Annotated in this window: 110 protein-coding genes and 1 pseudogene (1 of these 111 running past the window's edge); 36 read left to right on the forward strand and 75 right to left on the reverse strand. The window is 34.6% G+C overall.

Annotation, left to right across the window (positions count from 1 at the left end; translation table 11 throughout):
* Nucleotides 1-315 precede the first annotated feature (315 nt).
* Both F0460_RS10965 and F0460_RS10970 read left to right on the forward strand, forming a co-directional pair.
* Nucleotides 316-1,272 (forward strand): Fic family protein, encoded by a 957-nt coding sequence (locus F0460_RS10965; protein ID WP_150013160.1) that lies wholly within the window; start codon nt 316-318, stop codon nt 1,270-1,272.
* Nucleotides 1,273-1,613: 341 nt separating this feature from the next.
* Nucleotides 1,614-2,153 carry a hypothetical protein gene (locus F0460_RS10970; RefSeq protein WP_190304139.1) on the forward strand — a complete coding sequence of 180 codons (540 nt, stop codon included), beginning with the start codon at nt 1,614-1,616 and terminating at the stop codon, nt 2,151-2,153.
* Nucleotides 2,154-2,179: 26 nt separating this feature from the next.
* On the opposite strand, the gene F0460_RS10975 is transcribed toward F0460_RS10970, so the two are convergent.
* The 6 genes from F0460_RS10975 to F0460_RS11000 form a co-directional block, all read right to left on the reverse strand.
* Complete coding sequence (locus tag F0460_RS10975; RefSeq protein ID WP_150013164.1) at nt 2,180-7,015, reverse strand: DNA repair ATPase; 4,836 nt, start codon at nt 7,013-7,015, stop codon at nt 2,180-2,182.
* A 213-nt stretch (nt 7,016-7,228) separates the two neighbouring features.
* Nucleotides 7,229-9,349: a flotillin family protein gene (locus tag F0460_RS10980; RefSeq protein ID WP_150013166.1), complete on the reverse strand. Its 2,121-nt coding sequence runs from the start codon at nt 9,347-9,349 to the stop codon at nt 7,229-7,231.
* A 13-nt stretch (nt 9,350-9,362) separates the two neighbouring features.
* Nucleotides 9,363-10,019, reverse strand: a complete 657-nt coding sequence (locus tag F0460_RS10985) for an OB-fold-containig protein (RefSeq protein WP_150013168.1) — start codon at nt 10,017-10,019, stop codon at nt 9,363-9,365.
* A 48-nt stretch (nt 10,020-10,067) separates the two neighbouring features.
* Nucleotides 10,068-10,259: a DUF4177 domain-containing protein gene (locus F0460_RS10990; protein WP_150013170.1), complete on the reverse strand. Its 192-nt coding sequence runs from the start codon at nt 10,257-10,259 to the stop codon at nt 10,068-10,070.
* A 104-nt stretch (nt 10,260-10,363) separates the two neighbouring features.
* Nucleotides 10,364-11,056, reverse strand: a complete 693-nt coding sequence (locus F0460_RS10995; protein WP_150013172.1) for a PspA/IM30 family protein — start codon at nt 11,054-11,056, stop codon at nt 10,364-10,366.
* A gap of 12 nt (nt 11,057-11,068) precedes the next feature.
* The gene (locus F0460_RS11000; RefSeq protein WP_150013174.1) at nt 11,069-11,458 is read right to left on the reverse strand and encodes a type III secretion system chaperone family protein; all 390 of its coding nucleotides are present in this window, start codon (nt 11,456-11,458) and stop codon (nt 11,069-11,071) included.
* A gap of 91 nt (nt 11,459-11,549) precedes the next feature.
* On the opposite strand from F0460_RS11000, the gene F0460_RS11005 reads away from it, so the two are divergent.
* From F0460_RS11005 to F0460_RS11030, 6 genes are all read left to right on the forward strand, one after another.
* The gene (locus F0460_RS11005; RefSeq protein WP_150013176.1) at nt 11,550-12,212 is read left to right on the forward strand and encodes a helix-turn-helix domain-containing protein; all 663 of its coding nucleotides are present in this window, start codon (nt 11,550-11,552) and stop codon (nt 12,210-12,212) included.
* Between the two features lies 1 nt (nt 12,213).
* Nucleotides 12,214-12,672 (forward strand): hypothetical protein, encoded by a 459-nt coding sequence (locus F0460_RS11010; RefSeq protein WP_150013178.1) that lies wholly within the window; start codon nt 12,214-12,216, stop codon nt 12,670-12,672.
* 18 nt (nt 12,673-12,690) lie between these two features.
* Complete coding sequence (locus tag F0460_RS11015; protein WP_150013180.1) at nt 12,691-13,290, forward strand: hypothetical protein; 600 nt, start codon at nt 12,691-12,693, stop codon at nt 13,288-13,290.
* A gap of 64 nt (nt 13,291-13,354) precedes the next feature.
* Nucleotides 13,355-13,702, forward strand: a complete 348-nt coding sequence (locus tag F0460_RS11020; protein WP_150013182.1) for a hypothetical protein — start codon at nt 13,355-13,357, stop codon at nt 13,700-13,702.
* Nucleotides 13,703-14,161, forward strand: a complete 459-nt coding sequence (locus F0460_RS11025; RefSeq protein ID WP_150013184.1) for a hypothetical protein — start codon at nt 13,703-13,705, stop codon at nt 14,159-14,161.
* A 57-nt stretch (nt 14,162-14,218) separates the two neighbouring features.
* The gene (locus tag F0460_RS11030) at nt 14,219-15,745 is read left to right on the forward strand and encodes a bifunctional GNAT family N-acetyltransferase/carbon-nitrogen hydrolase family protein (RefSeq protein WP_150013186.1); all 1,527 of its coding nucleotides are present in this window, start codon (nt 14,219-14,221) and stop codon (nt 15,743-15,745) included.
* Nucleotides 15,746-15,924: 179 nt separating this feature from the next.
* On the opposite strand, the gene F0460_RS11035 is transcribed toward F0460_RS11030, so the two are convergent.
* The 14 genes from F0460_RS11035 to F0460_RS11100 all read right to left on the reverse strand — a co-directional run bounded on the left by F0460_RS11035 (nt 15,925) and on the right by F0460_RS11100 (nt 29,228).
* Nucleotides 15,925-16,308, reverse strand: coding sequence for a hypothetical protein (locus F0460_RS11035; RefSeq protein WP_150013187.1), 384 nt, complete (start codon nt 16,306-16,308; stop codon nt 15,925-15,927).
* A gap of 109 nt (nt 16,309-16,417) precedes the next feature.
* Nucleotides 16,418-16,825, reverse strand: coding sequence for a hypothetical protein (locus F0460_RS11040; protein ID WP_150013188.1), 408 nt, complete (start codon nt 16,823-16,825; stop codon nt 16,418-16,420).
* Between the two features lie 187 nt (nt 16,826-17,012).
* Nucleotides 17,013-17,435, reverse strand: a complete 423-nt coding sequence (locus F0460_RS11045; RefSeq protein WP_150013190.1) for a hypothetical protein — start codon at nt 17,433-17,435, stop codon at nt 17,013-17,015.
* A gap of 57 nt (nt 17,436-17,492) precedes the next feature.
* Nucleotides 17,493-17,951 carry a toxin-antitoxin system YwqK family antitoxin gene (locus F0460_RS16445; protein ID WP_190304145.1) on the reverse strand — a complete coding sequence of 153 codons (459 nt, stop codon included), beginning with the start codon at nt 17,949-17,951 and terminating at the stop codon, nt 17,493-17,495.
* Between the two features lie 117 nt (nt 17,952-18,068).
* Nucleotides 18,069-18,929 (reverse strand): tetratricopeptide repeat protein, encoded by an 861-nt coding sequence (locus F0460_RS11055; RefSeq protein ID WP_150013192.1) that lies wholly within the window; start codon nt 18,927-18,929, stop codon nt 18,069-18,071.
* Nucleotides 18,930-19,056: 127 nt separating this feature from the next.
* Nucleotides 19,057-19,536 (reverse strand): lipocalin-like domain-containing protein, encoded by a 480-nt coding sequence (locus F0460_RS11060; RefSeq protein WP_150013194.1) that lies wholly within the window; start codon nt 19,534-19,536, stop codon nt 19,057-19,059.
* A 158-nt stretch (nt 19,537-19,694) separates the two neighbouring features.
* Nucleotides 19,695-20,864 (reverse strand): class I SAM-dependent rRNA methyltransferase, encoded by a 1,170-nt coding sequence (locus tag F0460_RS11065; protein ID WP_150013196.1) that lies wholly within the window; start codon nt 20,862-20,864, stop codon nt 19,695-19,697.
* 78 nt (nt 20,865-20,942) lie between these two features.
* Nucleotides 20,943-22,199 carry an AI-2E family transporter gene (locus F0460_RS11070; protein ID WP_150013198.1) on the reverse strand — a complete coding sequence of 419 codons (1,257 nt, stop codon included), beginning with the start codon at nt 22,197-22,199 and terminating at the stop codon, nt 20,943-20,945.
* A gap of 15 nt (nt 22,200-22,214) precedes the next feature.
* Nucleotides 22,215-22,871: a CoA transferase subunit B gene (locus F0460_RS11075; RefSeq protein WP_150013201.1), complete on the reverse strand. Its 657-nt coding sequence runs from the start codon at nt 22,869-22,871 to the stop codon at nt 22,215-22,217.
* A 2-nt stretch (nt 22,872-22,873) separates the two neighbouring features.
* The gene (locus F0460_RS11080) at nt 22,874-23,575 is read right to left on the reverse strand and encodes a CoA transferase subunit A (protein ID WP_150013203.1); all 702 of its coding nucleotides are present in this window, start codon (nt 23,573-23,575) and stop codon (nt 22,874-22,876) included.
* Between the two features lie 72 nt (nt 23,576-23,647).
* Nucleotides 23,648-25,990, reverse strand: a complete 2,343-nt coding sequence (locus F0460_RS11085; protein WP_150013205.1) for a penicillin-binding protein 1A — start codon at nt 25,988-25,990, stop codon at nt 23,648-23,650.
* Between the two features lie 16 nt (nt 25,991-26,006).
* On the reverse strand, nt 26,007-26,498 hold the full coding sequence (locus tag F0460_RS11090; protein WP_150013207.1) for a gliding motility lipoprotein GldH: 492 nt from the start codon (nt 26,496-26,498) through the stop codon (nt 26,007-26,009).
* Nucleotides 26,482-27,945, reverse strand: coding sequence for a PSP1 domain-containing protein (locus F0460_RS11095; RefSeq protein ID WP_150013209.1), 1,464 nt, complete (start codon nt 27,943-27,945; stop codon nt 26,482-26,484). The genes F0460_RS11090 and F0460_RS11095 overlap by 17 nt, the downstream gene beginning before the upstream one ends.
* 212 nt (nt 27,946-28,157) lie before the next feature.
* Nucleotides 28,158-29,228: an endonuclease/exonuclease/phosphatase family protein gene (locus F0460_RS11100; RefSeq protein WP_150013211.1), complete on the reverse strand. Its 1,071-nt coding sequence runs from the start codon at nt 29,226-29,228 to the stop codon at nt 28,158-28,160.
* 138 nt (nt 29,229-29,366) lie between these two features.
* Between F0460_RS11100 and F0460_RS11105 the strand changes: the two genes are divergently transcribed.
* From F0460_RS11105 to F0460_RS11125, 5 genes are all read left to right on the forward strand, one after another.
* A complete protein-coding gene (locus F0460_RS11105) occupies nt 29,367-32,153 on the forward strand; it encodes a TonB-dependent receptor (protein ID WP_150013213.1) in 2,787 nt (928 codons plus the stop codon).
* Nucleotides 32,154-32,165: 12 nt separating this feature from the next.
* Entirely contained in the window at nt 32,166-32,771 is a 606-nt protein-coding gene (locus F0460_RS11110) for a hypothetical protein (RefSeq protein ID WP_150013216.1), read from the forward strand.
* A gap of 9 nt (nt 32,772-32,780) precedes the next feature.
* Nucleotides 32,781-34,136, forward strand: a complete 1,356-nt coding sequence (locus F0460_RS11115; protein WP_150013218.1) for a DUF5689 domain-containing protein — start codon at nt 32,781-32,783, stop codon at nt 34,134-34,136.
* A gap of 107 nt (nt 34,137-34,243) precedes the next feature.
* On the forward strand, nt 34,244-36,466 hold the full coding sequence (locus F0460_RS11120) for a cation:proton antiporter domain-containing protein (RefSeq protein WP_150013220.1): 2,223 nt from the start codon (nt 34,244-34,246) through the stop codon (nt 36,464-36,466).
* Between the two features lie 3 nt (nt 36,467-36,469).
* Nucleotides 36,470-36,961, forward strand: a complete 492-nt coding sequence (locus F0460_RS11125; protein WP_223810804.1) for a GNAT family N-acetyltransferase — start codon at nt 36,470-36,472, stop codon at nt 36,959-36,961.
* Here the strand turns inward: F0460_RS11125 and F0460_RS11130 are convergent, their stop codons facing one another.
* The 13 genes from F0460_RS11130 to porW all read right to left on the reverse strand — a co-directional run bounded on the left by F0460_RS11130 (nt 36,962) and on the right by porW (nt 47,282).
* Nucleotides 36,962-37,669, reverse strand: a complete 708-nt coding sequence (locus tag F0460_RS11130) for a hypothetical protein (protein ID WP_150013224.1) — start codon at nt 37,667-37,669, stop codon at nt 36,962-36,964. It abuts the gene before it with no gap.
* A 4-nt stretch (nt 37,670-37,673) separates the two neighbouring features.
* The gene (locus tag F0460_RS11135) at nt 37,674-38,150 is read right to left on the reverse strand and encodes a hypothetical protein (RefSeq protein WP_150013226.1); all 477 of its coding nucleotides are present in this window, start codon (nt 38,148-38,150) and stop codon (nt 37,674-37,676) included.
* A gap of 40 nt (nt 38,151-38,190) precedes the next feature.
* A complete protein-coding gene (locus F0460_RS11140; protein WP_150013228.1) occupies nt 38,191-38,487 on the reverse strand; it encodes a hypothetical protein in 297 nt (98 codons plus the stop codon).
* A gap of 64 nt (nt 38,488-38,551) precedes the next feature.
* On the reverse strand, nt 38,552-38,812 hold the full coding sequence (locus F0460_RS11145) for a hypothetical protein (protein WP_150013230.1): 261 nt from the start codon (nt 38,810-38,812) through the stop codon (nt 38,552-38,554).
* Between the two features lie 76 nt (nt 38,813-38,888).
* On the reverse strand, nt 38,889-39,749 hold the full coding sequence (gene atpG / locus F0460_RS11150; protein ID WP_150013232.1) for an ATP synthase F1 subunit gamma: 861 nt from the start codon (nt 39,747-39,749) through the stop codon (nt 38,889-38,891).
* A gap of 87 nt (nt 39,750-39,836) precedes the next feature.
* Nucleotides 39,837-41,411 (reverse strand): F0F1 ATP synthase subunit alpha, encoded by a 1,575-nt coding sequence (gene atpA, locus F0460_RS11155; protein ID WP_150013234.1) that lies wholly within the window; start codon nt 41,409-41,411, stop codon nt 39,837-39,839.
* 37 nt (nt 41,412-41,448) lie between these two features.
* Nucleotides 41,449-41,982 carry an ATP synthase F1 subunit delta gene (gene atpH, locus F0460_RS11160; protein ID WP_150013236.1) on the reverse strand — a complete coding sequence of 178 codons (534 nt, stop codon included), beginning with the start codon at nt 41,980-41,982 and terminating at the stop codon, nt 41,449-41,451.
* Between the two features lie 9 nt (nt 41,983-41,991).
* Nucleotides 41,992-42,492, reverse strand: a complete 501-nt coding sequence (locus F0460_RS11165) for a F0F1 ATP synthase subunit B (protein WP_091520809.1) — start codon at nt 42,490-42,492, stop codon at nt 41,992-41,994.
* 93 nt (nt 42,493-42,585) lie between these two features.
* On the reverse strand, nt 42,586-42,780 hold the full coding sequence (locus tag F0460_RS11170; protein WP_091520805.1) for an ATP synthase F0 subunit C: 195 nt from the start codon (nt 42,778-42,780) through the stop codon (nt 42,586-42,588).
* Between the two features lie 57 nt (nt 42,781-42,837).
* Entirely contained in the window at nt 42,838-44,004 is a 1,167-nt protein-coding gene (atpB, locus tag F0460_RS11175) for a F0F1 ATP synthase subunit A (RefSeq protein WP_150013238.1), read from the reverse strand.
* Nucleotides 44,005-44,103: 99 nt separating this feature from the next.
* Nucleotides 44,104-44,502 carry a hypothetical protein gene (locus F0460_RS11180; RefSeq protein ID WP_150013240.1) on the reverse strand — a complete coding sequence of 133 codons (399 nt, stop codon included), beginning with the start codon at nt 44,500-44,502 and terminating at the stop codon, nt 44,104-44,106.
* Nucleotides 44,495-44,734: an AtpZ/AtpI family protein gene (locus tag F0460_RS11185; RefSeq protein ID WP_150013242.1), complete on the reverse strand. Its 240-nt coding sequence runs from the start codon at nt 44,732-44,734 to the stop codon at nt 44,495-44,497. The genes F0460_RS11180 and F0460_RS11185 overlap by 8 nt, the downstream gene beginning before the upstream one ends.
* The gene (porW, locus tag F0460_RS11190; protein ID WP_150013244.1) at nt 44,721-47,282 is read right to left on the reverse strand and encodes a type IX secretion system periplasmic lipoprotein PorW/SprE; all 2,562 of its coding nucleotides are present in this window, start codon (nt 47,280-47,282) and stop codon (nt 44,721-44,723) included. Before porW ends, F0460_RS11185 begins: the two co-directional genes overlap by 14 nt.
* A 353-nt stretch (nt 47,283-47,635) precedes the next feature.
* Here porW and F0460_RS11195 point away from each other — a divergent pair, with 353 nt between their 5' ends.
* Nucleotides 47,636-48,043 (forward strand): hypothetical protein, encoded by a 408-nt coding sequence (locus F0460_RS11195; protein WP_150013246.1) that lies wholly within the window; start codon nt 47,636-47,638, stop codon nt 48,041-48,043.
* 31 nt (nt 48,044-48,074) lie between these two features.
* Here the strand turns inward: F0460_RS11195 and F0460_RS11200 are convergent, their stop codons facing one another.
* Nucleotides 48,075-48,767: a S24 family peptidase gene (locus F0460_RS11200; RefSeq protein WP_190304140.1), complete on the reverse strand. Its 693-nt coding sequence runs from the start codon at nt 48,765-48,767 to the stop codon at nt 48,075-48,077.
* A gap of 172 nt (nt 48,768-48,939) precedes the next feature.
* On the opposite strand from F0460_RS11200, the gene F0460_RS11205 reads away from it, so the two are divergent.
* The 6 genes from F0460_RS11205 (at nt 48,940) to F0460_RS11225 (ending at nt 55,584) form a co-directional block, all read left to right on the forward strand.
* Complete coding sequence (locus F0460_RS11205; protein ID WP_150013248.1) at nt 48,940-52,452, forward strand: hypothetical protein; 3,513 nt, start codon at nt 48,940-48,942, stop codon at nt 52,450-52,452.
* A 52-nt stretch (nt 52,453-52,504) separates the two neighbouring features.
* Complete coding sequence (locus F0460_RS11210; RefSeq protein WP_150013250.1) at nt 52,505-54,589, forward strand: hypothetical protein; 2,085 nt, start codon at nt 52,505-52,507, stop codon at nt 54,587-54,589.
* A 4-nt stretch (nt 54,590-54,593) separates the two neighbouring features.
* Complete coding sequence (locus tag F0460_RS11215; protein ID WP_150013252.1) at nt 54,594-54,863, forward strand: hypothetical protein; 270 nt, start codon at nt 54,594-54,596, stop codon at nt 54,861-54,863.
* A gap of 75 nt (nt 54,864-54,938) precedes the next feature.
* Entirely contained in the window at nt 54,939-55,106 is a 168-nt protein-coding gene (locus F0460_RS16195) for a hypothetical protein (protein ID WP_190304141.1), read from the forward strand.
* A gap of 2 nt (nt 55,107-55,108) precedes the next feature.
* A complete protein-coding gene (locus F0460_RS11220; RefSeq protein WP_150013254.1) occupies nt 55,109-55,297 on the forward strand; it encodes a hypothetical protein in 189 nt (62 codons plus the stop codon).
* Nucleotides 55,298-55,323: 26 nt separating this feature from the next.
* Nucleotides 55,324-55,584 carry a hypothetical protein gene (locus tag F0460_RS11225; protein ID WP_150013256.1) on the forward strand — a complete coding sequence of 87 codons (261 nt, stop codon included), beginning with the start codon at nt 55,324-55,326 and terminating at the stop codon, nt 55,582-55,584.
* A 212-nt stretch (nt 55,585-55,796) separates the two neighbouring features.
* Here F0460_RS11225 and F0460_RS11230 read toward each other — a convergent pair whose 3' ends face one another.
* The 4 genes from F0460_RS11230 to F0460_RS11245 all read right to left on the reverse strand — a co-directional run bounded on the left by F0460_RS11230 (nt 55,797) and on the right by F0460_RS11245 (nt 61,760).
* A complete protein-coding gene (locus F0460_RS11230; RefSeq protein WP_150013258.1) occupies nt 55,797-56,264 on the reverse strand; it encodes a hypothetical protein in 468 nt (155 codons plus the stop codon).
* 22 nt (nt 56,265-56,286) lie between these two features.
* Nucleotides 56,287-56,619, reverse strand: a complete 333-nt coding sequence (locus F0460_RS11235; protein WP_150013260.1) for a hypothetical protein — start codon at nt 56,617-56,619, stop codon at nt 56,287-56,289.
* A gap of 131 nt (nt 56,620-56,750) precedes the next feature.
* The gene (locus F0460_RS11240; protein ID WP_150013262.1) at nt 56,751-57,218 is read right to left on the reverse strand and encodes a lysozyme; all 468 of its coding nucleotides are present in this window, start codon (nt 57,216-57,218) and stop codon (nt 56,751-56,753) included.
* Between the two features lie 12 nt (nt 57,219-57,230).
* The gene (locus F0460_RS11245) at nt 57,231-61,760 is read right to left on the reverse strand and encodes a hypothetical protein (RefSeq protein ID WP_150013264.1); all 4,530 of its coding nucleotides are present in this window, start codon (nt 61,758-61,760) and stop codon (nt 57,231-57,233) included.
* Between the two features lie 98 nt (nt 61,761-61,858).
* On the opposite strand from F0460_RS11245, the gene F0460_RS11250 reads away from it, so the two are divergent.
* Nucleotides 61,859-62,557: a S24 family peptidase gene (locus F0460_RS11250; RefSeq protein WP_150013266.1), complete on the forward strand. Its 699-nt coding sequence runs from the start codon at nt 61,859-61,861 to the stop codon at nt 62,555-62,557.
* A gap of 48 nt (nt 62,558-62,605) precedes the next feature.
* On the opposite strand, the gene F0460_RS11255 is transcribed toward F0460_RS11250, so the two are convergent.
* The 12 genes from F0460_RS11255 to F0460_RS11310 all read right to left on the reverse strand — a co-directional run bounded on the left by F0460_RS11255 (nt 62,606) and on the right by F0460_RS11310 (nt 73,061).
* A complete protein-coding gene (locus tag F0460_RS11255) occupies nt 62,606-63,628 on the reverse strand; it encodes a TerC family protein (RefSeq protein ID WP_150013268.1) in 1,023 nt (340 codons plus the stop codon).
* Between the two features lie 6 nt (nt 63,629-63,634).
* Complete coding sequence (locus F0460_RS11260; RefSeq protein WP_150013270.1) at nt 63,635-64,630, reverse strand: NAD(P)H-dependent glycerol-3-phosphate dehydrogenase; 996 nt, start codon at nt 64,628-64,630, stop codon at nt 63,635-63,637.
* A gap of 231 nt (nt 64,631-64,861) precedes the next feature.
* On the reverse strand, nt 64,862-65,443 hold the full coding sequence (gene nadD, locus F0460_RS11265) for a nicotinate (nicotinamide) nucleotide adenylyltransferase (RefSeq protein WP_150013272.1): 582 nt from the start codon (nt 65,441-65,443) through the stop codon (nt 64,862-64,864).
* A 3-nt stretch (nt 65,444-65,446) separates the two neighbouring features.
* Nucleotides 65,447-66,025, reverse strand: coding sequence for a guanylate kinase (gene gmk, locus F0460_RS11270; protein WP_150013274.1), 579 nt, complete (start codon nt 66,023-66,025; stop codon nt 65,447-65,449).
* A gap of 136 nt (nt 66,026-66,161) precedes the next feature.
* Complete coding sequence (locus tag F0460_RS11275; RefSeq protein ID WP_223810805.1) at nt 66,162-67,022, reverse strand: YicC/YloC family endoribonuclease; 861 nt, start codon at nt 67,020-67,022, stop codon at nt 66,162-66,164.
* Nucleotides 67,023-67,137: 115 nt separating this feature from the next.
* Nucleotides 67,138-67,863 carry an aquaporin Z gene (aqpZ, locus tag F0460_RS11280; protein ID WP_262714209.1) on the reverse strand — a complete coding sequence of 242 codons (726 nt, stop codon included), beginning with the start codon at nt 67,861-67,863 and terminating at the stop codon, nt 67,138-67,140.
* Nucleotides 67,864-67,947: 84 nt separating this feature from the next.
* Nucleotides 67,948-68,301: an arsenate reductase family protein gene (locus tag F0460_RS11285; protein ID WP_150013278.1), complete on the reverse strand. Its 354-nt coding sequence runs from the start codon at nt 68,299-68,301 to the stop codon at nt 67,948-67,950.
* A 74-nt stretch (nt 68,302-68,375) separates the two neighbouring features.
* Nucleotides 68,376-69,743 (reverse strand): oxygen-dependent tRNA uridine(34) hydroxylase TrhO, encoded by a 1,368-nt coding sequence (gene trhO / locus F0460_RS11290; protein WP_150013279.1) that lies wholly within the window; start codon nt 69,741-69,743, stop codon nt 68,376-68,378.
* A gap of 125 nt (nt 69,744-69,868) precedes the next feature.
* Nucleotides 69,869-70,324 (reverse strand): hypothetical protein, encoded by a 456-nt coding sequence (locus F0460_RS11295; protein WP_150013280.1) that lies wholly within the window; start codon nt 70,322-70,324, stop codon nt 69,869-69,871.
* A gap of 127 nt (nt 70,325-70,451) precedes the next feature.
* Nucleotides 70,452-70,865, reverse strand: coding sequence for a c-type cytochrome (locus tag F0460_RS11300; protein ID WP_150013281.1), 414 nt, complete (start codon nt 70,863-70,865; stop codon nt 70,452-70,454).
* Nucleotides 70,866-70,939: 74 nt separating this feature from the next.
* Entirely contained in the window at nt 70,940-71,992 is a 1,053-nt protein-coding gene (locus tag F0460_RS11305) for a L,D-transpeptidase family protein (protein ID WP_150013282.1), read from the reverse strand.
* Between the two features lie 184 nt (nt 71,993-72,176).
* Complete coding sequence (locus tag F0460_RS11310; protein WP_150013284.1) at nt 72,177-73,061, reverse strand: L,D-transpeptidase; 885 nt, start codon at nt 73,059-73,061, stop codon at nt 72,177-72,179.
* 136 nt (nt 73,062-73,197) lie between these two features.
* Between F0460_RS11310 and recA the strand changes: the two genes are divergently transcribed.
* Entirely contained in the window at nt 73,198-74,205 is a 1,008-nt protein-coding gene (recA, locus tag F0460_RS11315; protein ID WP_150013286.1) for a recombinase RecA, read from the forward strand.
* A gap of 34 nt (nt 74,206-74,239) precedes the next feature.
* On the opposite strand, the gene F0460_RS11320 is transcribed toward recA, so the two are convergent.
* On the reverse strand, nt 74,240-74,794 hold the full coding sequence (locus F0460_RS11320; protein ID WP_150013288.1) for a zinc ribbon domain-containing protein: 555 nt from the start codon (nt 74,792-74,794) through the stop codon (nt 74,240-74,242).
* Between the two features lie 196 nt (nt 74,795-74,990).
* Here F0460_RS11320 and pnuC point away from each other — a divergent pair, with 196 nt between their 5' ends.
* From pnuC to F0460_RS11335, 3 genes are all read left to right on the forward strand, one after another.
* Nucleotides 74,991-75,581, forward strand: a complete 591-nt coding sequence (pnuC, locus tag F0460_RS11325) for a nicotinamide riboside transporter PnuC (RefSeq protein WP_150013290.1) — start codon at nt 74,991-74,993, stop codon at nt 75,579-75,581.
* A complete protein-coding gene (locus tag F0460_RS11330) occupies nt 75,574-76,581 on the forward strand; it encodes an acyl-CoA dehydrogenase family protein (RefSeq protein WP_150013292.1) in 1,008 nt (335 codons plus the stop codon). Before pnuC ends, F0460_RS11330 begins: the two co-directional genes overlap by 8 nt.
* 70 nt (nt 76,582-76,651) lie before the next feature.
* Nucleotides 76,652-77,389, forward strand: a complete 738-nt coding sequence (locus F0460_RS11335) for a hypothetical protein (protein ID WP_150013294.1) — start codon at nt 76,652-76,654, stop codon at nt 77,387-77,389.
* A gap of 186 nt (nt 77,390-77,575) precedes the next feature.
* Here the strand turns inward: F0460_RS11335 and F0460_RS11340 are convergent, their stop codons facing one another.
* Complete coding sequence (locus F0460_RS11340) at nt 77,576-78,193, reverse strand: murein L,D-transpeptidase catalytic domain-containing protein (protein ID WP_150013296.1); 618 nt, start codon at nt 78,191-78,193, stop codon at nt 77,576-77,578.
* Nucleotides 78,171-78,923: a lysophospholipid acyltransferase family protein gene (locus F0460_RS11345; protein ID WP_150013298.1), complete on the reverse strand. Its 753-nt coding sequence runs from the start codon at nt 78,921-78,923 to the stop codon at nt 78,171-78,173. The genes F0460_RS11340 and F0460_RS11345 overlap by 23 nt, the downstream gene beginning before the upstream one ends.
* A 93-nt stretch (nt 78,924-79,016) precedes the next feature.
* Here F0460_RS11345 and trpS point away from each other — a divergent pair, with 93 nt between their 5' ends.
* Nucleotides 79,017-79,985 carry a tryptophan--tRNA ligase gene (trpS, locus tag F0460_RS11350; RefSeq protein WP_150013300.1) on the forward strand — a complete coding sequence of 323 codons (969 nt, stop codon included), beginning with the start codon at nt 79,017-79,019 and terminating at the stop codon, nt 79,983-79,985.
* Between the two features lie 40 nt (nt 79,986-80,025).
* Here the strand turns inward: trpS and F0460_RS11355 are convergent, their stop codons facing one another.
* Entirely contained in the window at nt 80,026-80,691 is a 666-nt protein-coding gene (locus F0460_RS11355) for a hypothetical protein (protein ID WP_150013302.1), read from the reverse strand.
* Nucleotides 80,692-80,754: 63 nt separating this feature from the next.
* Nucleotides 80,755-81,867 (reverse strand): DNA-processing protein DprA, encoded by a 1,113-nt coding sequence (gene dprA, locus F0460_RS11360; RefSeq protein ID WP_150013304.1) that lies wholly within the window; start codon nt 81,865-81,867, stop codon nt 80,755-80,757.
* Nucleotides 81,868-82,030: 163 nt separating this feature from the next.
* Here dprA and F0460_RS11365 point away from each other — a divergent pair, with 163 nt between their 5' ends.
* A complete protein-coding gene (locus tag F0460_RS11365; protein WP_150013306.1) occupies nt 82,031-82,966 on the forward strand; it encodes an HU domain-containing protein in 936 nt (311 codons plus the stop codon).
* Between the two features lie 78 nt (nt 82,967-83,044).
* A complete protein-coding gene (locus F0460_RS11370) occupies nt 83,045-83,554 on the forward strand; it encodes an acyl-CoA thioesterase (protein ID WP_150013308.1) in 510 nt (169 codons plus the stop codon).
* Nucleotides 83,555-83,611: 57 nt separating this feature from the next.
* Here F0460_RS11370 and F0460_RS11375 read toward each other — a convergent pair whose 3' ends face one another.
* From F0460_RS11375 to F0460_RS11385, 3 genes are all read right to left on the reverse strand, one after another.
* On the reverse strand, nt 83,612-84,856 hold the full coding sequence (locus F0460_RS11375) for a hypothetical protein (protein ID WP_150013310.1): 1,245 nt from the start codon (nt 84,854-84,856) through the stop codon (nt 83,612-83,614).
* Between the two features lie 117 nt (nt 84,857-84,973).
* On the reverse strand, nt 84,974-86,884 hold the full coding sequence (locus F0460_RS11380; protein ID WP_150013312.1) for an OmpA family protein: 1,911 nt from the start codon (nt 86,882-86,884) through the stop codon (nt 84,974-84,976).
* A 22-nt stretch (nt 86,885-86,906) separates the two neighbouring features.
* Nucleotides 86,907-87,833 carry a PorP/SprF family type IX secretion system membrane protein gene (locus F0460_RS11385; RefSeq protein ID WP_150013314.1) on the reverse strand — a complete coding sequence of 309 codons (927 nt, stop codon included), beginning with the start codon at nt 87,831-87,833 and terminating at the stop codon, nt 86,907-86,909.
* Nucleotides 87,834-88,083: 250 nt separating this feature from the next.
* On the opposite strand from F0460_RS11385, the gene hflX reads away from it, so the two are divergent.
* Nucleotides 88,084-89,310, forward strand: a complete 1,227-nt coding sequence (hflX, locus tag F0460_RS11390) for a GTPase HflX (protein WP_150013316.1) — start codon at nt 88,084-88,086, stop codon at nt 89,308-89,310.
* Nucleotides 89,311-89,338: 28 nt separating this feature from the next.
* On the opposite strand, the gene F0460_RS11395 is transcribed toward hflX, so the two are convergent.
* The 7 genes from F0460_RS11395 to F0460_RS11425 form a co-directional block, all read right to left on the reverse strand.
* Nucleotides 89,339-89,767 (reverse strand): hypothetical protein, encoded by a 429-nt coding sequence (locus F0460_RS11395; protein WP_150013318.1) that lies wholly within the window; start codon nt 89,765-89,767, stop codon nt 89,339-89,341.
* Nucleotides 89,768-89,802: 35 nt separating this feature from the next.
* On the reverse strand, nt 89,803-91,635 hold the full coding sequence (locus tag F0460_RS11400) for a T9SS type B sorting domain-containing protein (RefSeq protein WP_150013320.1): 1,833 nt from the start codon (nt 91,633-91,635) through the stop codon (nt 89,803-89,805).
* 59 nt (nt 91,636-91,694) lie between these two features.
* Nucleotides 91,695-92,549: a DUF3078 domain-containing protein gene (locus F0460_RS11405; protein ID WP_150013322.1), complete on the reverse strand. Its 855-nt coding sequence runs from the start codon at nt 92,547-92,549 to the stop codon at nt 91,695-91,697.
* Nucleotides 92,550-92,568: 19 nt separating this feature from the next.
* Complete coding sequence (locus tag F0460_RS11410) at nt 92,569-93,078, reverse strand: DUF2480 family protein (protein WP_150013324.1); 510 nt, start codon at nt 93,076-93,078, stop codon at nt 92,569-92,571.
* 2 nt (nt 93,079-93,080) lie between these two features.
* Nucleotides 93,081-93,404, reverse strand: a complete 324-nt coding sequence (locus F0460_RS11415; RefSeq protein WP_150013326.1) for an SUF system Fe-S cluster assembly protein — start codon at nt 93,402-93,404, stop codon at nt 93,081-93,083.
* 4 nt (nt 93,405-93,408) lie between these two features.
* A complete protein-coding gene (locus F0460_RS11420; RefSeq protein WP_150013328.1) occupies nt 93,409-93,825 on the reverse strand; it encodes a SufE family protein in 417 nt (138 codons plus the stop codon).
* Between the two features lie 79 nt (nt 93,826-93,904).
* Nucleotides 93,905-95,122 carry an aminotransferase class V-fold PLP-dependent enzyme gene (locus F0460_RS11425; RefSeq protein ID WP_150013330.1) on the reverse strand — a complete coding sequence of 406 codons (1,218 nt, stop codon included), beginning with the start codon at nt 95,120-95,122 and terminating at the stop codon, nt 93,905-93,907.
* A 180-nt stretch (nt 95,123-95,302) separates the two neighbouring features.
* On the opposite strand from F0460_RS11425, the gene F0460_RS11430 reads away from it, so the two are divergent.
* Complete coding sequence (locus F0460_RS11430; RefSeq protein WP_150013332.1) at nt 95,303-95,632, forward strand: DMT family transporter; 330 nt, start codon at nt 95,303-95,305, stop codon at nt 95,630-95,632.
* A 36-nt stretch (nt 95,633-95,668) separates the two neighbouring features.
* Here F0460_RS11430 and sufD read toward each other — a convergent pair whose 3' ends face one another.
* The 9 genes and pseudogenes from sufD to F0460_RS11475 all read right to left on the reverse strand — a co-directional run bounded on the left by sufD (nt 95,669) and on the right by F0460_RS11475 (nt 107,702).
* A complete protein-coding gene (gene sufD, locus F0460_RS11435) occupies nt 95,669-96,979 on the reverse strand; it encodes a Fe-S cluster assembly protein SufD (RefSeq protein ID WP_150013334.1) in 1,311 nt (436 codons plus the stop codon).
* Nucleotides 96,980-97,060: 81 nt separating this feature from the next.
* The gene (gene sufC, locus F0460_RS11440) at nt 97,061-97,798 is read right to left on the reverse strand and encodes a Fe-S cluster assembly ATPase SufC (RefSeq protein ID WP_124900299.1); all 738 of its coding nucleotides are present in this window, start codon (nt 97,796-97,798) and stop codon (nt 97,061-97,063) included.
* A 67-nt stretch (nt 97,799-97,865) separates the two neighbouring features.
* Nucleotides 97,866-98,263, reverse strand: a pseudogene (locus F0460_RS11445) (four helix bundle protein).
* A gap of 84 nt (nt 98,264-98,347) precedes the next feature.
* Complete coding sequence (gene sufB, locus F0460_RS11450; RefSeq protein ID WP_150013338.1) at nt 98,348-99,796, reverse strand: Fe-S cluster assembly protein SufB; 1,449 nt, start codon at nt 99,794-99,796, stop codon at nt 98,348-98,350.
* A 92-nt stretch (nt 99,797-99,888) separates the two neighbouring features.
* Nucleotides 99,889-100,218: a HesB/IscA family protein gene (locus F0460_RS11455; protein WP_124900297.1), complete on the reverse strand. Its 330-nt coding sequence runs from the start codon at nt 100,216-100,218 to the stop codon at nt 99,889-99,891.
* A 168-nt stretch (nt 100,219-100,386) separates the two neighbouring features.
* A complete protein-coding gene (locus F0460_RS11460) occupies nt 100,387-102,993 on the reverse strand; it encodes a TonB-dependent receptor (RefSeq protein ID WP_150013340.1) in 2,607 nt (868 codons plus the stop codon).
* Nucleotides 102,994-103,178: 185 nt separating this feature from the next.
* On the reverse strand, nt 103,179-105,068 hold the full coding sequence (locus tag F0460_RS11465; protein WP_150013342.1) for a M1 family metallopeptidase: 1,890 nt from the start codon (nt 105,066-105,068) through the stop codon (nt 103,179-103,181).
* Nucleotides 105,069-105,139: 71 nt separating this feature from the next.
* Nucleotides 105,140-106,777 carry a S8 family peptidase gene (locus tag F0460_RS11470; protein WP_150013344.1) on the reverse strand — a complete coding sequence of 546 codons (1,638 nt, stop codon included), beginning with the start codon at nt 106,775-106,777 and terminating at the stop codon, nt 105,140-105,142.
* A 67-nt stretch (nt 106,778-106,844) separates the two neighbouring features.
* Nucleotides 106,845-107,702: an MBL fold metallo-hydrolase gene (locus F0460_RS11475; protein ID WP_150013346.1), complete on the reverse strand. Its 858-nt coding sequence runs from the start codon at nt 107,700-107,702 to the stop codon at nt 106,845-106,847.
* Between the two features lie 226 nt (nt 107,703-107,928).
* Here F0460_RS11475 and rnpA point away from each other — a divergent pair, with 226 nt between their 5' ends.
* From rnpA to F0460_RS11505, 6 genes are all read left to right on the forward strand, one after another.
* Nucleotides 107,929-108,294 carry a ribonuclease P protein component gene (gene rnpA / locus F0460_RS11480; protein ID WP_150013348.1) on the forward strand — a complete coding sequence of 122 codons (366 nt, stop codon included), beginning with the start codon at nt 107,929-107,931 and terminating at the stop codon, nt 108,292-108,294.
* Nucleotides 108,295-108,542: 248 nt separating this feature from the next.
* Complete coding sequence (locus F0460_RS11485) at nt 108,543-110,519, forward strand: KUP/HAK/KT family potassium transporter (RefSeq protein ID WP_150013350.1); 1,977 nt, start codon at nt 108,543-108,545, stop codon at nt 110,517-110,519.
* 135 nt (nt 110,520-110,654) lie between these two features.
* A complete protein-coding gene (locus F0460_RS11490) occupies nt 110,655-111,587 on the forward strand; it encodes an alpha/beta hydrolase (protein ID WP_150013352.1) in 933 nt (310 codons plus the stop codon).
* A 113-nt stretch (nt 111,588-111,700) separates the two neighbouring features.
* Nucleotides 111,701-112,339 (forward strand): hypothetical protein, encoded by a 639-nt coding sequence (locus F0460_RS11495; protein WP_150013354.1) that lies wholly within the window; start codon nt 111,701-111,703, stop codon nt 112,337-112,339.
* Nucleotides 112,318-113,109: a sensor histidine kinase gene (locus F0460_RS11500; protein ID WP_150013356.1), complete on the forward strand. Its 792-nt coding sequence runs from the start codon at nt 112,318-112,320 to the stop codon at nt 113,107-113,109. Before F0460_RS11495 ends, F0460_RS11500 begins: the two co-directional genes overlap by 22 nt.
* The gene (locus tag F0460_RS11505; protein WP_150013358.1) at nt 113,084-113,749 is read left to right on the forward strand and encodes a response regulator transcription factor; all 666 of its coding nucleotides are present in this window, start codon (nt 113,084-113,086) and stop codon (nt 113,747-113,749) included. Before F0460_RS11500 ends, F0460_RS11505 begins: the two co-directional genes overlap by 26 nt.
* Nucleotides 113,750-113,986: 237 nt before the next feature.
* Here the strand turns inward: F0460_RS11505 and F0460_RS11510 are convergent, their stop codons facing one another.
* Nucleotides 113,987-115,343 carry the 3' end of a response regulator gene (locus F0460_RS11510; protein ID WP_150013360.1) on the reverse strand. 2,558 nt of this gene lie beyond the right edge of the window, so only the last 1,357 of its 3,915 coding nucleotides appear in the window; the start codon falls outside the window, past its right edge; its stop codon occupies nt 113,987-113,989.

Consider the following 115,343-nt stretch of genomic DNA (forward strand, 5'->3'; position numbering starts at 1 on the left):
GTCCTTTACAAAATTCTCTGCTGATTTCTTTTTTGGTGTTGCCATAATTAAAGTTACATTTTTTTATGAAAACACTCCTTTAGTTTCTTTTATAAAATGTCTACTTTTTGCTGACGATTTACAATTCTTTAATTGCAATCACCAACTCCAAACATAAAAAACCAAAAGGAAGTCAAATGACTTCCTTTATTTTTCTTTAATAACCTTGATATTCTCTTAAATGTTGGATCTTACTTTTAATTCTATCACCAGCAAAACGAATTATTAATTTTTAATTTCTATATTTGTTATAGTATCAAATGATAGTATCAATAAATGAAACCTCCGTACGAAATATCTTCAGAAATATTAAAATATATATCTTCCATTTCAGAGAAAATTGGAGAAGTGAATGCAAAATATTTAATTAAAACCAATCCCACTTTAAGAAAGCAGAATCAAATTAAAACAATTCAATCTTCGCTTAGCATAGAGGGAAACACATTAACCGAAGAGCAAATTACTGCCATTTTAGAGAACAAGCGGGTTGTTGGTCCTGAAAAAGACATTCTTGAAGTGCTTAATGCTTTAGAGGTTTATAAAAATATTAAGCAACTAAAACCAGAAAGTGAAAAAGATTTTTTAAAAGCGCATAAACTATTATTACAGAAATTAATCAATGAACCTGGAAAATATAGAAAACAAGGTGTTGGTATTGTGAAAGGTTCTAAAGTGGAACATATTGCACCTTCATTTGAAAATGTTCCTTACTTAATGAAAGATTTGTTTGAGTATTTAAAAGATAAATCGGAATTAACACTAATAAAAAGTTGTGTTTTTCACTACGAAATGGAATTTATTCATCCTTTTTTAGATGGAAATGGAAGAATGGGAAGATTATGGCAAACTTTAATTTTAATACAGGAATACCCCATTTTTGAATTTCTGCCATTTGAAACTTTGATCTCAAAAAATCAAAATGAATATTACAAGGCTTTGTCTATTTCTGATAAAGAAGGAAAATCCACTAAATTCATTGAATATATGTTGATGATTATTGATTGTTCGCTATCTGATTTACTTGAAAATTCTGCTAAAAAATTGAGTGATGAAGATAGAATACAGCTGTTTTTAGAGAACAACGAAAAAGATTTTAGCCGTAAAGATTATTTGAATTATTTTAAGAACATTTCTTCTGCTACTGCAAGTCGTGACTTAAAAAATGCTGTAGAAAATGGAATAATCTTAAAAAAGGGAGATAAAAAAACTACTACTTATAAAAAGAAACAGTAGTATGCTTTTCCTTAGTATCACCAACTCAAAAAAAACAAAAGGAAGTCAAATGACTTCCTTTATTTTTCTTTAATAACCTTGATAATTCTTTCTAGGTTTTCGTTTAAATTCAGCATTTCTGCAAACACTTTATCGTCTTTAGGAAAAACTACTTTTTTTCTCCATTTAAATTAGCTTAAAATGTCATACTTTTTTAAAATATTATATTTACTTATAATATTTTCATAAAAAAATCGTTATTATTTAAAATTTTAAATATACCTTTCAAGACTATCCTTAAATTTAGAAAAAATATGAAACTTACATTTAATTACTTATTACTTTTCATTAGCTCATCAATAGTGATAAGCTGTAATGATGATGCAACAATTGCTAATAATACGCAGCAATGTGATTCAACCAATACTACTTTTAATCAACTTTATAACAATTTAGCTAACGCATCAAATAATCAAGACGTAATTACTATGGATTTAGAATCCCATACTTATACTTTTGAGGTTTTATCAAATAAAACTATCTGTAAAATTGGGTATCAGAGTTTACCAACATTTAACACAACACCTTATGTTATAGAAATTCATGACAATACATCTAACACACCTCTTTATAGTGGAAGCCATGTTTTTTCTTCAACTTCAACTTCATACATTGCAATAAATCCAATTCAAGTTGTTACAGGGCATTCTTATACCATTAAAAGGATTCAAACAAATTGGAATGGAAATATTGAAAACACAATAGGAAGACTTGTGAATGGAAATATAACTTTTCCTGTTATTCAGGGTGATTTAAAAGTTACAGGTTCTTCATTTTACGGAACAGGCGGACCTTCTGATGATTGGGGAATTCCTTATATAGATATTGTATTTGAAAATTAAACCAAAAGGAAGTCATTTGACTTCCTTTATTTTTCTTTAATAACCTTGATAATTCCTTCCAAGTTTTCGTTTAAATTCAGCATTTCGGCAAACACTTTATCGTCTTTAGCCAAAAGACCGTGTTTATTGTTTTTACGGAACAGTTCCTTGATTTCCTCCCATCGAATTTTCTCATCAACCGTGATTAATCCGGCAAGTTCCTTTAACTTGAGCAAATTGCTTTCGGTATCGGCAGTCAGCGTTTGCGATTCGCTTTCGTAATGCGTCAGCAACAAATCGTTGATTTCCTTATCGTTCATCATAGGCACCACCTGCGCAACCAGTTTGCTCATGTTTCGGTACGATCCCTGCATTTTAAACGATGGTTCGGTTCGGTACGCATCCTGCATTGCCGCACTTTGAATGTACTGCTGGTTTACTTTAATCACCACATCGCGAATCTTAATGATATGCTGTAAAACGGTAATGCAATCGTCGATTTCCTGTTTGGTATAATTTCCTTCCAAATCGGGCAGTTGCTCTGTTCCCTGCGAAATAAAATCGATCAACGCATAAAAATCCTGAAACGATCTACTGGCAATTTTCTCTAAATACACATTTTCAATCGCCGCGTTTTCAATCAAACTTAAATTAAACAAATGCGCCGTATCGCCAATAACATCGCCCAGATTATACACATCGGCACGGTTTGCCAACATATCGGGAATCTGAAATTTTGATCCGCTTTCGGTGTACGGATTTCCCGCCATTACAATACAGAAACGTTTTCCGCGCAAATCGTAGGTTTTACTTTCGCCATCGAAAATTCCGTCTATTTTTCGCTGACCATCCGCCAATGAAATGAACTTCTGTAAAAATTCCGGACTTAAATGCTGAATATCGTCTAAATACAGCATTACGTTATCTGCCATTTCAAACGATAAATTAATCTTTTTCAACTCTTCGCGTTCGCCCGATGTTTTGGCTTCCACAGGATCAATCGACGTGATGGAATGCCCAATGGTTGGTCCGTTTACTTTTACAAAATGTAGCCCCATGGTTTTTGCCAGATATTCCATTAACGTGGTTTTACCGTAACCCGGCGGCGAAATTAACAACAGCATTCCCATACGTGCCGTGCGTTTGCTGTCGCCTGCGGTGCCCAACTGTTTTGCCAGATTGTTACCAATTAACGGAAAATACACTTCGTTGATTAATTTGTTTCGAACGAACGACGTTAATACTTTTGGTTCCAACTCGTTTATTTTTAACGCGTTTTCGTACGATTTGCTCAATTGATTTTTTAGATTGATAAACGCTTCAAAACGCGGAACTTTGTTGTTTGTAAAATCGGTTAGTTTGTTTATAAAATTGTAATAATCCAATGTAAAACTGCCGTTTTCCAATATAGAATGATTTCCTTTTAAATCAGTGATTTCAACCGAATCTTTACCAAAAACAAGCTGGTATTCGTCTTTTGAAAACAATAAAACAACCGCAGTTTCATCAATGTATTTTCGATAGATTTCCAAATCGGCATGCTCATCAATAAAAGCGTTCAACCAGTTTAAAATCAAGAAATAGCGATCGGTTAACGAGAATTGTTCGTTTTGAACATCAGCCTGAAAATCTGCCAACGATCTTTTTTCCTGAACAATTCGTGAAAATTCCTGCTTTAAATGATCGCTGAATTCACTTATTGCAAACTTTTTATAGTTGCTGAACGATCCAAAAATATAATGCGCCACGCTGGTTTTATCGGTTAAAGTTTGATCTACCGTTGTTTGCCATGTCTCAAAATTATTTTCGATTTGATCTATCACCGACTGATAACGCTGTGTGCTTGGAAACGCCTTTAAAACCGAATGCGTAGATTGAATTAACGTAAAAAGTTTCTGCTGATCGTTCTCCAGTAAATGATGCCAAAACAACTGCGCGACCGATCGTGTGGAGACATTGTAACGCAACACACCCAGCTTTTTATCGACACTTTGCAGAGCTTCGTAAATAGCAAGCGCATCGGTGTTGTGAACGCCTTTTACATAACCTTCGGAATAATTTTGCTCTACCGTTTGGTTGATAAATCCTGCTGCATCAAAATCGTTATAAGTTGCCGCTTTAAACGCTTTGTATGCCAGATATTCCGCTCGATAAACGTTGTTGTTTTCCGAAATCAGTTCCTGATTCCAAATATCTTTATAATCTGCTAAATCGGTATTTTGAACTTTCTGATAAAAACTGGTTCCGGTTAAATGGTAAAAAAGTTCGTTGTTTCTGTTAACCAGCGTTAAACTTAACGATTGGTTATTAACCGAAAACTTGTGTTTACCAAGTGCAATAATATTTTGCCCGTCAACGTACAATTCCGTTTTATCACGTAAAATTCGCTGTGCATCTTCTTGCGTTTTCTTTAAAAGATTTTCAAGATTTTCTGCTTTTGATACATCGTTCAACGATTTTAATTCGGCAACCAATTGTCGAACCTTATCAATCATTAAATCCGAAGCAAAAAAGCTTAAAATATCTTCTTTTGTTGCCAACGTTAGCGATTTGTTTTCGATGTTTTTAAGCACGCGCAAACCAATCTGTTCCAACGAATCGGTGCGCTTATTAACCTGCGCAACAATCTGTTCACGCTTGGTATTAAACGCTTTGATAACCTCATCGCGCTTATCGGCAATTTTCAGCACAAAATCATCAATATCAGAAAACTTGCTTTCCAGCTCTTCTAACTGAACTACAATTTTGGTGTAATATTCATCGGTTTTTTCTGCCGACGTTGATAGTTCCAGATAATTGGTAACCGTTTGTTCCAACAGCGTTAACTGTGCAGAAAATTCGGCACCGGCTTCCTGATTTCGTAACGAATTAATTTTGCGAGTCAGTTGCGCACGCAATTCGTTCAACGAACTAAAAATCAGCGATATTTTCTCGACAATCTTTGTGGTTTGCGTAGCATCATCGATCTTTAAACCGTTTAAAATCTCGATCAAAACTTCTAATTCGGTAGAAATTTCGGTATTGGTTTCTTCCACCGTTTTGGCATCAAAAACCTTATCAATAGCTGCAACTTTTTCTTTTTGTGCTTCCACCTTTTGTTCGTAAGGCAATAAAGCTTCGTCTTTTAAAAGAAAGGCAACAGTTTGGTTTGATAAATCAACGGTAATAGTATTTAATCGGTAAATTAACTGATCTATATTTTCTGTTGAAACATAACGAACACTTTTTAAACTGATGAATTCGCCCTGCAATTTTCGGGCAGAAGCCAACAAATTTACCAATTGATCTAACGTTTCAACTGTGGTGCTGTTGATTTTAAAAATGAGTTCCTCTAAATGTTTATCGGACTGCTGGTATAATTCTTCGGCATGTTTGCGTTGCGCCTGAACTTTTACAAATTCATCGATTGCTGTGTTGGCAACATCTTTTATCTGACTTAACGGCGCGCCTAAATCTTTTAAAGCCGTATCGTTAATCCAAAAATAAGAATCGAGTAACGTGGTGGTTTTCTTCAGAATTTCCTCATACAAACCTTCGTACGAATCTTCTTTAGTAGCCAGCTGAATTACCTCTTGAGTTTCTGCCATTGCCTGCACAATCTGCTTGTTGCCCACTTTGTACAACGGATCTTCTTTACGGGCTTCGTTTTCTTTTAAAACTGCCATATAAGGCGTTTCCCAAATCTGTACCTGATGGTGGCGCGTTGCTTCGGCTTCGGTTCTAAAATAAATTAAACTGCCATCTTTAAAAATGGTGAAACCGTTGCAAACAATAGGCGTTTCTACTGCCTGCTGAATGATGTTGTACGACATTAAAATGAACGTATTGGTTTCGCGCTGATTAAAAATATACAGAAAATCTTCTCCGTTGGGCGATGCTATTTTTCGTAAAAACTGCACGTTTTCCAAATGAGAATCGAACACTTTGTGGGTGCCGTTTTGCAAATAATATCCGTTCGAAAAAATAATTCCCTGATTATCGGGCAACAAAATAGCCGATTGGTTTAACGACGGGAGATTGATTACCTCTTTCGTTTTTACGTTGAACACGTAGGCACGAAAATCTTCCTGATACGGCTTTATGCGTATGGCAATTAAATTTCCTAAATCGGCGTAGTAATATTCGGCATCGTCTAACTGCTGGTCTAAATTGGTGACTTTTTCGCTGTAAATTCCTTTACCGGTATCGGTATTGTCTTCAATTTTAAAGGTAATATCGCCATGAAGTGCTTCAATAAAAACCTTGTCTAAAATAGAAATATGCGGAAATTTACCTAAACGGCGATCGTCTAAATTGGTTTTGATCCATTGAAATTCAAACTGCGTAGGCTGTTTTACATCGTGAATACTACGATCGTCCTGATAAATCAGTTTTCCGTCTTTTATCAACCATTTAAAAGCCTTTAAATCATCGACATTTTTACTTGTCTGAAAAATCATGTACAAGTAATTCTCTGTTCTGCGGAATTTCGCAAAAATAGAATCTCGGTAATATTTATACAGATTCTGATAATCGGTTACAAAGTTAGCGTCGTTGATTAAATCTAACGTTTGCGGTACAAACTGATTGTTTTCGAACAGATAAATACTGAAAACATCGGCTAAATTAATTTCGGTGCGCAAACCAAAATGCACGTTGTAACCAAAAATACAAAGATTGTCTATGGCAACAATTCCGCGCGCTGTACAGGTGTTTTCGGTATCGATACGCTGATTTGCCTTTAACACAAAACTGGTAGAATTGAAAACTTCTTTGCGGGCGCTGTTTAAGGATTTTAACCTTGCCAGCAACTCTTCTTTCTGTGTGTGCAAACGCTTACGGATAATCTCGTATGCGCCGGAATCTATGGTTGGTTGCGGTGTTGTAACTTTTTCTTCTTGCATTGATTTTAAATTAATGCGTTAGTGAAATTAAACTTGCCTTTCTTTGGTTTTAAAAGGCAAGTTTAGGCATAAGTGTGTTTATTTTATGATAAATTCTTTGTCATTCCGTGCTTGACACGGAATCGCATCATTTAATCTTGTGAGATGCTGCACTTCGACATGCTCAGTGACCGGTTCAGGATGACAAGCTTTATCTTTAAAACCTATTAACGATTAAATTAATTTTTTGTTTGATATTCCCAAGTTTTTAGCCATACCGAATAACGAATTAATGAAACCTGCATCTTCTTCATTACCCTGACCGCCTGCTGCCTGCTGTAATTTTATCAAAGCTGCCGAAACGGTTAGGTTTTTAATATCGTTTGATGAAATGCCGTATTTGTCTGCCAAACCACGGATTTTCTCCGCTAAATCTCCTTTTCCGTCTGGTCCCATCAACGATTCTTTAATGTCTAAAGCATGTTGCGAATTGTTGATTAAATGATCGAAACCTTTTGAGTTGGAAACCTGGCGAACAATGTTTTCAAAGAACATGGTTTCGCCACCAACGATATCAATTTTCGCTGTTTTCAATGCTTCAGAAAGAACGCTAGCCTGTGCTGAAGCAATATCTTTTTGAATGTCGATATGCGCCAGTTCTACTTCTTTCTCTTTTTGTAACTGTAACTTGAACTCTTCGTGTTCTTTACCAACGCCGTCTAGTTTTTTCATAGCTTCGGCTTTTTCTTCGATGCCTTTTGCTTCTGCCATTGCTTTTTCACGAACAACTTCGGCTTCTGCCAAACCTTCTTTACGCATAGCTTCGGCTTTAATTTCTATAACCGCAGCCATTTTCGTTCCTTGAATTTCTTCTGCTTCTGCTTTTGCAATCATTACTTCTGCTTCAGATAATCCAATTGCAGCTTCTTCTTTCGCCTGTGCTTCGGCAATAATTTTACGAGCTTCGGCTTCTTTTGAAGCAGCTTCTTTCTTCGCTTCCGCATCAATCAAGACTTCTTGTGCTTTACGTTCTGCCACCATTTTTTGAGCATCAGCATCGATCACTTTTTTCTCTTTTTCTTGTTCCGCTGCAATTTTAGATGCTTCGGCAGCTTTTACCGTTGCAATTAAACGCTCTTCTGCTTCTTGCGATGCTGCAATTACGCCAGCTTGTTTTTTACGCTCTACTTCACGGTACACTTCTACATCGCGAACGTTTTGTTGTTCTTCTACAACGCCTTTTTCTAACTGAACGCGTTCTTTAATTACATTTTGAATCGATTTTTTCTCGGTTTCGATCGATCGTTCTTTATCAATCTGTGCCAAGGTAACAATACGCTCTCTTTCGGTTTGTTCTAACGCGCGGTCTTTTTCTACACGCTCGGTTTCAACAGCATCGGTACGAATTTTATTCTTTTCTGCAATGATGATCTGACGCAGTTTGTTTTCTTCCTGAACAGCCAATTGTTCTTCGGTAGAAATACGAACGGTTTGCGATTTTAAGCGTTCTTCTTCACGAACTTTAGTAATTTCGGCCTCTTCACGTGCTTTAATATTATCGATTTCACGTTTTTGCTTTTCTTCTTTTTCTGCCAACTGACGTTCTAATTCCAAAATTGCTTCGCGCGCTTCAACGTTTTGTTTTTTAATTACTTTTTCTTCTTCGCGACGAATTAAATTGGCACTCATATTTTGTTTTGCCGTTAATTCGGTAATCTTTTTAATTCCTTCAGAATCTAAAATATTTTCGGCACTTAAAAAACGTAATTCAGTTTGTTCCAAATAATCAATCGCACAATCGTCTAAAATATATCCGTTTAAATCTGTTCCGATAATGTTCAAGATTTCATCACGAAACTCACGACGCGCTTCGTATAATTCAATAAAATCGAATTTTTTACCAACGGTTTTTAATGCTTCGGAAAACTTCGATTCAAAAATACTTTTTAATGTTTCGGGATCACTTGCACGGTCACATCCTAAATTCTGTGCCACGTTGATAACATCATCTACCGACTTGTTTACGCGAACGAAAAACGCCACTTTAATATCGGCACGAATATTATCGCGACAAATCAATCCGTCGTGCTGCATACGGGCAATTTCGATTTTCTTTACCGAAATATCCATGATTTCCATTTTATGAAAAACCGGAATTACGTACATTCCTTTGTTGAATGCTACTTTAGATCCACCCACACCGGTACGCACAATTGCCTTGCCCTGCGGGATTTTTTTGTAGAACATGCTTAATACTACAAAAAACGAGATGATTAAAAATACAATTACGCCTAATGCTAAAAGTATGATTCCTGATACGCCCGAAAGCCCGTCAATTAATAATAGTTTGTTCATTGATTTAATTTAGTTAGTTGATATTATGTAAGGTTATATTTGGTTGTACTTCGTAAATATTGTTTTCTACGGCTTTAATAATCATTACTTCTGCGCCGTATTCTATGCGGTTTCCTGTTTGACTTTTTACATTTAACCGAAATACATCTTTTTGAATGGTAACTTCTAAAATGCCTATTTTGTTGTTTTCTATGGTTGATTTCAACGTGCCGGTTCTTCCTAAAAAATCGATTGATTCTTCGCCGTTATAGCCTAAATTTTTGTACATTTTTACTAATGGTTTTGTGACATAATGCATGATTACGAATGTTATTGCAAACACCGGAAGTAAGATTAACACCGATTTTATTCCCCAGTTTGCCAAACCTAAAAAGATTGATGACAACAGGGTAAGAATCCAGCCGATGAACTTAAACAGGGTTACAATTACCATTAAAGGCATTTTGCCTATGTTGATAAATTCCAACACTTTTGATCCAAAGGAAACTTCTCCATCACCATCGGTATTTACATCGCCATCGGAAACATCGCCCATGTGAAATTCGGCATCGGTATCAAATCCATCGCCCGAAAAAAACATAAAAACCCAGTACAGCAAAGACATTCCGGTAAGAACCGTCATAATTCCGTTTGAAAGCGGATAGAATAATAGGTTTAAAAGTTCTGCCATAGTATAGTTATTTGTTTTTAGTTATTAGTTTTTGCAAACAGCGACTTATTAAATTTCGCGTTTAAAGGTGTAGTGAAAACCATAAGCTGTTCCGCTCATATCTCGACTTTCTATTGTTACTAATTCCCAGCCCTGGCTGCCCATTTCGTTTAAAATTTTATCAATTTCAACAATATCGAATTTCCAAGACCATGTACCTTTCGGCTTGATTTCTATTGTTTTATATTCAAATCGTTTCATATAATGGTGTTTTAATTATTTTTTTTACTTATTTGCAAGAGTCTTATTTAGATTCTTCACTTCGTTCAGAATGACAAACTTTACGCTAAAAGCTAAAAACTGCTTTACATCCCCAATTGTTTTTTCAAGGCATCTAAATCGGCATCTGATGAATTTTCGTTCAACGCATAATCTATTTCATCGGAAACATTTGGTTTTTGTTGTGCCATTTCTCCGTAAGCTTTTGCCAGTGCTTCGTCTTCTTCTACCTTTTCCTTCATGCGTTCCAGCATACTTATAGTACTGTTAGAGTCCATTTTTGCCAACTGTTTGTTCACCACTTTGGTTGCGTTTGCTACACGAACACGAGCTTTAATGGTTGCCAATTCGGTTTCCCATTTGTTGATGTTGTACTTTAACACTTCAATGTTTTTATGCACTTCGTTTGCCGATTCGTCATGCACATCTGCCTGATTACTTAATTCGTCGGCTTCCAACAAATTCTGCTTTTTTAAATGAAGTGCTTCCTTCGCCAAACGTTCTGCCTGATCAACTTCTAATTCTTCTTTTTGAAGTTTTTGAAGCAGCAAAACAGCCTTGTTTTCATAACTTGCAGCGTCTTCGCGTTTTTTATCGGCAGCGTTGTGGGTACGAATCGCCAATGCTTTTACTTTGGCATAAGCTTCCATTGCCTGATCTAAATCTTCTTTCATTTCACGGATTCCTTGTTCCGTCATTTTAATGGGATCTTCCATTTTATCGACCACAGCATGAATTTCTGCCTGACCAATTCTAAAAATTCTTTTAAAAATATTCATGTCTTTTATTTTTTAATTCTTTGAAAACTGTATTAATTGTTCGGAATATTCGCTTAACAACAAACTCAACGAGTTTAGTGCGGCATCAAATTCGTTAAAATCTAAATTGTGAATTTGCAGCGTATATCTAAAAATAACTTTCGAACCATCTTCGGTAAGTGCAAAAGCACCGTGAATTATATCTCTGTTTTTCATTAACAAACCCTTAAACACTTGCATACTATCGGCTTGTAACGTAAACAGGTACTGTTCAAATATTAAAACGGGCGCAGCAACACCAACGATTAAATTCTGAACTCCGTCTGCCAGATTTTCTATTAAAAAAATCCCTTCTTCTTTGCTTTTATATTTGATACTGTATCCGGTATCTAAAATATATTTTTCGACGTTTAAAAAATGCATTGTAAATTAATTTTGTATCTTGCACATATCTTTTGCATAAAGATAATACTTTTTGCAAATAAATTTAGCAAAATTTTTATTTTTTTTCAAAATGAGTAAAATAGGTTACAATATAAAGAAGCTTAGAAATGTAAAAAACATAAGTCAACAGGCTTTTGCTGATATATTTAGCCTAACGAGAGGTAATATTTCGTCTTACGAAGAACTGCGTGCCGAACCTAAATTAGAAAGCATTATAAAAATTGCTAATTATTTTAGCATTCCTTTAGAGCATCTTTTGACAAAACAACTGTCGGTTAACGAGATTTTAAACTTTAACGACTATTTTAACGAGGAAGGTCAGAAAAAATTACAAAAAAACTTTGCAAACATTCCGTTTATTTCCCGCGAAGCCATTCATCATATTAAAGAAGGAACTTTTGATGTTCAGAAATTAGATCTGATTGCTTTTCCAATGTACAGTTCCAATAAATTCATTGCTTTGGAGCTTACACACGAAATTGCTGCACCGGCAAATGTGGATATTCCCGAATACACCATTTTATTTTTTGAACAGGTACAAATTGATACATTGCATATGTTGGATAATCATTTCGGAATGTTTTTAACGAATACCGAAATTTTTATAGGAACGTACAATCAAAACAAAACAACGATTAATTTGAAACTGAACGAGTGGAAATCGGAAGATTTTAATACCGAAAACCTGCAAAGCTTTTGGAAATTATACGCTAAATTTGAAAAAAAAATATAAAATGGTTCAGTCAAAATTAAGTAACACCGCCTATTTTTACAGCTTACTAATTTTAAGTTTTCCGGTTTTAACTGCCTTTATTGTGAACAAATTTTTACGCATGTTTCAAGACAACTTGCATTGGGGCTTAACGGTATTTTTGGTTTTGTGCTGCTTGGTAAGTTTGTTTATTATTATCTGGGGCTTTTTTATTGAAATGAACCTACGCATGGCAACGGTAAAAATTACTAACGACTCCATTGAAGTAAAACAACTATTGGGATTTGGTACTAAAAAAACTTTTAAGATTAATGAAATTGAAGGTTTTGCCATTCGCGATTTCAGACAGCGTGCACAATACCACGAATATTGTTACTTGATTCAAGATAAAAAAGCAATTGCCGTTTTCTCTAGTCTATATTATAAAAATTACACCGAAGTTCGCGCTGAACTGCAACAACGCTTAACGCTTTTGAAGTAGATTCACTCAAATTATCGAATGAAAGATCTTCATATGAAAAATATATATTTATCTTTTTTTATTATATTTTTAGTTGGTTGCGTAGCTCCGAAAACTTCTATACAAAGTGATTCATATGAAATAAGCCTGTCACATCTTGAATTTGAATGTAATAGTGAATACACAGAGTGCTACAGCGAAAAATATTCAATTGCAAAGGTTTATGATGGAAATAAAATTCAATTAAAGGAAAATAATGAGATTTTTTTTGAGGGCGAAAATAGAGTAAGAAATTATTTGTATGAAGTTTTTGAATCAAGGTTTTTGTTAATTACTCCTATAAAAGAAACTCATTATGCTAGCACAGGTTTAATACCCAGAGATTTGGTTTCTGTTTATGACTTAAAGACAAAGAAACTGTTTCAGTTTAGTGCTAAAAAAAGAACAATTTCATCAATAAAATCATTAAATGATAGATCTTCCGATGAGTCAACAATCAATTTAAAAAGACAAAATTACAATATTATAACTACTGTTGAAAGGATTGATATTGAAAATGGAATCATCTACCTTTTATTGCCTGATTTAAAAAGTATAGAACAATTTAAATTAGATTTAATTTCTAAAATAAGACAGTAATTACAAAAAAAGCTATAAATATTTTCAACTTTTTAGAAAATGCTTTTGTATCTTTAAAATAAAAATGGGCAAAAATTGTTTAGAATGTGGCGAGAAAATCATTGGTCGTGAAGATAAAAAATTCTGTAACGATGCCTGCCGCAATACCTACAACAACAAATTAAACAAAGACACCACCAATTTAATGCGAACGATTAATTACGCGTTACGCAAAAATTACCGCATTTTATCAGAAAACAATCCCGAAGGTAAAGTAAAAATCAACCGTAAAAAACTACTCGACTTAGGTTTCGATTTTTCATTATTCACCTCCATATACATCACAAAATCTAACGTAACCTATTATTTTGTGTACGATCAAGGTTACATGCCCATAGAAAACGATTGGTTTGTTTTAGTAAAAAAGAATTAAATGTACGGCTATCTGTTAATAATCCATTCATATCTGCGTTGGATTGCCTTGGGTTTTCTACTTTTCGGTTTGATTTTCATCTTTCTAAAGAAATCGAACAAAGCAATTTACACAACCAAGCATTACCAGCTTTTTAAAGCCATAAAAAATGTTTTCAACCTGCAGTTTTTAGTCGGAATTTTACTGCTCACGCAAAGTCCAATGGCAAAAGCATTTTGGTCGCAATTGAGTCAGGCGGTTAAATGGCGCGACATACGCTTTTTTGGATTAGAACATCCGTTCATGATGATTTTGGGCGTACTACTTTTAAATGTTTTTACAGATAAAACCAAAAGCAAAATCGGCACAGATAACGCTTTTAATTATCTGTTTGTTAGATATCTAATAATACTTTTTATTCTTTTTGTTTCGGTTCCGTGGTCGTTTTCTCCTTTTACCGCCCGACCAAATTTTCGATAATTTTAAGAACTTCCTCGTTCTTTTTTTATAATTTAAGGGAAAAATTTACGAGAAAGAATGCAGATTAATAAAGTAGAACTCCGCAATTTAGAAATTGAAGATTATATAGAATTAAAAAATTCCATGCTTCAGGCGTACGATGATGAAGATGTTGAGGATTTGTATTGGAAAAAAGAAGAAATCAGACGGTTATTGAAGGTTTTTCCGGAAGGACAAATTGTTATTGTGGTTGACGATGTGGTTGTTGGTGCGGCTTTGTCGTTAATTGTAGATGAAAGTTTGGCGCTATCAAACCACAAATACAACGATATTATAACCGACAGTAAATTCAATTCTCACAATCCAGATGGCGATGTTTTGTACGGAATCGATGTTTTTATCCACCCAAATTACCGTGGTTTGCGCTTGGGTCGACGTTTGTATGATGTTCGAAAAGAATTATGCGAACAGTTAAATTTAAAGTCGATTATTTTCGCAGGACGTATTCCAAATTATCATAATTACGCCAAAGAATTCACCCCAAAGCAATATTTAGATCGGGTTAAAACCAAAGAAATCCACGATCCGGTAATTTCGTTTCAGGTAAACAACGATTTTCATATTAAAAGATTACTGCGCAATTATTTAGAAGGCGACCGCGACTCCCGTGATTACGCGGTTTTGCTTGAATGGAACAATATTTCGTACGATAAATCTCCCGTTTTGATCAATGCCAAGAAAAGTGTGGTTCGTTTAGGTTTGATCCAATGGCAAATGCGTCCGTTGAATAATTTAGAGGAATTTTTTGATCAAGCTGAATTTTTTATCGATGCCGTTTCGGGGTACGAAAGCGATTTTGCAACCTTCCCCGAATTGTTTGTTGCTCCGTTAATGGCAGATTACAATCATTTGTCGGAATCTGAAGCAATCCGAGAATTATCAAAACATACCGATATCATTCACAAACGCTTTCAAGAATTAGCTATTGAGTATAATATCAACATTATCACGGGCAGCATGCCTTATTTGGAAGAAAACGTACTGTATAACGTTGGTTTTTTATGCAAACGCGATGGATCGTCTGAAATGTATCGAAAAATACACATTACACCCAACGAACGTTTGTATTGGGGAATGCAAGGCGGCGATGTGATACAGACTTTTGATACCGACTGCGGAAAAATCGGAATTATTATTTGTTACGATGTGGAGTTTCCGGAATTATCGCGTATTATGAGCGAAGACGGAATGGAAATATTGTTTGTACCTTATTTAACCGATACGCAAAACGGATACACCCGTGTACGCAGCTGTGCACAGGCGCGTGCCATTGAAAACGAATGTTACGTGGCGATTACCGGTTGTGTAGGGAATTTGCCAAAAGTAAACAACATGGATATTCAGTACGGGCAGGCAGCTGTTTTTACGCCGTCTGATTTTGCTTTTCCAAACAACGGCGTTAAAGCCGAAGCTACCCCAAATACCGAAATGACCTTGATTGTTGATGTGGAATTAAACGCTTTAAAAGAACTGCACGAATTGGGGAGCGTGCGTATTAAGAAAGACCGCCGTTTAGATTTATATAAGTTACGAAAACTAAAATAGAGCCTTATGGCTCTATTTTAGTTTGAATTAGTATCGAAAGTATTTCTACCCCTAAACGTTGTCATGCTGAACTTGTTTAACTTCGTTCTGTTCGCAAGCTCGGGTCAGCATCTCAAAAGGTTAATTGATGATGCGATTCCGTGTCAAGCACGGAATGACAAACTTCCAAATATTAATTTTTATTTAATGTACGATTCTAATTTGTTTAAGAAATCTTGAAAAGCAACAGCTTCGTCTTGCGGAACACGTTTAGCCAATTCAACACCTCTTTTTTGGTATTCGTTTAATTTAGGTCCCAACGTTTTTAATGCTTCTTTATCATTGTTTGCCGTTGCCGTTTTAAACTCACTTACAAATTTGCTGTATTCCTGTGCAAACTGGTCTGCTTCGGCATATTTGAATGATGGAACTGTAGCAACATCTTCTGCCGTAGTTTGCGGTGCATTGTTTACACTTTCTACCGGCGGATCGGTCATTGGTTCCTGAATTTTGTTCTCTTCTTTTTTACTACATGCTGTCAACAAAACTGCCGACAATAACATTGGATAAACTATCTTTTTCATATTAATTAATTTTACTATTTGAATTATAAATGTAGTAAAAAACAAAATACAATTACAAAAAAAAGACACAGCATAAACTGTGTCTTAAAATTTAGAAAAATTTGTTTTACTATTTAATTGGCGCTTGTTGTTGTTCAGCCAATTTCATAGCGTATTCTTGCCATAATTTAACATCTTCCGGTGTTAACTTTGCAGCTAATTCTGTTTGTTTTTTAGTCCACTCAGCAGATTTCGCTTGTAATTCTGAAATTTTTGCAGCATCTCCAGATTTTGCTGCTTCCATTGATTGTTTTACATAAGCAGTATATTCTTCTGCCATTTTTTGTGCTTCCGGAGAACTAAATTTAGGTACTTCTAAAGTAGTTTCTGTGGTGGTAGTTGTGGTTGCAGTTTCAGTTGCAGGATCTACAGTTGTTTCTGTTTCTGTAGTTGTTGTTTCTTCAACACCTTTCTTATTGTCACAAGATACTACTAACATAGTTGATGCGAATAATGCCGATAACACTAATTTTTTCATATACAATATTTTAATTATTTATATCAAATATAAATTTTTTTTTGAAACCTACAAACTTTTAATTAATAATATAGTGAATTATTAACAGATGGTTTTTATAGACTTTACTCATCTTTTTATTGATTATATATATCTCACTCACTATTTGATGCGACAGTATTTTTTGTTTTACTCACACTACAGAAGATTATAATTGATTTTTCATTTCTTCTACAATTTCTTTCGGTAGAAATTTTTCAAAACTATATCTCAAACCTATTTCTGCCATTGCAAAGCTTACATTTTGGGTTGAATAATCATAAATGGCAGCAACCAGTCTTTTGTCCTTTAGTTGAATTACGGTTTTATCTTCTGTTTGTGATATTTCCCCTATTTTATAACGATCTTTTCCGATGGTTTCGATTAAATCTACTGTCCTTGCAATTTCTGTTTTGCTGTAATTTCCTGTTACCGTCATTTCAAAATTCATTACAGCTTCTAAAACTCCAAACGATTTATTCTCTTTTTTAATGATTTTTTTGGGCTTTTGTGCTTCTATTTCTTTCAATGCAATCTTTAAATCTGGAAGAATTTCACAATTATCAAAATTGCTGCGTAGCATATTTTTCATTTGTTCTTTTGAAAAACGAGTGGCATCTAGATAATCTTCCGAAACAAAATTTACGGCTTATTCAAAGTTTTTTTGCTGGAGCGAGATATAAAACTTTTTAAAATCAGTTTTCATTAGCTCTTTCATTTCATCGTGTAAAGCTTTTTGACTTGTGCTTTTACCTTGTAAATTGTACAATTTTGTTTTTCCAATTTGCTTTCCATCTTTAAAAATTGCTACGGAAGATAATTGCCCGCTTGAATGATAGGTTCTCCATTCGGCTACTTGTTTTCCGTTTATGTAATTACCTGTTTTAAGGATTTTTCCGTTTGGGTAATAGTCGCTCCATTCTCCATGTTTTTCTCCACTCTCATACAGTCCAATACTTTCTAAATCTCCGTTTATACTATAGAATTTCCATTCGCCTGTTTTTTTTCCTTTTTCATCATACTTACCGGATTCTTTTAGTTTTCCATTTTTATAAGTAATGTAGGTATTACCCGGTTTTCCATTATCGGCATCTGCTGCTATTTTAATTGCCTCTGTTTGATTTTGACCGAAAGAAAAAAATACAGGTAAACATTAATGATATGAGTATCACTTGTATTTTCATTTTTAAATTACTAATCATATAAAAAGTATTTACGTAAACGTTTATCTTTTTGAATTGCAATATTTTTCATATTCACTTTTCACATCTTCACGACCAAGCTCAATCGCTCTTTGCAAATCTGTACATACCCCATCTATATCATTTAGCTGATATTTAGCAACTGCACGATTAATGTATGCTAAAGAATAGTTGGGATTAAGTTCAATAGCCTTATCGAAATAAGGTACACTTAGATTGTATTTTTTTTGATGGTTGTATAATATTCCAATATTGTTGTATGCTTTGTCTTTAAATAATAACTGATGATCGGTATCTTTTATCGCCAAGTTAAAATAATTCATTGCTTTTTCTGGTTTTGCCTGATCATGATAACATATACCAAGACAGTAAAAAGCATCACCCCAATTGGGTTTTAATTCCAAAGCTTTAAGAAAATCTGCTTCTGCTTCTGCCATTTTCCCTTTATCTGCTAAAGCCATCCCCCTGTCTAAATATGCCCATTCATATTGCGGCTGTAATTCAATTGATTTAGAGAAATCTGCAATACTTTCTTCCGAAAGACCCAATTTGTAATTTAGATCACCTCTTCTGTAATAAATAAAAAATAATGCCGCAGGGTCAGGATTGATAGTAATAGCTTTAGTTAGGCTAGTTTTTGCTTCTTCATATTTACCCAGCGCTGTAAGCAGACTTGCCTTTTTGATATATAAAGCTCCTGCTTGAGGATCATGAGTTAATGTAACTTCAATGTTTTTTAAGTACTCTTCAATCTTCGCTATTTTCACAGGATCAGTTTCTAGAACAATAGCATTTTGATTATAGCCGATGGTAGTGACAAACAACGCAATGACAATAAAGAGAAATAATTTAGTTGCTTTATATTTTCTATATATTATATTCATACCGAATTCTTTATGCTAAAATAACTTATTTCTATTAACTACATTTATATTAGTATTCATTAGCAACCAATACTTGTTTAAAATAAATCGGGCTTAAGTTTAAACCCAAGCCCGAATGTAATAAGTGTTATTTAACTTTTTTAAATACGAATTTTAATGCCACAACATTCAATTCGTAATCTGCTGCTTCTTCCCTTGTTAAAGGTCTTTGAATTTCAAAAGCATCGGCGGTAAGTTTTTTAATTTCAAAACTGTCTTCAAAATCTTCTCCTTCACCTAATGCCAGTTTAAATGTATTTCCTGTAACATTCCATATTCCGTCTGTGATATAATTCTCACATTCGCTTGCATTGTCACTAAAATCGTAATCTATATTCTGTAAAATACCGTTGTTTTTAAATTCAAAAGTATCGTACGGACATTCACCGTTATCGTCAGAATAAGTTGAAACTACATTACCGTTTTCATCTAACGCTAATTCTTCCATATAACTCCATTTACCTAATAACTGGTTTTGTTCTGATGGTGCCGGTTTATCGTCATCTGAACATGATACAGCTGTAATTGCTACAGCACTTAATGCGAACATTGAAAAGATCTTTTTCATAACTTAATTTTTTCTAAATAGTAAACATTACAAAATTATGATGCTTTTGAAAAAGTATTTGTAGAACTTTTTATAGTCAGAATGACGAACTTGTTCTACATAAAAAAACTCGCACCGAAAAGATTCGTGCGAGTTTAATAATTTTATTTTATGACTGATTATTCTTCTACATATAAAACTAACCCTTTTAGGTAAGATCCTTCCGGGTGGAACATATTTACAGGATGATCCGGACCTTGCGATAGCTTGTGCAACACACGTACTTTTCTACCCGATTCTATTGCTGCAGCTGCTACGGTATTGTAAAAAAGCACCTCATCTATAACCTGCGAGCATGAAAATGTAAACAAGAAACCACCTTTTGTAATGGTTTTTAATCCGGCAACGTTCAAACGTTTATATGCTTGCGTTGCGGTGTGCTTGCTTTTGATGTTTTTGGCAAATGCGGGCGGATCTAAAACAATAACTTCGTATTGGTTTTTATTTTCTTTTAGAAATTCAAAAACATCTGACGCTACTGCCTGGTGATTGCTTCCCGGAAAGTTCAACTGCATATTTTGCGCAGCCAATTTTACGGCTTTATCAGATATATCAACAGAAGTTACCAAATTGGCACCAGAATTCATAGCGTAAATAGAAAAACCGCCGGTATAGCAAAATGTATTCAGTACTTTTTTTCCGTTTGAATATCTCTCTAATAACTTTCTATTTTCTCTTTGATCTAAAAAGAACCCAGTTTTTTGTCCTTCAACCCAATTTACATGAAACTGAATGTTGTTTTCTTTCGCGATTGTTTCGGCAGCTGTTCCGTATAAATGAAAATCGGTTCCTGTATTTGGAAGTGTGTTAGCGCTTTTACAGTAAATGGTTTCGCAATAATCAGGAAAACATTTTTGTATGGCTTCGGCGATTTTCTTCATATTCAAATAAATCCCTGTGGAATGTGCCTGAATCACAAAGTTTTTGTTGTAATAATCGATAATCAAACCCGGAATTTCGTCACCTTCACCATGAATCAATCTAAAGGCATTGGTTTCTTCTATATTAAAAAGCTTTAAACGTAAATTCCACGCAGCATTTAGGCGGTTATCCCAGAAATCATCAGTAAAAACCTCGTCTTTAAAAGTTAATATGCGCACAACGATGCTTCCTTTGTTGCTGTAAAAACCTGTTGCCAAATGATCACCATCGTACGTAGTAATATCAACCATTTGTCCGTCTTCCAACTCATCGCTAACCCCATAAACCGCACCACTAAAAACCCAAGGGTGTTTACGTAAAATAGATTTTTCTTTACCTTGCTTTAATATAACCTTTGCAAATTCCATTTAATTATTTTTTACAAAAGTAAAACAATCTCGTGTTTTTAAACACAAAAAAATCCATCGTAATGATGGATTTTATATTTAAGAATTATCTTTTTCATCTTTATCAGGATCAGGTGTTTTTCCTTCTTCGTGATTTTGTTCTTCGGTTTGCAGAACTTTTGGCAAGTCTTCGTCTTTCGGTTTTTTACGATAAATGTATCTGTCGTAATATTTTTCAAACAACGGCGTTGGCGCATTGTCTTCTCCCAAAACAAATCCGTACGGACGTAAACCTTCTACATTATCGAAAATAATTTTGAAAATAGCTAAAACGGGAATGGCTAAAAACATTCCGGCAATTCCCCAGATCGATTCTGCAATCACGATACCAAACAACACAACAAACGAGTTTAATGCTACTTTTGATCCAATGATTTTTGGTGTAATGATGTTTCCATCGATTGAATTTACAACCAAAACCGCAACAATTACCCACAGTGCCTGTATAGGTTCGCCGGTTGCTAATGTTACAATGGCAGCCAAAATGGTAGCTACAAAAACACCCACATAAGGTATTAAATTTAACACGCCGCAAAGTACCGCAAACAACAAAGCGTACTTAATACCAATAATTGAATATGCGATGAACATTAAGCCCGAAACCGCCACAACCTGTATCAACAACCCAAAAATGTATTGTTTTATGATGCTTTGAATTTCAACAATTACTTCTTTTACTTTGGTTTGATCTTTAGGCGGAAAACACCATATTAAGAATTTTACCAAATGACTGCGGTACAGTAAAAAGAAGAAGATGCCCAAAAAAATGAACATTGCTGATGCCAGCATAGAAGTTAACGATGTAACTGCTGTGCCTAATACACCCGATCCGCGTTTAAGAACTTCCTCGGCATTTTTTTCAATGTAATTGATCTGTTCTTGTTCTGATACACCAAATTTATCGTAAACAAAAACCTGTACTTCGTGAAATAATTTTTCGATCTGTTGTTGAAATTCCGGTAGATCTTCTGTAAACTGTGCCATTTGCGTACCAATGAAGTACATAACAGCCAAAACCGCCAAAAAGAACAATATTGGAGATACCAATGAAGTTACAATTCTTGGAAACTTTAATTTTTTTTCCTGAAAGTTAGACAGCGGCAACAACAACATGGATACCAAAAAGCCAATTACCAAAGGCACCAATACAGATTTACCAATGATGCTGATAAAAACTATTGCTATTAGGCTGATTAAAACGCACGCTAAACGAATAACAAACGGAACTTTCGTTTTTTGATCGTTTGGATTGCTGAAATCTAAATCTTTATATCTTTCTAAATGTTCGTTTTTCATAGCCAATTTATTTTTTTAGATACTCATTTCAGGAATCGTTCCTTCAATGATCAATTCAGCTTCGGTTGCCTTTATGATTTCTTCTACCGATACACCGGGAGCGCGTTCAAGCAATTTAAAACCATTTGGAGTAATTTCCATCAAAGCCAATTCGGTTACTACTTTTTTAACACATCCAACACCTGTTAAAGGCAGCGTACATTTTTTTAATATTTTAGATTCGCCTGCTTTGTTTACGTGCATCATGGCAACAATGATATTTTCTGCCGATGCTACCAAATCCATAGCACCGCCCATACCTTTTACCATTTTTCCAGGGATTTTCCAGTTGGCGATGTCGCCGTTTTCAGAAACTTCCATTGCGCCTAAAATAGTTAAATCAACATGTTGTGAACGAATCATTCCAAAACTCATAGCCGAATCAAAAAATGATGCTCCAGGTAATGTTGTTATGGTTTGTTTACCCGCGTTGATTAGATCGGCATCTTCATCTCCTTCAAAAGGAAAAGGTCCCATACCTAAAACGCCGTTTTCTGACTGAAATTCTACGTTCATTCCGTCGGGAATATAGTTTGCAACCAATGTTGGAATCCCAATTCCTAAATTTACATAAAACCCTTCTTGTAATTCTTTGGCAATGCGTTTTGCAATGCCTACTTTATCTAATGCCATAATTAATCTCTTTTACGTACCGTTCGTTGTTCAATTCTTTTTTCATACTTTTCTCCTTGAAAAATACGCTTCACATAAATTCCCGGAATATGAATTTGGTTAGGATCTAATTCTCCAAGCGGTACCAACTCTTCAACTTCGGCAATGGTAATTTCACCTGCACCTGCCATAACTGCGTTAAAGCTGCGTGTAGTTCCTTTGAAAACCAAGTTTCCAGCTTCGTCACCTTTCCATGCCTTTACAATCGCAAAATCGGCCTTGTAGGCTTCTTCCATTACATACATTTTTCCGTTGAATTCGCGTGTTTCTTTACCTTCTGCAACTTCGGTTCCGTAACCCGCCGGTGTAAAAAATGCAGGAATACCTGCTTGTGCAGCACGACATTTTTCTGCCAATGTTCCTTGCGGAGTTAATTCAACATCTAGCTCGCCGCTTAACATCTGGCGTTCAAATTCGGCATTTTCACCTACATAAGAGGCAATCATTTTTTTAACCTGACGCTTTTGAAGTAGTAATCCTAATCCAAAATCATCAACACCTGCGTTATTAGAAATACAGGTTAAACCTGTAATGTTTTTACGAACCAGTTCGGCAATTGAATTTTCGGGAATACCGCTTAATCCAAATCCGCCAACCATAATGGTTTGATTATCTTGTACATCGTGTAATGCCTCTTGCGCATTCGCAACCTTTTTATTAATCATAATTATTTAGATTGTTAATGGTATAAAAATATGAAAAAAAACGACTTCAAAATAGGAAGTCGTTTTAAATATTTAAAAGTCAAATTCTTTTGGAACACTTTCTGTAGGGGCAGCCAAGCTATCTTTCTTTTCGCTTCCGCCGCCAACCGAATCATTGGCAGCTCGTTTCCAGCAATCAACCAGAACACTTATGTTTGCAGGTCGTTCAAAATCTTCATCGGAAACATACAGCGTTTTATCGCCATAACACTTCTTCATAAAGATACCCCAAATTGGCAGTGCCATTGTTGCTCCTTGTCCGTAAACCGTTGATTTAAAGTGCGCAGCACGATCTTCGTTACCAACCCAAACGCCGGTAACCAAGTTTGGAACCATACCAATGAACCAACCGTCTGAATTGTTCTGTGTAGTACCTGTTTTACCTGCAATAGGATTTTTAAACGCATACGGATAACCTGTCATTGTGTGGTAACCCGCACCGCCTGAACCTGTATAACGCAAACGACCACCAGAACCACCTTCGGTTACACCTTCCAATAATTTTATGATTCCGTATGCAATATCTTTATTCATAACATCGCGCGTTTCAGCTCTTGATTCAAACAAAACAACGCCGTTTTTATCGGTAATTTTATTTACAAAACGCGGTTTTACGTAAACTCCCTGATTTGCAAACGTGCTGTAAGCTGCAACCATATCGCTAACCGTAATTTCAACGGCTCCCAAAGCAATTGCCGGAGAAGCCGGAATATCCGATTTTACGCCTAAATCTCTACATAAATCAATCACCGCTTTTGGACCAACACGATCCATTAAACGAGCTGTAACAGTATTTAATGATTGTGCCAAAGCATATTTCATTGTTACGGAACCGTAATATTTACCTGCCGAGTTTTTAGGTGACCACGGTTGTTGAATTCCATAACGTCCTTTAGGCATGGTAAAAGGTCCGTCGTAAATATAATCGCAAGGACTCATTCCTAATTGATCGATAGCTGTTGCGTAAACAAACGGCTTAAAGGTAGATCCAACCTGACGTGCACCTTGTGCAACGTGATCGTATTGAAAATGTTTGTAATCGATCCCTCCTACCCAGGCTTTCACGTTACCTGTAACAGGTTCCATAGACATCATACCCGATTGTAAGAAATGTTTGTAGTAAACAATAGAATCTCGCGGTGTCATTAACGTATCTTTTTCACCTTTCCAAGTGAAAATCGCCATTTTGGTTTTAACATCGAACGATTTTATGATATCTTCCTCTTCTTTACCTTGTGAGCTCATTTGTCGCCAACGTTCAGAATTACGCATTGCACGGTCGATTATCTTCTTGGTTTCTGCCTGATTGATCTGAATAAACGGAGCATTTTTATTGCCTTTTTGTTGCTTAAAGAATTCTTTCTGTAAATTAGACAAGTGCATTTCTACCGCCTCTTCTGCATATTCCTGCATACGAGAATCAATCGTGGTATAAATACGCAAACCGTCGCGGTAAATATCATACGTTGACCCGTCTTTTTTAGGATTTTCCTTTACCCATTTACGCATATAATCACGCAAATATTCTCTAAAATACGTTGCGTAACCTTTTGTATGCGTTTCTGGTGTATAATTGATTTTTAAAGGCTTTGCCTGATATTTTTCTTTTTCGGCTTCGGTAATTTTACCGTTTTTAGCCATTTGCGCCAAAACAATGTTTCTACGATTTTCTGCTCGATCCGGATTAAAACGCGGATTGTAACGAGAAGGTGCCTGAAGCATTCCTACTAAAACAGCAGCTTCTTCTACCGTTAGTTTTTTAGGTTCTTTATTAAAATAGATGTTAGCCGCCGAACGGATTCCGTACGCATTACTAACAAAATCTACCGTATTAAGATAATAGGCAATGATTTCGTTTTTGGTGTATTGACGCTCTAATTTTACGGCAATAATCCACTCTTTTACCTTTTGAATTACACGAAAAAGCTTGTTAGTTGAACCCGAACTTCCGTGAAACAGGTTTTTTGCCAACTGCTGACTGATTGTACTTGCTCCACCACTTGATCCGGCACTGAAAATAGCACGCATGGTTCCACGGGCATCAATCCCAGAATGTGAACGAAAACGCTCATCTTCGGTAGAAATCAAAGCATCAACCAAATGTTCCGGTAATTCTTCATACTTAACAGGCACGCGGTTTTCAAGGTAAAACTTACCTAATGTTTTTCCGTCTGCCGATATAATTTCAGTTGCTACACTTGATTCCGGATTTTCCAATTCATCGAAACTTGGCATCGCGCCAAAAATTCCCCAATTGGCAAAGGCAAAAATCAATATAACAAAGGCAACACCTGCACCGAACAATTTCCAGAATAAACGCAGAAATTTTCTGTTGGTAGATAGTTCCTTCTTTTTAGAATCTTCTATTTTTTCCATAATGTCTTATGAATAATTATTGTACTTGTAAACCAATTTCGGTAATGCCGTTTAAAACTGCATCGCCTTTTACTTCATTTACTTTTCGCATGGCATGTTCTACTTCAATTTTATAAACACCCTGCTTTTTAAACACTACTTTTTTTCGCCAGATAAGCTTGTGTTCCTTAACATCGGTAAAACCGGTCCCCAACATGGTTCCGTCGGCATTTGCCATTTGATACTGCAATGTATCAACCGTTGCAACGCCTTCGGGCGGAAACATCTTCACAATTAAAAACAGGTTGCTGTACGGATAATCGCTTTTTGTACGAATATTTATGTACGCATCGTGCTTTGTTATGGTATCTAACGATTCAAAATCAAAAACAGTAGGTTCGCTTTTTTTCCAACCGTCTGGCAATGATTTGTATTCGTTAAAAAAATCGGTCGTAGTACAAGCTGTAAATGCCATTACTGTTGATAAGGCAACAAATTTAAAGAGATTTCTTTTATTGTTTGTTATCATTTGGTTTACTGTTTGGGTTGTTTCCGTTGTTTTTATTAGGTCGTTTAAAATTCTTTTTACGTGCCTGATTTTTACTGGCACCTTCTTCGTTTGATTTTATAGGTGCGTTATTTTGAACAGCCGGTTTTGGCTTTTCGGTTTGATTATTTGGATTGTTCTGATTATTCTGAACTTTTGGCTGATTGTTTCTCGGCGGACGATTTTGCTGCTTTGATTGTTGAGCTTGCGGTGGTCTTGAAGCATTTTCGTTTGAACGTGGTGCTCTTTTAACATCGGTTGCAACAGTTGCAGCAGGTTTTTCTACCGTATTGCCTACAGGCTTTTTCTTGTTACGCGGAGCGTGCTTTTTACGTTTAGGTTCATCGAAACGCGACAAACTATCTTCAGTAGTTGCTACACTTTGAACAGATGCATTGTTTTCTTCTTCTACAACGTAATCTTCAATGTTTTCTATAACCTGTCCCTGCTTGTTTAAGGCAAGAATTTCTTTAACCTGCGGAACTTCGATTTTATACCAATTTGCTCCGTTAGACGGGTATGCAAACCACATAACTTGTTTGAAAATATCAATTTTCTGACAATATGCCTCTCCGTTTTTAGTTTGCAGTTTGGTTTCACTATCTGGCATTCCTTTTAAGGCATCCAAATAGGTATCCAACTCGTAATTTAAACAACATTTTAATTTACCGCACTGACCCGCCAATTTTTGCGGATTTAACGATAACTGCTGATAACGCGCCGCCGAAGTATTTACGCTTCTAAAATCGGTTAGCCAGGTAGAACAGCACAATTCGCGACCACATGATCCGATACCGCCCAAACGAGCAGCTTCCTGACGGAAACCTACCTGTTTCATTTCGATACGGGTGTTGAATGTACGTGCAAATTCTTTAATCAACTGACGGAAATCTACACGATCGTTCGCCGTATAATAAAAGGTTGCTTTAGATGCATCGCCTTGAAATTCGATGTCGGAAATCTTCATTTCCAGCTTTAATTCAATAGCAATTTCACGAGCACGAACTTTCATTGGTTCTTCACGCTTGCGGGCATCGCTCCAAATATCAATATCTTTCTGCGTTGCTTTTCTGTATATTTTTAGGGTATCGCCATACGGATCTACCTTTTTTTTCTTCATTTGCACCTTAACCAGCTCGCCGGCTAAAGTTACTACTCCGATATCATGCCCCGGACTTGCCTCGGTTGCTACCACATCGCCCATTTGCAATGCCAGTTTATCGATATTTTTATAAAAGTCTTTTCTACCGTTTTTAAAACGAACTTCAACTACATCAAAAGGTTCAAACCCCGAAGGATAGTGCATATTCGACAACCAATCGAACACACTTAACTTATTGCAACTGTCGGTTCCACAAGAACCTTTGCTACCACAACCTTTTGGAATGCCAGAATCGTTTGTTTTAGTAGAACAATTTGTACATGCCATATATATTGAACAGCCTGCGCTGTTTATATTAATTAATAAAAAATTTGTGTAAAGATACTATATTTTCGTTGCGCATAATAACGTGTTAACGTTTTATAGCATTTTACAAAAATCTAATATAAGTAAAAAATTAAAATTGGCATAGGTTTTAATTTACAGTCGTATTCAAATTTTCTACAAACTAAAAAAAGCTGCCAAAAGGCAGCTTTTTTTTATTGTTTCTCTTTAATCAAATAAATATAAACAGGGAAGTGATCGCTAAATCCTGGTTCGCCGCTTAATTGGTTTCGCAGCGGATAACCTTTATACTGACCTGATTTCTGCACTAAAAACGGTTTGTTAAAAATGCCTACTTTCCAATAGCGGAAGCTTGAATAATCTTTACTTAAAAGTGGTTCTGTGAAAATAATCTGATCGAAAATATCCCAGGCATCGCGGTACGCAATTGTTCCGTGACCTTCTTTATACAACTGGTACATTGGGTTAAAAATTCCGCCTTTTTTTACATCGTCTTTTTTCCCTTTTGCTTCTAAAACATCTTTTACCGATTTATTATAAGGTCCGTCGTTTAAATCGCCCATTGTAAAAACCTTTGCATTTGGGTTGATATTATATAACGAATCGATGATTTTTTTGTTCAATGCTGCCGCAGCCTCACGGTTTGGACTACTTTTTTTCTCGCCACCCGAACGCGATGGCCAGTGGTTTACTATAAAGTGCATTTCTTCACCATCTAACAAACCGGTAACCAGTAACTGATCACGGGTGTAAACGCGTTTACCCTTCCCGTTGTTGCTTTCTTTATATTTAGTATCGGTTGGATCATAAATATATAAAGGAATATTTTTTGAGCTTGTTGGCTTAAAATGTTTAGTTTGATAGAAAAGAGCCACATCAATACCACGACGATCCGGAGAATCAAAATGAACAATTCCGTAATTAGCTTTTTTAAGTTTTGGCATATTTACCAGATCTTCCAACACCTTACGGTTTTCAATTTCGCTAACCCCTAAAATTGTCGGCATATTTGGGTTGTCATCTGTACCAATTTCGGCAATTACTCGACTTAAATTTTCTAATTTTTGCTGATATTTTTTCCCATCCCAGTTTCTTTCGCCTTTCGGTGTCCATTCTTCATCATAAATTTTCTCATCGCGAATGGTATCAAACAAGTTTTCAACATTGTAAAAAGCAACAGTATGCACCGCATAAGATTTCTGCTGAGATTGTGCAAACGCTGTACCTGCAAAGAATGCCAGTATTGATAATAGTTTAATTTTCATGCCCATTATTAAGTTATTATAAAGTTTTTGATAATCCTGAGGGCAAAATTAGTTAATATTTATAAAATAACTACCTTTGCACCATGTTAAGTTTAGTTTAAACTTACAAAACTTTAAACAGCTTATTTTTAGGTTTTTATGAAAAAATTACTACTTAGTACTTTGCTAGTGCTATTTACCGTTACAGCTTGGGCACAAAGCACAGCGTTACGCGGAGTTGTTGTTGATGCAAAAACACAGCAACCTCTATTCAATGTAACGGCAAATTTATCCAACACAAATTTATCGGCTACTACAAACCAGCAAGGTGAATTTGAAATTGCAAACCCTACTTCGGGCAATCAGGTGCTTTACATCAACTTTACAGGTTATGTTCAAAAAAGATTTACTTTGGATATAACTACCGAAGCGGATATTGATTTAGGCACCATTTATTTGGAAGAAGATTTAACTTCTGAACAACAATTAAGTTTAATTACCCTTACCGAAAATGATTTGGGAGATGACAACTCGGGATCTGAAACTACATCTGGATTGTTACAGGCATCACGTGACCCATTCCGTCAGGCGGCAGCTTTTAACTGGGGTCAAGCCCGATTCAGAATTAGAGGGTTAGACAATGAGTATGGAAATATCTTTATAAACGGTATTTCTATGAACAAAATTTTCGATGGTCGTCCGCAGTTTTCTAACTGGGGTGGATTAAACGATGCTACACGTAACCAAGAGTTCATAAATGGTTCTATACCGAACGATTATACTTTTGGCGGTATTTTAGGTATTCAGGCAATTAACACCCGTGCATCTTTTATGCGTACCGGAACACGTGTTTCACTTTCTGGTGCTAACACCAATTACAGTGGTCGTGGAATGATTACTTACGGTTCGGGAATGAACAAAAACGGATGGGCTTATGCTGGATCTGCTTCATACCGTATGGCTAAAGACGGTTTCTTTGACGGAACAGATTACGATGCAAAATCGTTTTTCTTGGCTGTTGAAAAGAAAATTAACAGCAACCACAGCTTAAACTTGTCTGCTATTTATGCACAAAACAGTCGTGGTAAAAACGGACCTAACACACAAGAAGTTGTAGATTTAAAAGGTTACAAGTACAACTCATATTGGGGTTGGCAAGATGGTAAAAAACGTAATTCACGTGATAAAGACGTAGAAGAACCAATTTTTATATTGAGCCACTATTGGGATATCAGCGAAAAATCGACTTTAAACACGAATGTATCGTATCAGTTTGGTAAGATTTCAAACAGTCGTTTAGAAACAAACGGAGCAAACAATCCTGATCCTACTTACTACAAAAATTTACCGAGTTATTATTTGAATTTCCATAATACAGATGGATCAACACCAATTTGGACTCCTGATTTTAAGAATGCAGAACGCAACAGAGAAGATTTCTTGGCTAATTCGCAAATTAACTGGGATCGTTTATACCTTCAAAATGCAAATAAAGGCTATGCAGTAAACGCTTTGTATGCCGATGTTATGCAAGACAACCAATTAACAGCGAACACGTTGTTTAATACACAAATTTCTAATGTAGTTGGATTTAATGCAGGTTTAACATACCGCAATTTACGTTCAGAAAGCTACCAGGAAATGCTTGATTTATTGGGTGGCGGATATTTAATTGATAACGATACATTCTTGAAAGAAGAATTTTCGGCATCTGATTTAAACAACCCAAACCGTAGAATTTACGAAGGCGACAAATATGGTTACAACTATATTATGCACGCAAATGTGGTTGATTTATTCACACAGTTTCAATTCAACTTTGGTAAATTCGATTTCTATTTAGGTCAAAATGCATCTTACACAGAATACCAACGTGAAGGATTGTACAAAAATGCATTATACGCAGATTCATCTTTCGGAAAAGGTCAAAAAATATCATTCGAAAACTACGGTTTAAAAGGAGGAGCGACTTATAAATTAACAGGTCAGCATGTTTTCAACTTCAATGCAAGTTATTACACGCAGGCACCATCAATCCGTAACAGCTACTCTAACGTTCGTATAAGCGATGCAACAGTAAACGGATTAACCGATGAAAAAGTATTTGGTTCAGATATTAACTACATCATTCGTACGCCTAAATTAAAAGGACGTGTTGGTGCTTATTTCAACGAAATTAAAGATGCTACAAGAACATCTTTCTTCTATGCCGATGGTATCGATATTGAAATGGACGATGAAACAAGCAGCGATTTCGTAGCAGAAATTACACGCGGAATTAGCAAACAAAGTATGGGTATTGAATTAGGTGCAGAATATCAGGCAACTAAAACAATAAAATTGACTGCTGCAGCAAACTATGGTCAGGCAATTTATTCAGACAATGCAGATGTTTATTTGAATGTTGATGGTCGTCGTGAAAACGGATTAAGCCCAATGGTAAACTACGGAACAAGTTATATTAAAAACTACCGTGTTGCAGGAACGCCACAGCAAGCTTATTCGTTAGGAATTGAATACCGCGACCCGAACTACTGGTGGATTGGTGCAAATGCGAACTTTTTAACTGATATTTATTTAGATATTTCGCCTTTGTTACGTACAAACAATTTCTTTAACGAACCAGGTCAGGGTGGCGCAGCTTTTAACGATGTTGATACAAACGTAGCACGCAATTTATTAAAACAAGAAAAGTTAGACGATATCTTCTTAGTAAACCTTCAAGGTGGAAAATCGTGGAGAATAAATGGTAAAACCTTTGGTTTCTTTGCATCGGTTAACAACGTTTTAGGTTTAGAATACAAAACGGGCGGTTTTGAACAAGCACGTAACGCTAACTACCGCGAATTATTAATGGATCACGCAAGCGGATCCCGCACATTTGGCCCTAAATATTTCTATGGTTTCGGCAGAACCTATTTCTTAAACTTATACATCAACTTTTAATTTAAAGTGATAATGAAAAAATTAAAATATATATTCCCGGTAGCTGTTTTAACTTTCGCAAGTATATTTACAGCTTGTTCACCAGAAGACGAACAGGATTTACCAACATACAGCCCAACAATTTATATAGAAGATTTCCAAAAAGTAATCGATGGTACTTTTAATGAATCACTTTTTACAAACGTTGCAGAAAGCGGAACTAAAAAATGGTTTTCAAATTCGTACCAAGGTAATGCGTATTACGAATTTTCGCCTTTTAACAGTAACGAAACCTTAAATGTAGCGTGGTTTGTAACCCCTGCAATTAATGTAGACACAGCAGTTAAAAAACGTTTAACTTTTCAAACAGCACAACACCACGTTGTAAATGTAGAAAAAAACTTTTTAGAAGTATTAATTTCTACAGATTTTACAGGTGATGTAAACACAGCAACATGGAAAAGTGTAACTTTTACCGGACCAAAAATTGGCAGCGGTTTTAATTACGATTTCTTTAATTCGGGTGCAGTAAGTTTACAAGAATACAGCGGAAATATTTACATTGCTTTTAAAGCAACAGGAGGAACAGCAAGTGCAAATGCAGGCGCGTACATGATAGATAATATTAAAGTATTTTAATTTTAAGATATGAAAGCAATAAAATATACGTTTGCAGCATTGGCATTGGTTGCAACATTAGTAACAACAAGTTGTGCAAACAACGACGATGTTTCTGCCCCAGAAATTAAATACCACCAAGCTACGGCAACAGTTACTTTAGAAGAATTATACGCTAAAGCGAACACCACTTTACAGCAATATACCGAAAATGATATTTTGGAGGCCTATGTATCATCAAGCGATGAAGGCGGAACGTTCTATAAATCGGTATCATTGCAAAATTTAGAAGGAACCAAAGGTTTTTCTATTTCGATTGATATGTACAACATCAGTAACGATATCGCTCCTGGTCGTAAAGTGTATATCTATTTAAAAGATATTTATTTTTCTATTGTACACGGTTCATTGGTTTTGGGCGATATCTATCAGGAAACAAGTGTAGGCAGAATGCGTCCGCAAGATTTCTACAAAAAAGTATTTGCTTCGAGCGTTTCAGTTCCTGAAGCAGATTTAGTAAAAACCATTACGTTGGCTGATCTTAAAAACGACAACTACATTAACACGTTGGTTGAAATTGAAAAAGTGCAGTTTGATGACAGTGCTGTTGGTAAAACCTATTACGATCCAAACAATGTTTTGGGTGGAGCAACAAACCACAACCTTATTGATCCTACGGGAACAATGATTTTCAGAACAAGTGAATTTGCTAAATTTGCAAGCAAAGTAGTATCAGAAAGTAACGGTAAAGTACGCGGAGTTCTTACAAAATTCAACAGTGATTACCAATTCATGGCACGTACTTTTAACGACATTCAGTTAACCGATGCACGTATTAGACCGGTAACTATCATTGGTGGTACAAACATGACTTTTACACCAACCGTAAACGAAAACTTCGAGTCTTTTGAAGTAGCTGCAACAGCAAGTGCTTTCCCTCAATATGGTAACGATTATACTTTTGGTGGAAGATATTGGGCAGTTAAAACTTTCCAAAACAATAAATACATTCAGTTAACAGCATTTGGAAACAGTGCCGAAACTACAAAAAGTTACTTTATTGTACCGGTACAGTTTAACGGAAACAACAGCATGTCTTTTGACACGAAAGATGGATATTACACAGGAAACGTATTAAACGTTTATTATGTACCTGCTGCTAATTACAGCTATGGCGATTATATTAACACAGCTAATTTTACAAACATTACCTCGCAATTTACTTATTCTACAGGTACTGCAAGTGGTTATGCACCTAACTTTACGCCAAGTGGTAACTACCAGTTCCCAAGCACGGTTACAGGTAACGGATACATTGTATTTGAATATTCAGGTTCAAAAACAGTAACATCAACTATACAAATAGACAACGTTAAATTTCAATAGAAATTAATTCGAATATTTTAAACGCCTTCTTCATCAGAAGGCGTTTTTTTGTACAATTCAACATCGCTTTTTTGTATCTTTAAAAACAAATATTTGCGTACTCTTTTATGCTAGCAGCCGTAGAAACATCACATCATTTATATCCGTTAATTTCCGATTTAGGTTTGATCTTAATGACTGCCGGAGTCGCCGTTTTAATCTTTAAAAAGATAAAACAGCCTTTGGTTTTAGGCTATTTAATCGCTGGTTTTTTGGCAGGTCCGCATTTTCCGTTATTTCCCACCGTTCAAGATATGGGAAACGTGGAAGTTTGGGCAGAAATAGGAGTAATCTTTCTACTTTTTAGTTTAGGACTCGAATTCAGTTTTAAAAAACTCGTTAAAGTGGGTGGATCCGCCAGTATGACCGCCGCTGTTCAAATCATCACCATGATTATTGTGGGTTTCACAACCGGAAAATTGCTCGGTTGGAATTTCATCGACAGTATTTTTTTAGGTGCTATTCTTTCCATGTCATCCACAACCATTATTCTGCGGGCATTTGATGAATTGGGTGTTAAAACCCAGAAATTTGCCGGTGTGGTTTTCGGAACGCTGATTGTAGAAGATATCGTTGCTATTTTATTGATGGTTTTACTGTCAACAATAGCCGTGTCGCAGCAGTTTTCGGGCGTTGAACTAATGGAATCGATCTTTAAATTGGCATTCTTTTTAATACTTTGGTTTTTGGCAGGAATCTTTTTAATTCCTACGCTGCTTAAAAGAACCAAAAATTTGCTAAATGAAGAAACTACTTTAATTGTTTCGCTGGCATTGTGTTTAATGATGGTTATTTTGGCAACCGCTGCAGGTTTTTCTCCGGCGTTGGGTGCTTTCATTATGGGATCGATCATAGCAGAAACAACCAAAGCAGAACAGATCGAACACTTAGTGAAGCCTGTAAAAGATTTATTTGGTGCGGTTTTCTTTGTATCGGTTGGTATGCTTATTAATTTAGATACACTTCAAGAATATGCTTTTCCAGTACTTATAATTACCATTGTTACCATTTTCGGAAAAACAATTGCTACTACAATGGGTGCGTTACTTTCTGGTCAGCCTTTAAAACAGTCGGTTCAGGCAGGAATGAGTTTGGCTCAAATCGGGGAATTTTCGTTTATCATTGCCACGTTGGGTATGACATTGGGCGTAACAAGCGGTTTCCTCTATCCTATTGTAGTTGCAGTTTCGGCAATTACCACTTTTACCACTCCGTTTTTCATCAAAAATTCCTTAAAAGCATACAATCAATTAAAAATTATCCTGCCAAAAAAATGGGAAGATAAGTTAGACAATTATTCGTCGGCAACACAAACCATTGATAAAACAAATCACTGGAAAAAATATATTTCCGACGTTGCATCCCACATCGTCATTCATTCGGTAATCATTGCAGGTATTGTCTTCGTAAGCATTTACTATTTAATTCCACTGTCAAGCGGCGCATTTACCTATTATCTGTACATATTTTTAACCGTTGTGGCGTTTTTGCCATTCTTGTATGCATTGGCGTTACAAAGAGTTGCCATTAAGTCGTTAAATCAGTTAAAAAGCGACAGTAAAAATATTACACCACTTATTTTAATTGCATTGTTTAGAATTTTACTGTGTATTGTCATTGTTTTTATAATGATAAACGAACTAATCAATCCGTTGACTGGCGTGATTGTATTGGCAGTTTTAATTGCGTTTGCGGTTTTATTTCCCAAGAGGATTCAGATTATGTATGGAAAGATCCAACATCAGTTTATAGAGAATTTTAATGACCGCGAAAGATCCGAAGCCATTAGAAACAAAAGCGATTTAACGCCTTGGGACGGACACATGACTACTTTTGAAATTCCGCAGGAATCGCTGATTGCCGGTAAAACGTTGAATGAACTAAAAGTACGTGAAGAATTGGGTGTAAATATCGCCATTATTAAACGTGGCGATCTGGTTATTAATATTCCGGATAAAGACGAAAAAATTTTCCCGAAAGATATTGTGTACGTGATTGGAACCGACGAACAGGTAAAAGATTTTGAACTTTTTGTTGATAAATCGTTGGTAGGATCTGTTGATTACCATACCGAAATTGTGCTGAAAGGTTTTGAACTGACCAATGAAGCGTTGAACGGAATATCGATTCGTGAAAGTAAAATCCGTGAAAACAGCAACAGTATTATTGCCGGAATAGAACGCAATGGCGAGCGCATTTTAAATCCGCAGCCTACATTTACCTTACAAAAAGGCGATATTTTATGGCTTGTGGGCGATAAAAAGAAAATTACCGCTTTATTTTCAAAATAAATTATGACGATAGAAATTGCAAAACCCGAACATTTAAACAGCATTATGCAGGTTATTGACGATGCCCGCAACATTATGCGTGCCAACGGCAACCTTACCCAATGGATTAACGGATATCCGTCGGCAGAAGTTATTCTTAACGACATCAATCAAAACATAGGATACATTTGTTGGAACGATACCGAAATTGTGGGTTATTTCTCGTTTTTAAAAGGCGATAATCCGGAACCGACTTACAACGTCATCGACAACGGAAAATGGCTGAATAACGAACCTTACGGCGTAATTCACAGACTGGCAGCAAACGGAAAAGCTAAAGGTGTAGCCAAAGCTTGTTTTGATTATTGTTTTACGCAGATTAACAACATTCGGGTTGATACCAACAACAATAACCTGCCTATGCAGAACTTCTTTAAAAAGTACGGTTTTACGTATTGCGGCGTTATTTATGTTACTGATGGTTCACCAAGAGATGCTTTTCAGATAGTGTTATAATTATTTTTCAACTTCATAATAACCAATATAAATAGGTTCTGGTTCTTCCAAAATGAACACTTTATTTAAAGGAAGTTCCTCCTTTTTAATTTCAAAAATGCCGTCATAATATTCTCTAAAACGTCCTACATAAAATTCGTTTCTGCGTCCATTCAGATGTAAATAAATAGTATCCGATATTTTTGACTTCGGGATTTCGATTTTAAATTGACCTGATGGGTTTACAATAACACTATGATAGTAATTATCTGTATAAATGGTGACGTTAACATTATCTAGAATATCGTGTCGTTTATAATCAACTACAATACCTCTAACTACATATTTCAATGTATCGCTGAAAAAATGATTGGTTTGGAATAGTTCTTCATAAAAAGCAATAGATTTTTGTGGTTGCTTCTGTACAGAACACGACACTACCAAACCAGCGACCAACAATCCATAAAAAGCATTAGAAATTTGCTTGTAATTAAAGTGATTTGAAGAAACCCATAAAGGTCGGTTTAATTGAGACTGTTTAAACTTCATACATTTTGGTCGGTCTTTTTGACTAACCAACTTACGTAATTGATTATCTGAAAGATTTGTTGCATCAAAAACCTTTTCACTGCAAAGCAAACACATTTGTTCTCTGTTAGAAATAAATTCCGAACTCCATTCTTGTTTTCCACAAGGTTTAGGAATAGTTATTTTTATTGATTTTTTCATAAGTTCATGTAATTTTAATCTCCAATTCCAAAAATGCATAATGGATAGCGTAAAGAATTAAATATAGCTCAATTTCTTCATCAGTTATAAAATTTAAAAAAGAAAAACTTAATTGATCAAAATACGATTTCCAAAAAGAATTTTTTAAAGAACTTCCTATTAACTCATTATCTCTATAAAATTCAATTTTGTAAGAAAATGAAAAAGGCTGCTTTATATAATATATATGTTCATTATATATCCAATAAAAACTATTCTTCTTTTGAACAAATTCATACAAAAGTGAAAAATTATTCTCTAAAAATACAATTTTGTTAAACCCGAAACCATGCTTTATGTAGAAAAACAACTGAACCTTACCAAAAGCATCTATTATTTGGTATTTCTCTCTAACAAACCATTTTCTTATAACGTTTGTTTCAAATAAAAATTGATTGTTTAGATAAAACTCCCCGTATTTGTAAAGTACAATTGTTTCCATAAAAAAAACCTTTATCAATAAAGATAAAGGTTTTTTTATATTAAACGGAAAGCATTCTATCCCATATATAAGCAAATTGAGTAATAATGCAAAATACGAGCATAACTTCCAATAAATACTTAAAAAGAATTAGTTGATTACGTTCTTTACTTAAATTCATTGCGTCAAAAAATCTAGTAATTACCATACCTATACACAAAAATAATATCATAAAAATATCATTCATTTTAAATACTTCAAGTATTAAACCTAATGCTAATAAGCTTAATGCGAGAGCAGACAACAAAATTTCAGCCTTTTTAGGAAAAACTGTTAATGGCTTTAATCTTGTATACATAAAGTAATCTAGTATAAAAGCAAAAATTAATAATATTGCGAAACCTATCATTTTAAACTATTTTCTATTTTTTATCATCTTTATAAACAATTACAACAGCTATGATTATTAAAGATATTGAAAATCCAATCAAAAATATCCTTTCATTTTTAAGTCTTCTCATTCCAGCATTTACAACATTCTCATCAATGTTCTTTACAATACCATGTAATTGAACTTCATATTTTTGTTTTATGTATGTGTTGAGATAAGCAAAAAAAATTAAGACTAAAATAATTAAAACAATGAAAGGGAAGAGTCTTTTAAATTTATTATAGCTTTTCATCTTCTGTAATTTTAAAAAATTAAAAACCTTTATCGTAATTGATAAAGGTTTTTAAAATATGTTTTAAAAAAACGTATTAATTATTCAATGCTTCGGCACCACCAACGATTTCTAAGATTTCGTTTGTAATAGCAGCCTGACGTGCTTTGTTATACGTTAATTTTAACTGATCCCGTAAATCTTTTGCATTATCGGTTGCTTTGTGCATAGCCGTCATACGTGCGCCGTGTTCAGCCGCGTTAGAATCTAAAACTGCTTTGTACAACTGCGTTTTCAATGACGCCGGAATTAAATTTAAAATGATTTCTTCTTTAGAAGGCTCATAAATATAATCTACCGTTACGTTTGATTCTGTTTCAATTGGCTTTAAAGGTAAAAACTGCTCTGTTTGTACAATTTGTGTAGCTGCATTTTTAAACTGGTTATACACCAATTCTACTTTATCGTACGTACCTTCAATAAATGCATCCATAATCTGTTGTGCAACTGCTTCAACATTCACAAACGTTAAGGCATCGAACAAATCACTGCGGTTTGCAAAAACAGTTTCGGTTTTTCCAACCAAATCAAAACCTTTTTTACCAATTGTTAATACATCAACCTGCTTATCTGCGTAAGTTTTATCAATTAACGTACGCGTTGCTTTAATAACATTTGCATTAAAAGCACCACACAATCCGCGGTTTGATGTAACCACAACTAACAAAACCTTGTTTACTTCGCGTTGTTCAGCGTAAACACCAGCACCATCGCCTTCTAATGTTGAACTGATATTCTGAATTAATTCGGTTAATTTCTCTGCATACGGACGCATAGCTGTAATAGCATCTTGCGCCTTTTTTAATTTTGCAGCAGAAACCATCTTCATTGCAGATGTAATCTGCATGGTTGATGATACCGAGTTTATTCTGTTACGTATTTCTTTTAAGTTTGCCATTTTAATAGAATTAAGACAAAGAAATTAGATATTAGTATTGAGAACTTAGAAATCTAGATTCTCAATACTAACTACTCTATACTTTTATTAGTATTTAGACGATACTTCTTTTGCAACTTTTTCTAATGTAGCTGTAGCATCATCAGATAAGTTACCTGCTTTTAACGCATTTAAAGTATCGCGGTACGATAAGTTTAATACTTGTAAGAATTCTTTTTCAAATTCTTTTACTTTTTCTACAGGAACGTTACGCAACAAGTTTTTAGAACCTGCATAGATAATCGCAACCTGATCTTCTACAGAATACGGATCGTTTACCGCTTGTTTTAAGATTTCAACGTTACGACGACCTTTTTCGATTACGTTTAAAGTTACTGCATCTAAATCAGAACCAAATTTCGCGAAAGCTTCTAATTCACGGAATTGTGCTTGGTCTAATTTTAATGTACCTGCAACTTTTTTCATTGATTTAATTTGCGCGTTACCTCCAACACGAGATACCGAAATACCTACGTTAATTGCCGGACGTACACCTGCGTTAAATAAATCAGACTCCAAGAAAATCTGTCCGTCTGTAATCGAAATTACGTTTGTTGGGATATATGCAGAAACGTCACCAGCTTGTGTTTCGATAATTGGTAAAGCAGTTAACGAACCACCACCTTTAACGATTGGCTTTAACGATTCTGGTAAATCGTTCATGTTTTTTGCGATTTCATCGTCACCGATTACTTTTGCAGCACGCTCTAATAAACGAGAGTGAAGATAGAAAACGTCTCCAGGATAAGCCTCACGACCTGGTGGACGACGTAAAATCAAAGACATTTCACGGTAAGCTACCGCTTGTTTAGATAAATCATCATAAACGATTAATGCAGGACGACCTGTATCACGGAAATACTCACCAATTGCAGCACCTGCCATTGGAGCATATACCTGCATTGGAGCAGGATCTGATGCATTTGCAGCAACAATTACAGAATAAGCCATTGCGCCTTTTTCTTCTAATGTTTTTGCAATGTTTGCTACTGTAGATGCTTTTTGCCCAACAGCAACATATATACAGAATACTGGTTTACCAGCATCGTAAAATTCTTTTTGATTTAAAATGGTATCGATACAAACAGTAGTTTTACCTGTTTGACGGTCACCAATAACCAACTCACGTTGACCACGACCAACCGGGATCATTGCATCAATAGCTTTGATACCTGTCTGCATAGGCTCGGTTACCGGCTGACGGAATACAACACCAGGAGCTTTACGCTCGATTGGCATTTCGTATAAATCGCCAGTGATAGGTCCTTTACCATCGATTGGGTTACCTAAAGTATCAACCACACGTCCTAACATACCTTCACCTACTTTGATAGATGCGATACGACCTGTTCTTTTAACGATAGATCCTTCGCTTACACCTGTAGATGGGCCAAATAAAACAACACCAACGTTATCTTCTTCTAGGTTTTGAACCATTGCCTCTAAACCGCTCTCAAACTGAACCAACTCACCATACTGTGCGTTTGCCAATCCGTGAACACGTGCAATACCATCACCTATTGTTAAAACGGTACCAACTTCTTCTACAGATCCTTCTGCTGTAAAACCAGATAATTGTTTCTTTAATATTGCTGAAATCTCAGCAGGATTAATTGCTGCCATGCGTTTGACTATTTTATCACGTTAACCGTGTGTGATTTTAATTATTAAATTCTCTTTTTAATTGACTTAATTTGTTTGCAATTGATGCATTGTACTGCATATCGCCCAAACGAATGATAAAGCCGCCAATAATGTCTTTATTTACTTCGTTTACAATAGTAACTTCTTTTGTAGAAAGCTCTTTTACTTTTGCCAATACCTGCGCTTCTAATGCCGGTGTTAAAAGTGTAGCTGTTGTTACATAAGCAACTTCAACTCCTTTTAACTCGTCATACAATTTAGCGTATTGTGCTGTAATTGCTTCTAATATATCTAAACGCTTGTTTTGTAATAAAACCGAAAATAAGTTTTTAGTATCTGCGTTAGCCGAAGCAAAAATTTCGTTTAAGGCAGCTAATTTAGATTCTCCTTTAATTACCGGATTTTCTAAAAATAACTTTAACTCACTGCTTTGTGAAATAGCATCAGATATTGTTTTCATATCTGTACCAACCACTTCGGCATTTCCTTTTGCGTTAGACACGTCAAGAATTGCTTTAGCGTATCTTAAGGCTGCTCTTGTTCCCGTCATAACGTACTATTAATTTAATTTAATATCGTTTAATAATGATCCAACCAATTGCTCTTGCGCTTGCTTGTCTGCTAACTGACCTTTTAATAATTTTTCTGCGATATCGATTGATAATGTAGAAACCTGATTTTTAATATCAGCCATTGCAGCATTTTTCTCACTTTGGATAGATGCCTGTGCTTGTGCGATCATTTGTGCACCTGCAGTCTGAGCTTCTTCTTTAGCTTCTGCAATCATTTTGTCTTTCATTTCGCGTGCTTCTTTTAACATTGCATCGCGCTCTAAACGTGCTTCAGCCAATAATTTTTCGTTATCTGCTTTTAAGTTTGTTAACTCTCTTTTTGCGTTTTCTGCAGCTGCTAAAGCATCTGCAATTCCTTCTTCGCGAGCTTCTAAAGCGTTAACGATAGGTTTCCAAGCAAATTTTCCTAATAAGAAAATAATAACTACTAAGATGATTGCTTGCCAAAAGAATAAACCTAAACTAAAATCGTTGATTAACTTTTCCATTATATCTTAAATGTAACTTTTAATTTTTTACTGTAATTTTTTGTTTAATTAAACAATATCTGTAACCAACCGTTACAGATATTGTTTTTTTAATTAAGCTCCTAAGATTAAAGCACCGAATGCTAAACCTTCTAATAATGCACCAATGATGATCATTGCTGTTTGGATTTTTCCAGCAGCTTCTGGCTGACGTGCGATAGCGTCCATTGCAGAACCACCAATTTTACCTAAACCGATACCTGCTCCGATAACGATTAAACCAGCACCTACTAAATTTGGAATTGTCATGATAAATGATTTATATATAATTAAACAAAATTTTAATACTCTTTTATTTCTTTTCTATTAATGATGATCGTGTTCTTCAACAGCCGAACCAATAAACAATGATGATAACATTGTAAAGATGAATGCCTGTAAAAATGCTACCAACAATTCTAATACTGTTAAGAATAAGGTTAGCAAGAACGATACACCTACTGCACCCGGCGTTGTTAAAGTTTGTTTCATTACAAACGCAACTGCGATTAAACCCATTACTACAGAGTGACCTGCTGTGATATTTGCGAACAAACGAATTAATAACGAGAATGGTTTTGTGAACATACCTAAAACCTCAATTGGTGCTAAAACAATTTTCATTGGCCACGGCACACCCGGCATCCAGAAAATGTGTTTCCAGTAATCTGCGTTTCCGCTAAAGTTTACATATAAGAAAGTAAACAATGCCAAACAAACTGTAACCGAAATGTTTCCTGTAACGTTTAACCCAAGTGGCGTTAAACCTAATAAGTTTAATAAGAAGATTAAAAAGAAAACCGATAATAAATACGGCATGTACTTTTTATATTTTTTTTCACCAATATTTGGGCGAGCCATTTCATCGCGTACATAAATTACCAATGGTTCTAATGCACGTGCAATTCCTTTAGGTAAATTGTTTGGTGATGCTTTGTAAGTTTTTGCTAATGCTGTAAATCCTAAAAACAATAATACGGTAGCTAATAATAAACCTACAACATTTTTAGTAATTGAAATATCGAAAGGTTTTTCATTAGTTGGGTGATGATGCTCATCGTAAGAGATCGTACCCGCAACATCTGTTTTATAAACTTTACCGTGGTAATATTTATAATATTGTCCGCCGTTTTCTACAACTGTTCCTTTGTAAACAAAATCTTCTGTAGACATAAAAACTTTCAGACCGTTATCAACTAAAATAACTGGTAATCCAAAACCATAATGTCTGTGCTCTTCTGCATTTCCAAAAAACGAATAGTAATGATCATCCATTAAGTGATGCTGTGTGTAAGCCTTCACAAATTCTTTTGAACTTGGATCAACCTCAGCATGCGTATCATGTGAACCATGAGTTTCATGTGACGTTTCTGTAGTAGCAGCGTGCAAAGAATCATGCGCTGAAACAACTGGTGTTTCTGCATTTGAAACCAAAGGCATCAAAGCAAATAAAGCAGCTGTTAGTAAATGAAGTGATTTTTTAATAGTCACCATACCGGGATTAAATTTTTTATGTTTCAAAAATTTTGTGCAAAAATACATAATTTATCGTTTCCGAACAGAAGTATTTTAAACTTTTTTTATTTATTTATTTTATGATGAATGTGATTGATTTAAAACACGATACGTTACGTACACATCAAAAAACATAAACAAAAAGAAAACGGCTAAAAAATTATATTTAAAAAAATCATCTGCTGTACTGGTTTTCAACGCACTGCTAATGGCAAAATAATTAATTACCAGTTTTAACGTTAAGAATCCTAAAAACAAAAAACCTAAATTTTGAGGCATGCTTTTCCCAATACCTACCACAGCAAAAATTAATAATGCCGACAGCAGAAACTGCAACGCATAAATTTGCCAAAGCTGCATATAAGCGCTATCCCACAAAGGCAAGTGTTTGGTGATTGACTGTAACAAAAAGTGCAAACCGAAAGAAACCAGTGCCAAAATTGCCAACTGACCTATAAAAGCTAATGCTTTACCCATTTTTATTTAATTTATTAACCTGACTGATGACTTGATACATTGCCAGAAAAATTCCGAGCAAAGTTACACTTTTTGTTCCCCAATCGTCATATATTAAATACTTTTTATCTAACCAACCGCCAATCCTGAAAAACACATAAATTGTTGCACCCATTTGAAAAGGAATCGATGTAAATATCAACCACTTACTGGCAGCACTTGGTTTTTTGGGCAGCTTGTTATTTTCCGGCATCCTTAATATATTCTTCCCAGTTTTTCTTGATAAGCACCACACCGTAATCATCGGTACTTATTAAAACAGGATTCTGTTTAATGTTGTAATCCGATTCTAATTCCAGATACATTTGTGCCGATTTTGCAATATTACCCGATTTAACACCGTGCAGCACAAAGAAAATAGTGTTATCGTTATACATATCAGCACTAAAAATAAGTCCGGTATGTCGGCGGTCGTTTGCATATTGTTCCAACTTCAACTTCAAGGCACTACCTTCTTCTGTTAACGGATACGGAACTGCATAAACCATTTTTATGTTTTTAGATAAATCGCGTTTAAACGACAAGCCTTGTAATTTAGGCAGATCTTTCGCAATGATTCGTTCTGCTTCTTTTCCTTCTTTTGTTGTAGGATACGTTAATGCCACATATTCCAACGCTTCACGGTAATTGGTCAGTCCGCGTAGTTTACCAATCGTCATAGCTTTTAACAATTCGTATTTACTGATGATCCCATCGCCAATAACCGTTGGTATTTTTGTATCCAGTTCCTGCAACGTTTCATAAAAAGCACCATTTGCATACAAGCGGTAAATTTTATTGTAATCGTCAACAGGAGATCCATCTGTAGAAATTACAGCATTCGGATTCATTGCCACCTGCGTGTATCTTGAATTTGGGTGGTTTGTTTTTAAATCTTCCAACATTGCCTGTGCTTTTGTAGGATCGATCTTTAAATAAATTTTATATAAATGATATTTCGCGGGTTCGATTAAACCAACTTCCGGATTTATAGAAAGCAAGTGTTCTAATTTACCGGCTGCAACTTCATATTCTTCCAATCGATCGCTGTACAACAATCCTAACTGATAATACGCATTGTCGCGTTCTGTTTTAAGATTGGTTAATTCTGTTTGATCGGTTGGGATTTGTTTCAGATAGAAATCTACATTATATCTTGCAACCGCAGGATCGTTCGGATTTTCTTCTGTTGGAGTTCCCGCTGCTGTTTGACCTTCATTTTGCTGGGTATTTGCCGCAATTGTTGGTCCGCTGCTCGATGCTACAGATGACCAACGCCAATTGTCGGTTAACTGTCTGTTACCCCATTTTTTATTGAATTCGTTTTTACCTTGTTGAACAGTATTGGTGTTGTAAAAATAAAAGTTTGACGAAGTACCTGTGCTTGGTGTCATTCCCGGCATTTGCGGATTTGCTTGTTGCGATGCCACTTGTTGAGCTTTTGCATCGTCGGCTTTCAGTTTTTCGATCAGTTTTTCAATTTCCTGCTTGCGTTGCGTATCGTCTTTACCAACTAAATTAAGAATACTGTCATTTTTTCGAGCGATTTGCTCGTATCGAACAATATCAACCAAATTATTTCTTTTACGCTTTACCTGAACATACTCGCGCGACATCGGGTTCATGTAAACCATTGTAGAATCGTAATATTTTCCGGCAGTTTCGAATTGTTTTTTCTGATAGTAGATATTCGCCAACTTGTTGTAGTTGGATACTTTTACGTATTCATTTGCCTTGCCGACTTTTAAGGACATATTGTAATCTTTAATGGCTTTATCCTTTAAATCATAAGCTTCGTGCATTACACCTAACTGATGAAAGATAATATCTGAATACGCACGGTTTTCGCGATCATTCAACAACGATAAATATTGGCGTACGAACGCAGTAGTATCAACAGTAGCAATATCCTGATTGGCAAATTTTTCGGCATGCGCGTTAATAACCAATGCACGAGAAATTCTGCGGTTATAATCTATTACATCCTGGAAATTTTTAACCGCATCACTTTTCTGACCGGTTTTGCTGTTCAACTGTCCTAAAATGTAAGTATAGCGAGCTTTTTCGTCGGTATCGCTTGTTAGATCAATTGCCTGTTGTAAAGGAATTTTGGCAGAATCTAAATGTTCTAAATGAATGTAGCCCTGCGCTAAAGTGGCGTAAGCATCGGCCTTTGTCTGATTTTTCAAGGCAGCTTCGCTATCTCTGAAAATCTTTTTGATATTCTGTATCGCCAAGCCGTAATATTCTAATTTTAAATTGGTTTTCTCTTTCCAAACCAAGGCATCATAAAACAAATCACTGTCGGGATATTTTAAAATGATGTAATTGAAAGCTTCAACCGCAGGCACAAATCGCAAATCCTGATAACGCGCTTTACCCAAAAGCATATAAGCTTCGTCCATCTGCGGGTTATGTTCTTTTCCGGCAACATTTATAGAGTGTTTTTGAGCAGCTTTTACGGCTTTATCTTCCGCTCGTTGAAAATGTGGATTTTTTTCTGCAGAACCTGTAATAATCAGTGCTTTTTCATCTTTTTGGGCAGGTTCAACTGTAATAAGATTCGAAAAATCATCGACATATTTCTTTTTAAGTTCCATTACTCCACGGTCATACGCAACCGTACCGTTGTAAAGCACGTTGTATTTGGTGGTAGTAGCGTGGTATCTTTTATTGGCAAAACCTGCTTTTTCGGTAGAGCAAGCAATTGCTACCAAAAGAATAAATAAGACAGGAATATATTTAAAGGAAACAGTTTTCAATAGATTGATTTTTTACAATAACTAAAAAACACAGAATTTCGTATAAATAATTTAAAAAACTTAACGTTCTGTACTTTAATGTGTAAAAATAATAAAACAGAACTTATTTTCATTATAAAAAGAATTTAAAAAAAATCGCTCCAAAAAATGGAGCGATTTCTTCTTCATAGCAAATTTTTGCTAATCATTTTAATCTAACCAAAAACCAATTTATTTCTTTAAAATACTAAAAATATATCATCGAATGTACGAATTAAAATAACATTTCACAAACTTTAATATAATTTTTTAATAATTTATCTTAAAAAGCAATTAAAAAGTTTTAGATTACCTTTGTTCTTTAAATTTTTAGAATGAAAAAGGATATCGATTTTCCTAAATCGGAAAATGTTTTTTTGGCGGCTATACAGCAATGGAACGATGATTTTCAGGAAAACAGCTGGTTTGTTTATCTTGTAAATAATACCGATGAAACTTTAGAAATGGTCATGGCAGTATCTCGCGCTTACGGCACCATAAACAACGAACAGCGTGCAACTGGAACGTTTCGTCATGCTTTTAATGAAGTGGCTCCAAAAAGCATCACCAAACTTGAAATGTTAGAAAACAATGTTTTGCAATTGAATAACGAATTTGCTGTTTCGTACTTTTTAAACAACAAAATGTTCGACAAAACCTTTGTTTTTAAAACCAACACCATAAACGACAAATCTTTAAGCGATATTCCCACAACTGATTTACGAGGAGTTTTATTAAAATAAAAAAGCCAGATTTTAAAATCTGGCTTTTTTATTACATCATTGTATTAATACGAATACTTGCTTTAATTAAGGCTATAGCAGTAATGCTTTTAGTAAGAACATCTTTTGGTTGATGATGTCCGTTTTGACTTACCAACTTTACATACTCATCTCCTTTATCAGATTTTTGTACATATTTTACCGTAATATATTCTTCCCATTCATTTAACTGGATACTTAACAGATACATTTCTCCGAAAAAAACATCTTCAATAGCAACCTGCTTATACAATACAATATCACCGCTTTTTAGCAAAGGATACATACTGTCACCAGTAACAGATATTGCCCCGTCACATTTAGGAATATTTGGTATTTTAATAGTATCAAGCACCTTTCGGGGCGAATCACTATTAAAAAGATCTTTTAAACCCGCAGTAGCTTCAAAATCATATAAAGGAATTTCCTGCTCATCTACCTTTCCATCTTTGGTTTTTCTGTTATTAGATATAATATTTAGATTTTTTTCACTCTTAATCATCTCTCCCTTACCTGTAATTAACCAGTCTGGATTTATTTCTGGATAAACATTGTAAAACTTCTCTACTGTTTCTAAAGACAACCCGCTTACTTTATCTAAAGTACCATTAGATATTCCTGTTTCAACATAAAATTTATTCTTCGTAATTCCTTTATATTCAAGGAACTGAATAATTCTTTCTTTTTGAATTGAGATTTTTTTCATTATAAATTATTTTGTATAGATTTATATCTATATATTTGTATCATAAAAATGGAAATATTTCACAAATATATAAAATAAACTCAAACCATTTACAATGAGGCCTCTAAATAGGACTGTTTTTATTTAAATACATAGATATGTTTCTAATATTAATCTTTAAACTTTAAAAACAATGAGCACACAAAGTAAAACAACTGTACTAGAAATGATTGCCTACCGCGGCACGCAACTTATTGATGAACAAGAAAAAGCATTAAAAATATTTGAGTTAACAGAAGAGTTAGCTTCAGATCTTTTTAGCCATGTATACGAAAGAGCAAGTAACACTTCTAAAAAGAGTACAATTTTAGATTTTTTTAGTCAAACAACTACGTTTGATTTATTAAATAATGTTGATATTAAAAATCATCCGTTACAACCGCTTGTAAAAATTCTTGAAAACAAAAGCAAACTATCTGTAGATATGCAATTTACTATGTTTGAAGGAACACCTTTAATGCCTTTAAGCAATGCAGAAGAATTAAACATCTGGTTAAATGTTATCTATGCTATTTTTCATACAAACCAGGCATCAATAAGCGATGCGCTGATTAAAATTTTACGTGCAAACCATGCGCTTAAAAGCACTGTAGATACAGTTGAAGATTTTAAAAAAATATTAAAATCTAAACCTGTATTGCCACAAGAATTGTTTAATGAAGATTTTCATTACGCTACATGGCAGTCACCAATAAGTGCAGCTCCTTCTATCCAGAAGAGCCCGATTACATCTGCCGATACTAAAAAGTTAAAAGCAGTTCAAGCAGAAACAATGGCAGCCGATTTAAAGAAAATGTTGCCAAAGGTTGAAAATTTACAAACAACGTTTGAAAAACAGTATAAAACTGCATACGATGATGCTATTAACAGTTATGTAGCAGATACAAAGCATTTAGTAACAGAGCATCAAATACAAGTCAAAAATGCCTTGTTAAATTCTTCTGAAAGATTGGGTGATAAGATAATGAAATACACATCAGACAACCCTTATCTACAACCCGATTCGATACAGAATATAGATTTACCAAGATTTGCGTTTAACATGCAGCCAAGCATGAACATTACTTATTTAAAAAACACTTTTACCGATCATGAAATTCATCTTTTGCTTTACTCATTAGATTATGATTTCTCACAGGTAACCCAAAACAGCAGTGAAGTATCATACAGCGGCGCAGATAATTTGTTAAGCGGTTTCCCTGATTATACGCAGTGGGCAAAAGCGGTTTCTGATAAAATTCATGACTTAAACCAACAGGTTATAGAAAACACATCGGTAGGACAACCTTTTGTAAAGATCGGATCATTTTTTATGCCGGTAACCGAAGAAATTAACAGCCAACCTTTAAGCTTTAAACTGATATCAAAAACAAATGATTTTCAGGAGAATGTATCGTTAAATTTCAACATCCCGAATTTAGATGATGAAATAGAAAGTATCCGTTTTACACGTACAATAAATGGAGAAGTGTTCGAGTCGCAAATCATGGCAGACAAGTTTAAACGAACAGGTAATTTTTTATCGGTAGATCGTTTTGATAAAATAGATCGTTTGCCTTCTACAAATGCAACTGCTTATAAAATTGATTTTGTTTTAAACGACGGAAGTTTATTCAAGATTTCTGATGCTGTTTTACTACCTAATAGAGGTATTGGCGGTCCTATTTCTACCGAAGGTTCTACCAAAGTAAACGAAGACAAACTTTTAGAACCGTATGTACCTTCGGGCTTTGGTGTAAAACAATTAGGTGTTGCCGATTATAAAAAGGTAGTACAAACGGTGAAGTGTTATGAAGAAGGCGAAGTATCGCATATCGAAAACATTATGGCTCGTGAATATCGTGAAAAATCGTCAAGAAGTTTCCGCCATAAAGAAAATACCACCACAAGTTCCACCTCATCACAACATGAAAAAATTAAAGATACCGCATCTACATCTCGTTACGAAATGCAAAGTGAGGTTTCTAAAATTGCTAGAGAAGATCAGAATTTTGCCGCTAATGTAAGTGGCACATATAATAGTGGTGGGGCAGTAGGAAGCCCTTCTTATAGTATAACTGCTGGAGCTTCTTATGCTACCAACAATTCACAAGAAGAAAGTAGTCATCAAGCCATTCAAAAAGCACAAGAACTTACCGAACGTGCAGTAAACCGTATTGTAACCAATGTATTAGAAGAACGTATACAAACCGTTATTGAAGAATACGAAGAAACCAACCGCCATGGATTTGATAACCGTGAAGGCGAAAACCATGTAGTAGGTGTGTACCGTTGGGTAGATAAGCTGTACAGCAACCAAATGGTAAATTATGGTAAACGCATGATGTTTGAGTTTATGGTACCCGAACCGGCACGCATACACAAACTGGGCACCAAAAACAGCACCAGTATTGTAATGCCTGAAGATCCACGGACTACTAAAATTCAAAATATGAGTAGTGCTGGAAATTTAAGTGAAACTATAGCAAGTTTTTGGGCTGCTAAATATAATGTTGCTATAACTCCATTACCTGCACATGAAATATTTGTTGGTAAATCTTTAATTGCAGATTTAGATCCTACAAGGGAAGTTAGACACATTAACTATGGATCATTCAAAGAAGAAATAGAAATACCTGAAGGTTATAAAACCGAAAAAGCTAAAGTTATCTTTTCTGCCATTGATGATAATGATCCGAGAGAAGCCAAAGGAGTTATTATAAATGTTGGTAATAAACAACTTAGTGACACAAGTAAACTACCTTTAGTACGCTCAACGAATTCATCTGTGAACTCATATAGTCAAATAGATTCATTTGTAGGTATTATACCAATTTCTGCAACATTTGCAAATTATTTTTCAGGTTCAATTTCAGTATCTATAAAATGTAAGCGTACTGATGAAGCATATAAACAATGGCAACAAGAAACATTTAACGTTATTATTACTGCTTATGAAGACGCTTTAGAGAAATACAATACAAAAGTTGCTGCAACGAATGGTGAAAAAGATAAAACCAACCCATTGTTTTACCGCCAAATTGAAAATATTGCATTGCGTAAAAACTGTATTTCTTATTTATTGAATGATAAAGTTATGGGTGGCATTACTCTTTACGAAGGTAATACAGCAGACAAATACAAGGTACTTATGCAAGAAAACCTGGATAAGTATGCAAGTTTGGTAAAATTCTTAGAGCAGGCGTTTGAATGGGATATTATGTCGTACACCTTTTATCCATATTATTGGGCAAACCGTACGCAATGGAACAATCTATATCAGTATAATGAATCAGACGATGCTTTGTTCCGCAGCTTTATGCAATCGGGTATGGCACGTGTAGTAGCTACCGTACGCCCAGGATTTGAAACAGCTGTTGCATGGTTTTTACAAACCGGGCAAATCTGGAACGGAAGCGAAGCACCTGTAATTAACGATGAACTTTTTGTAAGTGTTATTGATGAAGTTTTAGGAGCTGTTGCTACCGAAGAAGGTGAACCATGGATTACCCGCGTACCAACCACACTTACCATTTTACAGGCACAAAGTATAGGTTTAGAGGTAACCTCTGCCCTACCTTGCGATTGCGACGGTGAAGACTGCGACAGTAACTTTAAATTAAAAGAACACACATTAGGTGTACCAGCTACACCGCCAGAAATTTAATATTTAAGGTGCGGTTTATCCGCACCTTTTTAACCTAAAATCATAAAAAATTATGGATAATATATTAAATCAAAAAACACGAAGCTTTTTTGATGAAGTAGATTTGTTTAAACAAGCAGCAAACACATTTACTGTATTTGAAAGCATAAAAACAAAAGAAAAATATGTAAGTCCTTTTTATGCAGAAAACGGGATAAAACCCGGGCAAAATATTGTAACCGATAAGCCCATTTCTGATTTTAATTCAACAGGCATTGACGATAAAGGAAATGAAGGGATGGCTTATAGTAATCATATTATACAGTTCAATAACGGAACAGAGGTATATGATGCTTTTAAGAAAGACCAAGAATCTATTCCTACAGACTTATTAAGAATGTATTATGAAGAACCAAAAAATGATGGTTTCTTTAACTTTAGTGGTAAAATTTGTTTGCTTAATATTGGTTCTGCATTTTATGATAATATCATAAAAAAATTTCCTGAATCGACAACAAGCTTTTATCACAAAAAGGAGGAAAGAGTCTCAATGGATGTTAATAGCCTAGAAACTCAAGCAAAGTATATTAAAACAATAGTAGATAGTAAACCCCTTAAAAACTCTTTAACCGAAATAGAAATATACCGAGCGCTAAAATTAGCAGCATGGCATAAATCACCAGTAGGTGAATTAAGTGATGCTTTAGGTGGTGTGAACCGAGTATTAACTGAAGCTATAGAATATGTTGCTAATGCTGTGGGTAAAGCCCAAATTGGAGAAGAGAGATACCTTGCAGATAAATACAATGAAGAAAGTTACAAACCATTAATAGGTACATCGCAAACATTACAACTTACAGTAGAAGGGGGCTTTTCTGTATTGCAAACTTTAATACAAGGAGGGCTTAGTTTATTAAAAGAAATTGAAACCGCAGATTTTTTACCAACGGGTTTTAAAACTATTATCAGTAAACTTCAAAATTTTAATATTTATTTAAACCAAGCCATAACTACCATAAAACAAGAATTAAAAGGAATTATTGATGAAACTTGGAAACTAGCTAATGCTTTTATTTGCGGGCTTGTTAATGGGCTTATAAGTACATTAGAGTTTCTTTTACAAATAATAGCTTTTTTAGTTGGGCTTGTTAAAGTACCTAATTACGAAGAATATGCCAAATATAAAAAGCATATAGAATCGTTAGAACAAGTTTTAAACATGCTGTTTGCAGAAGTACCAAATATTTTTAACGGCTTAGTTAAGTTAATTACTAATTTTAAAAACTTTAATGATAAAACAATTCAAGAATTATTTAGCTTTACTAAAGATATTGAAAATATAAAAGATGCCATTTCTAAATATCAAATTGCCTATTATGCTGGTAATATCGTTTTTGAAGTTATTATTGGAGCGTTATTAGCTATATTTACAGGTGGTGCAGGTAATGCAATAAAAGCAGCCCAAACCCTTACGCAAAAAAGTGTACAATTTCTTAAAATTATAGGAAAAGAAGCATTATCAACATTATCATTTGGCATAACCGATCTTGTAGTACTTTTTCAAAGTTTAATAAAACAATTTGTAAAAGCTTGCGAAAAAGGTTTTAAAGGTTTTATAGAATGGATACGTTCTTTATTAAGTAAAGAAAAAAAGCATTTAGATGATGTGTTGGATAATGTTGAAGGAGTTGGTATATATGGAGGGAAAATTTTATCTAAAGCAGATATAGATGATTGGGCAAAGCTGCTAATGAAAAAATTTGAAACAAAACTAGAAAGAGTAGATGGGTTTGATAAACCTGGTATATTAGCACAGTTTAATGCCAATACAAATACCATAAAATATACTGATGATGTAACAGAATACATATTAGTTCATGAACATTTTCATGCGGAAGAGATGTATAAAATAGGATTTAAAAAATATGTAAAAGATGCTCCTTTGGCTGGAACAGAATTTAAGGATTATACTAATGAAAATTGGATACGTCTTTATAAACGAGAGAAATATGTGTATGATCAATTGATGAAAAATATAAAAAAATATAACTTAAATAAACAAGAAATTTCTACACCACCTTTTGGACATGCTTTCCAATATTTTGATGGTATAGTCTTTCGAATGGAACAACTAAATATTCCAATACCTAAAAAATAAAATTATGATCAACAAAGAATTAGAACAAAAATTAGAAACCTTTTTAAATAAGAGTAATAGAAACTTTAATCAAGATTCTATTAATTACTTAGGTTTAAGAGAGTGTGGAACCATTGATGGAAAGATAGGAAAGTTTCACATAATATCATATTTGGTTTCAATATCAAATCAACCTTATGATGGAGATGTATTTTTTTATGCTCGTTTTGATGAGAAAACCAATCAATTAGTAGAAATTGTTGGCCCTCAATCTTGGGAAAAAATAGAAGAATAATATTAAAAAACCGCTTCACAATAAGCGGTTTTTTTTAATCTTATACTAAAACACCTTGATACTGCAGATGAATTTGTGATTGAAACCAAAAATATTTTCAAAACCTGTGGAAGTTGCCGCCGAGAGTTTGTAATGTTAGAAGAATATTTAAAATCAAAAGGAAAAAAAGTAAAAATCATTGTGTTCTCTGATGAAACAATTAAAGGAACTGCTGGTTTAAAGAAAAAATTAAAAATTAAGTAATTATGATTATAAAATATTTATTAAAAGTAAGTCAAAATCCAAAATTAGATGGTTTTAAAAACAGCCCTCTTTCAATAGAAGAAATAGAAAAACTAAAAAAAAATACAATCAAGGAAAAGAATTTCCTAAAGCTTTTAGAGAATATTTATTTCTTGCTGGAGATTTTAATAATTTTGCCTTTGATGATTTAGGTGAAGGTTTAGATGAATTACAAAATATGGCTAAAGATCATTTGGAAAGAACAGGACAAAAAATGGACAAACCTTTTTTTGCTTTCAAGGTCTATGATGCACAATATAGCGTTATTTTCCTAAATGAAACCAATGAAGACCCCAAAGTATATATAATGAATCCCTACGAAGCTAAAGATGGAGGTGATTTAGTTAGAATTCCAACAGGTGGCTTTAAAGATAATTATACATTTACAGAACTTGTAAATGAGAGTATACGCAGAGTAAAAAACAATATCCCTTTTTAAAATAAACCGCTCTATAAAAGAGCGGTTTATTACTTTTCGTAGTTTATTTATAAATATTTTTCGGATGAGACATCTGAATAGAGATGTAATTACAGATGATATAAAATTTCTAACGATAAAACTTTCACAAAGAAACTTTTATCGTGTAAATAGACGATAATTAAAAATATCGCCTAATAAGGCGATATTTTTAATTACATAATATAAACTTTTTAATAAATTTTCTTTAAGTATAATCTATTAACCAACCAACCCGTGATAATTACTAAAGAAATACCACCTGTGTACATTAATAACTTTTGCCAAAAGGTTAAAGATTTTGCAACCGCTACTTCTTTAATAATTGTTTTTTGGTTGGTACTGTGCTTTTCTTTCCATTTTGCATACAGCTTTTGCTCGTCTAAATAACAATCTACCAGTAATTGATTGTTTTGTAACTGTACGCGTGGTTTTTGTAAGGGTGTGGTTTTTCCTGCGATACGTTTTATTTCTTCTAAATAGATTTTAGCATCTTTTACAGTTAAATTGCCTATGTATTGTGAGCTATCTGCCCGAATACGAAAAACGGTATCTTTTTGTATTATAGTTTCGGTTCTGGTTTCGAAAATCTGCTGGTTATTTTTTTTGCATTTACACCCAACTGTAAATGCACATAGTAATATGATTAGTGTTTGTTTCATTTTATACTTAATTTAAATTGAGTTATTTTTCTATCACTTTGTTTCCGTTAGTTACTATTTGATTTCGTTCTGAAATTTTACCGTTTAGTTGTTTGTACTTTTTTAATTCTTCGGTTAAATTTTCTACCTCAACCAAAAGTATTTGGATTCTTTTATCCTGTGAGTTAATGGTGTTTATAGCAACTTCGAGTCTTTTCATGGCATCATCTAACAGTAATTTGTAGAATTCGGCTGCTTTTACTTCGTTTTCTATTTCGGTGGTTTTTACATCTGCATTGTTTTTTCTTCGAGCCAAAAACCAGGTTATTGCTGTTGGAATTACTACTAATGCAATGTCTTGTATGATGGTATTCATTTTAAAAATGTTTAGAATTTATTTTACAAATATAGTTATTTTTCTATTTTATCAACTTAAAAATATAGATTTATTTCTATAAATATATTTATAAAAAACGGAACTGCATGAGTTCCGTTTTCTTTTAAGGTCTAATTAAAATAAATAGCAGCTTCTTCGTTCCTTCGGCGAATTAAACCGTTGCTTTTTTCTAATCTCCCGGTTTTTGGATTCCGAATATTCACCCACTTTTTAAATTCGGCTTCAATGCTTTTATCGTTAGGATTTACATTTACTTTTTTTAGAAGCGTGGAGTTTTTTAATGCTGTTGCTCCCAAATTATAAGTAAAACTTATCAAAGCATCAAACTGATTTTGATTGACCGTAGACTTCACAAATTGCAACACTGCTTTTTCGGCAATCTGAATATGAAATGCTTTTAGCTGTAATGCTCGTTCATTTGTAATTGGCACATCGCTCATTGTAATTTTTACGCCATTTTCATAATAGGTTGCACCATAGCCAATAGTTGGTATTCCGGCAACATCTAAATAAGGTTTGCTTCTAAAGGCTTCGAAATTTGCTATAAATTCAATTATTTTTTTGCTTGCTTGTTTCATAATTTTCAAATACTAATCATAACTAACTAATATCCAAGCATCAACTTTAGGATCCCATATTAAATTAGCATGAGTTTGACATTCAAATCCACCTCCATTACCATAAGGAGATACAATACTTACAGAACTTTGAATTGTTATTTGTTGTCCTCTTGGAACTGTAATATTAATTTGATCGCCAGTATAAATACCTCTATCAAATCTAACAGTTCCACCTGTACCGCCTGAACTTTGAAATACAACATTATAAATATGGGTTCTAATACCTGGTATATCTAAATCAACTATTCCACTTGTTCTTTCGGTTACAGTATAAACATTATCATAAGAACCATAAAATCTCATGGTATCTCCTGTTTCTACAACAACATCTAAATTTCCAGGAAATTCATTTGCTATATCTGTTTCAGGTAAACCATAAGCTACATGTGAATTAAAATACATAGGTACTTGTGAAGCGGTAGGGCCTGGCATTACAGAACTATCAGTAGCTATATTAACAATACCTCCACCACCTGAACCTGTAGCACTAATTGTATTACCAATAATTGATATTCCGCTACCAGCTACTAAAGTATCTTGTTTAGACGACAGTGAATTATACGCATTAACACCTAAAGAAATTTCATTTTTAGTCTGGTTTGTTAAATCGAAATTATAGGTGCTATTACCCGATTGATTAATTGTATGTGAACCTCCACCGGTAATTGCACCGGTTCCCTGATAGGTAATAGTTGCGTTTGATACATTAGGTAAACTTGCAGAAGTTAAAAAACCTTGTGAATTTACCCATGATTGAGATGCATAACCACTCAAAGCACCAGCCGTGATGTAACCTGCTCCATTTGTCAATTGGGTGTTGTTTGTTGGTACACCTAAAACACTTCTCCAGTTAGCAATATTTGTTAAATTTGAACCATCATAGTTTGCTTTTAAAGAAGGATCAAAATTGAACTGATGCCATATTTGCCCTGTTGATCCTGATTGGCTTGAATAAACAGTTAATCCATTATTATTAGACATTTCAAAATTGTGCATAGTTAATAATGGATTTCCCCAATAAATTTGATTTCCAGATTGATAAAAAACTTGTCCATTACCACTAATACCTGATAAATCTGACGACAGTATTCTTTGAATATCCCAATTTATACCACCTGTTGTATTAGAACCGTCAATATTAGCTTTATTATTTAAACCAGTATTGCTTGCAAAATTATTATTTACCCAAGTTTCTGTGGCTGGATCAGCTAAATTACCATCGTGCCATAGATCTTGACCTTTATATTGAATATGATTTATTGATACCGAAAAATTTGATGATCTATCCCAAGGATAATCACCCCAACCCAAATAAACTTCATGCAATATGTCTCCATTTGTTAATGAGCCTATTCCACAAATATTATTTGTATCTGCCAAATTTTTCCAAAACATACCGGTCGCATTCATCGTTGGAGCTTGTTGCAAAATTAAATTTCCTTGACTATCAATAACACCTCCACCAGTCAAAGTTCCTCCTGATAATGGTAGATATTGACCAAGCTGAACATTAGAAACAAAATTGTTATTCACCCAAGTTTCTGTGGCTGGATCGGATAAATTAACATTATCCCAAACTTTTCTCCAATCTGTTCCATTAGCTCCGCTAGGATGATACCAAGTTTTATACCACATCTCTCCTCCATTTCCATAAACGGTATCTGTAGTAAATGCGCCACCAACAGTTCTTGTATGTATGCCATAACTACCATTCATATAGTCCGGAAAATTAGCATTGCCACTACCATTTCCAGTATGTATTCCCGCTATACGATTTTCTATAGGTAAATTATTAAGATCGATATTAGAAGTATAAATATCTCCTCTATTAACTAATCCATTGACCCAAGCCGATTGCCATTGACCACTATTTCCATGATACATAGTTGATATAACACCCTCTCCATTAATAGAAGCCACGTTACCTATACCTTGGTGTCTAAAAATCCAACCTCTATTAGAAGCTCCAGCCATAGTAAAGTAAGTAGCCCAATCTCCATTTACAGAACCCATTGTTCCATAATTTCCTGTAGTTGCAAACATCAAACCATATTCAGGATTATTTGGATTACCATCATATAAAGAAATTCCTTGACCCGTACCTGCTGTCTGACCTATTTTTAAATACGGTGCACGAATTTCAGAAAAAGCATCAATTATACCAGTATCAGAACCCAACAACAAATCTCCTACAGCTCTGACACCAAATCTATCTCCGACTCCTCCTCCAAAAGCAGAACCACCATCAGAACCTATATAGGCGATATCTTTTGAACCATCGTATTTACGATACGTTGAATAGTTACCTGATAATGAATGACCTTGTAATATCAAATATTGCCCTGGAGTTGATAGCTGCAAAGTGCCTGACATTACATCTCCTGCTTTCGAAACATAATTATTCGATAAATTTTGAGTTGCTAAATATGCTTGATTCCATTGAGATGAATCTCCATCTAAAAGAGTCGCTAATCTGCCATTTTCACCAATTCTTAAAACATCTCCTTGGTAGGTTCCACCTGTAACATAATAATTAATTCCGACACTGTCTTGATAAATACTCCAATCTTGCAGTACAGATGTATCATCTAATACTATTCCTTTATTTACATACAGAGTACCATTTACATCCACATGTGTATTAGCTGTTATTTGTCCATGAGAATAAATTCCATAAGTAGGAACTTTTGTTATATCACCATAGGTATATGATGCTAACAAACCGCCTGTTGCAATTTGTTGAGCATTACCATTATCAGTTAAAAAATAGAAAGGATTAGGATTAAAAAATTGTCTATCATCAATTACAGTATTTTTTATTGCTACAGGATTTGTTGTTGTATTACCATTATTTGTAACTTGTTGTAAAGTAGGATTTAGGATAGAGCCTGTAATTCCTAACCAAGTTTGAACCTGTCCTTGTGTTGCAGGTTTCCATAAACCTAAATTAGCATCGTAAACCATTGAATAGTTTATCTGACCTGCTACCGAATTACCATCATAACTCTGGTTATTCCACATTGTTGAATTGTCAGAATTACCAACTTGTAAACCACTATAATATCCACTAGTATTAGCTTTCCCATTTAATACATTCTGCAACCCCGGAATATCAGTAATATCCAAAACAACCTCGCCTTGAGAATTAGCTGCTAATCCATTAATCGATTTTACCACACCAACAAGTAAGGTATTCATTGGAATGGTTACATTTGAACCATCTTCAAACGTAAACATCAAATCATTACCATGTAACTGCACACCTTTAATTAAATGTTCAATAGGTAGATCTATTACGATATTTGGTTCGTTACACTGATAAAAAGTAAGTGTATGCAAACTGCTGTTATAAGCAACATCGTGCACAAAACCATTTAAATGAGGTGTTTCTAATTTAGAATCTAATTCAGACTGTAACCCTGCAACATCGCTAATTGCATGATTGTGTGAAGCAGGAGTAAAACTGGTTGGTTTATTTAATATTTCTGCATCTCCGGATGTTGCACTCCAATCGGCTTTTACATTTACTTGTGCATTTGGCTGAATAGTAGCCAGTTTGTTTTTTTCTGCAACAGTGTAAGCTGCCGTAATTGCATCTAAAATAACTTTATTTGCATGTGTGTGGTTATTTGCATGTGCTGTATCCCAATTTGTAACATCGGCAGGCGAAATTCCATCTAACGTCGATTTGTTATTGTGGGTATGATTATTTACAAATGATCCATTCCAGTTATTTACCATTTGTGTGGTAATTCCATCAATCACAGATTTATTAGAGTGAACGTGTGCCTGATCTATTACCGATTGGGTAAGATTATCTAACACCGTTTTATTACCATGTGTATGCCTTTTTAAATAAGCATCATCCCATTCACTAACTTTAATCGTGGTAGGTAATTGGTAACCGCTACTAAATTGTAATACCTGATTGGTAATTGTTAACCCAGTTGCGTTTGATCCTAACGTAACCGCATTATGTGCCTTACTAGCAGCATTATCCCAATCGTTTACTTTTGATGAAGTAATAGTATCCAAAACCGCTTTGTTTACATGATTATGGCTATTATTAATTGTTGATGATAAAGATCCTGTTGCATTAGATCCATCTCTATCAAGTTTTTGATTTGAAAGATTTCGAAGATCGTCAATTGTATGCAATACATCATCTAATCCCTCAATATCTCTGACGTTATGTGAATGATGCGTTGGCGGAAATTCCGTTGGTTTCCCTGTAATTTCATTCCAATCATGTGAGTGATTTCTCTCTGCTTTTTGGTTTATAGCTTCTTTAAGATCGTCGTGACAGGAACAATCTTCATCAGCATGCAGATCGCAAAAAATGGATCTGTTTTCCTGAATCTTGATCATACCTTCTAAGGCATCTTTATCGCCTCGTAAAAATTTTTGTCTTGCGGCACTTTCAGTTGAAAGTTTTAACAGCTTTTGAAGAATATTATAATCTCCATGCTTCATGTTCTTTTTTATTTGTGCTATTGTCATATCAAAACGTTTTTTATTATACATTTGTCTAATTAAAGAACAAATATAGAAGATAATTTTCAACATTTAAATTTTAATATAGATAATTTTCTATAGTCATGAATAATATTCTAAAAGCGTTTACAAAAGTATCTGAAAATGAAAACATTAAAATAACACAGCTTGAAAAAGTAATTGGTGCAAGCAAAGGTGTATTGTCACGCGCTATTACAAACAATAGTGACGTTCAGGCTAAATGGTTTTTAAGTCTTGTTGAAAATTATCCCCAATATAATATAGAATGGTTGGTAACTGGAAACGGAGAAATGCTAAAACAAGACAATTACAATATTAGTCTTATCAATAAAGATAGAAAAACGACAGATTCAGTCTGGGGAAATCAAGACGTACCTCTTTACAATTTAGAAGCTGTTGCGGGTTTAAAGGAACTTTTTATTAATGAAAATCCGCAGAATATTACAGATACTATAAAAATACCGAATTTACCTAAATGTGACGGAGCAGTAAAAGTAATTGGAGACAGTATGTACCCATTGCTTAAAAGTGGAGATATTATTCTATATAAAGAAACAATACCTGAAAATATTTTCTTTGGCGAAATGTATTTGTTGAGCATTCAATTAAATGAATGGGAGGAATATATCACTGTGAAATATCTACAAAAATCAGAAGAAGGAAAGGATTTTATTAAATTGGTAAGTCAAAATCAGCATCACCAGCCTAAAGACATCCATTTATCGCAAATAACCGCATTAGCAATGGTTAAAGCAAGTATTCGTATGAATACCATGATGTAAGTTTTATTGAAATAAAAAAGCCAGATTTTAAAATCTGGCTTTTTTATTTTATGATTCTTTATGTTTTCTGTTTGATAGTAATGACCAAATAACCGATATTGTCAATACCGAACCTATGATGGCTAACGATATAGAAGAATCGAAATGGTAGTATGGCATAATAATCATTTTTATACCGATGAATGCCAAGATAATTGCCAAACCGTAATGTAGTTTAGAGAACATATCCATTGAATTTGCCAGTAAAAAGTAAAGCGAACGCAATCCTAAAATAGCAAATATGTTTGATGTATAAAGAATAAACGGGTCGTCTGGTGCAATAGCGAAAATTGCAGGAATACTGTCAACCGCAAAAACCAAATCGGTAATTTCTATAACAGCTAAAGCAACAAACAAAGGTGTTACCATTTTTACTCCGTTTTCTACTGTAAAGAACTTATCTCCATGAAAATCTTTGGTTACTTTAAAAAACTTGTGAACCAAACGAACTCCGATGTTTTTAGACATATCCGCACCTTCTTCCTCTTCGCTATCTGAAGCCCAAGATTTAATTCCGGCAATAATCAGGAATATACCAAACACAAACAATACAACGTTTAATTGGCGTGGTTCGCCTGTGTCGGGATCAATTCCTAAAAACGGTAAGGTTATATAGGTTAGTTTTATTAATTCGACACCCGCAAAAATAAAGATCGCTCTAAAAAACAAGGCGCCTAAAATTCCCCAGAAAAGTACTTTGTGCTGATATTCTTTTGGTATCTTAAAAAACTTAAATACGAGAATAAACACAAACAAGTTATCAACAGATAAGGCTTTTTCAATCCAATAAGCCGCTTGGTATTTTGCAAAATTATCGGTAATTCCGTAAGGTTTATCCAAAACCCAATAAACAACGCCACTGAAAACCATAGAAAGGGCAATCCAGACTATTGACCAAGAAAGTGCCTCTTTGTTTGATATGGTATGACTTTTCTTGTTGAAAACACCTAAATCAAGCAAAAGCATTATTACAACTGCAATTGCAAAACCGCCAATTAGCCACGGGTGATTTATTAAATGATCATTTTTCATAGCGTATTAATTTAATTTATCTGTTAGTTTTTTAAATACTTTTTTAGGCTCTTTATTATTGTACAATATGTCGTAAACGGCATCAATGATCGGCGTTTTTGCTTTTAGTTCCAAATTCATCAGATAGGCACTTTTTGCAGCATAATATCCTTCGGCAACCATGTTCATTTCCATTTTTGTAGAAATTACGGTGTATCCTTTACCAATCATATTTCCAAACATACGGTTACGTGAAAAAAGCGAATATCCGGTAACCAACAAATCGCCCAAATAGGCAGAATCGTTTATGTTTCGTTTTAATTTGTGTACTTTCTTAATGAATTTCTTCATTTCGCGAATGGCGTTACTCATTAACAACGCCTGAAAGTTATCGCCATAACCCAAACCGTGCGCCATACCTGCTGCAATTGCATAGATATTTTTTAGCATTGCAGCATATTCGGTTCCCATAACATCGTCTGACGTTTTTGCTTTAATGTAATGGCTTCGCAAACTTTTTACAATAACTTCTGCTTTTTCTATATCACCACCAGCAATTGTCAGGTAAGAAAGTCTTTCCAATGCAACTTCTTCCGCATGACATGGACCTGCTAAAACTGCAATATTTTCGATAGGTATATTGTAGGTTTCCATAAAATGCTGCCCAACAATCAAACCTGTTTCGGGAATGATTCCTTTAATAGCAGATACAATGATTTTACCTTCTAAAGAAACGGTTAATTTTTCCAGTTCACTTCCCAAAAAAGCCGACGGTATGGCAAAAACAACATAATCTGCATAACTTATTGCTTCGTTAATATCGGTTGTTAGCAAAAGCTGATCGGTATCAAACTCTACCGAACTTAAATAATTGGGATTGTGCTTATTAACTTTTAATTCTTCAATTGCAGTATCATTGCGCATGTACCAGGCAATTTCAGACAAATTGTGGCACAGCATTTTAGCAATAGCCGTTGCCCAACTACCACCGCCAATTACTGCAAACTTTGGATTGTTAATCATTCTTATTTTTTTGATTTGCAAAAATAGACTTTTTAAACTTTTTTCAATTTATTATTTTGTTAAGCTTAAATTATTTATGTTTTTGAACAATAAACACATTTTGCTTTGCGTTGTACTTATGATTTTTAATTTGATTTTTTAATAAATTTAAAAAGCGACTTCGTTATTGTTGTCGCTTTTTTGTTTTAAAAAAAGACCCTTTCTTATTTTTATTAAAGATAATCTTTTTAATTATTTCTTATAGAACAAATTATGATTGATGTATTCCCAAACTTTGGCATCTAACATTGGTTTGATATTTTTTTGTTCTTTGATGCTGTTGCGGATGAATGTAGAAGACAATTCTATAATCGGAGCATTTACTTTATGAATGTTCGGATGATTTAGAAATTCTTCCGGAACCTCATCTGTTGAAATTCGAGGATACACATACAGCTGATAATCGTTCAAAATAAACTCGTAATTCTTCCATTTTTTGAGCGATTTTAAATTATCCTCACCCATAATCAGTGAAAACTGATGTTGCGGAAATTTTTCCTGCAGATGCGCCAACGTGTTTACAGTATAATTTGGTTGCGGTAGTTTAAATTCGATATCGCTCGGAATAATTTTATCGTAATCTTCCGTAGCCAGATGCACCATTTGCAAACGATGATAATCTGCCAGCAAACCCGACTTTTTTTTCAGTGGATTATGCGGCGTAACAACCATCCAAAGCTGATCTAAATCGCTGTTTTCAACAATATGGTTGGCAATAATTAAATGCCCAACGTGTATAGGATTGAATGTGCCGAAATACAAACCTACCTTCATAACTTACTTGTTTAAAAAGTTTGAAACCAAGTTACAGGCTTCTTTTTTAGCAGTTTCCAAATCGTGATTTTCCAAAATAACATCGAATTCAGGCGCACGCGAAATTTCACGTTCTGCCTTTTCTAATCGCATAGCTATTTTTTCATCACTTTCGGTTTGGCGGAAACGCAAACGACGTTCTAATTCTTCAACAGATGGCGGACTAACAAATATTGCCAGTGTTTGATCGGGATATTGTTGTTTGATGTTTAAACCGCCCACAACATCAATATCAAAAATTACATGTTTGCCTTCTGCCCAAATACGCTCGATTTCGGTTTTCAGCGTGCCGTAATAATTGTCTTTATAAACTTCTTCGAACTCAACAAAAGCATTTTCTGCAATTTTTTTCTGAAAATCTGCCGGAGAAATAAAATAGTAATCCTTACCATTTACTTCGTCTCCACGCATATAACGTGAGGTTGCAGATATAGAAAAATCTAAACACAATTGCGACTGTGTTAGTAAATGCTTTACAATTGTTGTTTTACCAGAACCCGATGGTGCCGAAAAAACAATCAATTTTCCTTGTTGTGCTGTCATTTATGTAGTGTTGTTACAATATAATTTTACTGTTTTTTTGTCATTCTGAATGAAACAAAGTGGAATGAAGAATCTCTATTGTACATGTTGAGATTCCTCCTTCGTCGGAATGACATTAAAAACAAAAATTATTCAATTATAATATATTTAAAACCTGTTCTTTGATCTTTTCTAATTCGTCTTTCATTTTCACGACCAATTTCTGCATTTCCGAATGATTAGATTTTGATCCCATGGTATTGATCTCACGACCCATTTCCTGCGCAATGAAACCTAACTTACGTCCTGCGTGTTCGTTGGCATTCATTGTTTCCAAGAAATAATCTAAATGATTGGTTAAGCGCACTTTTTCTTCGTTGATATCTAATTTTTCAATGTAATAAACAACTTCTTGTGCGTATCGGCTTTCATCGATATTCACTTCCAATTCCTTTAAATTTTGTAGTAAACGATCTTTAACCGTTTTAATTCGATCTTCTTCGTAACCTTCAATTTCCTTCATAGAACTGCGAATGCTTGAAACTCGGTTAACAAAATCGTTCCCCAATTTCTCGCCTTCCTGTCTGCGGAATTCATTGATATTTACAAGTGCCTGGTTTAAAACCTTTACAATCTCGTTCCATTCCTGTTCATCTAATTCGCAACGCTCCACTTTTAAAGCATCGGGCATGCGTACCGCCATTTTCATTAATTCGGTTGCATCGGCATCGGGAATAATGTTTTTCATCTGCGCGATATACGCCTTAACGATCGGTGCATTTAAGGTTGCCGATGTTTCTTCGCCGGTAACTTCGATAAATACAGAGCATTCTACTTTACCGCGTTCTAACTGCTGGGCAATTACATTGCGAATTTCCAACTCTTTTTCTTTATAAGGTTGTGGTAAACGTACGCTTAAATCTAAATTTTTTGAATTTAACGATTTAATTTCTACCGTAATTTTTTTTAATGGCAACTGCACCAATGCTTTACCAAAACCTGTCATTGAATAAATCATACCGAATTATAATAAAGGTGCAAATTTAGTAAATTGTAACATACCTTGTTAAACTATTTGTAAAACAAAAAGCTGCCTTAAAAAAAGACAGCTTGTGTTATATTGTTCTTTATTTTTATTCTTCGCTTTTCTGAAGCAGAAATTTATAGATTAATCCACCTACGATAGCTCCTGCAATTGGTGCAGCCCAAAACAACCACAGTTGCGATAAAGCTTCGCCCTGTACAAAAAGCGCCTGTGAGGTAGAACGTGCCGGATTTACCGATGTATTAGTAATTGGAATAGAAATTAAATGTATTAACGTTAACGCCAAACCAATAGCAATACCTGCGAATTTACCATTTGCCCATTTATCGGTAGCTCCTAAAATAATGATCAGGAAAAATGCTGTTAATAAGAATTCCGCTAAAAACGCAGCTGCCATACTGTAACTTCTACCTGCGTAACCTTCCATTTCATAGAAGTTGGTTGCAAATGCTCCAGCTCCTTCTATCTTAAAAGCTCCGGCTCCGTTTAAAATTAAATACAAACAACCTGCTGCAGCCGATGCACCCAATACTTGCGAAACAATATACGGAAACAGATCTTTAGCAGGGAATCTGCCACCTGCAAATAATCCGAAAGAAACCGCCGGATTAAAATGACCGCCCGAGATGTGCCCCACCGCATACGCCATTGTTAAAACGGTTAAACCAAAAGCTAGTGAAACACCCGCCAAACCAATACCAATTTCTGGCACACCGGCTGCAAAAACTGCTGCGCCACAGCCACCAAATACCAACCAGAAAGTTCCGAAGAACTCTGCAAATAATTTTTTCATACAACTTGATTTTTCTAAAATTCATGTTAAAACTACTGTTTTAAAATAGAAAATCAAGTTTGTATCCTTAAAATACCATAAAAATGCTACTGATTATTCTTGGTGTTAATTATTGACTTTTTGCAACATTAATTCGATAGTTTTAGGACTGTTTCCTACAAAAATCTGATCGTTGTAAATAATTACCGGACGAGCCAAAAAGGTATAATGCTCTAAAATGTATCGTTTAAAATCATTTTCTGTTAGATTTTCATCTTTTAAACCCATTTCTTTATAAAGTTTTGCTCGTTTGCTAAACAAAGTCTCATAACTGCCTGTCAACGCGTACATTTCTTCGACTTGTTTTACAGTTATAGATTCTTCTTTTATGTCTTGTAACTGAAACTGTTCAATATTTTTAATTTGCTTTAAAATACCTTTGCAAGTATCGCAGGTTTTTAAGTAGTAGATTTTTTTCATTTTTGAATTTGATTCCATTAAAAAAGCAAGTTAGTAATTTACCAACTTGCTTTAAAATATTTTGATGAATTTGATTAATTCTCTTTTTTGATAAGATATAATTTATCAGACAAACGAATGCGGAACGGAACAGCAAATGTAATTTTATCATCTGCTTTTGCTGTTTCGGCATCTTTTCCGTTTACTTTGAAAGCTTCTAAAACAAAACGTTCTTCTCCGGTTGATGGTCCTGCAATCAGCACCTCATCGCCAGCTTTTAATTCGCTGTTTGTAATGGTGAATTGTGCTACCGATGCTTTTGTGAAATAATGCGCACCATGACCTACCAATATTTTACGTTCGTGTTTTTTCTTGCGGATTTCGGTTACGATTGCAACTTTAACAGGAATGACCTCTTCGAAAACATTACGTTCTTTTTTAAACTTCAACGCATCGGATTTTCCTTTTTTAAAGATCAGATTTCCTTTTTGAAGCCCTTTTCTTATTACTTTTTGTTCTTCAATCGGTAACTGAATAATATCCAAACACTCGTTAGAACAACAGCCGTGCATTTGTTCGTGGCATTCATCGCACTGAATAAACAGCAAATGACAACCTTCGTTGGCACAGTTTACGTGGGTATCGCACGGTTTTCCACATTGGTGACAGTTGGCAATAATATCATCGGTAATACGCTCGCCCAAACGGTGATCGAACACAAAATTTTTACCAATAAACTTGCTTTCCAATCCTTCAGCTTTAACTTGTCGCGTGTATTCTATAATTCCGCCTTCTAACTGAAAAACATTTTCGAAACCTTGATGTTTAAAGTACGCACTGGCTTTTTCGCAACGAATTCCACCGGTACAATACATCAATAATTTTTTATTTTGTTTATGATCTTGCAATTGTTCGTTTATAATGGGCAACGATTCGCGAAAAGTATCAACATCAGGCGTAATGGCTCCTGTAAAATGACCAACTTCGCTTTCGTAATGGTTACGGAAATCTACCAAAACTACATCGGGGTCGTTCAACATTTCATTGAATTCCTTCGCATTTAAATGAATTCCTTTATTGGTAACATCAAAAGTAGCATCGTCTAAACCATCGGCAACAATTTTATTTCGCACTTTAACCGTTAGTTTCAAAAACGATAAATCGTCTTGTTCAACCGCCACATTCAAACGAATTCCTTTCATAAAATCGTATGCTTCCAAAGTTTCTCTGAATGCTTCTAAATTTTCTGCAGGAACGCTCATTTGTGCATTGATACCTTCGTGTGCAACGTATGTTCTGCCCAAAGCATCTAATTTAGACCATGCAAGAAACAAATCGTTTCTAAATTGTTGTGGATCCTGGATTTTTGCGTATTGATAAAAAGAAAGTGTGATACGGTTTTGCCCCGCTTCTTCGATTAGCTGAGCGCGCTGTTCGGCGCTTAAGGTGTTGTACAGTTGCATGCTATAAACATTTAAGTGATAAAATTGAGTAAAAAAACCGGACTCTAAATGGAAGAATCCGGTTGCAAAGTTATGATTTAAATTTTTAAAGTTCAAATGACGAAAATCATTGAATTTTAAAGTTTTTAGTATTGATAAACGATATTGTTGTTCCAACCATCGATATCTATTTGAACCGTATTTTGACCAGCCATTTGAAAAGGAGTCAAATCAAACGAAACTGTTTTTTGAAACACCGCCAGACATTCTTCTTTATTAATTAATTCTACTTTTGCATGAAACAAAGGCGGATAAATATTAGTAGTACTTGCTACGCCAATTAAATTCATGTCCCAGTTATTTGGATTGCAACCGCTTGAAGATAGGGTGATTTCTAAACAATCTCCGTTTAAAACTACATTCGTGATTCCGTAATTGGCTGTATTTACTAACGGAAACGCCACATGATCTAACACAGCTTTCTCATTGCATTTTGATCTTATTGGATTTTTTATATGATCATCTAGAAAATCGCAAGAAACAAAAAATACGCCCAAGAAAAGCATTAAAAAGAATCCGAATAAATTTGTACTTTTTTTCATAATCTGTTTATTTACAAGTTTATAGATGTAAATGTAATAAATAAATCCACTGAACAAAAAATTATTCAGTGGATTTTAAATTTTACAAAATAGTTCTTAAACTTTTTCTAAATAAAAAGAATATTCCTTACTTTTTACCTTGCATAAAAGCTTTTGTATCATTCATTGGTTTTGTAGATCCGCGATGACAGGTTGCGCATTCAATAGCGTTTTTGTATTGATCGCCAATTGGGGCAAATTCTTTTGCATTTAGCTCGTTCGTAAGCTTAATCATGTGGCGGGCAATCTCTTTTTCATGTTTCTCATCTGATGATTTATCCATGGTATGACAATGATTGCATTTTACACCCAACGCTTGATTATAGCCTTTCATTAACGACATTAAACTGTCTTTTGAAATATCTTTTGGTAGGATTTTCAGGTTTTTAAAACCGTCTTTCGATAGTTCCTCATACTTTTCTGTATGGAAATTGTTGTTGAAAGACATTAACACAAAGCCCACCAACAAAAAACTGAACATATAAATTAAATTCTTTTTCATAACTAATAATTGTTTTACTAAAGTTACAAAAACATGTTTAACCTAGATATTCAGTAATGTAATTTGAATTTAATCTAATTAATACTATCCTTAACAGTTTTCAAACCATCCTCACTAGGTTTAGCACCTGATTTAGATTTATTATATTCTTCACGAATGGTTTGCTGATTGAAGATTTCAGCCAAATAAGGTTCTACAATAGCTTCTAAAGCGCTTTTTGAAATTGTTGTTACGGTTGGATCTTCTACCAACTGATGCCAAACTCCTTTAGAACCAAACTTATAATCGCCAAAAACAATTACCGGGTTACCTTTAACTTTTACAGTTTTTTTATCTGCCAAAACCCATTGATCCGCCCAATTGTACAGCCATTGCGCATCGGCATCTAACAAACGTAAGCAAGAATGCGAAGCCGGATATCCTGGCAAAGCATACTGATGCCAACCCACACCACCGGAATTACTAATGTTGAAATTCCAATTTAAAATCCATTCATCATCAACAGTACTTGTAACTTTTCTGCCTTTCCAATTGGTAAAAAACAATCCGCGCGGAGTTTGAGCAGATTTCTTACCCATATTCGTTGGTCCCCATTTAACCAAATTTCCTTTTTCGTACACGGCATAAGCTTGTATTGGGTACGAGAAAATTACTGTTTTAGGAACTTCCGCCAAATTATCTAATTTACGCGGAAAAGGTGTGTAATCCATAAAAGTTGACTTAAACTCGTTTGGTACAATCAACGTATCGCGTGTTTTTATATGGTCGGTATCAATACGGTTTAGCGCCGCTATGGTATATTGCTGTTCTTTTGTAAACGTATTGTAAAAAAGTTTACGCAACGAATCGCTGGCTTTTATTGGCCAATAGCTAAACGCATCCCCTTTGTAAACAGCATATTTTTTTGATTTTTTACTTTTTTCTAACTCGGTTTTTTTAACCGCTGCCACAGAATCTTTCTTTGCCAATTGAATAGAATCGTTTCTTTTTATAGCGATAGAATCTACTTTTGTTTCAATATTCTGCTGAATGGTAGTAGAATCAATTTCAGAATCTTGCTTCTCCATTTCTTTTTTACAACCCGCTAAAAACAGCACAGTTACAAGTAAAACAATAATTTTTTTCATTTCAAATTTTTATACGAAATTAATAAAAAAACCGATTGTTAAAATAAGATTTTCTATTGGTCAAAAATAAATTATAACAGCTACTTTTTGTCATTGATGTATTGCATAAAATCTCTTCGACTGACTTTTCTTTTGAGATGCTGAAACAAGTTCAGCATGACCGCATACTATCAATCATAAACTATTATTTCTCTGCCGAAACTGCTTCACGATTTTTCTGTTCTTTTAGCATTTCTGCCTGATATTTACCGACAATTCCGTTCAGGGTTTCAGCCGAAATATCGTTTGCGTGACTATTTTTTGCTAAATCTAACCAAGGTTTTCTTCCGTCGAAATTATAACTTCCATAAACAATTACTGGTGTTCCTTTAGCTTTTACGGTTTCTTTATCAGCCAAAATCCATTCATCAGCCCAATCGTACATCCATTTTGCATCGGCTTCTAACAAACGCAAACAAGAATGCGATGCCGGTGTACCTGGTAATGAATATTGATGCCATGCGATGCCTTCTTTGTTATCTAAATTAAAATTCCAACGTAAAATCCACTCATCATCAAATGTGCTTACGGTTTCTTCGCCTTTCCAATTACAAAAATAAAGTCCTTCTGGTGTTTTATGCTGTTTCGATCCCATGCTCGATGGTCCCCATTTTACCAATTCACCGTTTTCATATAATCCGTATGCTTGAATAGGATACGAAAAGATCGCTAGCTTATTAACATCCTTCGCACTGCTTAACGTGTACGGAAAAGGTGAATATGCCAAGAAATCATCATCGAACTGATCAGGAATCAACAAAGTATCAACAGTAGCAAACGTAGTTTTATCTACCCTATTTAATGCCACAATTGTTGTAAGCTGTTGTGATGTAAATTTTTCTTTAAAGATTTTTCGAACCGAATCGTTGCTCTTTAAAACCCAGTTGGTGTAGGTGTAATCTTGCGCTTTATCATATTTACGCTCTAATTTTTTTTCTAACGACTTTTCTTGTCGTTTTTCTGGTGTATCTTTGCAACCAATAACAGATATTAAAGTTGCAAATGCGGTAATTAAAATTGTCTTTTTCATAGCTAAATTTTAAATTATAATTGTTAAGTTACAAAAAAGAGCTGTTTCGACCAAAAATTTGATTATTTAAAATTTACAAATCAATTTATAATTCAATAAAAAAAGGTATTTTTACTTTTACAATCTAGAAAAGAATATGAGTGCAGATAAAGAAGCAAAATTGAAAGCTTTACAGCTTACATTAGATAAATTAGATAAAACATACGGAAAAGGAACCGTAATGAAATTGGGCGATAGCGCGGTGGAAGAAGTAGAAGCAATTCCGTCGGGATCATTAGGATTAGACCTTGCTTTAGGTGTTATGGGATATCCGCGCGGAAGAATCATTGAAATCTACGGACCGGAATCGTCTGGTAAAACAACATTAACATTACACGCCATTGCCGAAGCACAAAAAGCTGGTGGAATTGCCGCTTTTATTGATGCCGAGCATGCATTTGATCGTTTTTATGCGCAAAAATTAGGTATTGATATTGATAACCTTATTATATCGCAACCTGATAACGGGGAACAAGCATTGGAAATTGCCGAAAACTTGATTCGTTCAGGCGCTATTGATATCGTAGTTATTGACTCGGTTGCCGCATTAACGCCGAAAAGTGAAATTGAAGGTGAAATGGGCGATTCTAAAATGGGATTACATGCCAGATTAATGTCGCAAGCGTTACGTAAATTAACCGGAACCATTTCTAAGACAAACTGTACCGTGTTTTTTATTAACCAGTTGCGTGAAAAAATCGGTGTTATGTTTGGAAACCCAGAAACTACAACGGGTGGTAATGCATTAAAGTTCTACGCATCGGTTCGTTTGGATATTCGTAAATCTACACAGATTAAAGACGGCGACAGCGTAATGGGTAACCGCACCAAAGTAAAAGTTATTAAAAACAAAGTGGCACCGCCTTTCCGTACCGCAGAATTCGACATTATGTATGGCGAAGGAATTTCAAAAACAGGTGAAATTTTAGATTTGGCTGTGGATTTTGAAATCGTAAAAAAATCGGGATCATGGTTTAGTTATGGCGATACCAAATTAGGTCAGGGTCGTGATGGTGTTAAAGCATTAATTAAAGATAATCCGGAACTTCAAGAAGAATTAGAAGAGCGTATTAAAGCACATATCAAAGAACAACAAAGTTCATAAACCAAAAACTCCCTTTCAGCTGAAAGGGAGTTTTTTATTTGTAATCGGTTGGTTTTACAACATATTCGTCAACAAAAGCACCATTTTTGTCTTTATAATAATATTTAAAAGTAACATCTTTTTTTCGTTGAGGTTCCATAGAAGGATTTGTTTTGATATTTTCTAAAATACCTGGATACACATATTTACGTACAGTATCTAAATTAACTTCAGATTTATCTAAACCAATCAACTTGTAATTGTATTGGAAAATCTTTCCTGGCAACGCCACAGTATTTTCTAAAACAGTATATTCATCCACTTGCACGGGGCAGGTTTTATTAAGTTCATCTGCAACAAGTTTCATTTCTTTATCAATAGAATTATCATTATTAAAGAAAAATTGAACCAGAAAAAATGTTGCAAAAAATCCTAATACAGTGCCTATTACAACAAGCAGATTCGATTTCTTTTTAACAACTTTCTTATCTGTTTTGGGATGTATAACTTCTTCTATCGGATTTTGTTTTGGTAAAGAATATCCACAACTTTTACAAAATTTAGCATCTAAACTATTCTCCGTATCACAATTTGTACAAATATTACTCATGTTTTTTTTTGCAAAAGTATTTAATATATATGTAAAAACCTTTCGGAATCCAGAAAAAATCATCAATTTTGAGCCAGCAATGGGGTGCCGATTACGATTGGCTGAGATGATACCCAAGAACCTAGTTCTGCACCTGATCCGGATAATGCCGGCGTAGGGATTGTAACTTTATCATCTCATCATTTAATTTATTTACATGATGCAGGAAATTTTAAGTAAAACCAGCCTTTTAGAATGGTTTGGTGTATTTTTCGCAGTTGTGCAGGTTTTACTGGCACAACGCAACAACATTCACAATTATCTTTTTGGTATTGCCGGTATTATTCTGGCTATGTTTGTTAAGTTCAACGCCAAGCTTTATGCCGAATTCACGCTTGATTTTTACTACCTTGTAATGAGTGTTTACGGTTGGCTGTTCTGGAAATTTGGCAAACAACAAACCGAAACTCCTATTTCGTTTACCACAACTACCGAAAAATACAAGGCAACAGGTATTGTGGTTTCAGCGTTTTTAATTTTCTATATCTTTTTAACCAATTACACCAACAGCGATGTGCCGCTTTGGGATTCTTTGGTAACCGCATTTGCCTGGGCGGGTATGTGGCTTATGGCGAAACGCAAAATAGAAAACTGGGTGCTGCTAAACATTAGTAACTTTCTTGCCGTGCCGCTTTTAATTCATAAAGAACTGTATTTGTACGCTGCCTTAACCGCCTTTTTGTTTGTGGTTGCCATTTTTGGATACATAAACTGGTACAAAATTTTAAAGCAGCAAAAAAATGCATAGTTCCACAATTCAGCAAAAGTTATTTGGGGCAAAGCAAATTCCTGCCGATGTTATAAATCACATTTATAAAGAACGCTTGCTGCAAATCTGGGTTCCTAAAATGTACGGCGGTTTGGGTTTGAACTTTAGAAACGGACTAAAACTCTTAAAATCGTTGTCTTTTATCGATGGAAGTCTGGGCTGGATGGTTACTTTATGTGCAGGTGCCAATTATTTTTCGCGAAACCTAAAACCCGAAATTGCCAAAGAACTTTTTAAAGATAATTTTACGTGTTTTGGCGGAAGCGGAGCAATTGGCGGAACTGCCGAAAAACTGAACGATTTCTATTTGATTAATGGCAGATGGACGTTTGCTACCGGTGCGCCTCATTTGAGTCATTTTACGTTGAACGCCGTGGTTACCGAAAACGACCAGCCTGTTTTAGATGAAAATGGTAAAGAAATGATTCGATCTTTTATTATTCCGAAAGATCAGGTAGCAATTATTGCCGATTGGAAAGCCATGGGAATGCAGGCTACCGGAACGTTTTCATTTACGGTTGATGCTATTTTGGTTGATGCAAATCACAGTTTTATTTACAACGAATTTTATACCGATGCGGTTTTAGATCGAATTCCGTTTCGCATTTTTGCCGATTTAACCTTGTTGGTAAATTATCTGGGAATGGCAGAACATTTTATAGATGAAGCCGAAAAAATAAGACCGCAGTTAGATCTATCAGCTTTTAGAAACAACCTTTCTTCAGAAGAAAGTCAAACCTATTTCTTTGCAGATAAAATTGAAACACTTTTAGTAGAACAGCAGGAAAAAGCAGCCGAAGTTCAAGCCGAAATTCATCAGTTTGCTGAAACGTTGGTTGCTACTTTATCGCACAAAATTTTAGATCTATATTTTCAGTTAGGTATCAAAGCATCGCACACCAACGAACCTATTCACCAAATATTCCGCGATTATTTTACCGCAACACAGCATGCTAATTTTAGAAGAGTGTATTCTTAATTACATTTCCATTAAAAAGATAATTGAGTATATTTGAAAGTTAGGCAACGTATACCAAAAATGACGCAACATGAGACAACTGAATTCAATTGAACTTAAAGAAAAATTTGAAGATTATTCTTCCGATATTCGATATTGTGATGTCGATCAACTTACTATAAAAGTAAATCAATTTATATTTTTTCTTCGAGATCAACCGATTTCGAAAAGAATTTTGGAAAGAATCGAAAACGATTTTAAATCTCTAAGAAGCAATTTGACTGTCGATCAATTTCAGAGAAATGGTAAATACTATAGAGATCTTCTTGAACAATTATATAGTCGAGAGTTACAAGGCGCTTTCGGCTATTTCTACATAATCGAAAAATTTGAAATCAACCCTAAATATAGGACACACTATCTTGATGATGTAGGGAAATGGTACGGTGAAAAAGATTACAATGAAGAAAATGATAGGTTCAAATCATATTTTTTTATTCCATTTATAGAATTATTTGAATGGTTTTTACGTGAAAGTGAAACGATTAATCCGAATGACTATTTTTCTGAAGAAACCCAACAAAATATTATTGCTCGTATAGATGTTCTTGAAGAAAACTTAAGTTTAAAATTAAACATAGGAAATCAAATAGTCTTTGAAGAAGTTGAAGAAGTAAAAGACTTAATAACGTTTTTGAATAAGAAAAATTGGTTTGAAGTAATTAAAGGAAAATTTGTAGATCTTGCACTTGCAGAAGTTATTTCAAAAGAAGTAGCTAACACAATTGTGGAATCAATCACTGGAAATAAAATAGACCTTTTTAGATAGATCCGTCCTCAACAGCCTGTAAACAAAATTGCTGAGTTTTCGATAAAATGAAATTTTGTTCAAATAAAGAAATTATATCTTTCACAAAAATAATTGGTTACGAAGTTTGCAAGCTTGAGTCCGCTTTTTACATTCTTTGTAAAATAGAGATTATATCTCGAATGAAGTTCAGGATGACAGGTTGAATTATTTATAATAAATCCTTAGCATAATAGACTTTTTACTGTTATCAATAATCTTTTCTAAAATCTTAAAAGTTTCGTTGCTAACCATTGGGCAGCCTTCACTATTAATAATGGGTACCAATTGCTCTTCGTGCGGCATAAAAGTATAAGTATGTAAAACCACGTAACGTGCAAAAGCTTGGTCGTTGGTTTTATCTAAACCATGTAATTTGTACGATTTTCCAAATCGGCCAACATAATCTACTCCAACCTTATAGTTTCCTAACGAAGTCATATTACTGCCTTCCACATTGCTAAACTGCAATTCGCCATACGTTCCGGTGTTCGATCCTTTACCATGCGCCACCAAACCTTTGTGCAAAATACTGTCGTTCTTTACATCGTACACATAAAAGCGATTGTAACGACTTTTAATAGCCATATCTGCCAAGAAAACAACGTCTTGATTAAAGTCAGAATGATCTTGTAAGAATGCTTTAGAAAGTTGGATGTTTTTATTAAATCGATCTTTAGCTTCTGGCGAAACTTCGTGTTGTGGTCGAACAAATTTAAGTACCAGTAAAACAGCGGCAGCTAATAAAACAATTGCTATTAAATTACGAATGATTATTTTTTTCATGCTTCAATAAAGGTTGTAATATCAATTCGCGCACTTGATCTTTTAATTCCGGTTTATCGCGTTGGGTTAATCCTTTAGTTTCAACAAACGGATGCTGGTAAATGAACACATTTCCCGGATGACCTGCAAAAAATCGAAAAGGAAACATCTTTTTTAATCCGATAAACGTTATGGGAACCACCGGAATTCCAAAATCAATCGCCAAACGAAAAGCTCCGTCCTTAAAATCATCTAAAACAATCGATTCGTCATTTGGCACACCGCCTTCAGGAAAAATACAGACACTTAAACCACTCGCCAGCTTTTGTGCCGCAGCAATCATGGTTTTTTGTCGACTTACCGAACTTGATCTATCTACCAAAATGCAGGCTCTTTTATAGAAATATCCAAAAATGGGCAGCTTTGCCAGCTCTTTCTTTCCAACAAAAACAAACGGATTTTTAACCAAAATCAGCATCAGCATAATATCCATCATCGACGTATGATTTGCCGTAAGCATATAACTTTTGTTTCGATCGAAATGCTGTTTGGTAACGATTGATTTTCTAAAACCTGTTCCGTAAAATACCGCATACGCCCAAATTCTTGCTAAAAAGAAAAAGAAACGGTAAAATTTATCGGTTGATAATGAAATGATTAAAAATGGAGAAAGTACCAAAATTACCACCAATATAATCAGGTAAAACCATATTTTCCATAAAAACCAGATGGTGTTCTTTAAAAATTTCATGTGTTTTTTGTTAGACACTGCAAATTAATAAATAAATAATTTTAACAACTAACGTTATAAACTTTTAAATTTGTAAAAATTAATTTTAAAAGAATGGCAAAAGTATTAACAGGAGTTCAAAGTACCGGAACCCCACACCTTGGAAATCTTTTAGGAGCTATTTTGCCTGCTATTGAAATGGCAAATAATCCTGAAAATGAAACGTTTTTATTTATCGCCGATTTACATTCGGCAACACAGATTAAAGACGCTAAAACATTAAAAGAAAATACATACAGTGTGGCTGCAACCTGGCTTGCTTGTGGGTTAAACACCAACCGTGTTACCTTTTACAAACAATCTAGCGTGCCACAAACTTGTGAGCTTACCTGGTACTTAAGCTGTTTTTTTCCGTTTCAGCGTTTAACGTTGGCACACTCGTTTAAAGATAAAGCGAGCTATTTAGATAATGTAAACGCCGGTTTGTTTACCTACCCTATGCTTATGGCTGCCGATATTTTATTGTACGATGCCGAATTTGTGCCGGTTGGTAAAGATCAGTTACAGCATTTGGAAATTACGCGCGATGTTGCTTCTCGTTTTAATAGTCAGATGGGTGAAACATTTGTATTGCCGAATGCTAAAATTTCGGACGATATCATGACCGTTCCCGGAACCGATGGCGAAAAAATGAGTAAATCTCGTAACAACTTCATTAATATTTTTGAAGACGATAAAAAACTACGCAAGCAAATTATGGCAATTGTTACTGATGCTACTCCGCTTGAAGAACCTAAAAATCCGGATACCTGCAACGTATTTTCAATTTACAAGTTATTGGCAACGCCTGAACAAACCGAACAAATGCGTGCAAATTATTTAGGTGGAAATTACGGTTACGGACATGCAAAACAAGCCATGTTTGAATTGATTTGCGATAAGTTTAAAGACATACGCGAAAAATATACCTACTACATGAACAACTTGGAAGAGGTTGATCTTTTCTTGACAGAAGGTGCTGCAAAAGCTGCTGTTATTGCCAACGGAACCTTAAACCGAGTTCGTGAGAAGTTGGGGTATTAAAAAAAACACCTGTTCAAAATTGAACAGGTGTTTTTATTTTTTAATTACTATAGGAAACAAGATGTCTTTCCCATGTAGCATCGCCATAAATAGCAGCTAAAACTTCTTTAACCATACCAATTCCTTTAGCATAATGATATTCAGTAATACGTTCTTTTGGTATTTTTTCATTTGGCTGTAACCTTCCAACAAATGGATAAGACAAGTAATCTGTTCCTTCTACGTTTATAGTTCTATTAGCCTCTAATTTATAAACAACAGTTCCATAAGATTCTCCACCAAAAATAACTTCTTCATTATGTATAAAATCTTTATCTACTCCAGGGTGAATTGTATGTTCTTTTTGATCATTATCTTCTCTAGGGTCTTTTCCAAATGTTATTAAATGACCTTTCGGATTAACATAAATATAATTAACACTTCTCCACTGCCAACTTCCTATGTTCAAATTTTTATAAAATGTTTCCCTTTTAAAATAGTTTTTATTTTCGAAAGTAAATTTATCTGTTAAGACAACAGAATCAAAGGAATTAGAAAATCTTATATTTTGGAGTGAATCTCCATTATAGTTTTTATAAACCCAATTTCTACCAACTTTTAAATTAAATAAATCTTCTTGTTCAGTTTTGGTGCTATCATCTTCTTTGTCGCAAGAGATTAAACACAGCATTGTTACAACTGCAGTAATTTTAAGATAGTTTTTCATAATAGTATGTTTTAAATTTATCTTAATACAACTACACTTATCAATTTTTATTGTTTGGAAGTTTTAGTCTTTAACTTTAAACATTTTCCCAGGTAAACCAACAACAATTCCGTTTAGTTCTAACATCATTAATTCGGAGTTTAAAACAGACATTGATAGTTGTGTTTGCAAAGCCAGTTCATCAATATGCAAGGGTTCATTTTGTAAAGTTTTTAAAATAGTCTGCTGTAGTTCTGTAAAATCATTTAGGTTGATTTGTTTTTTAACTTCCGCTTGTTTCTTTGGATCATCTGTTGTATTCCAATTTAAATCCGCAATTAAATGATCAAAATTATAAAGCAGTTGTGCGCGGTTTTCATGTATCAAACGTAAACAACCTTTACTAAATTCGTCGTTTATCTTTCCCGGTACAGCATAAACTTCTCGAGCATAATCATTAGCAAAATACGCGGTAGATAAAGATCCACCTGTTTCGGCACTTTCAATAACTACCGTTGCAGTGCATAGTCCTGCAATAATTCTATTTCTTCGTGTAAATAATTCGGGCACCAAGGCATTAAAACCAGCATATTCGGTAATAATTAGTCCGTTGTTGAATAAATCGTTATAAAAATTCTTGTGCATTGCAGGATACAATTTTTTAAAGCTGGTCCCCATAATTCCTACGGTTGGTAAATTGACTTTTCGAGCTTCGTGATAGGCCGCAATATCAACTCCATAAGCCATTCCGCTTACAATCGTGGGTTTATACGATTGCAAATGTTCCATTAATTTTGCTGTAACCTCTTTTCCGTAGGCTGATATTTTCCGAGTTCCCACAATTGCCAAACAATTATTGTTTAGAAGAGAAAGATCGCCCTTATAAAACAAAAGTATAGGAGCGTCGGCACATTCCTTTAAAAGCTTTGGATATGCATCATCTAAAATTCCAACACAATTAATATGGTTCTTTTCTATAAACTTTAATTCTTCCTGAATCACATCGTTTTTATCAAACTGTAAAAGGGCATTCTGAATGGATTTCGGAATATTAAAATCAGCAAAAAACTGCTTGTTGCTAGGATCGAACAAACCATTCACATTTTTAGAAAGATCGAGCAATTTTCGGGCAGACAGTACTCCTACTCCATCGCAAGCCAACAATTTAAGGTAAGATGTTAAAGTTAACTGATCCATTTATTTTTTTGATTATCATTCTTTTATAAATATAAATCATTTTTTAAATTTGAAAAACACGAAAAGTATTCCAACTCAAAATGTTATCAACAAAAGCCAAAAATTGTTAATAACATTTGTGAATAAATTTCTTTAAAATGTATTGATTGGTTATTTTTGCCTTATGATGATCGAAAAACATATTTCAGCATTATTATACCGCTACCAATGTGTAACGGTACCCGGTTTTGGTGCTTTTATTACCGAAACTGTTTCTGCACGCTATAACGAAACCAGCAATACATTTGTGCCGCCAAAGAAAACCATATTGTTTAACAGTTTGTTACAACAAAACGACGGTTTACTGGCAAACCATATTGCTTTAGAAGAACAAATTTCTTTTAACGAGGCTGTTGTTTTGATTCAGGATCAGATTTCGTTATGGAAGGCAAACTTGAACGGTAAAGAGATTGTTTATTTAAAGAACATTGGAGAGCTTTCTTTAAACAGCGAACATAAAATTCAGTTTGAACCTGTTGGATCTACTAATTACTTAACTTCTTCTTTTGGATTAACCGCAGTTATGGCAACCGCTTTAACTCGTGAGCAGCAACCAACCGAAACTAAAGTTATTGAATTAGCAACATCAACCAAAAACAAACCGCGTTTACAGTGGATGCGTTATGCAGCAGCAGTTGTTGCGGCAGTTGGTTTGTACAGTTCAGTTTCTACTTATCAGGAATATGAGGTTTATCAGCAGAAAAAATTAGCCGTTGAAAAGGATGTTCAAAATCAAATTGAACAAAAATTACAACAAGCTACATTTGTTATTGAAGCTCCAAAGGTTATAAAAGAGAAAATTGCTGAAGTTACACAACAACAATCAACCAAATCTTTTCACATTGTTGCCGGTGCTTTTAAAACCGAAGCCAAAGCACAGATTTTAACCGATGAATTAAAAGCAAAAGGTTACGCAAATGCAAAATATTTGTCGAAATCTAAACACAATATGCGTCAGGTGGTTTACAACAGTTACGCAACACAAGAAGAAGCACAGGCTGATTTACGACAGATACACGAAAAAGTAAATAAAGACGCTTGGATTTTTATTGAAAACTAATTATACAAAAGACCTTTACGGGTCTTTTTTTTATTATATTCTCAAATAAATCTGCTACTTTTGTAAAAAATATCAATTATGCAATCTAAAACACCTAAAGATTCTATTACCATTTTAACCGATATTGTATTGCCGGGTGAAACAAATCCTTTAAACAACCTTTTTGGTGGCGAATTACTTGCTCGTATGGATCGAGCTGCAAGTATTACTGCCCGCAGACATTCGCGCAGGATCTGTGTAACGGCATCGGTTAACAATGTGGCGTTTAATAAAAGTATTCCTTTAGGAAGTGTGGTAACTATTGAAGCGAAGGTTTCTAGAACTTTTAGAACTTCTATGGAAATTTTTTTGGATGTTTGGATTGAAGATCGTGAATCGGGTAACCGTCAAAAAGCAAACGAAGCTATTTATACCTTTGTTGCTGTTGATGAAATGGGTACGCCAATTGAAATACCTACTATAACTCCTGAAACAGAAGAAGAAATTAGTCGTTTTGAAGCAGCTTTACGCAGAAAGCAGTTAAGTTTGGTTTTAGCAGGTAAAATGCAACCAAGCGAAGCAACAGAACTAAAAGCTTTATTTAGCTAAATACCATAAAAAAAAGAGTGCTTTTCGGCACTCTTTTTAATTTTGAATAATCTTTATTTATCTACCACCTCGTGTCATTCCGCCGCCTGATGAACTTCTACCGCCACCTCCTGATGATCCGCTGCTTCTACTCATTGACGGAGCTGAAGATCTGCTCATGCTTGGTGATGAACTACGACTCATTGATGGAGCCGAACTTCTGCTTGAAGAAGAACTTGGCTGACTGAAAGTTCTACTTGGTTGTGATGAGATACGTGATGAACGTTCGATTCTTGAACTTGCCGGTGCAGATTCTCTTCTTATTGAAGATGAATTACCTGATCTTAAAGTACCACTGTTTTGAATAGTTGCTCTGTCTGATCTTAATGTTGCATTCGACGATCTGCTTCTTGAAAATTCTTCGCTTGAAACTCTTTGTCTTCCTGAATTTACAGTTGTTGCTCTTCCTGAAGAAATAGTTCTACTGTCTGCATTTTGAATTCTACCAACACCTTCGCTTCTGTTTGAACTTCTTAAGTTACCATCTGTAATACTATTTCTAGATCTTGAATCTCTTGTAGTTTCTAAAGCTCTACGGTTATTTACGTTTTCATTTCTGCTTGTAAAAGAACGATTAGGATTCTGACGCTCTAATGAATTTCCTCTTACACTACTGTACATACGGTCTGCACGAACTAATCTACGGTTATCTGTATACGAATATCTGTTTCTGCCGTCTATATGAGAATGGATATGGCTGTGGTATCTAAACACCGGCATAGGACGCCAATATGAATAATATGTTGGATAATAACCCCAGTACCATGGTGAATAATATGGGCGGTATGTTGCCATCCAGAACATATCAAAGAACAATGGTGTTGAGTAGTAGAAAGGCTCATAAATATAGTTTGGACCATAAATGTATGAGTTACCTACAATTTGTACCTGAACCGTTTTATTACGCTGACGCTCCATTTCTATAGTTGCAACGTCTTGAAACTGATCCTGACCTAAAACTGCTTGGATTACAATTACACGAACATCGCTTTCACCAACTTCAACTACACGTAAATAATCAACATAATTATCGTTATTTAAATCTAGGTTTGATATTTGTGCCGACGGATCGTTTATTCTACGCTCAAAATCTTCTAAATCTCTAGATTCGCCAAAAATAGATGCTACTGCCTGCAAATCAAGATTGTCAGAAATATCGTAATTCTGAGCTACAACAGTTGCATTACCCCTGTTGTTTTGCGCAATACCAACACTTGCTGTTAGCATTGCTGCTGCTATTAATGCGAATCTGAATATTTTCATTTTGTTTATTATTTTTTGTTTTATATATATACAAAATATCAAGTACTGTGCCAAAAGTTTAAATAAAGAAAAAGACCTCAATAAATGAGGTCTTTTTAACTATATAATCTGTAAAAATTATTCTTGAGTAATAATGAATTCTGAACGACGGTTCATTGCATCCTGCTCTGGTGTACAACCCGTTCCACAATCAACTTTTGGTACACTTTCACCATAACCACGAGCTTGTAAACGAGAGCCGTTGATTCCTTTAGAGATCACATACTGCATTGTTGAACGTGCACGCTCATCTGATAATTTCAAGTTATACACATCGCTACCTTTGTTATCAGTGTGCGATTCAATTTTAACTTTCATACCTGGATTACGTTGCATGATTTGAACTAGTTTATTCAACTCAAACGCACCTTGCTGTGTAATGTTCGCTTTATCAAATTCAAAATATACATCACCTAAAATGATTTTCTTGTCAATTACAATCATTTCAATTGGGCGTAATTCAACATCGATTGGATATTTACCATCTCCCCATTTCTGTAATTCAACATCTTTACTTTCATAACCTTCAGAAGTTACCTGTAAAGCAAAAACCTTGTTACAGTCGGTATCATAACGTACAATTCCGTAAGAATCTGTAAAACGTGTTTCAATTACGTTTTTATCGTAGTCTAAAATCGCCACTTGTGCATCTTTTAAAATTGCACCTGTTTTTTGATCTTTCACCGTAATTACCATTTCGGTAACACAAACCGGGCGAACTTTGTAAATATCGTCACGACCTACGCGGTTTGTAGATAAGAAACCTACGCCTTTATCTGTATAGAATGATAAGTGAAAATCGTCTTTTGCTGTATTGATTGGATCACCAATATTGCGAACTTTTGCATTAGGATCAGTCAAATCGAACATATATAAATCCAATCCACCAAAACCTTTATGTGCGTTTGATGCAAAGATCAATTTATCATCGTCTGAAATAAAAGGAAACGATTCACGGCCTTCGGTATTAACGATTGTTCCCATATTTTCAGGGGTTCCGTAAGTACCGTCTTCATTTAAAGCTACACGCCAAATATCCATATCACCAACCGTTCCTGGCATATCAGAAGCAAAATACAACATTTTACCATCTGGAGAAACAGCAGGATTACTTACCATGTAATCAGGTGAATTGAATGGAACAGGCTCAATATCTTTCCATTTTTTTCCACTGTACTTTGCGCGGTAAACACTTACTTTACCTTTCTTTAAACGGTTTTTCTTGTCTTTTTCATATTTTCCACCACGGAAACTTTCTGTAGCAAAAAACATGGTTTGACCATCTGCCGTTACAGTTGTAGGACCATCGTGATGTTTTGTATTTAATTCATCAACAGGTTTAATGTCTTTAAATTTATCTTCGTCTGATACATACGTTGCCGCATAAACGTTTAAGAAAGGTTGATCGTTCCAACCGTATTTCTTTTTAGATTCATCACGGGCAGAAGCAAAATAAAGAGTATTATCTGCAGTTAAAATTCCACCAAAATCAGAAAACTGCGAATGATTCATTCTACTATCTTCAAAGGTAAACAAAGCTTCCTGGCTTCTTAGCGCTGGGATATAATCAGGATTTTGTAAATAATCAATAGCACGAGAATCTTCCGGTTTTAAATCAGAAAACTTCTTCATGATTTTATTAGAAGTATCGTAACGCCCACTTGCCTTAAGCATTTGCGCGTATTTGTAGTAAACTTCTGCGTCTTGATTTGGATTCAACTCAATTGCCTTTGCATACCATTTTGCAGATTCTACCGTATTAAATAAATTATAATAGGTTTCTGCTAATTGCAAAACAACATAACTATCTGTTTTTTCTCCGCGCACCAATTTTTTGTAATGCTCTGCAGCTTCAACAAATTCGTATCTTTTAAATAAATTGTCGGCATGCTTTAAACGCTCTTCTGCATTGTGAATGAAGGCAGTGTTTTGTGCTTGCGCTGTATATAAGGAACCTATTAATAATAGAGATAAGTATATTTTTTTCATAATTACTATTTAGCAGATAATGTTAGAAGAAACGTGGTGAACTTGATACTTTTTTCTTGTAGAAAATATCAAATAAAAGAATTATTTCATGAGATCCGCTTGTGTTATAATTTAAGTCAGATGTGATATAATCATAAGCATATCCAACTCTTAATTTTGGTGTTATTCTATAGTTTACCATAGCACCGAACGAATCTTGCAAACGATATGTTACACCAAACTCTAATTTTTCGTCATACAAGGCATTTGCAGAAAGATCAACAGAAACTGGTGATTCCGTTGCCATTTTTAACATGGTTGATGGTTTAAATTTCCATTCTTTGTTGATATCAAACACATATCCACCAGTTAAAAACATGTGAGCTACATCTGAACCAAACTTTCTGTTATTTTTTTCTAAATAAGTATTATTTAATAGATTTGTTACACTGAAACCAGCATAATATTTATTAGTAAAATAGAAAGCACCTACGCCCGCATTAAACAAAGTTTCACTGCTGTCTTCTGAAAAAACAATATCGCTTTTATCAGGTAAAGTTCCATTAATTTTACTAAAAAGACCTATTTCTTGCATAGTAGCACCACCTTTTACACCCAATGCCAAACTGTGTCCTTGTCCTAAACGAATAGTATAAGAAACATCTACATTAACAGAGTTTTCGGTAACCGGACCTATATTATCGTTCATAAAAGATAATCCAACTCCTAGATTTTTAGCTACAGGAGTATGTAAAAATGCAGTTGCTGTTTGTGGAGCACCTTCTACACCCATCCATTGTGATCTGTACAATATACCCGTAGACATATAATCATTGATACCTGCATAGGCCGGGTTTAAGATACTTTGATTGTACATATACTGTGTGTAATGAGGATCTTGCTGGGCAAGTCCCTTTAAACTTCCAAGTACAATACAAACTACCGCAACAATACTTTTATTTATTTTCATAAAGGACAAATTTATATTTCAATGTTACAAAGATAATTTTTAATTTTTTTCAACATAAAACATGCTTGCTTATTTCTTTCAAAACACCCTCTGTTAAGAAATTACTAAAATAACAATATTAATTTAATATAATCAAGATTTTTTTCAATATTTAAAAAAAAACAACTATCGCACTATCTTACAGTAAACTATTACAGTGTAATTTAATAAATTTGCAATAAACCTAATATAATCTTATACAAAAAACAAAATGCTGGAAAAAGAAGAAATTAACTATGAAAAAGCTGTATTGGTAGGTATTATTACCCAAAATCAATCAGAAGAAAAGCTGCAGGAGTATTTAGATGAGTTGGAGTTTCTAACACAAACCGCAGGTGGTGAAGTGGTAAAAAGGTTTACGCAAAAAATGGATAAACCAAACCCTAAAACATTTGTAGGAACAGGTAAGTTAGAAGAAATTGAACTTTATATTAAAGAACACAAGATTGATACGTTGATCTTTGACGATGAATTATCACCGTCTCAACAAAAAAATCTATCACGCCAGTTAGACTGTAAGGTTTTAGATCGAACCAATTTAATTTTGGATATTTTTGCGCAGCGTGCACAAACGTCGTACGCAAGAACACAGGTTGAACTGGCACAGTTTCAGTATTTATTACCGCGCTTAAGCGGAATGTGGACGCACTTAGAACGTCAGCGTGGTGGTATTGGTATGCGCGGACCTGGTGAAACCGAAATTGAAACCGACCGTCGAATTGTGCGTGACCGTATTGCTTTGTTAAAAGAAAAAATCCGCACCATTGACAGACAAATGGCAGTACAACGCAGCAATCGCGGCGCTATGGTTCGTGTTTCGTTAGTTGGATATACTAACGTTGGAAAATCTACTTTAATGAATGCTTTGGGTAAAAGCGAAGTTTTTGTTGAAAACAAATTATTTGCTACTTTGGATACTACCGTACGTAAAGTGGTGATTAAAAACCTGCCTTTTCTACTTTCTGATACTGTTGGTTTTATAAGAAAACTGCCTACACAGCTGGTAGAATCTTTTAAATCGACTTTAGATGAAGTGCGCGAAGCAGACTTATTATTGCATGTGGTTGATATTTCGCATCCTGAATTTGAGGATCATATTGAATCGGTAAATCAAATTTTAAAGGATATTAAAAGCGATGATAAAGAAACCATTATGATCTTTAATAAGATTGACACTTACAAAGCCGATAAATTCGATGAAGAAGATTTAACGATTGAGCGTACCTCTAAACATTATTCTATTAACGAGTGGAAAAACACGTGGATGAATAAAGTGGGTGAAAACAATGCCGTATTTATATCTGCAACAGAGAAACACAATTTTGAAGAATTACGCCATAAGGTTTACGAAGCTGTTAGACAGATTCATATTACCCGTTTTCCTTACAACAATTTCCTATATCCGGAATACACCGAAAACGATGCAACAGAAGAATAAAAAAAGAGGAACTTAAGTTCCTCTTTTTTTATTTTGGCAATCTGCTTTTTAAGGTCTTCCATATTAAAGCAGCATCATATTTTTTTACAAGATCATTAAGCAGTTCAACAGCCAATTTACCTTCATTATTTAGTTTATTCTTCAAAACTATTAAATCATTGTAATTGTTTTTTGCTTGAACAGCATTAGTAAAATTTGTTTTAGAAATATTTTTTTCTAACCATTTTAGCGGATCTTTATTTTTTTTGAAACTTCTAACCGCTTTTGGTTCTTTAAACATCTTATAAAAAGAAGCTTCATCTTCATCTAATTTTTGTAAGTATTGTGCATCCCTACTATTTAAATATCTTAAATATTCTTTTTCGTATTTTAAGAACAATTCATCATTAACTATTTCTGATTGTGCAAATGTATTTGTAGACACAATTAAAAATAATATATATATTATATTTTTCATTTTAATCATTGTTTAAATAAATTAAAGGTTATCAACTATTTCACCTCATACATTAATTGTATCCAATCTTGGTATTCGTAGTTTTTAGTTTTTACGTTTAAAAAATAGGTTCCAGAAGGTAAGATTTTCCCACTAGAATCCTGTCCACTCCATTGTCTCTTATATCCTTTTCCGTGCTCATAAACTACTTTTCCGTAGCGGTTAAATACTTTTAATTCTACCACATTGTTATATGTTAGATCTAAATAATCGTTATCACCATCGCCATTAGGAGAAATTCCTTTGGGAAAACTACAATTCTCTACAAACAAAAGAAAGGATTTTACATTTTCGCAACCATATTCATTAGTTTTCTTTATAGAAACTCGGTAATAACCAACTCTGTTTATTAATTGATTCTCAGATGGCTGAGGCATTGTTTCTACTACAAATTTCGCATCTTCATCTAATCGCTCTAATTTATAGTAAAATTCATCATCAGTTAAAACAGGTAATGTATATTCTTTACACAAATTTATATCTGTAGGAGTTTTAACTTCAACAGGTGCTTTAATAATTACTGCTTTTGCAATTTCAAAACAATCTGCTATTTCTGTTTCAACCCTAACATAGAATTCATTCTCACCCATTTCTATAGGATATTCTCTTGGGTTTGTGATTTGTTTTGTTTTGTTTATAGCATCATCTTCCGTCGGATAATACAGGAACTTCAATTTAGCCAACTCTTCAGGGCTAACATCGGGTTGACCATCTTTGACCATTTGTGCAATTTCATTTAAATTGTAAGTATTTTGATTTTTATCACAAACTACTAAACGCTCTAATTCTATATCGCCTAAATCAATAGCAGGTCTAAACCTCACTTCATATTTATCAATTTCATCTATATCTTCTCCCTCACAATCAAATGGAATTATTTGTGCAGTTATTATCTTTTGTTTATCAATTACAACATCAAAAGGACCTTCGTTGTTACTCGCAATATTTCCGTCTACCAACCATTCCATTCTATACATATTTTCCCCACTTGGAGTAAAACGCCAAGATTGCTGAACTATATCAAATATTTGTAAGTTCTTTCCTGGTGCAGTATAAGCCTGTGTTCCATTAGCATTATTTATTCCCAAAATTGCCAGTCCATCATTTGTTAACGGACAACCATTATGTTGTGTAACAATTATGTCTATAAAGTTTGTTGTTTCGTGTAATGCAATTTGATGTGTTTGAGGCGGAATTAAATTAGTAGGGCATGCAAGTGGATCCAACTGAAAAGCTAATTGATCAAAATAAGTAACTACAAAAACCCTACAAGGAGCTTCACCGTAAACAGCATACCTCACAGCACCCTGCATTCCTGTCATCCAGTGAGTATGCTTCCAAAACATAACAGTATTAGTAACACCGCCTGCATTTGCTGGAATAGTAAACGAAGGAGTATTACCACCTTGAGGAGTATCAATTTTATGGTTAATACCATCTGTGAATGATAGATATCCATTTGAATGAACAGATACTCTATCCCAAGTTTGATCAAAGAAACAAAATTTAAATGGTAAATTAATATCATTATCTCCCCTAATATCAACTACAGTACTATAAGGAATATCTGTACCTGTTGTTGGATATGCATTAAAAGGTATTTGTTCTACATCGTACATATTGGTACGGCGTATAGGTGCATTTATCGTTGGAGTAATTGTAACTTTTTGATCTACACAAACTACATACTGATCTGTATTTTCTAGGTAATAAGGGTTATTTTCAGGTAGTATTTTAACATCAAAACATGTTGGACCTGGGTCACTATTATCCTGAGCTGATACACTTACTGTAGACAAGAGCAGAAAGAAGAGTATTTTTCTAAACATAATGATTAAATTAATATAATAATTCGTTAAATTTAGACAAATACTTTACAAAAACAAAATTAAAACATATAATTTAATCCTACACCTAAAGTATGACGTGTTTGAAAGCCTTTATATGCGTTGTCATCATACAATGCCTGAAATGTTAAATTTGTAGAAATATACTTGTTAACCTTTAATACTGCGTTTAATTGATAATCAATATCAACATTTTGCGGATCTTCTAAATAATTACTGTAAAGGTTTAAAATATTTTCAATGGTAAAGTTTTCCATTACCTGTACTTTATAGTATGCATTTACTGCTGCACCCATTTCAAAACGAACATCCTTTCCTTGCTCTACACCAAACGATTCACCAAAATCTGTGAAATGCTTGTGTACAAAAATAAAACGTGCGGTTGCCGGTGCTATGTTCACTTTTAGATTGTCGTTCTTTTTCCAAAGCATACCTAAACCTGTTTGCCAGTAAGCCGGCGACATAAAATGCGAAATACGTTCGGTTTCATCTTTTGGGTTCAAACCCGTATCAAACTGTGTTTTAAAATTGGTAAAAGCAGAGTAGTACCATTCACCTTGGGCTTTTTTCCCCAAGATGGAATTAACTTCCAATCGGTCATCAGTTTTTCTCTGTTCTTCGCCTTTTAATTTATTGATACCGTACATGGCGATAAACTTGTTATCCCAAACCCAATCATCTTTTTTGTAGTTGATATCGTAATTTATCGAACCATTAATTGCTAGGTTATTAGATCCACCAGCTTGCCACTGTGAAAAACTTGACTGACTACCCAAAACAGCAATTGTTCCTTTTTTAATCCAATAGGTAGTATCTTTTACAACTTGAACAGTTTCGGTTTGTGCATAAAAAATCTGACTGATTAAAAATGCACTCAATAAAATAATCTTTTTCATAGTCTATTTTTTTTAATTGCTATTTCTTTCTTTTGAAGATAGGCACTGCGGAACAAGCTTCGCCAAACATGATAGATCGTGCGTGATTTATCATTTTTTGAGTTGCCATAACGTAACCTTCTTCTGGAATTGGTTTTTTAGAACATCCTTTTATAATTACCGGCTGATTATCGTAAGCAGAAAAATCTAACTTATCAATTAATTGCTGATAATAGGTAATCATTAACTGATCTAACGATCCCTGAACGACTGTTTTTGCGAACGGTTGCACATACGACGATACCAACATGAATGCCCACGATGGTAAAATAGCATCGGTTGTGCAGGTTAACGCTACCAATTTATCCTGATAAACGGTAAAATCGAAATTTTTCAAGGCATCTCTAAATTCTTTTTCTTTTAGAATGAATCCTTGAAAAAGCCATTGCGATATATCTAAAACAACACGTTCTTCGGCAGGATAATAATCTTCTAAATCGAAAATTACCAAACTGCTTTGTGCTACTTTATTTACAATTTCATCTTCCATTTTTATAACATTCCAAGTTCCAGTTTTGCTTCTTCGCTCATCATGTCTTTTTCCCAAGGGGGATCAAACGTTAATTCGATCTCTACTTCTTTCACCATATTAATAGAGCTTACTTTTTCTTTCACTTCCATTGGCAATGTTTCTGCAACGGGGCAGTTTGGTGAGGTCAGTGTCATTAATATTTTTACGTCGTAATTTTCGTTCACGAAAACGTCGTAAATTAATCCTAATTCGTAAATATCAACCGGAATTTCGGGATCGAATATTGTTTTTAAGGTTCTAACAATATTTTCACCTAAGTCGTTTACATCTATTTGTTCTTCCATATCATCAGTTGGCTTGAAGGGCGATTGCATATAATTTTATTTGTTTTAGCATTGATACCAGTCCGTTGGCACGCGTAGGCGACAAATGTTCTTTCAGTCCGATTTCATCGATAAAAGACGTATCGGCATTCATTACATCGACCGCTTTTTGATCTGAAAACGTTCTTATTAAAATAGCAATGATTCCTTTGGTAAGAATTGCATCGCTATCGGCAGTAAAAACAATTTTATTGTCGTTTTTTTCGGCGTGTAACCATACTTTTGACTGGCATCCGCGGATTAAATTTTCTTCTACTTTATATTGATCTTCTATTAAAGGAAGTGATTTCCCTAGTTCAATGATGTATTCGTAACGTTGCATCCAATCATCGAACATTGCAAATTCATCTACTATTTCTTCCTGTATTTCTTTAATTGTCATTTGTTCTTGTTTAACGTTTTTTTTGTTTAAGGTTTAAGGTTTTAGAGACTTTCGACATTTGACGTTAAGACTTTACCTACTATTGCAACATCATTTGCGCTTTTTTCAACGCTTCGATCATTGCATCAATTTCTTCCTTGGTGTTGTAAAATGCGAACGATGCGCGAATGGTTCCGGGAATATCGAAATAATTCATAATGGGTTGTGCACAGTGATGCCCTGTACGAACGGCGATTCCCAATTTATCAATAATTGCACCGACATCGTACGGATGAATTCCTTTAAAATTAAATGAAATTACCGATGCTTTTTCTGCCGTTGTTCCATAAAATTCAATTCCTTCCAACTTACTTAACTGTTGCATTCCGTAATCTAACAATTCCTGTTCGTAAGCCGCAATGTTATCAAAACCAATTTCGTTTAAATAATCAATTGCAACGCCCAACACAATACCGCCAGCAATGTTTGGTGTACCGGCTTCGAATTTATGTGGCAAACAAGCGTAAGTAGTTTTTTCAAAAGTAACTTCCTTGATCATTTCACCACCACCCTGATACGGCGGCAGTTTGTTTAACCACGCTTCTTTTCCATACAGAATTCCTGTTCCGGTTGGTCCGCCAATTTTATGACCCGAAAAAACGTAGAAATCGCAATCCAGCTCCTGAACATCGGGTTTTAAATGTGGTGTTGCCTGTGCACCGTCGATTAAAACGGCAGCACCTACTTGGTGTGCTTTTTCTATAATAAATTTTACGGGATTCACTACGCCCAACGCATTTGATATATGGTTAACCGCAACAATTTTGGTGTTTTCTGTCAACAGGTTTTGATACGCTTCCATATCCAAAGAACCATTCTGCAACATTGGAATCACTTTTAAAGTCGCACCCGAGCGTTCGCACGCAAACTGCCAAGGCACAATGTTAGAATGATGTTCCAAATGCGAAACAATTACCTCATCGCCTTGTTTTAAGATCTGACCAAAACCGTTTGCTACCAGATTTATTCCGAAGGTTGTGCCTGATGTAAACAAAACTTCGAAACTATTTTTAGCATTGATATGTTTTTGGATTTTTATGCGTGATTCTTCATAAGCATCGGTTGCAACCTGACTTAAATGATGCACGCCACGGTGTATGTTTGCATTGATTTCACTGTAGTATTTTACTTCGGCATCAATAACAACTTGCGGTTTTTGCGATGTAGCGGCATTATCAAAATACACCAGCGGTTTTCCGTTCACCTGCTGATGAAGTATAGGAAACTGACTTCGTATTTTATTTATATCGAACTTCATAGAAACTTCTAAAAAAAATTTATACAAAGATACTAATATTAAATCAGACGAAAGAAAGATTGAAATTGGAATTTAGAATGGTTGTAAATAAAACTATCGATTTATTTACATGTTATTTTATCATTTGTAAAAGGAAAACGCGTTGAAGTTTCAGACCTTTGTATCAATAAAATTTAAATCATGAGTTGGATTATTTTAATTGTTGCCGGATTATTCGAAGTGCTGTTTACAACCTGTTTAGGAAAAGCCAAAGAATTATCGGGAACCGAAGCTTACGGCTGGTATGCAGGCTTTGTAATTTCATTAATTATAAGCATGGGCTTGTTAATGAAAGCTACCGAAACATTGCCACTTGGAACGGCTTATGCTGTTTGGACAGGTATTGGAGCAGTGGGAACTGTAATTGTAGGAATTCTTGTTTTTAAAGATCCTGCTACTTTTTGGCGCGTGTTTTTTATTACAACGCTTATTGGATCTATCATTGGATTAAAAGCTGTTTCTGCACATTAAAAAAGACTTCTTTTCAGAAGTCTTTTTTAATTTTTTCTATATATCAAACCCAATGTTAACACCCAGTTTCATTGAGATTAGTTTTTGAAGTTTCAATTGCAGATCAGGAATGGCAACCGATTTTAAAACCTCATCGGTAAACGCATACATCAACAACGCTTTGGCTTCTTTTTTAGGGATACCGCGCTGCTGCATATAGAACATCGCAGAATCGTCTAACTGACCAATGGTACAACCGTGCGAACATTTTACATCATCGGCAAAAATTTCTAATTGCGGTTTGGTGTTCAAGGTAGCTTTATCTGTCAGTAAAATATTGTTGTTCTGCTGAAAAGCATCGGTTTTTTGAGCGATTTTATCTACATAAATCTTTCCGTTGAAAACCCCGGTTGATCTATCATCATAAATTCCTTTATAGTTTTGATGCGATTCACAGTTTGGTTCTTCATGGCTCACCAATGTATAATGATCCACATGTTGTTTTTCGCCAATAATAGTAATTCCTTTTAAAGTAGAATCAATACGTTCACCTCGCTGATAGAAATTCAAATTGTTTCTGGTGATGTTTCCACCAAACGAAAAAGTATGAACGGATACGCGACTTTCCTGTTTTTGCTCGATATAGGTATTATCAACCAAATCAGCAGTCAGTAAATCGTTTTGTAACTTGTAATAATCAACAATGGCACGTTTTGCAGCATAAATTTCGGTTACACTGTTTGTAAGCATTGGCAATTCTGACAAAGACTGATGGCGTTCGATGATCTGAACATGTGCATTTTCGCCTACAATTACCAAATTTCTTGGCTGAACAAAGTTTGACGCTCCGGTTGTGAAATACAAAATCTCGATCGGTTTTTGTACCACAGTCGATTTAGGAATATTGATGTAGGCTCCTTCTAAAGAATATGCCGTATTCAAATTCGTTAAACTGTCTTCTTTGTTTGCAATCTGATTAAAATACGTGTCGATAACCATTTTGTATTTAGGCTTTGTTAATGCCGACGACATTAAGCAAACATCTAAACCATCGTGCGTGGTTGATGACAAATGCGATGAAAAAACACCGTTGATAAAAACCACTTTATAGGTATCAACATCGTTTAAAAAATACTTTTTAACGTCTTTCCAATCAACAGCTGTTTCGTTTTTAGGAAGAATATTGAAATCGTTTGCCAATATGGCATTTAACGACGTGTATTTCCAAGCTTCTTCTCTTTTTGTAGGAAATCCTTTATTTTCGAACACCTTTAAAGCATCGGTACGCACATCGTGCAAGGTTGAGTTTATATCTACCTTTTGTTCAAATGCTAAAAATGATGATAATAATTTTTCTTTTAAATCCATTATTTGCTTTGTTTAAAGTTTAAAGTTTGTTTTGTTTAAAGTTTGAACCTTAAACATTGAACTTTAAACCATTTAAACTAATTACTTCAACCAATCGTATCCTTTTTCTTCTAACTCAAGTGCTAATTCTTTACCACCTGTTTTAACGATTTTTCCATCGTGCAAAACGTGAACAAAATCAGGAACGATATACTCTAACAAACGTTGGTAGTGCGTAATTACAATAACCGCATTGTTTTCGTTTTTCAGTTTATTTACACCGTTTGATACAATTCTTAAAGCATCGATATCCAAACCAGAATCGGTTTCGTCCAAAATAGCGATTTTAGGATTTAACATTGCCATTTGAAAGATTTCGTTACGTTTTTTCTCTCCACCCGAAAAACCTTCGTTTAAAGATCGAGATAAAAATTTACGGTCGATTTCCAACAACTCTGCTTTTTCTTTAATCAACTTCAACATTTCGTTTGCAGGCATGTCTTCCAAACCGTTTGCTTTACGCGTTTCGTTGATTGCCGTTTTCATAAAGTTGGTTACAGAAACACCAGGAATTTCAACAGGATATTGAAACGATAAGAAAATTCCTTTGTGTGCACGTTCTTCCGGAGCTAAATCTGCAAGATCTTCACCTTCTAAAATGATTTCTCCTTGTGTAACTTCAAAGTTTTCGTTACCAGCAATTACAGACGATAAGGTTGATTTACCCGCACCGTTTGGTCCCATGATTGCATGAACTTCACCAGCTTTTACTTCCAGATTAATTCCTTTTAATATTTCTTTGTCCTCTACAGAGGCATGTAAGTTTTTAATTTGTAACATTTGATTAAAGTTTAAAGTTTAAAGTTTAAAGTTTTGAAGCTTTAGACTTACTACCTTATTTATATTATTATTGAAACTTTGTTCCTTTAAAATCGTTTTTATTTAAGTACGCAATAAAATTATTTATTTTACCGCTTAATTTTTCATATTCTGAAACTAAAAAATCTAACTTTTCTTTATTTATATATTCATTATCATATAAACGATAAATTTGAGATCTTGTTTCTCCTGCCGAGCCTTTTGCTATAGAAAGAAATTGTCTAAATTCCATATTTCCATTTCGCTCAAAACCTTCTGCGATATTATCCATTACAGAACCTGATGCTGATTTTATTTGCTCTTTAAGCCTATAATCAGTCTTTAATTCTGTATGCTTGGCAATACTTATGATTTGTTTAGAAAGATTTCTTGCTTCTTGCCAAATTTCTAAATCTTCAAATCTTCAAATCTTTTTATTGTAGCCATAATTTTTAGTTTAAAGTTTGTTGTGTTCAAGGTTTAAAGTTTACATAATCTTGTAACATTGAACTTTAAACCTTAAACAAAAAATTACCCCACCGATCCTTCTAACGAAATCTCTAATAGTTTTTTAGCTTCAACAGCAAATTCCATTGGTAATTTATCTAAAACTTCGCGTGAAAACCCGTTTACGATTAAGGCAATTGCCGTTTCGGTTGGAATTCCTCGCTGATTACAGTAGAAAATTTGATCTTCGCCAATTTTACTTGTTGTAGCTTCGTGCTCTAACTTGGCTGTTGAATTTTTCGATTCGATATACGGAAAAGTATGCGCACCACATTCGTTACCCATTAACAAAGAATCACATTGCGAAAAGTTACGGGCATTTTCTGCGCGCGAACCAATCTGCACCAATCCACGGTATGAATTCTGCGATTTACCTGCCGAAATTCCTTTTGAAATAATGGTTGATTTGGTGTTTTTTCCTAAATGGATCATTTTAGTTCCGGTATCTGCCTGCTGATAATTGTTGGTTACAGCAATTGAGTAAAACTCGCCAACCGAATTATCGCCTTTTAAGATACACGAAGGATATTTCCATGTAACTGCCGATCCTGTTTCAACCTGTGTCCACGAAACCTTGGCGTTTTTCTCTGCTATGGCACGTTTTGTTACAAAGTTGAATACACCGCCTTTACCGTCTTTATCGCCCGGAAACCAGTTTTGTACTGTTGAATATTTAATTTCGGCATCGTTCATTGCGATCAACTCCACAACTGCTGCGTGCAATTGATTTTCGTCACGACTTGGAGCGGTACATCCTTCTAAATAAGAAACATACGATCCTTCATCGGCAATTAACAAAGTACGTTCAAACTGACCTGTACCTGCTTGATTGATACGGAAATAAGTTGATAATTCCATTGGGCAACGAACGCCTTTTGGTATGTAACAGAAAGATCCGTCTGAAAAAACAGCCGAGTTTAATGCCGCATAATAATTATCAGTTTTTGGAACAACAGATCCAATATATTTTTGAACCAATTCTGGATGTTCTTTAATAGCTTCAGAAATCGAACAGAAAATAATTCCTTTTTCGTTCAAGGTTTCTTTAAAAGTAGTAGCAACAGAAACCGAATCAACTACAATATCCATTGCAATGTTGTTCATACGTTTTTGCTCTTCTAAAGAAATTCCCAATTTTTTGTACATGGCACGCAATTCCGGATCCACATCGTCAATAGATTTATTAGGATCTACCTGTTTTGGTGCAGAATAATACGAAATTGCCTGAAAATCGGGTTTTTGATACTTTACGTTTGCCCAAGTAGGCTCGGTCATTCCTTGCCAAATGCGGTAAGCATCTAAACGCCATTCGGTCATCCATTCGGGCTCATCCTTTTTCTTGGAAATCGCTCGAACTATATCTTCATTCAGACCCACAGGAAACGTTTCAGATTCTAAATCAGTATAAAATCCGTATTCGTATTCCTTTGTTTCTAATTCTTTTTTTAATTCTTCTTCTGTGTATTTGCTCATAATAAGTTTTGAATTGTAGTTTAAGATTTAAGGCTTAAAGTTTTTGAACGTTAAACGTTAGACTTGAAACCTGAAACTAAAAACTATACTTTTTAAAGAGAAAAACTCTCTCCGCAACCGCATGTTCTGGCTGCATTAGGATTGTTAAAAACAAATCCCTTACCGTTTAAACCGCCTGAAAATTCTAAAGTTGTGCCTACCAAATACAGAAAACTTTTTTTATCTACAGCGATTTTTACGCCACTGTCTTCAAAAATTTTATCTGTTTCTAAAGCATTTTCATCAAACTTTAGTTCATATTCCAATCCTGAGCAACCACCACTTTTCACTCCTACACGAATGAAGGCTGTTTCTGGGTTTAAGCCGTCATCTTCCATCAACATTTTAGCTCTTCTTGCAGCCGATTCTGATACTTTTATCATGATTTTCGGGTTTTAAATTTTACTAACTGCAAAGATAGGTACAAAATATGATTTTTATCATATTAATAACAATATTATAACTTATACATCTATAAATTGAATTTATACTAAAAAACCACTCCGCGAAAACGGAGTGGCTAAAAATAAAATATTTAAAAGCAGATAGATTTAGAATGTAAACTTGATTGATGCATTCCATGTACGCCCAAAACCAAAGTAAACCTGGTTGGTTGTGTTTATGCCTTTATAGGCTGTTTCGCCTTCGGCACCAGTTAACATATTTGCTGTATTTGATTGGGAAATATATTCGGTATCGAACAAGTTATTTACGTTAACGCGGAAACTTAATCGGTTTTTATCTGTTAGGTTTAATGCATAAGATACACCCGCGTCAATCAACCCGAAAGATGGCAATTCCAGATTTTCTTTTCGTTGCACATTCGCATACAGATTTTGGTAGTAACGATAATCAGCATCGATAGATAAGTTTGGTAAAATTTTGTATTTAGCACCTAAACCAAATGATGTTTGTGCTGCATTACCTACTTTACCGCCATCGATATCGTTTGTAGATGTTTCTAAAATTTCGCGATCTTCTGTTCTAACTTCTGTTACCGTATTACCTTTATAACGCCAGTCACCAATAGATGCAAAACCTTTTACTTCTAAATTATATAATGGTTTTGCCTGAATATCTAATTCGACACCTTGATGATCATTTTCTAAACCCCGATTAATAGTAAACAATTGTTGACCTGCTAATTGTGGATAATCAGGATCGTTATCGCCAACTATTTTTACTTCACTTTCAATTCGGTTTGCCCAAGTTGTTTTGTAAGCATTTACGTTGAACGATACGAATTCTGATACAAATTTATAACCTAATTCAAAGCCTAAAATTTCTTCGTTTTCTGAGAAAGGATTCACCGTGTTACCAAAACTCATATAAATATTGTCGTGGTATGGTTGTCGCGAATAGTATCCTGCGTTACCAAAAAAGGTGTGTTTGTTATCGATATTATAAGAAACACCTCCTTTTACGTTATAGCCTACGTTAGAAACCTTTTCTGATTCTTCTTCTTGAGGCGTATATTGATAAGGATCTACACGAACGTGCGATTGATTAGAAACTGCCCCTTGAAAAAACGCCGAAAAACGATCGGTTGCATATTCTAACTGTGTAAATAATCCACCATAATTAATGGTTTCAGAATAATCATATCCGTATTTATCTTCCGGATTCTTTGCGAAACCAGACAATACTTTCCAAGGATTTGTAGAAAATGTCTCTGTTAAACGCGCATTTGGATCACGTAAACGAGTTGAAGTATTGTCGATTAAATAAGATCCGCCCATTAAATTGGTTAACTGACGGAAGTGTTCTCCCTGATAAGAACGTAAATCAACACCTAAATTAAAAGATAGATTATCAGTGAATTTATGTCCGAAATTTGAAACCATTCCGTACCATGCATGATTGTTTACAGATGCACGAATTGCATATTTTGATTCTCCTGCTAAAACATTGGTATCGTACGCAGCTTGAAGGTTTTTAGTACCGTCTGGCAACGCTTGTCCTGCCGAACCAATTGGTCCTGTTCCACCACCGCGTCCGAATGATGCATAAACCACTGTTGACAAGTTAGACAGCTCGTTTATTTTCCAATCCCAGTTTAAGTTTAAAACCGGTTTGTGGTAATAGTTTCTTCTGTCATTAAGCGCTTCGCCGTTTACATTACCCCAGTTGTTGTTGTATTTTAAGCCAAAAGTTTGATAACTGCTGATGCTTTTTGCGAAATTTTGGTCGTGCCATTGTGGTGCGCCTGTAATCAAGAAGTTGAAATTATGTTTTTCGTTTGGTTTGTATCCCATCGAAATAAAATAATTTTGTCCTTGTCCGGCAGTCATATCGTTATAACCATCACCCTGCCAATGAGATAACATTGCTGTTACACCAAAACCATTTTCCTGCAAACCGGTGCTGTATCCAACAGTCGATTTAAAATAATTATCGTTACCCAAGCCTGCTTTTAAAAATCCGCCTTCTTTCATTTCGGTTGCTTTGGTAATAAAGTTGACGGTTCCACCAACCGATGAAATTGCCAGTTTTGACGATCCTAAACCACGCTGAATTTGAATTGCATTGGCAATATCGCCCATTCCAGACCAGTTAGACCAGTACATGTTACCATCTTCCATTCCGTTGATCGGCTGACCGTTTAATAAGAAAGCTGTATTAGACTGATCGAAACCGCGTGTGTACATTTGCGTATCACCAAATCCGCTTGATTCACTTGTAACGTAAACCGATGGCGTGTTTATCATTACACCGGTAATATCGCGTGAACCGATTTTCTCTTCGATCTCTGGTCCTTTTATGGTTGACACGGCAATTGGTGTTCTACGCCCTTCGGCAACATCAATAACTCCGCGAGCCATTACAACTATTTCGTTTAACGATTCTGTACTTTCATTTAAATAGATGGTTCCCAGGTTTAATTCGGTAGCTGTATCAAAACTAAAAGTAATGGTCTTTGACACAAAGCCCATTGAAGAAACTTCGATTTCACCTTGAGTTAAGTTGGTAGTTATGGTAAAAGATCCATCTTGATTGGTTACAAAACCATCTGAAGTTCCTTTTACATATACTTCTACTCCAGACAAAGCTGTGTTACTTGCTGTATTGTAAACAACACCCGATAATTTGTTTTGCGCATATGAAGCCGTACTTGCAAATAATGCAAACAAAGCCAATGTGCCTAGACGATTTTTCATTGTAATGTAGTTAAATTTTTCAGCTAAACTACAGTAATGATTAACAGCAAAAAACCGTTGGGGTATTAGTTAAAGCTTATATGATTATTTGGTAACACTATTTGCAATACTACCGAAATTGCTTAATAATTAAGTAATATGAACAAGCCTAAAACAAAAACGCAGCGATTTTTCGCTGCGTTTTATTAAAGTTCTTTTGAGTTATTTGCCTGATCTACATCTGCCATTAATTGAGATGGATCAATTACTACTGCCTTTATTTTTTTTCCTTTTGTATCGAATTTAAAATCGAATGTTGGGTAAGCCCAATCCCAGCCTTTTAAAACGGTACGTTTAATGTTTGGATATGGATTGTCTTTTGACCAACGCATCAACGTATTCGGAATATAGAAACTTTCGCTTGAATCATCGCTGTAAACAACTACCAGATCAATAGGCATTGACATACGCCCGATTCTCTCTAAAGTGATGTTTGCTTCGTTCCCTTTAACATCAACATTTTTAATACCGTAATCTATGGTGTTCACGGTTTGTGTCCAATCAACCAAATACCAATCTAACACAGCGCCCGAAACACGTTCGGCAGTTCGTTTAAAATCGTTAGGTGTTGGGTGTGAAAATCTATAATCAGAATAAAAACGTTGTAATGTTTTAAAAGTATTGTCCCAACCAATCACATACGCCAACTGCGTAATAAAAACAGCACCTTTTGTGTAAGCCGAGATTCCATAATTCATATTATCGTCAAAACGATCGGCGTGCGTAGAAAGCGGTTGTTCGCCACCCATTTTTACCATGTAGTTGTAATTGTTGTACATGCTCTGAAACGGATTTGCATCTTCCTGATTTTTCTTATCCATGATTTTATTCACGGCAAAATCTGAAATAAACGATGTAAAACCTTCATCCATCCAACCATGTTTACTTTCGTTTGTAGCCAGTAAATGCTGAAACCACATGTGTGCCAACTCATGCGCCGTAACGCCAATTAAACTTGGCAGACTGCGTTTTCCGGTAATCAAAGTACACATTGCGTATTCCATACCGCCATCGCCACCCTGAATAACAGAATATTGTTTGTACGGATATTCGCCAATATTTTTATTGAAGAATTCTAACAACTTAACCGTTTCAGGTTGTAATTTTTTCCAGTTTTCTTTGATGGAAGCATCGTTTTTATAGAAGAAATGTAGCTCTACATTGTTTGGACCCATAACTTTATCGTGGATAAAATCAGGATCGGCTCCCCAAGCGAAATCGTGTACATTTGGTGCTACAAAATGCCAGGTTAGTGTTTTCTGTTTTTTAGGAACTTCCACTTTTACACCTTGATCTTCGTATCCATGACCAATTTCGTTTTTGTTTTGTAAGTAGCCCGATGCACCAACCGTGTATTTTTTATCCAGAGTTAGCTTTACATCGAAATTTCCCCAAACACCGTGAAACTCACGTCCAATATACGGATCGGCATGCCAGCCTTCAAAATCGAATTCTGCCATTTTAGGATACCATTGCGTCATTGATAACGCTACACCTTCATCGGAATTTCTTCCGGCACGTCGCACCATTACAGGCACTTGTCCGTTAAACTTCATACTAAAAGTTGTTTTAGACTTTGGTAACAACGGTTGCGCCAATTCAACTTCTAAAATTGTCCCAACAACTTTTGTTTTTAAAAGTACGCCGTTTTGCTTTAATTCATCAACCTTTAAAAAACCGGTTTCGTTCGGTTTTAATTCTGATATTTTGCTTTGCTTTTTATCTTTTCCATCTGGACCTTTAAACGATTTTACCATACGACTGTCTGGATCGGAAATAGAAGTTAAACGAGCATCCATCTCGCTTCCCGGCTGAAAAGCATTAAAGTATAAGTGGTAGAAAACCTTTTTTAAGGTATCGTTAGAATTGTTGGTGTAAACCAATTCTTGTGTTCCCGAATATTGAAATTTTTCAACATCCATGGTAACATCCATTTTATAATCAACGTGCTGCTGCCAGTAACCCGGATTTGGGTTTTTATGCTGTGCATATCCGGCGGTTGATACTGCAATCAGTAAAAGTAAAAACTTTTTCATAAGCATTAAATTAAAAAACCAAAGGCAACTTGTTTAAAGCTGCCAAATGGTTTAATTAGTTTGTTTTAATATTATTTTTTCTCTTTAGAAACTTTATCTGCCATGATTAAAGCGTTGTAAAGGTTTACGAATTTCCCTGAAGTAGAAATATCTTTGAAATTACGTTTGTCATCTTTATCGCCCGAAACAATAACTTGTTTGTTAACAGCTACACCAGAATCCATCATGATTTTCTTAACCTGTGCTGCTTTTAATTTTGGATAGTACGAACGAATCATTGCTGCAACACCTGCCGTATTTGGAGATGCCATTGATGTTCCTTGTAAATATTCGTATTTTCCGTGAGGAACTGTTGCGTAAATTTTAACACCCGGAGCGAAAACATCTACATCTACATTACCGAAGTTAGAGAAATTTGCTACCATTTTTTCGCCGAATGAAGGGTTTAATGCACCAACTACTAAAAAGTTATCAGCGATTTCGGTTTTAGTTCCCTCGATACGGTCGTTAGGGTAACGTTTGATTTCTTCACCAGTTGCTGGGTTTAAATCCATAGCATCGTTACCGGCAGCTACAACGATTAACACATCTTTCTTTTCTGCATATTTAATTGCATCCATAACCCATTGGCTGTTTTGCGCAAAATATTTACCAAAACTTCCGTTGATTACTTTTGCACCGTTATCTGCTGCGTAACGAATTGCCAAAGCAATATCTTTATCGTACTCATCACCATCTGGCACCGCACGAACCGACATAATTTCTACGTTGTTTGATGCTACACCGTCGCCACCAATATTGTTGTGACGTGTTTGTGCAATGATACCTGCAACGTGTGTTCCGTGTTTTGCATGGTCGCGATCTCCCATTACATCGCTATTTCCGTAGATTTTATCGTTGATATCAAAAATATCATCGCCCGTTTTACGTCCTTTAAAATCTGGATTTAAGTTATAATCCAACTGACCGTTAACGTATCCTGCAAAATCTTTTAAATATTCGTTTGCTTCTTTTCCACCTGATACCAATGCATATGCCATGTTTTTAGCTTTTGCGATATCAGCAGGAGCATCAGCACCAATTTTATCTAAATCTGCTTTAGTAAAAGTTTCCTTCTTAACATATTTAGCTACTTTATCATGTACTTCCTGCATTGATGCCAAACGCGCTTTTAAAGGCTCTAACTCTGCACGTTTTTCTTCTAATTCTTTAACAGCACGCTTGTATTCAGCAGATCCGTCATCGCCACGAGAAACAATACGCGTTAATTCTAACTGCTCTTCATTGGTTTCACCTAAAAAGTTCCACCCGTGAATATCGTCAGTATATCCGTTTTTATCGTCGTCTTTACCGTTTCCTGCTTTTTCTTTAGGATTTACCCACATTTGTGTTTTTAAATCGGCATGATCAACCTCTATACCAGAATCAATCACCGCTACGATTACTTTTTTACCTGCTTTATCTTTAATGATTTCCTGATATGCACGATCAACAGACATTCCCGGAACGGTATCTTTTAGTACATCCAAATGACTCCAACGTTGTAAACTACTTTCTGCTAAAGCTGATTTTCTTGTTGGTAACTGGTCTGCACTTTCAATTGGTTTTAACGCACTTAAATCTTGTAAGTAAGATGTTTGTGCCGTTTTACAGCTGGTTAGGGCTAAAGCTACTAAAGCTGATAAGTAAATAGATTTGTTGATTTTCATTTGATATAATCTTAAATTTTATTCTAATTAATTGGTATTAAAAAAACGGATATGTTACAAATCAATATCATAAAATATCGTTAATAGAAAAAACCTCGTTTAAACGGACGCCTTTTTCGGTTTCTTGCAAGGTAATTATTGGGTTATGTGCATCGTGTTCCAGATACAGATAATAATTATTAGCTGCAGCATTCTTTAAAAACTGTTCTTTTTCGCCCAAGGTTAATAAAGGTCGAGTATCGTACCCCATTACATAAGGCAATGGAATGTGACCGGCAGTTGGTAATAAATCGGCACAAAAAACAATGGTTTTGTCCTGATATTTTATATGTGGAATCATTTGCTTTTCGGTATGACCGTCTACAAACATAACACCGAAGTTAATATCTGATATTATTTCGTTTGGATTTGAATTCGGCTGTACAAATTTCAATTGACCGCTTTCTTGCAACGGCAAAATATTTTCTGATAAAAACGATGCTTTTTCACGCGGATTTGGTTTTGTAGCCCAATCCCAATGGTTTTCGTTGCTCCAATACGTTGCATTTTTAAAGGTAGGTTCGTAACCCGTGCGAGAGTCGTTCCAAGAAACGGCACCACCACAATGATCAAAATGCAGATGGGTTAAAAATACATCGGTAATATCGTCTTTGCTGAAACCTTTTTCTTTTAAGGATTGTTCTAAATCAAAATCGCCCCACATATTGTAAAAGCCAAAAAACTTGTCACTCTGTTTGTTGCCCATACCGGTATCAATCAAAATCAATCGGTTGCCGTCTTCAATCAACAAGCAGCGTGCGGCAAGATCAATCTGATTATTGGCATCGGCAGGATTGGTTTTATTCCAAAGTACCTTTGGAACCACACCAAACATAGCACCGCCGTCTAACTTAAAATTACCTGCTTCAATGGCATGAAGTTTCATTGTTGTTCTGTTTTTTTATGAATTAGTAAAAATAGGAATAATTTTTAGTTTTTACCACAGCTTTTTTAAACCACATAGACACATAGGTTTTGTAATTTTATAGGTTTGAGACTCACTATGAAAGCTTATAAATTATTATAGTAGCTTAATTAGCTATGTGGTAAATTTTTAATTAATTGTTTTAAAACCGATACAAAACAGTATTTTTGCCACATAGTACTGATTTATGAACCATACGTATCCAAAAACCGAAAAACTGAAAAGAAAAAAGTATATTGATCTGCTTTTTTCGGAAGGACGTACGGTTACGAAATATCCGCTACGATTGGTTTACGTGCCTGTAAAAGATTTAGATGTTCCATTGCAAATGGGTGTTTCGGTTTCTAAAAGGTACTTTAAAAAAGCGGTTGACCGTAATTATTTTAAGCGTATTTTGCGTGAATGTTACCGTTTAAACAAAGAATTGCTACTGAACGATTTAAAAGAACCTTATGTTATGATGTTCTTTTATCAAACTAAAGAACGACTGACTTACCAAGAAATTGAAGAGAAAACCAAAAAACTTTTTGAGAAGTTTGTTGAGAAGAATTGATCGAAAAATCAATCATTAGATTCTTTGTTAGTAGCCCTATTTTCATCTTCAAATAATCACAAAAACACTCTCTTCAAAAAACAATAATTACCTTACATTTAAAAAATTTAATTTTAGTACTTTAGTATAAGCAAATTTTATACATTTGGCAACTTTTTGTCAGTTTGATAATTGAATCTGTTTTGAAATAGAATATCAACAGAAAACCGACAGAAAACAACAATTATTTTAATCAATTCCTATTTTAAGTGGAAGCAAAACACAGCGTTAATAAGGTAACCGCAGGTGCTTTATTAATAACGTTAGGTATCATTTACGGAGATATTGGTACATCGCCATTATACGTAATGAAAGCAATTTTTGGGAACTCACCCATTAATTCAAATTTAGTGCTCGGAGCCGTTTCATGCGTACTCTGGACACTTACGCTGCAAACCAGCATTAAATACGTGTGGCTAACGTTACAAGCCGACAATAAAGGCGAAGGTGGTATTTTTTCGTTGTACACCTTGGTAAAAAAACTCAAGAAAAAGTGGTTGATTGTTCCGGCGCTTATTGGTGGTAGCGCCATGCTTGCCGACGGTTTTATTACGCCGCCTATTTCTATTTCATCGGCACTGGAAGGTGTTAAAATCTATTATCCCGATTTAAAGACAATTCCCTTTGTAATAGGAATCATCTTGGTTTTGTTCTTCTTTCAAAGTTACGGAACCAAAACCATAGGTAAATTCTTCGGGCCTATTATGTTGATCTGGTTTTTAATGTTAGGTGGCGTAGGTCTTTTACAGATTACCCAAGTACCTGAAATTCTTAAAGCGGTAAACCCATATTATGCCTATTTGCTGTTAACCGAACATCCGGAAGGATTTTACGTTTTAGGCTTTGTATTTTTATGTACAACAGGTGCCGAAGCCTTGTACAGCGATTTAGGGCATTGTGGTATTAAGAACATCCGTTTAAGCTGGATGTTTGTTAAAACCACTCTTGCCTTAAACTATTTGGGACAGGGCGCTTTTTTACTATCGCACACCAACATTCAACTAAAAACATTTGATAACGGTGTAGAGTTTATTCAAAACCCGTTTTATTTAATGATGCCCGAATGGTTCATTCCAATAGGTATTGTTGTAGCAACTTTAGCTGCTGTTATTGCAGCGCAGGCGTTAATTACCGGATCGTTTACTATGATTAACGAGGCTATGCGATTGAATTTGTGGCCGCGTGTTTTGGTTAAATATCCATCAAACATAAAAGGGCAACTTTACATACCATCAACCAACTGGATTTTGTGTATCGGCTGTATTTTGGTGGTGTTGTACTTTAAAGAATCGAGCAATATGGAAGCTGCTTACGGTTTGGCAATTATCATGTGTATGATTGCTACCAGCATTCTGCTTACTTATTACATGATTTTAAAACGATTCAATAAGTTGATCATTGTGGCGTTTGTATTAATCTACAGCGTTATTGAAGTATCGTTCTTTATAGCGAATATTGATAAATTTCATCACGGTGGATACGTTTCACTGATTGTAGCCGGTGCTATTGCTTTTGTAATGACGATTTGGTTTTTAGGTAAGCGCATCCGTAAAAATTATACCGAATTTGTAAAATTAAGCGATTATACCAGCGTTATTGAAGATTTAAGTAACGACGAAAGTATTCCGCAGTATTCTAACAATTTAATTTATCTGACGAACGCACACAACAAGAACGAGATTGAATCGAAGGTTATTTATTCGATACTTTACAAACGACCAAAGCGTGCCGATGTGTATTGGATGCTGCATGTAAACGTGATTGATGAACCTTACGGAATGGAATATCAGATTAAGAAATTTTCGGATAAAATTATGCGTGTCGATTTTTATTTAGGATTCCGTATCGCGCCAAAAATAAGTCCGTTGTTTAAAAAGGTATTAGAAGATTTAAGCATGTGCGGTGAATTTAACCGATTAAGTACGTATCATTCCTTACGAAAAAACCAGATTACTGCCGATCATAAATACATTATTATTGAAAAAGTAGTATCGTTTGATAATGATCTGCCTTGGTACGAAAAATTCATTTTAGATTGTTATGCCTTTATCCGCAGAAGAAGTTTATCAGAAGAAAAAGCCTTTGGGTTGGATAACAGTTCGGTTAAAATTGAATATTATCCGTTATTGTTGAATAAAAACCTGCCGGATATTCCATTAAAACGTAGAGCAGACAAGAAAGAATAAATCTACAAACACAATGTGCTTAATCAATACGTTTAAGCACATTTTTTGTTGTAACCTTACTTTAAAATGATCTAAATTTTATTTCTTATAACATAAAAAAGCTATAAATTAGGATTTCATTTTAACAGCATAAAAATGAAGTTATACTTATTCTTGATCATCGGTTTGTTTTCTATTTCTCTAACAGCGCAAAACAGTGCCGACCAAAAGACCTTTTTAAAAGACATTCCCTATAAAATTGCAGAAAAAGATACTGTTAAATTAGATATTCATCTGCCTAAACAAAAGGTTTACGATAAAAGTCCGGTTGTAGTGTTTATTCACGGCGGTGCATGGGCACAAGGCGACAAAGAGATTAAGTACCATTACACCGAAGGGATTAAAGATACGTTGCAAGAAAACGGCTATACCGTTGTAGCAATAAATTACCGTTTGGTTAGTAAAACAGTTGATATTGCCCAACAGCTAAACGATTGTAAAGATGCAATTCTTTGGGTTGCAGATAATGCTGATGAATATAATTTTGATACGGAAAACATAGGGCTTTGGGGAGAATCTGCCGGTGCACATCTGGCATTAATGACTGCGTTTAACACAGATCAAGATAATGAGTTACCTAAAATTCGTTTTATTTTGGATAACTTCGGCCCGACCGATTTAAACAAAGTTTTAAAAACCAACGCCAGTTGGTTTACCAGAAAAACCTATAAATTGCTGTTACCGAAATTATATGATATTAGAGAGAAATTGATCTTGGCAATGACGTCTTTCGATATCAATACTAATAAAGAAGAAGCAATTGCCGTGGCAAGACAGTATTCACCTATTGAACATTTACAGACTGCGCCAAAGACTCCTATTTTAATTCTGCATGGAAACAGAGATTTTATTGTTCCTTTTAAACAATCGAAAAAACTACATAGAGAACTCAACAAACTTGCAGTTACCAACAAACTTATTAAAGTTAAAAAGGGAAATCACGGTTTTACAAAAACCGACAAAAAAGAGATCCATCATTTAATTAAGGAATCATTTGTTTTTGTACAGCAGCATTATCATAAAAAATAAGGTTATTTTTTTGGGAAAGGTTGTGGTATATTTTTCTAAATTTGAGGCATTAATTGAATGCTATGACGTTCATTTCATTCAACGAACTAAAAAAACATCTTTAAAAAATAGATTTGAAAATAGTATTTATCTATATAATCCTTTATTTAGGAATTGTACCTTTTATTGTTCTTCTTTTTAAGAAAAAGGCTTTTAATTTTAAAGAACCTATTGTTCCGTTTATATTGGTAACTGCTATTGCCAGTGTTTATGAAATTGTAAGTCCGGAAATATTTGACGTAATCTCAGCCTTATCTTATTGGTTTCAAATTTTACCTTTTCTTGAAATAGTAGGATTGTATTTTTATTTTTCAGGAATTTTTAAAAAAAAATATAATAAAACAATTAACCTATTACTCGTTACTTCATTAATTGTTTACAGTTGTTCATTCCTTTTTTGGGATATTAAAATGAATCTTCCGTCTCATTCCATAAATAAATCTTTCATAACTCTATGTGTAATAATTGGTTGCTTTAGTTGGTTTAGAAATCTGGTTAAAAATACAGATATAGAAAACCTTTGGAATTTGCCCGATTTTTACTTCATGTCATCAATTCTTATCTATTATTCAAGCACTGTACTGTTATTTTCATTAGGTAGTTTTATTTATACTGGTGTGGAACTATACGAATACTGGTGGATAAACATATTGGCAACACTGATACTAAGAATACTGTTAACAATTGGCACATGGAAAATGAAGTTCAAATAAAGTTGTTTTTTTTAATTGGAACACTAGCAATGGTCTTTCTGGCACTAGGCATTATACTTATGTCTGTAATTTACAAATCAAGAGTAGATCGGTTAAACAGAAAAAAATCTGAAAGTCTTTTAAATGCTTCCTTAAATTCCGAAAAAAGAGAACGCCAACGCATAGCATCAGATTTACACGATGGTTTAAGTGGAGATTTAAGTGCCGTTAAAAACTTTATTGCTCTTTTAAATAACAAAGAAGAAGATTATTCCAAAAAAGAAATTCTGCAGGAAGTTTCTACTGTTTTAACCCATGCCCTTTCAAACGTACAAAACATAAGTTACAACCTTATGCCGCCTCTGTTAGAAAGTTACGGTTTGGTGCCTACGTTAAAAAGTTATTTCGATCGTATAAAAAAATCGAACAATATTACTATTAAACAACATTATTTCAGCGATGTTATAGAAATTCCTTCATCAGAAGCTTATGAAATATACCGCATTGTTCAGGAACTTACCACAAACATGATTAAACACGGTAATTCTCAACAAATCTCTATTTCAATAACGTTAGATCAAAATACACTGCTTTTTGAAATAACTGATGATGGAATTTCGTTCGATTTTAATGAAAAACTTCAAAGCAGTTTAGGAATGGGTTTAAAAAACATAAGTTCCCGCATAAAACATATCGATGCAAAACTGATACAGCAACCGATTTCCATTGGTAATAAATTTCAAATTATTTTAAATTCAGACAATTATGTTAAGAGTAGCAATAACCGATGATCACACACTGTTCAGGAAAAGTTTGGGAATGCTGGTGAACAACTTTGCAGATATGCAGGTGGTATTGGAAGCAGGCAATGGTTCTGAATTACTGGAAAAACTTCAGAATACTTCGGCAGATATTTTACTATTGGATTTACAGATGCCCGAAATGGATGGTTTTGAAACAGCAAAGCGAATAAAAGAACGCTATCCGGAAATAAAAATATTGATACTTACACTAATGAGTGAAACCGATATCATTGACCGCGTAATAAAAATGGGTGTTAACGGATATTTTACCAAGAATACTCCGCCACAAGAACTTGAAGACGCCATCTGGAACTTATCAAACGATGGTTTTTATTTTGAAGAAAGTCTTTCAACGGTTATCAATAAAATTTTGAACGATACTGAAACAGAAATAATTCCAGAAGAAACGATTAATTTTACAGAACGAGAATTAGAGGTTATTAAATTTACGGCTGAAGGCTTTAAGGCGCGGGAAATTGCCGAAGCACTCTACATAAGTCCAAAAACCGTTAACAATCATAAACAGAACATTCAGAACAAATACCAGTTTGAAAGTATGATGACCGCCATTTTATACTGTTTAAATAACCGATTAATAGATGTTGACCTTAATTCTTCTAAAAAATAGGTATTTTACCTATTGATAAAACTAACTGCTTTAAATAATTTAGCTGAAAAGTTTAGAAGTTAAAATAATACGGGAAACACTATGACTTAAGGACTGTTCAATATATTGAACAGTCCTTTTTTTTATTGAATGAATTTCGTTTGATGTTTTTCACAAAAACTATTTCTTTGTCAATACCAGCCCTCTACCGTCCTTAATATTAATTCGTCGTCTTCGGCTATTAAAATCAACATATCTTTATTTTTTTTTCATTTGTCGGAAAATTTCTATCCCCTTATTAATTTCATTTGTTATCTCTTGCTCCATAATATACAAATCCGGATTAGATTCTATTTCCTGTTCCCAGAAAGCAGCCCTTTCGGTTAATTTAACCAATCCTGAAGTGCCTGACGTACCCTTTAGTTTATGAAGAAATCCTTTAGCTGTAGTACTTTCGTAATCTGAAATAATTTTTTGCAGTTCTTGCTTAGTATTGGTAAGTTCTTGAATGACTAAGTTTATAAAGAAACCTTTAAACTCCTCATCATCACCTAGCTGCTCTTCAATCATTTTTTTATCCAAGTCATCTGAAGTATCTAAATTCGAATTCCTAGTTGTGTAATTATCAACAGCAATATTTTTTTTAATTACAGCAAACAATTCAGCCTGTCTTATAGGTTTTGGAAGAAAATCAGACATACCTGCAGACAAACATCGCTCTTTCTCGCCTACAGAATTACCTGCACTGATTCCTACTATAGGCACATCTTTATAATCAGGAAGCGTACGGATTGATCTTGTAGCTTCTATACCGTCCATAACCGGCATTTGAACATCCATTAAAATTAAATCATAAACTGTTTCACTGCATTTCATTAATGCCTGTTTTCCATCACTAACTTCTATTAAGATAGCATTGGGTGCGCTAAGCTGCATCATTTTGTTATTAAGTGCCCTGTTTACCGGATTATCATCTGCCAAAAGCACTGTCATAGGCTGTTCTATCACCATTTCTTCTGTAGAAACTACCCTATCCTTTTTACCGTTATTCTGTTTAGAGTCTTTAAGAGCATATCTTAGCGTTCTGTAAAGTTCATCCGATTTTATAGGTTTTAAAAGACAGTACGATTTGTCGTCTTTTCTAAATGCTGATATGAATTCATTTTCTTCAGATGAAGTATGCAGTACGATAAGTGGAATCATTTCTTCCTGAATTTTAAACAATTCCTTTATTTTTTCAATTGTCTCCAATCCCGATAAAACCGGCATATGATAATCCATCAGAATCATATCGAATCGTTCTCCATTCATTAAAAGCTGAATCGCTTCCAAGCCGTTTGCCGCCGCTTCAGATTTTATATTTTTATACGCCAGCATGTGCTGTAAAATGGTTCTGTTATTCTGATTATCGTCTACAACCAATACCCTGCCTATTTCTGTCATATCATCATCATTTTCCTGCAGATCATCCTTATCATACGGAACTTCGATATCAAAATAAAAGACAGATCCTTTTTCCATTTCACTTTCAAGCATAAGGTTCGTTCCCATATACTTCAGTAGGTTATTTGAAATGGTCAATCCAAGTCCTGTTCCGCCATATTTTTTGCTTACA

The organism is Paenimyroides baculatum (genome assembly GCF_008629655.1).
Taxonomy (GTDB): domain Bacteria; phylum Bacteroidota; class Bacteroidia; order Flavobacteriales; family Flavobacteriaceae; genus Flavobacterium; species Flavobacterium baculatum.

What these genes read in the sequence shown, in the direction of transcription:
- F0460_RS11010 (WP_150013178.1), top strand. Translation starts at nt 12,214, where the DNA reads ATGGTTCAGTCAAAATTAAGTAACACCGCCTATTTTTACAGCTTACTA.
- F0460_RS11345 (WP_150013298.1), bottom strand. Translation starts at nt 78,923, where the DNA reads ATGAAATTTTTAAAGAACACCATCTGGTTTTTATGGAAAATATGGTTT.
- F0460_RS11335 (WP_150013294.1), top strand. Translation starts at nt 76,652, where the DNA reads ATGAGACAACTGAATTCAATTGAACTTAAAGAAAAATTTGAAGATTAT.
- F0460_RS11365 (WP_150013306.1), top strand. Translation starts at nt 82,031, where the DNA reads ATGATGATCGAAAAACATATTTCAGCATTATTATACCGCTACCAATGT.
- F0460_RS11255 (WP_150013268.1), bottom strand. Translation starts at nt 63,628, where the DNA reads ATGAAAAATGATCATTTAATAAATCACCCGTGGCTAATTGGCGGTTTT.
- F0460_RS11110 (WP_150013216.1), top strand. Translation starts at nt 32,166, where the DNA reads ATGAAAAAATTAAAATATATATTCCCGGTAGCTGTTTTAACTTTCGCA.
- F0460_RS11430 (WP_150013332.1), top strand. Translation starts at nt 95,303, where the DNA reads ATGAGTTGGATTATTTTAATTGTTGCCGGATTATTCGAAGTGCTGTTT.
- F0460_RS11105 (WP_150013213.1), top strand. Translation starts at nt 29,367, where the DNA reads ATGAAAAAATTACTACTTAGTACTTTGCTAGTGCTATTTACCGTTACA.
- F0460_RS11080 (WP_150013203.1), bottom strand. Translation starts at nt 23,575, where the DNA reads ATGATTAATAAAAAGGTTGCGAATGCGCAAGAGGCATTACACGATGTA.
- F0460_RS11235 (WP_150013260.1), bottom strand. Translation starts at nt 56,619, where the DNA reads ATGAATACCATCATACAAGACATTGCATTAGTAGTAATTCCAACAGCA.
- F0460_RS11250 (WP_150013266.1), top strand. Translation starts at nt 61,859, where the DNA reads ATGAATAATATTCTAAAAGCGTTTACAAAAGTATCTGAAAATGAAAAC.
- F0460_RS11200 (WP_190304140.1), bottom strand. Translation starts at nt 48,767, where the DNA reads ATGAAAAAAATCTCAATTCAAAAAGAAAGAATTATTCAGTTCCTTGAA.
- F0460_RS10980 (WP_150013166.1), bottom strand. Translation starts at nt 9,349, where the DNA reads ATGAACAAACTATTATTAATTGACGGGCTTTCGGGCGTATCAGGAATC.
- dprA (WP_150013304.1), bottom strand. Translation starts at nt 81,867, where the DNA reads ATGGATCAGTTAACTTTAACATCTTACCTTAAATTGTTGGCTTGCGAT.
- F0460_RS11040 (WP_150013188.1), bottom strand. Translation starts at nt 16,825, where the DNA reads ATGAAAAAATTAGTGTTATCGGCATTATTCGCATCAACTATGTTAGTA.
- nadD (WP_150013272.1), bottom strand. Translation starts at nt 65,443, where the DNA reads ATGAAGGTAGGTTTGTATTTCGGCACATTCAATCCTATACACGTTGGG.
- F0460_RS11465 (WP_150013342.1), bottom strand. Translation starts at nt 105,068, where the DNA reads ATGAAAAAGTTTTTACTTTTACTGATTGCAGTATCAACCGCCGGATAT.
- F0460_RS11245 (WP_150013264.1), bottom strand. Translation starts at nt 61,760, where the DNA reads ATGACAATAGCACAAATAAAAAAGAACATGAAGCATGGAGATTATAAT.
- F0460_RS11420 (WP_150013328.1), bottom strand. Translation starts at nt 93,825, where the DNA reads ATGACAATTAAAGAAATACAGGAAGAAATAGTAGATGAATTTGCAATG.
- rnpA (WP_150013348.1), top strand. Translation starts at nt 107,929, where the DNA reads ATGAACCATACGTATCCAAAAACCGAAAAACTGAAAAGAAAAAAGTAT.
- F0460_RS11355 (WP_150013302.1), bottom strand. Translation starts at nt 80,691, where the DNA reads ATGAAAAACTATCTTAAAATTACTGCAGTTGTAACAATGCTGTGTTTA.
- F0460_RS11210 (WP_150013250.1), top strand. Translation starts at nt 52,505, where the DNA reads ATGGATAATATATTAAATCAAAAAACACGAAGCTTTTTTGATGAAGTA.
- F0460_RS10975 (WP_150013164.1), bottom strand. Translation starts at nt 7,015, where the DNA reads ATGCAAGAAGAAAAAGTTACAACACCGCAACCAACCATAGATTCCGGC.
- F0460_RS11165 (WP_091520809.1), bottom strand. Translation starts at nt 42,492, where the DNA reads ATGGAAAAGTTAATCAACGATTTTAGTTTAGGTTTATTCTTTTGGCAA.
- F0460_RS11065 (WP_150013196.1), bottom strand. Translation starts at nt 20,864, where the DNA reads ATGGAATTTGCAAAGGTTATATTAAAGCAAGGTAAAGAAAAATCTATT.
- F0460_RS11060 (WP_150013194.1), bottom strand. Translation starts at nt 19,536, where the DNA reads ATGAAAAAGATCTTTTCAATGTTCGCATTAAGTGCTGTAGCAATTACA.
- F0460_RS11240 (WP_150013262.1), bottom strand. Translation starts at nt 57,218, where the DNA reads ATGAAACAAGCAAGCAAAAAAATAATTGAATTTATAGCAAATTTCGAA.
- F0460_RS11220 (WP_150013254.1), top strand. Translation starts at nt 55,109, where the DNA reads ATGATTATAAAATATTTATTAAAAGTAAGTCAAAATCCAAAATTAGAT.
- F0460_RS11490 (WP_150013352.1), top strand. Translation starts at nt 110,655, where the DNA reads ATGAAGTTATACTTATTCTTGATCATCGGTTTGTTTTCTATTTCTCTA.
- F0460_RS11385 (WP_150013314.1), bottom strand. Translation starts at nt 87,833, where the DNA reads ATGAAAATAAATAAAAGTATTGTTGCGGTAGTTTGTATTGTACTTGGA.
- F0460_RS11295 (WP_150013280.1), bottom strand. Translation starts at nt 70,324, where the DNA reads ATGAAAAAAAGTACAAATTTATTCGGATTCTTTTTAATGCTTTTCTTG.
- F0460_RS10965 (WP_150013160.1), top strand. Translation starts at nt 316, where the DNA reads ATGAAACCTCCGTACGAAATATCTTCAGAAATATTAAAATATATATCT.
- trpS (WP_150013300.1), top strand. Translation starts at nt 79,017, where the DNA reads ATGGCAAAAGTATTAACAGGAGTTCAAAGTACCGGAACCCCACACCTT.
- F0460_RS11505 (WP_150013358.1), top strand. Translation starts at nt 113,084, where the DNA reads ATGTTAAGAGTAGCAATAACCGATGATCACACACTGTTCAGGAAAAGT.
- F0460_RS11320 (WP_150013288.1), bottom strand. Translation starts at nt 74,794, where the DNA reads ATGAGTAATATTTGTACAAATTGTGATACGGAGAATAGTTTAGATGCT.
- F0460_RS11000 (WP_150013174.1), bottom strand. Translation starts at nt 11,458, where the DNA reads ATGCATTTTTTAAACGTCGAAAAATATATTTTAGATACCGGATACAGT.
- F0460_RS11035 (WP_150013187.1), bottom strand. Translation starts at nt 16,308, where the DNA reads ATGAAAAAGATAGTTTATCCAATGTTATTGTCGGCAGTTTTGTTGACA.
- F0460_RS11500 (WP_150013356.1), top strand. Translation starts at nt 112,318, where the DNA reads ATGGAAAATGAAGTTCAAATAAAGTTGTTTTTTTTAATTGGAACACTA.
- F0460_RS11205 (WP_150013248.1), top strand. Translation starts at nt 48,940, where the DNA reads ATGAGCACACAAAGTAAAACAACTGTACTAGAAATGATTGCCTACCGC.
- F0460_RS11005 (WP_150013176.1), top strand. Translation starts at nt 11,550, where the DNA reads ATGAGTAAAATAGGTTACAATATAAAGAAGCTTAGAAATGTAAAAAAC.
- F0460_RS11370 (WP_150013308.1), top strand. Translation starts at nt 83,045, where the DNA reads ATGCAATCTAAAACACCTAAAGATTCTATTACCATTTTAACCGATATT.
- F0460_RS11170 (WP_091520805.1), bottom strand. Translation starts at nt 42,780, where the DNA reads ATGACAATTCCAAATTTAGTAGGTGCTGGTTTAATCGTTATCGGAGCA.
- F0460_RS11455 (WP_124900297.1), bottom strand. Translation starts at nt 100,218, where the DNA reads ATGATAAAAGTATCAGAATCGGCTGCAAGAAGAGCTAAAATGTTGATG.
- trhO (WP_150013279.1), bottom strand. Translation starts at nt 69,743, where the DNA reads ATGCAACTGTACAACACCTTAAGCGCCGAACAGCGCGCTCAGCTAATC.
- F0460_RS11115 (WP_150013218.1), top strand. Translation starts at nt 32,781, where the DNA reads ATGAAAGCAATAAAATATACGTTTGCAGCATTGGCATTGGTTGCAACA.
- hflX (WP_150013316.1), top strand. Translation starts at nt 88,084, where the DNA reads ATGCTGGAAAAAGAAGAAATTAACTATGAAAAAGCTGTATTGGTAGGT.
- F0460_RS11215 (WP_150013252.1), top strand. Translation starts at nt 54,594, where the DNA reads ATGATCAACAAAGAATTAGAACAAAAATTAGAAACCTTTTTAAATAAG.
- F0460_RS11070 (WP_150013198.1), bottom strand. Translation starts at nt 22,199, where the DNA reads ATGAAAAACGAACATTTAGAAAGATATAAAGATTTAGATTTCAGCAAT.
- F0460_RS11120 (WP_150013220.1), top strand. Translation starts at nt 34,244, where the DNA reads ATGCTAGCAGCCGTAGAAACATCACATCATTTATATCCGTTAATTTCC.
- sufD (WP_150013334.1), bottom strand. Translation starts at nt 96,979, where the DNA reads ATGGATTTAAAAGAAAAATTATTATCATCATTTTTAGCATTTGAACAA.
- F0460_RS11285 (WP_150013278.1), bottom strand. Translation starts at nt 68,301, where the DNA reads ATGAAAAAAATCTACTACTTAAAAACCTGCGATACTTGCAAAGGTATT.
- F0460_RS11135 (WP_150013226.1), bottom strand. Translation starts at nt 38,150, where the DNA reads ATGGAAACAATTGTACTTTACAAATACGGGGAGTTTTATCTAAACAAT.
- F0460_RS11300 (WP_150013281.1), bottom strand. Translation starts at nt 70,865, where the DNA reads ATGAAAAAGAATTTAATTTATATGTTCAGTTTTTTGTTGGTGGGCTTT.
- atpG (WP_150013232.1), bottom strand. Translation starts at nt 39,749, where the DNA reads ATGGCAAACTTAAAAGAAATACGTAACAGAATAAACTCGGTATCATCA.
- F0460_RS11230 (WP_150013258.1), bottom strand. Translation starts at nt 56,264, where the DNA reads ATGAAACAAACACTAATCATATTACTATGTGCATTTACAGTTGGGTGT.
- gmk (WP_150013274.1), bottom strand. Translation starts at nt 66,025, where the DNA reads ATGACAGCACAACAAGGAAAATTGATTGTTTTTTCGGCACCATCGGGT.
- F0460_RS11045 (WP_150013190.1), bottom strand. Translation starts at nt 17,435, where the DNA reads ATGAAAAATATGCTACGCAGCAATTTTGATAATTGTGAAATTCTTCCA.
- F0460_RS11020 (WP_150013182.1), top strand. Translation starts at nt 13,355, where the DNA reads ATGGGCAAAAATTGTTTAGAATGTGGCGAGAAAATCATTGGTCGTGAA.
- F0460_RS11130 (WP_150013224.1), bottom strand. Translation starts at nt 37,669, where the DNA reads ATGAAAAAATCAATAAAAATAACTATTCCTAAACCTTGTGGAAAACAA.
- F0460_RS11085 (WP_150013205.1), bottom strand. Translation starts at nt 25,990, where the DNA reads ATGGAAAAAATAGAAGATTCTAAAAAGAAGGAACTATCTACCAACAGA.
- atpH (WP_150013236.1), bottom strand. Translation starts at nt 41,982, where the DNA reads ATGACGGGAACAAGAGCAGCCTTAAGATACGCTAAAGCAATTCTTGAC.
- pnuC (WP_150013290.1), top strand. Translation starts at nt 74,991, where the DNA reads ATGATGCAGGAAATTTTAAGTAAAACCAGCCTTTTAGAATGGTTTGGT.
- F0460_RS11395 (WP_150013318.1), bottom strand. Translation starts at nt 89,767, where the DNA reads ATGAAAAATATAATATATATATTATTTTTAATTGTGTCTACAAATACA.
- F0460_RS11055 (WP_150013192.1), bottom strand. Translation starts at nt 18,929, where the DNA reads ATGAATATAATATATAGAAAATATAAAGCAACTAAATTATTTCTCTTT.
- F0460_RS11260 (WP_150013270.1), bottom strand. Translation starts at nt 64,630, where the DNA reads ATGATTAACAATCCAAAGTTTGCAGTAATTGGCGGTGGTAGTTGGGCA.
- atpB (WP_150013238.1), bottom strand. Translation starts at nt 44,004, where the DNA reads ATGGTGACTATTAAAAAATCACTTCATTTACTAACAGCTGCTTTATTT.
- F0460_RS11475 (WP_150013346.1), bottom strand. Translation starts at nt 107,702, where the DNA reads ATGAAACTTCATGCCATTGAAGCAGGTAATTTTAAGTTAGACGGCGGT.
- F0460_RS11305 (WP_150013282.1), bottom strand. Translation starts at nt 71,992, where the DNA reads ATGAAAAAAATTATTGTTTTACTTGTAACTGTGCTGTTTTTAGCGGGT.
- F0460_RS10985 (WP_150013168.1), bottom strand. Translation starts at nt 10,019, where the DNA reads ATGGCAGAACTTTTAAACCTATTATTCTATCCGCTTTCAAACGGAATT.
- F0460_RS11095 (WP_150013209.1), bottom strand. Translation starts at nt 27,945, where the DNA reads ATGGCATGTACAAATTGTTCTACTAAAACAAACGATTCTGGCATTCCA.
- F0460_RS11030 (WP_150013186.1), top strand. Translation starts at nt 14,219, where the DNA reads ATGCAGATTAATAAAGTAGAACTCCGCAATTTAGAAATTGAAGATTAT.
- F0460_RS11225 (WP_150013256.1), top strand. Translation starts at nt 55,324, where the DNA reads ATGGCTAAAGATCATTTGGAAAGAACAGGACAAAAAATGGACAAACCT.
- F0460_RS11375 (WP_150013310.1), bottom strand. Translation starts at nt 84,856, where the DNA reads ATGAAAATATTCAGATTCGCATTAATAGCAGCAGCAATGCTAACAGCA.
- F0460_RS11340 (WP_150013296.1), bottom strand. Translation starts at nt 78,193, where the DNA reads ATGAAAAAAATAATCATTCGTAATTTAATAGCAATTGTTTTATTAGCT.
- F0460_RS10995 (WP_150013172.1), bottom strand. Translation starts at nt 11,056, where the DNA reads ATGAATATTTTTAAAAGAATTTTTAGAATTGGTCAGGCAGAAATTCAT.
- F0460_RS11425 (WP_150013330.1), bottom strand. Translation starts at nt 95,122, where the DNA reads ATGAAGTTCGATATAAATAAAATACGAAGTCAGTTTCCTATACTTCAT.
- F0460_RS11470 (WP_150013344.1), bottom strand. Translation starts at nt 106,777, where the DNA reads ATGAAAATCAACAAATCTATTTACTTATCAGCTTTAGTAGCTTTAGCC.
- F0460_RS11400 (WP_150013320.1), bottom strand. Translation starts at nt 91,635, where the DNA reads ATGTTTAGAAAAATACTCTTCTTTCTGCTCTTGTCTACAGTAAGTGTA.
- F0460_RS11460 (WP_150013340.1), bottom strand. Translation starts at nt 102,993, where the DNA reads ATGAAAAATCGTCTAGGCACATTGGCTTTGTTTGCATTATTTGCAAGT.
- F0460_RS11195 (WP_150013246.1), top strand. Translation starts at nt 47,636, where the DNA reads ATGAAAAAGGATATCGATTTTCCTAAATCGGAAAATGTTTTTTTGGCG.
- F0460_RS10990 (WP_150013170.1), bottom strand. Translation starts at nt 10,259, where the DNA reads ATGAAACGATTTGAATATAAAACAATAGAAATCAAGCCGAAAGGTACA.
- F0460_RS11100 (WP_150013211.1), bottom strand. Translation starts at nt 29,228, where the DNA reads ATGAAAATTAAACTATTATCAATACTGGCATTCTTTGCAGGTACAGCG.
- F0460_RS11015 (WP_150013180.1), top strand. Translation starts at nt 12,691, where the DNA reads ATGAAAGATCTTCATATGAAAAATATATATTTATCTTTTTTTATTATA.
- F0460_RS11075 (WP_150013201.1), bottom strand. Translation starts at nt 22,871, where the DNA reads ATGGCATTAGATAAAGTAGGCATTGCAAAACGCATTGCCAAAGAATTA.
- sufC (WP_124900299.1), bottom strand. Translation starts at nt 97,798, where the DNA reads ATGTTACAAATTAAAAACTTACATGCCTCTGTAGAGGACAAAGAAATA.
- F0460_RS11180 (WP_150013240.1), bottom strand. Translation starts at nt 44,502, where the DNA reads ATGGGTAAAGCATTAGCTTTTATAGGTCAGTTGGCAATTTTGGCACTG.
- F0460_RS11415 (WP_150013326.1), bottom strand. Translation starts at nt 93,404, where the DNA reads ATGGAAGAACAAATAGATGTAAACGACTTAGGTGAAAATATTGTTAGA.
- recA (WP_150013286.1), top strand. Translation starts at nt 73,198, where the DNA reads ATGAGTGCAGATAAAGAAGCAAAATTGAAAGCTTTACAGCTTACATTA.
- sufB (WP_150013338.1), bottom strand. Translation starts at nt 99,796, where the DNA reads ATGAGCAAATACACAGAAGAAGAATTAAAAAAAGAATTAGAAACAAAG.
- F0460_RS11405 (WP_150013322.1), bottom strand. Translation starts at nt 92,549, where the DNA reads ATGAAAAAGATTATTTTATTGAGTGCATTTTTAATCAGTCAGATTTTT.
- F0460_RS11410 (WP_150013324.1), bottom strand. Translation starts at nt 93,078, where the DNA reads ATGGAAGATGAAATTGTAAATAAAGTAGCACAAAGCAGTTTGGTAATT.
- F0460_RS11125 (WP_223810804.1), top strand. Translation starts at nt 36,470, where the DNA reads ATGACGATAGAAATTGCAAAACCCGAACATTTAAACAGCATTATGCAG.
- F0460_RS11330 (WP_150013292.1), top strand. Translation starts at nt 75,574, where the DNA reads ATGCATAGTTCCACAATTCAGCAAAAGTTATTTGGGGCAAAGCAAATT.
- F0460_RS11145 (WP_150013230.1), bottom strand. Translation starts at nt 38,812, where the DNA reads ATGAAAAGCTATAATAAATTTAAAAGACTCTTCCCTTTCATTGTTTTA.
- atpA (WP_150013234.1), bottom strand. Translation starts at nt 41,411, where the DNA reads ATGGCAGCAATTAATCCTGCTGAGATTTCAGCAATATTAAAGAAACAA.
- F0460_RS11310 (WP_150013284.1), bottom strand. Translation starts at nt 73,061, where the DNA reads ATGAAAAAGACAATTTTAATTACCGCATTTGCAACTTTAATATCTGTT.
- F0460_RS11025 (WP_150013184.1), top strand. Translation starts at nt 13,703, where the DNA reads ATGTACGGCTATCTGTTAATAATCCATTCATATCTGCGTTGGATTGCC.
- F0460_RS11275 (WP_223810805.1), bottom strand. Translation starts at nt 67,022, where the DNA reads ATGATTTATTCAATGACAGGTTTTGGTAAAGCATTGGTGCAGTTGCCA.
- F0460_RS11090 (WP_150013207.1), bottom strand. Translation starts at nt 26,498, where the DNA reads ATGATAACAAACAATAAAAGAAATCTCTTTAAATTTGTTGCCTTATCA.
- F0460_RS11185 (WP_150013242.1), bottom strand. Translation starts at nt 44,734, where the DNA reads ATGCCGGAAAATAACAAGCTGCCCAAAAAACCAAGTGCTGCCAGTAAG.
- F0460_RS11380 (WP_150013312.1), bottom strand. Translation starts at nt 86,884, where the DNA reads ATGAAAAAAATATACTTATCTCTATTATTAATAGGTTCCTTATATACA.
- F0460_RS11140 (WP_150013228.1), bottom strand. Translation starts at nt 38,487, where the DNA reads ATGTATACAAGATTAAAGCCATTAACAGTTTTTCCTAAAAAGGCTGAA.